The 115343-nt window shown below is 48.2% G+C and carries 76 protein-coding genes (1 of these 76 running past the window's edge); 56 read left to right on the forward strand and 20 right to left on the reverse strand.

All coding sequences use genetic code 11. The features are described 5' to 3' along the window. Positions 1-86: 86 nt before the first annotated feature. Positions 87-3242 (reverse strand): TonB-dependent receptor, encoded by a 3156-nt coding sequence (locus tag L0660_RS17795; protein ID WP_235160593.1) that lies wholly within the window; start codon positions 3240-3242, stop codon positions 87-89. 149 nt (positions 3243-3391) lie between these two features. Here L0660_RS17795 and L0660_RS17800 point away from each other — a divergent pair, with 149 nt between their 5' ends. The 9 genes from L0660_RS17800 (at position 3392) to L0660_RS17840 (ending at position 16665) form a co-directional block, all read left to right on the forward strand. After that, positions 3392-3541 carry a hypothetical protein gene (locus L0660_RS17800; RefSeq protein WP_235160594.1) on the forward strand — a complete coding sequence of 50 codons (150 nt, stop codon included), beginning with the start codon at positions 3392-3394 and terminating at the stop codon, positions 3539-3541. A gap of 97 nt (positions 3542-3638) precedes the next feature. Beyond that, complete coding sequence (locus tag L0660_RS17805; protein WP_235160595.1) at positions 3639-4046, forward strand: excisionase family DNA-binding protein; 408 nt, start codon at positions 3639-3641, stop codon at positions 4044-4046. Between the two features lie 585 nt (positions 4047-4631). Beyond that, complete coding sequence (locus L0660_RS17810; protein WP_235160596.1) at positions 4632-7811, forward strand: SusC/RagA family TonB-linked outer membrane protein; 3180 nt, start codon at positions 4632-4634, stop codon at positions 7809-7811. A gap of 23 nt (positions 7812-7834) precedes the next feature. Next, complete coding sequence (locus tag L0660_RS17815; RefSeq protein ID WP_235160597.1) at positions 7835-9388, forward strand: SusD/RagB family nutrient-binding outer membrane lipoprotein; 1554 nt, start codon at positions 7835-7837, stop codon at positions 9386-9388. 270 nt (positions 9389-9658) lie between these two features. Next, a complete protein-coding gene (locus L0660_RS17820) occupies positions 9659-12220 on the forward strand; it encodes a TonB-dependent receptor (protein WP_235160598.1) in 2562 nt (853 codons plus the stop codon). A gap of 549 nt (positions 12221-12769) precedes the next feature. Then, the gene (locus tag L0660_RS17825) at positions 12770-13450 is read left to right on the forward strand and encodes an Abi family protein (protein WP_235160599.1); all 681 of its coding nucleotides are present in this window, start codon (positions 12770-12772) and stop codon (positions 13448-13450) included. Positions 13451-13553: 103 nt separating this feature from the next. Beyond that, positions 13554-13979 carry a DUF1810 domain-containing protein gene (locus tag L0660_RS17830; RefSeq protein ID WP_235160600.1) on the forward strand — a complete coding sequence of 142 codons (426 nt, stop codon included), beginning with the start codon at positions 13554-13556 and terminating at the stop codon, positions 13977-13979. Continuing rightward, positions 13980-14879 (forward strand): histone deacetylase, encoded by a 900-nt coding sequence (locus L0660_RS17835; RefSeq protein ID WP_235160601.1) that lies wholly within the window; start codon positions 13980-13982, stop codon positions 14877-14879. Positions 14880-14961: 82 nt separating this feature from the next. Beyond that, complete coding sequence (locus L0660_RS17840) at positions 14962-16665, forward strand: alpha-amylase family protein (RefSeq protein WP_235160602.1); 1704 nt, start codon at positions 14962-14964, stop codon at positions 16663-16665. Here L0660_RS17840 and L0660_RS17845 read toward each other — a convergent pair. From L0660_RS17845 to L0660_RS17855, 3 genes are all read right to left on the reverse strand, one after another. After that, on the reverse strand, positions 16658-17473 hold the full coding sequence (locus tag L0660_RS17845) for a pseudouridylate synthase (RefSeq protein WP_235160603.1): 816 nt from the start codon (positions 17471-17473) through the stop codon (positions 16658-16660). The two genes, L0660_RS17840 and L0660_RS17845, sit on opposite strands and share 8 nt — an antisense overlap. 143 nt (positions 17474-17616) lie before the next feature. Then, the gene (locus L0660_RS17850) at positions 17617-18909 is read right to left on the reverse strand and encodes an alginate export family protein (protein ID WP_235160604.1); all 1293 of its coding nucleotides are present in this window, start codon (positions 18907-18909) and stop codon (positions 17617-17619) included. Next, a complete protein-coding gene (locus tag L0660_RS17855; protein ID WP_233797925.1) occupies positions 18909-19382 on the reverse strand; it encodes a GNAT family N-acetyltransferase in 474 nt (157 codons plus the stop codon). The genes L0660_RS17850 and L0660_RS17855 overlap by 1 nt, the downstream gene beginning before the upstream one ends. A 357-nt stretch (positions 19383-19739) precedes the next feature. Between L0660_RS17855 and L0660_RS17860 the strand changes: the two genes are divergently transcribed. The 12 genes from L0660_RS17860 (at position 19740) to L0660_RS17915 (ending at position 41597) form a co-directional block, all read left to right on the forward strand. Beyond that, complete coding sequence (locus L0660_RS17860) at positions 19740-21389, forward strand: glycoside hydrolase family 28 protein (RefSeq protein WP_235160605.1); 1650 nt, start codon at positions 19740-19742, stop codon at positions 21387-21389. 103 nt (positions 21390-21492) lie between these two features. Next, the gene (locus L0660_RS17865) at positions 21493-21735 is read left to right on the forward strand and encodes a hypothetical protein (protein WP_026631396.1); all 243 of its coding nucleotides are present in this window, start codon (positions 21493-21495) and stop codon (positions 21733-21735) included. 16 nt (positions 21736-21751) lie between these two features. After that, positions 21752-25945, forward strand: coding sequence for a two-component regulator propeller domain-containing protein (locus tag L0660_RS17870; RefSeq protein ID WP_235160606.1), 4194 nt, complete (start codon positions 21752-21754; stop codon positions 25943-25945). Between the two features lie 207 nt (positions 25946-26152). Continuing rightward, a complete protein-coding gene (locus L0660_RS17875; RefSeq protein ID WP_233797928.1) occupies positions 26153-29311 on the forward strand; it encodes a TonB-dependent receptor in 3159 nt (1052 codons plus the stop codon). A gap of 11 nt (positions 29312-29322) precedes the next feature. Next, positions 29323-31008 carry a RagB/SusD family nutrient uptake outer membrane protein gene (locus L0660_RS17880; protein WP_235160607.1) on the forward strand — a complete coding sequence of 562 codons (1686 nt, stop codon included), beginning with the start codon at positions 29323-29325 and terminating at the stop codon, positions 31006-31008. 417 nt (positions 31009-31425) lie between these two features. After that, on the forward strand, positions 31426-32985 hold the full coding sequence (locus tag L0660_RS17885) for a glycoside hydrolase family 30 protein (RefSeq protein WP_235160608.1): 1560 nt from the start codon (positions 31426-31428) through the stop codon (positions 32983-32985). 68 nt (positions 32986-33053) lie between these two features. Then, positions 33054-33413: a hypothetical protein gene (locus L0660_RS17890; protein WP_233797931.1), complete on the forward strand. Its 360-nt coding sequence runs from the start codon at positions 33054-33056 to the stop codon at positions 33411-33413. 95 nt (positions 33414-33508) lie between these two features. Next, complete coding sequence (locus L0660_RS17895) at positions 33509-37870, forward strand: CusA/CzcA family heavy metal efflux RND transporter (protein WP_235160609.1); 4362 nt, start codon at positions 33509-33511, stop codon at positions 37868-37870. Positions 37871-37877: 7 nt separating this feature from the next. Continuing rightward, a complete protein-coding gene (locus L0660_RS17900) occupies positions 37878-39029 on the forward strand; it encodes an efflux RND transporter periplasmic adaptor subunit (protein ID WP_235160610.1) in 1152 nt (383 codons plus the stop codon). 178 nt (positions 39030-39207) lie between these two features. Beyond that, positions 39208-40416 carry an inositol-3-phosphate synthase gene (locus L0660_RS17905; protein ID WP_235160611.1) on the forward strand — a complete coding sequence of 403 codons (1209 nt, stop codon included), beginning with the start codon at positions 39208-39210 and terminating at the stop codon, positions 40414-40416. A 155-nt stretch (positions 40417-40571) separates the two neighbouring features. Then, complete coding sequence (locus L0660_RS17910; protein ID WP_235160612.1) at positions 40572-41237, forward strand: dihydrodipicolinate reductase C-terminal domain-containing protein; 666 nt, start codon at positions 40572-40574, stop codon at positions 41235-41237. Positions 41238-41246: 9 nt separating this feature from the next. Then, the gene (locus tag L0660_RS17915) at positions 41247-41597 is read left to right on the forward strand and encodes a hypothetical protein (RefSeq protein ID WP_235160613.1); all 351 of its coding nucleotides are present in this window, start codon (positions 41247-41249) and stop codon (positions 41595-41597) included. Positions 41598-41610: 13 nt separating this feature from the next. Here the strand turns inward: L0660_RS17915 and L0660_RS17920 are convergent, their stop codons facing one another. Further along, entirely contained in the window at positions 41611-42936 is a 1326-nt protein-coding gene (locus L0660_RS17920; RefSeq protein ID WP_235160614.1) for a S9 family peptidase, read from the reverse strand. A gap of 371 nt (positions 42937-43307) precedes the next feature. Between L0660_RS17920 and L0660_RS17925 the strand changes: the two genes are divergently transcribed. The 15 genes from L0660_RS17925 (at position 43308) to L0660_RS17995 (ending at position 72540) form a co-directional block, all read left to right on the forward strand. Further along, entirely contained in the window at positions 43308-46436 is a 3129-nt protein-coding gene (locus L0660_RS17925) for a SusC/RagA family TonB-linked outer membrane protein (protein ID WP_235160615.1), read from the forward strand. An 11-nt stretch (positions 46437-46447) separates the two neighbouring features. Then, positions 46448-48202 carry a RagB/SusD family nutrient uptake outer membrane protein gene (locus tag L0660_RS17930; protein ID WP_235160616.1) on the forward strand — a complete coding sequence of 585 codons (1755 nt, stop codon included), beginning with the start codon at positions 46448-46450 and terminating at the stop codon, positions 48200-48202. A gap of 252 nt (positions 48203-48454) precedes the next feature. Then, positions 48455-50155: a polysaccharide lyase family 1 protein gene (locus L0660_RS17935; protein ID WP_235160617.1), complete on the forward strand. Its 1701-nt coding sequence runs from the start codon at positions 48455-48457 to the stop codon at positions 50153-50155. A 37-nt stretch (positions 50156-50192) separates the two neighbouring features. Beyond that, a complete protein-coding gene (locus L0660_RS17940) occupies positions 50193-53315 on the forward strand; it encodes a DUF6298 domain-containing protein (protein WP_235160618.1) in 3123 nt (1040 codons plus the stop codon). Positions 53316-53317: 2 nt separating this feature from the next. Further along, a complete protein-coding gene (locus L0660_RS17945; protein WP_235160619.1) occupies positions 53318-54868 on the forward strand; it encodes an MGH1-like glycoside hydrolase domain-containing protein in 1551 nt (516 codons plus the stop codon). Beyond that, entirely contained in the window at positions 54865-55947 is a 1083-nt protein-coding gene (locus L0660_RS17950) for an exo-alpha-sialidase (protein ID WP_235160620.1), read from the forward strand. Before L0660_RS17945 ends, L0660_RS17950 begins: the two co-directional genes overlap by 4 nt. Positions 55948-56008: 61 nt before the next feature. Beyond that, positions 56009-56893 carry a sugar phosphate isomerase/epimerase gene (locus L0660_RS17955; protein WP_235160621.1) on the forward strand — a complete coding sequence of 295 codons (885 nt, stop codon included), beginning with the start codon at positions 56009-56011 and terminating at the stop codon, positions 56891-56893. Positions 56894-56905: 12 nt separating this feature from the next. Next, complete coding sequence (locus tag L0660_RS17960) at positions 56906-57499, forward strand: DUF3826 domain-containing protein (RefSeq protein WP_235160622.1); 594 nt, start codon at positions 56906-56908, stop codon at positions 57497-57499. Positions 57500-57598: 99 nt separating this feature from the next. Beyond that, positions 57599-59860: a DUF5703 domain-containing protein gene (locus tag L0660_RS17965; protein WP_235160623.1), complete on the forward strand. Its 2262-nt coding sequence runs from the start codon at positions 57599-57601 to the stop codon at positions 59858-59860. Between the two features lie 41 nt (positions 59861-59901). Next, on the forward strand, positions 59902-62217 hold the full coding sequence (locus L0660_RS17970; protein ID WP_235160624.1) for a glycosyl hydrolase family 95 catalytic domain-containing protein: 2316 nt from the start codon (positions 59902-59904) through the stop codon (positions 62215-62217). Positions 62218-62284: 67 nt separating this feature from the next. Continuing rightward, positions 62285-63766 (forward strand): glycerol kinase GlpK, encoded by a 1482-nt coding sequence (locus L0660_RS17975; RefSeq protein WP_235160625.1) that lies wholly within the window; start codon positions 62285-62287, stop codon positions 63764-63766. A 248-nt stretch (positions 63767-64014) separates the two neighbouring features. Next, positions 64015-67161, forward strand: a complete 3147-nt coding sequence (locus tag L0660_RS17980; RefSeq protein WP_235160626.1) for a TonB-dependent receptor — start codon at positions 64015-64017, stop codon at positions 67159-67161. Positions 67162-67247: 86 nt separating this feature from the next. Further along, complete coding sequence (locus L0660_RS17985; protein ID WP_235160627.1) at positions 67248-68660, forward strand: RagB/SusD family nutrient uptake outer membrane protein; 1413 nt, start codon at positions 67248-67250, stop codon at positions 68658-68660. Continuing rightward, positions 68647-70494: an exo-alpha-sialidase gene (locus tag L0660_RS17990; RefSeq protein ID WP_235160628.1), complete on the forward strand. Its 1848-nt coding sequence runs from the start codon at positions 68647-68649 to the stop codon at positions 70492-70494. Before L0660_RS17985 ends, L0660_RS17990 begins: the two co-directional genes overlap by 14 nt. Positions 70495-70512: 18 nt before the next feature. Then, positions 70513-72540 (forward strand): glycoside hydrolase family 127 protein, encoded by a 2028-nt coding sequence (locus L0660_RS17995; protein WP_235160629.1) that lies wholly within the window; start codon positions 70513-70515, stop codon positions 72538-72540. 6 nt (positions 72541-72546) lie between these two features. Here L0660_RS17995 and L0660_RS18000 read toward each other — a convergent pair whose 3' ends face one another. Both L0660_RS18000 and L0660_RS18005 read right to left on the reverse strand, forming a co-directional pair. Then, positions 72547-72912 (reverse strand): helix-turn-helix domain-containing protein, encoded by a 366-nt coding sequence (locus L0660_RS18000; RefSeq protein WP_235160630.1) that lies wholly within the window; start codon positions 72910-72912, stop codon positions 72547-72549. A gap of 5 nt (positions 72913-72917) precedes the next feature. Continuing rightward, entirely contained in the window at positions 72918-73274 is a 357-nt protein-coding gene (locus L0660_RS18005) for a type II toxin-antitoxin system HigB family toxin (RefSeq protein ID WP_310587965.1), read from the reverse strand. Positions 73275-73277: 3 nt separating this feature from the next. Between L0660_RS18005 and L0660_RS18010 the strand changes: the two genes are divergently transcribed. Then, positions 73278-74714, forward strand: a complete 1437-nt coding sequence (locus tag L0660_RS18010) for an alpha-L-fucosidase (RefSeq protein ID WP_235160631.1) — start codon at positions 73278-73280, stop codon at positions 74712-74714. Next, a complete protein-coding gene (locus L0660_RS18015) occupies positions 74711-77461 on the forward strand; it encodes a hypothetical protein (RefSeq protein WP_233797955.1) in 2751 nt (916 codons plus the stop codon). Before L0660_RS18010 ends, L0660_RS18015 begins: the two co-directional genes overlap by 4 nt. A gap of 21 nt (positions 77462-77482) precedes the next feature. Here L0660_RS18015 and L0660_RS18020 read toward each other — a convergent pair whose 3' ends face one another. Genes L0660_RS18020 through L0660_RS18030 form a run of 3 tightly spaced genes read right to left on the reverse strand, consistent with a single transcriptional unit; the run spans position 77483 to position 82003 of the window. After that, a complete protein-coding gene (locus tag L0660_RS18020; protein ID WP_233797956.1) occupies positions 77483-78235 on the reverse strand; it encodes a DUF1080 domain-containing protein in 753 nt (250 codons plus the stop codon). A 43-nt stretch (positions 78236-78278) separates the two neighbouring features. Then, positions 78279-80228 carry a plastocyanin/azurin family copper-binding protein gene (locus L0660_RS18025; protein WP_235160632.1) on the reverse strand — a complete coding sequence of 650 codons (1950 nt, stop codon included), beginning with the start codon at positions 80226-80228 and terminating at the stop codon, positions 78279-78281. Beyond that, positions 80222-82003, reverse strand: a complete 1782-nt coding sequence (locus L0660_RS18030; RefSeq protein WP_235160633.1) for a PA14 domain-containing protein — start codon at positions 82001-82003, stop codon at positions 80222-80224. Before L0660_RS18030 ends, L0660_RS18025 begins: the two co-directional genes overlap by 7 nt. A gap of 222 nt (positions 82004-82225) precedes the next feature. On the opposite strand from L0660_RS18030, the gene L0660_RS18035 reads away from it, so the two are divergent. The 10 genes from L0660_RS18035 (at position 82226) to fbp (ending at position 93347) form a co-directional block, all read left to right on the forward strand. Continuing rightward, a complete protein-coding gene (locus tag L0660_RS18035) occupies positions 82226-82993 on the forward strand; it encodes a DeoR/GlpR family DNA-binding transcription regulator (RefSeq protein ID WP_233797959.1) in 768 nt (255 codons plus the stop codon). 447 nt (positions 82994-83440) lie between these two features. Continuing rightward, entirely contained in the window at positions 83441-84853 is a 1413-nt protein-coding gene (locus tag L0660_RS18040) for an L-fucose/L-arabinose isomerase family protein (protein WP_233798818.1), read from the forward strand. Between the two features lie 15 nt (positions 84854-84868). Beyond that, on the forward strand, positions 84869-85702 hold the full coding sequence (locus L0660_RS18045) for a transketolase (protein WP_235160634.1): 834 nt from the start codon (positions 84869-84871) through the stop codon (positions 85700-85702). A gap of 21 nt (positions 85703-85723) precedes the next feature. Next, positions 85724-86698: a transketolase family protein gene (locus L0660_RS18050; RefSeq protein WP_235160635.1), complete on the forward strand. Its 975-nt coding sequence runs from the start codon at positions 85724-85726 to the stop codon at positions 86696-86698. Positions 86699-86782: 84 nt separating this feature from the next. Then, on the forward strand, positions 86783-88192 hold the full coding sequence (locus L0660_RS18055) for a DUF1593 domain-containing protein (RefSeq protein WP_235160636.1): 1410 nt from the start codon (positions 86783-86785) through the stop codon (positions 88190-88192). A gap of 12 nt (positions 88193-88204) precedes the next feature. Further along, complete coding sequence (locus L0660_RS18060; RefSeq protein ID WP_235160637.1) at positions 88205-89152, forward strand: D-ribose ABC transporter substrate-binding protein; 948 nt, start codon at positions 88205-88207, stop codon at positions 89150-89152. Positions 89153-89154: 2 nt separating this feature from the next. Next, positions 89155-89784: a DUF2291 domain-containing protein gene (locus L0660_RS18065; protein WP_235160638.1), complete on the forward strand. Its 630-nt coding sequence runs from the start codon at positions 89155-89157 to the stop codon at positions 89782-89784. 17 nt (positions 89785-89801) lie between these two features. Beyond that, positions 89802-91322: a sugar ABC transporter ATP-binding protein gene (locus L0660_RS18070; protein ID WP_235160639.1), complete on the forward strand. Its 1521-nt coding sequence runs from the start codon at positions 89802-89804 to the stop codon at positions 91320-91322. Continuing rightward, positions 91319-92293: an ABC transporter permease gene (locus L0660_RS18075; RefSeq protein WP_235160640.1), complete on the forward strand. Its 975-nt coding sequence runs from the start codon at positions 91319-91321 to the stop codon at positions 92291-92293. The genes L0660_RS18070 and L0660_RS18075 overlap by 4 nt, the downstream gene beginning before the upstream one ends. A 58-nt stretch (positions 92294-92351) precedes the next feature. Continuing rightward, positions 92352-93347 (forward strand): class 1 fructose-bisphosphatase, encoded by a 996-nt coding sequence (gene fbp, locus L0660_RS18080; RefSeq protein WP_235160641.1) that lies wholly within the window; start codon positions 92352-92354, stop codon positions 93345-93347. A 19-nt stretch (positions 93348-93366) separates the two neighbouring features. Here fbp and L0660_RS18085 read toward each other — a convergent pair whose 3' ends face one another. Continuing rightward, positions 93367-93939 carry a cysteine hydrolase family protein gene (locus L0660_RS18085; RefSeq protein WP_235160642.1) on the reverse strand — a complete coding sequence of 191 codons (573 nt, stop codon included), beginning with the start codon at positions 93937-93939 and terminating at the stop codon, positions 93367-93369. Between the two features lie 113 nt (positions 93940-94052). On the opposite strand from L0660_RS18085, the gene L0660_RS18090 reads away from it, so the two are divergent. Together L0660_RS18090 and L0660_RS18095 are read left to right on the forward strand one after the other, a co-directional pair. Further along, the gene (locus L0660_RS18090; RefSeq protein ID WP_235160643.1) at positions 94053-97895 is read left to right on the forward strand and encodes a hybrid sensor histidine kinase/response regulator; all 3843 of its coding nucleotides are present in this window, start codon (positions 94053-94055) and stop codon (positions 97893-97895) included. Between the two features lie 49 nt (positions 97896-97944). Further along, the gene (locus tag L0660_RS18095) at positions 97945-99102 is read left to right on the forward strand and encodes an acyltransferase (RefSeq protein ID WP_235160644.1); all 1158 of its coding nucleotides are present in this window, start codon (positions 97945-97947) and stop codon (positions 99100-99102) included. Here L0660_RS18095 and L0660_RS18100 read toward each other — a convergent pair. Beyond that, a complete protein-coding gene (locus tag L0660_RS18100) occupies positions 99095-99895 on the reverse strand; it encodes a TspO/MBR family protein (protein WP_235160645.1) in 801 nt (266 codons plus the stop codon). The two genes, L0660_RS18095 and L0660_RS18100, sit on opposite strands and share 8 nt — an antisense overlap. 55 nt (positions 99896-99950) lie before the next feature. On the opposite strand from L0660_RS18100, the gene mnmH reads away from it, so the two are divergent. The 4 genes from mnmH to L0660_RS18120 are packed head-to-tail and all read left to right on the forward strand — an operon-like array spanning position 99951 to position 103070. After that, positions 99951-100994, forward strand: a complete 1044-nt coding sequence (gene mnmH, locus L0660_RS18105; protein ID WP_235160646.1) for a tRNA 2-selenouridine(34) synthase MnmH — start codon at positions 99951-99953, stop codon at positions 100992-100994. An 8-nt stretch (positions 100995-101002) separates the two neighbouring features. Further along, complete coding sequence (gene selD, locus L0660_RS18110; RefSeq protein WP_235160647.1) at positions 101003-102046, forward strand: selenide, water dikinase SelD; 1044 nt, start codon at positions 101003-101005, stop codon at positions 102044-102046. 60 nt (positions 102047-102106) lie between these two features. Further along, entirely contained in the window at positions 102107-102544 is a 438-nt protein-coding gene (locus L0660_RS18115) for a rhodanese-like domain-containing protein (protein ID WP_235160648.1), read from the forward strand. A gap of 22 nt (positions 102545-102566) precedes the next feature. Next, on the forward strand, positions 102567-103070 hold the full coding sequence (locus tag L0660_RS18120) for a peroxiredoxin (protein WP_235160649.1): 504 nt from the start codon (positions 102567-102569) through the stop codon (positions 103068-103070). 58 nt (positions 103071-103128) lie between these two features. On the opposite strand, the gene L0660_RS18125 is transcribed toward L0660_RS18120, so the two are convergent. The 3 genes from L0660_RS18125 to L0660_RS18135 form a co-directional block, all read right to left on the reverse strand. Beyond that, positions 103129-103500, reverse strand: coding sequence for a type II toxin-antitoxin system HigA family antitoxin (locus L0660_RS18125; RefSeq protein WP_233797974.1), 372 nt, complete (start codon positions 103498-103500; stop codon positions 103129-103131). A gap of 20 nt (positions 103501-103520) precedes the next feature. Continuing rightward, entirely contained in the window at positions 103521-103814 is a 294-nt protein-coding gene (locus L0660_RS18130; protein WP_233797975.1) for a type II toxin-antitoxin system HigB family toxin, read from the reverse strand. Positions 103815-103944: 130 nt separating this feature from the next. Then, positions 103945-104322, reverse strand: a complete 378-nt coding sequence (locus L0660_RS18135) for a nuclear transport factor 2 family protein (protein WP_235160650.1) — start codon at positions 104320-104322, stop codon at positions 103945-103947. 58 nt (positions 104323-104380) lie between these two features. Between L0660_RS18135 and L0660_RS18140 the strand changes: the two genes are divergently transcribed. Continuing rightward, positions 104381-105640 (forward strand): voltage-gated chloride channel family protein, encoded by a 1260-nt coding sequence (locus tag L0660_RS18140; RefSeq protein ID WP_235160651.1) that lies wholly within the window; start codon positions 104381-104383, stop codon positions 105638-105640. A gap of 32 nt (positions 105641-105672) precedes the next feature. Here the strand turns inward: L0660_RS18140 and L0660_RS18145 are convergent, their stop codons facing one another. The 5 genes from L0660_RS18145 to cobA all read right to left on the reverse strand — a co-directional run bounded on the left by L0660_RS18145 (position 105673) and on the right by cobA (position 114289). Next, a complete protein-coding gene (locus tag L0660_RS18145) occupies positions 105673-107148 on the reverse strand; it encodes a rubredoxin (RefSeq protein WP_235160652.1) in 1476 nt (491 codons plus the stop codon). Between the two features lie 5 nt (positions 107149-107153). Then, positions 107154-110675 carry a nitrate reductase gene (locus tag L0660_RS18150; RefSeq protein WP_235160653.1) on the reverse strand — a complete coding sequence of 1174 codons (3522 nt, stop codon included), beginning with the start codon at positions 110673-110675 and terminating at the stop codon, positions 107154-107156. 121 nt (positions 110676-110796) lie between these two features. Continuing rightward, on the reverse strand, positions 110797-112104 hold the full coding sequence (locus L0660_RS18155) for an MFS transporter (RefSeq protein WP_235160654.1): 1308 nt from the start codon (positions 112102-112104) through the stop codon (positions 110797-110799). Between the two features lie 35 nt (positions 112105-112139). Further along, entirely contained in the window at positions 112140-113498 is a 1359-nt protein-coding gene (locus L0660_RS18160; RefSeq protein ID WP_235160655.1) for an alginate export family protein, read from the reverse strand. 32 nt (positions 113499-113530) lie between these two features. Then, a complete protein-coding gene (gene cobA / locus L0660_RS18165) occupies positions 113531-114289 on the reverse strand; it encodes a uroporphyrinogen-III C-methyltransferase (RefSeq protein WP_235160656.1) in 759 nt (252 codons plus the stop codon). A 277-nt stretch (positions 114290-114566) separates the two neighbouring features. Between cobA and nirB the strand changes: the two genes are divergently transcribed. Beyond that, positions 114567-115343: the 5' end (the start) of a nitrite reductase large subunit NirB gene (gene nirB, locus L0660_RS18170; RefSeq protein WP_235160657.1), read on the forward strand. Its footprint extends 1740 nt past the window's final position; the window shows 777 of its 2517 coding nt (coding positions 1-777); its start codon is at positions 114567-114569; the stop codon falls past the right edge of the window.

A 115343-nucleotide genomic window follows, 5' to 3' on the forward strand; every position in this document is an offset into this window, starting at 1 on the left:
GGAGCCGAAGGCGCGGTACTCCTGGGTAACGCGCCTTCGGCTCCGCTCAGGCTGACAGGGCTTTTAACATTAACATTTATCTTATATTAAAACCCATATCTCAACCCAAGCTGGATCTGGTAGGGGTTACCATTCAGGCTGGATACTCCTGTTCCAGCTCCGATGTTGTATACGAACTGCTCTTTTGCGCGGTCGAAGCTTTTGATTGAGTAAAGATTTTGCTTACCCAGGTTTTTGCCTACACCCCAGTCGTGGTTCAATAGGTTGGCTACGTTGAAAATATCAACAGACGCTTCCAATCCGTGGTCACCGAAAAGTTTGAAACGTTTGGCAAGACGCAAGTCGAACACGCCATAGAAATCATTGATACCACCATTACGCTCGGCCATTTTGCCCATATCCCTTTTGATATAATCCTTAATGCTCTGCTCTGCGTCCGGGTTGTCAAGGATCGTCTGGATTCCTTTGCGGATGTATTCTGGCGTTTCAGGACTGTTAGGATTATAGATGTAAGCCAGGTCGTTGGATGATACGAAGTCACCATTCATGTTACCGCTTACTGCCATCGAGTAGCGCGTTCCGCCGATTCCGGAGTAACGCAGACCGATTGTTACACCATAAATGCTCGGCGCTGTTCCGTAAAATACGATTTTGCTGCGGAACTGGTTGTTGGCATAAGCCATTTTGCTCAAATCACGTGGATCATCGGCAACCATCAAATCCAGTGTTGCTGTGTTGGCCACGTTTCCGTTGTAAGAAGTGTTGTCTTTCGAGTCATTCCATGTGTAAGAAGCAGTGATCTGACCGTCTTTGAAATATCTGTAAGTTCCGTCGATAACAACTGCATACTGGTTTTTCTTGCCTTCGCTGTTCAATTCTAGCACGCGACCTACGTTTTTGGTCTTGCGGCTGTTCAGCCAGTTGGTAGCTCCATTTTTTTCAGTAATCGTATTGGCAGGCACATATACGCCACGGTTAGCTTCTGCTGCGATGCGGAAGAAAGGATCTTCCACCATGTTGCGGTCAACATACATATAGTTGTTGCGCGCCCATGATGCATACCCGCTCACACCTACCCGCAGACGGTCGCTGAAAAAGTGGTTGTAAGAGAAGTTAGTCTTATATACAACCGGAATTTTTGCGTCCTTGCTGTTCGTGTTGATTGTCACCAGTCTCTCGATGCCTTGAATATTGAAAAGCTCTGCACCTGGCGCCGTTGAAGGATCTGCGCGGTAGCCCGGGAAGTTTGGTTTTGGAACCAGGTCACCCTGGATTTCGACCGAAGCAACCCTTGTTCCGTCAAACAACATATTGTTGATCATCGAGTAAGGGTTCAAAGCCGAACCAAAAACACCCGCACCGAAACGAACGATATCCTTGCTTTGCTCATTTACGTCCCATGTAAATTGTACACGTGGCTGCACTTGCGTGGTGTTGATCACATTATCCGTGCGCAATCCCAGCTCGTCAAAAACCACCTGGCTGAAATTCGCTTTGTTCAGATATTGTGTGTTATCCAGACGCAGACCGGCCATCATCTCAAGACCAAGCGCCAGCTTTGTATCCATTTGTGCATAAACACCTGTGCTCAAAGAATTAACAACATTGCTCGGATCGTCCAGCAAGTTGATTTCCCTTGCATAGCGGTAAGGAGTCTGGTTGGCAAAATTTTCAAGACCTGTGAAGTAAAAACGGCCGTTCATCTCACTTCCGTAACGCGATTTCATGCGGTTATACATCAGGTCAAGGCCGAATGTAAAGTTGATCTTACCTGTGCTGTAATAGAAGTTATCCACCAACTGAACCACCGTTCCTTTAAACCATTCAGGAGAGAAACGCTGACCACCGATCTGGATAGACGTGTTGTAAGTGCTGGATCCTGCAACAGATTGTACGTTTTCAACGATCGCACGGGGAATCCCGTCCGAAGGAAGTTCAGAGCTTGGAATAATCGCCTGATCTTCATAAAAATGCTGCAATTTCAGCTCATTGGTGATTTTAGGATTCACAATCGTCCGCAATGACGCCATAATGCTGTTGTCAAATCTTTTACGGTCGATGTAGGATTCATAAGCATTGATACCGCTGTTGTCACCTTCTGAAAGCGCGTCGTTTTCGATCACCATGTTGTTACGCAAAGTCAAAAGGTTTTTCGAATTCAGCTGCCAGTCGATCTTTGCGAAGATAGCGTCCGTTCCTTTTTTCTTTCCAAATGCACCAAACTGCGGGTTGTTCGAAACACCATATTTGTCTCTGGCAATAGCCGAGAACTGGTCAAGGGTTGCTTGCGTCACCTTGTTTGCCGCTTCATCCGCCGGAGACTGAATGTTGGCAATGTATAAAGGACGTGAGTCAGCCTGGTGATCCCATGCTACGAAGAAATGCGCTTTGTCTTTTTTGATCGCGCCACCCAAAGAGGCACCATATTGATATGTAGAGAAATCCTGCACTCTCTTGTTCCCTCTCAAATCATAACCGCTTGAAAGCCAGTCGGTACGCATGAATGTAAACGCACTTCCCGAAAGCTTGTTCGTTCCTGACTTGGTAACAGTACTGATTGTACCACCACCTGAACGGCCCATTGTTACGTCATATTCATTCGTTACCACCTTGAATTCGCGGATCGCTTCCATGGAAATCGAGTAAGCGCCCTGTGTAGAACCACCGGCGATTGTTCCCCTTGATGTCATACCATCCAATGTATAGTTGGTAGAAGAGGCAAGTTGTCCACCTAAGCTGCTTCCGTTGCTCAATGGAGAAAGGTCGATGAGCGAAGTAAAGTTACGGCCGTTCACAGGCAGTTTGGCAATGTCCTTTGCCGTGATCGGTGTAGAGGCACCTAACGTTACTACGGTGTTTTTCAATGAGTTGGCTTTAATGTCGACAGCCTGTAATTCGTTAGCGCTGCTTTCCATGGCGAAGTTCAGTCTTAGCTGATCGCCCTGGTTGAGTGCGTATCCCGTTTTCTTTTGTTCTCCAAAACCAATAAAAGAAACGGTGATGGAGTAAGGTGAGCCAAGCGGTAATTGCTTGATAATGTAGTCGCCATTCATGTCCGTAACCGTACCCGCCTGGAAGCCGGTAGATTCATTTCTGACCAACACGGTCGCGCCCGGGATCGGGCCAGCATTCACTTCAGAGACTTTCCCAATGATGGTTGCTTCGTTGCCCTGCGCATAAAGGCCGGCCGAACAGAAGATCATTGCGAATGCCACAATAAGTCCGGTAATTAATCGATTCATTTTTTGGTGAGTTAATTGAGTAATAGTTGTGATTGGATAAAATTCGCCTCGTCAGGGCAGGGAGGTTTAACGCCCGCAAAAGTAGACAGGCAATGTTAAGGCTGTGTTAAGGGTGGATTAACCAATAATTAACCTTCTGGGTGGGCGCGATGAATGTGGGCAATAATAGTTTCACGCCGGTTTGCGGCACAGTTAGCACCGGCTCCGTCGAGATCATTATCACAGTCAATGACAAAAGACTGGAACGCGTCACCGAACAGCCGCTGGGGGCGAATGTGCTTCGTTTGGAGTATGAATAAAATTTTTTTGTTTCGTTTATTTCGTTTAGTATATTTACTGAAATTTACTCACGACATGGAAACTGTATTGGAAAGGCCAACAAAACATGAACAGCGAATGGCAAGCGAATCGGTGGTAAATTTTACATCGGCTGTATTCAGGCGCAAGTCGGATACGGTCAACATTAGTATTCAGGAGAGTGGGGAGTTGTTTACGATTCCTAGAAAAGCACTTGAATTCCTGGCGCATATCCTTTCGATCATGGCAGAGGGAAAGGCCATATCATTAATTCCTTCGGAGTCAGAAGTGAGTACGCAGCAGGCGGCAGATATGCTCAATGTATCCCGGCCTCACATTGTGAAGTTGCTTGAACAAGGTGTCATACCATTTAAAAAGGCTGGAAGTCATCGCCGGATCTTGTTAGAAGATTTGATGAAATATGCTGGCCAGCAAGATAAAACGAGGAAGCAAAACCTGAAATTCCTGGCGGAGCAGGCGCAAGACTTAAATTTAGGTTACGAATGATCCCTTCCGCAAGGTTTGTTGCTATCCTTGACGCCTGTGTGCTATATCCGGCGCCGATACGCGATTTACTTTTGCACTTGGCAGATTTGGGCTTGTACATTCCCAAATGGACTGATGAAATCCATGAAGAGTGGACGCGAAATCTATTGCTTAATCGGCCAGACATACTTCCTAAGCAACTGCAAGACGCGCTACTGGCATTTGAAAACCAAGTAGGCTATCTTCGAACCCACCAATGACGGCTATCGAGGTTCTCGACAAATTCAGAAGAACCGGCCTTATTAAAACAAGCCAACTGCTTCGCGAGATGATATCTTAGAACTGATTCGTCCGCTATCTTAAAAGCGTCAAAACGCTAATTACCTGGCACCATTCTCCTAGCGCTCCACCCAATTCCTGTACAATTCCAATACAATATTGTCCTCGTTATCGACGGGGACAATCAACGAATAAGACAAATAAAATTATTATTCTATAAATTCGATAGAGATTAGATATTTAATCCTTTTTTAATAAATTTGTGCAGGAATTGTGAACGCCTGGTGCGTTGAACTTAACATTACTCATCTTACTAAAATACAATTCATGAAAACAAGATTTCTATATCTATTATTCCTGACGTTTCTCGCGACGGGATCTGTCATTGCCCAGCAAAGGGTCATAAGCGGTATCATCACGGATGCCAATGACGGCTCGCCGCTTCCCGGTGCATCGGTGGCGGTAAAAGGAACCTCGTCGGGAACGCTTTCCGATGCAGACGGTGCTTTCAGTTTAAGCGTTAACGATGATGCGTCTGTCCTCGTCGTTTCTTTTATCGGTTACCTGGCCCAGGATGTGGCGATTGGCAATGGCGATAAAATTGCCGTTGCATTGAAAGCCGACACCCGGATCCTGAACGAAGTGGTGGTGACAGCACTCGGGATCTCGCGGGAGAAGCGGGCATTGGGTTATGCCGTCCAGGAAGTGAAAGGTGAGGCGTTGCAAACGCGACCTACAAATGCATTGAGCGCGCTGTCTGGTAAAGTGGCTGGCTTGCAGGTTGTTACCTCAGGTGGTAACATGGGCGGTTCGTCTCGTGTGCTTTTGCGTGGGGTTAATTCTATTTCTGGAAATAACCAGCCATTATATGTGATCGACGGAACGCCAATCGACAATGCGGACCTGAACAGTGCGGCTACCAGCTCGGGAAGCGGCGGAAAGGACGTGGGAAACATGATCCAGGACCTAAACCCGGATGATATCGAGAACATTTCGGTGCTGAAAGGACCTTCGGCGGCGGCTCTTTATGGAACCAGGGCGGCGAACGGGGTCATTTTGATCACAACCAAAAAAGGAAAAGAAAACAGCAAGGTTAACATTACGCTGAACACGGGCATCGAATTTGAGCAGATCGTGCGGTTGCCCAAGCGTCAGAAATTATATGGCGGCGGTTTTTCAAGCACATTTCAGCAGGCGAACATTGGCGGCAAAGATTACAACATTGCAGAATATGCCGTAGACGAAAGCTGGGGCCCGAAGCTGGACGGAACGCCCGTGCTGCATTGGTATAACCTTGATCCTGAAAATACGGCGGATTACCTGAACCCGCAACCATGGAGTTATCCTAAAAACGACGTCCATACATTCTTTGAAACGGGAGTTGCCAATACCAACAGCCTTTCCGTAAGCGGCGGCAATGCGAACTCGACTTACAGGCTTTCCTATACCAATAAAAATGTAAAGGGAACGGTGCCGAATTCGTCGTTGAAAAGAAATTCGATCAACTTTTCAGGATCGACGCAACTGGGTAAGTTGAAGGTTTACAACAATTTTAATTATATCAAAAACCAGTCAACGGGCCGGCCATGGACGGGTGCTACGAACAGGAACATTATCCTGGAAGCATTCCAGTGGGGCGCCGTGCAGGTGGATTACGAAAAGCTGAAAAACTATAAGAGGGCCGACGGAACGCAGATTTTATGGAACCGCAGCGGCTATCAGAACACGCCTGCGGGAGAGGCTGCCAAGTTCATCGATAACCCATACTGGTCGGCATACGAAAGTTACCTGGACGAAAACCGCGACCGTTTTTATGGTAACGTGGGCCTCGTTTACGACGTGAACAGCTGGCTGAAAGTGAGCGGAAAAGTGAATGCGGATGTTTATAATTACCAATATCAGGACCGCATTGCAGTGTATTCTCGTACGCAGTCGCAATACCAGGAGTATATCAATAATTTCAGCGAGTTCAACTATGAGCTGCTTGCTTCGGCTAACAAAAGCTGGGGTGATATCTCATTGAATGTGAACGCGGGAGGTAACATTATGAGCCAGAAACGCCGTGTGAGCGACGCTGTAACACAAGGTGGATTAATCATTCCTGAATATTACAACCTTAAAAATGCAAGCTCTGTTCTGGTGAATTCCAATGCTTACCGCAAGCAGATCAACTCACTTTTTGCGAGTTTTTCCCTGGGTTGGAAAAGTTTGCTTTTTGTAGACGGAACATTGCGTAACGACTGGTCGTCTACATTGCCGGTTGCCAGAAATTCATTCGCATATCCTTCATTAACAACCAGTTTGATCCTCAGCGAGCTGAACGGAATAGAAGATTGGACTTGGCTTGACTTTGCGAAAGTTCGTCTGGGCTGGGCGCAGGTCGGTAATGACACGGACCCTTACCAGTTGCAGCGTGCCTATGAAGCTTCCCAGTCATTTGACGGATTGGCTTCTTACAAACTGCCTACGCAGCTCAACAACCAGGCTTTGAAACCCGAGATCACAAGCTCCTGGGAAACGGGTCTGAGCGTTCAGGCATTTAAGAACAGGGTAGGGTTGGACGTGACTTATTATGACAATGTCAGCCGCAACCAGATCATTAACATTCCCGTTTCTTCGGCATTTGGATATGATTCCAAGGTGATTAATGCAGGTAAGATCAACAACAAAGGGGTGGAAGTAACATTAACCGGCACGCCGATCCGGCAGAACGGTTTTGAATGGAATTCGAGCCTGAACTGGTCGCGCAACCGCAATAAGGTGATTTCGCTTGCGCCGGGTGTAAACACATTCCAGCTGGCCAACACCCTGGTAACATTGGTTGCGCGGGAAGGGCAGCCTTACGGGCAGATATTGGGGAATGATTTCATTTATGCAGCCGATGGCCAGAAAGTCATTAAGGCGGACGGAACTTACGACCGCGGCCAGCAACTGACGCCGCTAGGAAGTGTTTTACCAAAATATCTTTTCGGTTTCCAGAACAGCTTTACCTATAAGAACTTCAACCTGGGCTTCCTGGTGGATGGCCGCGTAGGTGGAAAATTCTTCTCGCAAACCTATAAGGTGGGTATGTATGCCGGCGTCCTGGACAAAACGGCTGCCAACAATGTGCGTGAAACCGGCGTGGTGCTGGAAGGTGTGAAAGGAACAGTGAAATACAATGCAGACGGCTCCTACGAAGTTACTAACACAACGCAAAACGACACACGCATCACTGCACAAGCCTGGGCGCGTGGCGAATACAGCGGCCCGACGCCCCAGACGATCTTCGATGCAACATTTGTAAAGCTGAGAGAAGTTACATTCGGTTATAGCCTGCCATTGACCAACAAAACAGTGAAATCAATTTATTTCGGTCTGTACGGCCGCAACCTGGCCAACATTTATACCGCCAGCAAATACATTGATCCTGAATTCACAAGCAGCGGCGGGAACATTCAGGGGCTTGAAGGCGGAAGCATTCCGGTGCCTGCTACTTACGGCTTGAACGTGAATGTGAAGTTTTAATTTAAAGTTTAAAAGAGAAGACCATGCAAAAGTCCATATATCAAAAAAGCCTTCTTCCTCTTGCCATCGGCGCGCTTGCATTTCTTGCTTCATGCAGCGACAGCCATTTTGAGGAAATAAATAAAGATCCCAACCGTCCCGGGAATACGACGACGACCACGATCCTGCTATCGGCTGAAAAACAGCTTATTGACAACATTCGGAACGAAAACAGCTCCCTGCGTGGCACGCAGCTGTTTGCTCAGTATTACAGTCAGAACATTTACAGCGACCAGTCGCGTTACGACATTCCGCGTTCTTATTCAGACACTTATTGGAGCAATGCTTACAAGGCGCTTAACAATCTGAACGAGATCATCATCCTGAACTCCGATCCTACGAAGAAGGATGTTGCCGCTGCCGGTGTGGCAGGTACAAATGCAAACCAGATCGCCATTGCGCGGATTTTGAAGGCCTATGCCTTTCAAGGCTTGACGGATGTTTTCGGGAATGTTCCTTACCAATCGTATGGCAATCCGGACCCCGAGTTTCAGGCTTTGCAGCAGACGCCCGAGAATCTTAGCCCTGCCTATGCGAGCCAGCAAAAGATTTATCAGGATATACTGAATGAGTTGAAGGCAGCCGGTGACACTTTGATCAAATACAAAGCGGCCAACACATTCGGCAACTATGATGTGATTTACAAAGGCAAAAATGAGTTGTGGGCAAAGTTTGCGAATTCGCTCCGCCTGCGCATTGCCACCCGGATCAGGACCAAGCTTCCGGCAGAATCGAATGCACACTTTGAGGATGCCCTGGCAAAAGGTGTTTTTACATCTAATGCAGACAATGCGGTTTTCAAATATCAGGCACTGGCCCCCAACGAGGCGCCGCTTTTCCGTGCAACTGTAACGGCGAACAGAAAGGACTTCGCTGTTTCGCACGTGCTCATTAATGTGCTGAAAGGCAATCTTGGAACTGTAAAAGTGCAGGATCCAAGATTGCCTGTCTATGCTACAAAGAATGCAGCGGGCGAGTATGTAGGCCAGCCTTACGGATTGCCGGTTGCAGCAGCCGGCCTACTCACTGCCACAGACGTGAGTCTTCCGGGAGCGGCAGTTAATGCAGCCAATTATGGGGAGGTTTTGCAGGAATATGCGGAAGTTTCTTTCTTGATTTCAGAGTATAAAAACTGGGATCAGCAGGCGTACATCAACGGCGTTACTGCCTCTCTGCAAAAATGGGGAGTTGCTCCGGCGGACATTACAACGTATGTCGCAGCCCTTCCGAAAGCCGACAAGGCCAACGTGCTGAACCAAAAATACCTGGCACTTTACACCCAGGGCGATGAAGCGTGGAGCGAGATCCGCCGCACGGGCTATCCCACATTCCTGGTAAAATCCGGCGATGTGGTGTGGCGCAGGACTGCGAATGGACAGACGACGGATTATAAGTTTCAGCCGCTGTTCGGTGAAGGAGTTCCATTGCGCTTATATTATCCGCCAAAAGAACAAAGTGTGAACCTCGCCAACTACCAGAATGCGGTGAAAGCACAGGGAAACGACGACATTACCACCTTACTTTGGTGGAATAAATAACCAAGAATAGGATTAAAAAGACGCAATGGTAGCTTTCCAAGCCCGCTATTGCGTTTTTTTTAACTTTTTTACTAACCTACTAACTCTATATAGTTTATGTTTTTATATATTTGTGGCCAAACTAATCGAACTCCTTTATGCATTCAGTTATCCTAAGTAAGGGCTCTTATTGTTGGCGGTACATTATTGCCTTACAACCAGGAGGTTGCTTTTCAACTTTCTGACTCCAATTAAATCCAGACAACCATTATACCGCTAATTGCAGTAAGCATGAAAAATCGTTTTAAGTCAGCCATTCTGACAATTGCCTTTCTTTTTCCCCTCTTTTTATTCGCGCAGGATGCCACCGTTAATGCCACGGTAACCGGGAAAGTGCTGGATGCCGGCACAGACGAGCCGTTGATCGGCGCCACAGTTACCATTAAAGGGACAACCAACGGAAGTGTTACGGATTCCAATGGTGAATTCAGCCTCGTTACCGGCCAGATCCTGCCATTTACATTAATCGTAACCTATGTGGGTTACGTAAAAAAAGAAGTCCTGATCAATGAAAGTAAAGTTGAGATAAAACTCGCCGTGAATAATACCCAGCTGGATGATGTGGTGATTTCCTCCCGTCGTCGTCAGGAATCTGCCCAGGAAGTGCCCATTCCAATTTCGGTGATTGGCGGAACTAGGGCTGAGGATGCGGGTGCATTTAATGTGAACCGCTTGAAAGAACTGGTGCCTACCGTGCAGCTTTACGCTTCCAACGCAAGAAACACAACCTTGAACATCCGTGGACTGGGCTCTACTTACGGACTTACCAATGACGGGATTGACCCGGGTGTAGGTTTTTATGTAGACGGCGTTTACTATGCCCGTCCGGCGGCAACCGCATTGGATTTTATTGACATTGAGCGCGTTGAAGTTTTGCGCGGACCACAAGGAACGCTTTTTGGTAAAAACACAACGGCAGGTGCGTTTAACATTACAACGCGCGCCGCAAGTTTTACAACCGGTGCCAACCTCGAACTGAGCTATGGTAACCTGGGATATATCCAGGCAAAAGCTTCGGTAACGGGCCCATTGAGCAAAAAGCTTGCCGCCCGGGTGTCTTTTACAGGAACGCAGCGTAACGGCACATTTTTCAATGAGCATACGCAACTGCCAATCAATGATATCAACAACATTGGTGTAAGAGGGCAGCTGCTATACACGCCTTCGGAAAAGGTCAACATTACGGTGATCGGAGATGTTTCAGATCAAAAACCTACGGGATATGGCTGGCCGGTGGCCGGGGTTGTAACAACCAAAAGGGCTGGTTACAGACAATTCAACAGCATTATTGCTGATCTGGGCTACACACTTCCTTACAAAAGTGCTTTCGAGCGCAGATTGGACTTGGACACTCCGTCCAAAGCAGATAACCGTTTGGGTGGTGTTTCTGTGAATGCAGATATCAAAATCGGAAACGGAACATTGACCTCTACTTCTGCGTGGCGTTACTGGAAATGGACGCCTTTGAATGACCGCGACTATATCGGACTTCCTGTATTTACGATTTCTTCGGGTAACTCCGCACATGATCAATGGTCACAGGAACTGCGTTATTCCGGAAAAATTTCTCCTAAGCTGAGTGGTGTGATCGGCGTATTCGGCCTTTGGCAAGACTTGACTTCTGACCCCGTACAAACAGAAGAAGCCGGTTCTGCACAATGGAGGTTCGCGCAAAGCTCTACCAGCCCGTTATGGCAAACACCAGGATTGTTCGACAACTTCGGGATCAGAACAACAAACCGCATCAAAAGCACAAGTTTAGCTGTTTTTGCACAAGCTGACTGGGCTGTGGCTGAGAAGTTCCACATTCTGCCAGGGGTTCGTTACAATTATGATAAGAAAGTGGTGGATTACAGCAGGGTGGCTTACGGCGGCTTGCAGACAACCGATGCGGAATTGTTGAAACTGAAAAACGGCGTTTACAGCAACCAGGCTTTCAATACGGATTATGCAGAGGGCAATTTCTCGGGGCAGTTATCAGTCCAATATAGGGCCAGCACACGTTTCAACGCATATGCCACCTATTCGGTTGGATTTAAGCCAATTGGTGTGAATGTGGGTGGGTTACCAACAGCAAACGGGGCCGTTTTGCTTGATCTGGCGAAAGTAAAACCGGAATTTGTTGAGCACAAAGAATTTGGTATCAAAACGAGACCAACAGGCAACTCGGTTTTGAACCTGACATTCTTCCGCTCCGACATCGATGATTTTCAAACACAGGTGCAAACGCCTGAGCCTGGCGTAAACCGCGGTTACCTGGCCAATGCTGAGAACGTGCGTGTACAAGGTGCGGAATTGGATGGTAACATTCGTTTTGGCGCATTGACGTTGAATGCTGCGGTAGCTTATACAGATGGCAAATATGTGAAATTCACCAATGCTCCGGTTCCTTTGGAAGAAGTAGGCGGGCCGCAGGCTTTCAAAGATGTTTCGGGCGGACGTCTGCCGGGAATTTCTAAATGGTCAGGCTCTGTGGGTGGTGAAGTCATTGCGAAGGGAAAGTTGATTGGCTTAAAAGGTAATTATTTCCTTAGCGTGGATGAATATTATCGCTCAGAGTTCTCTTCAAGCCCATCCCCATCTCAATATCTGAACATTGATGGCTACGGTCTGACAAACGCAAGAGCGGGTTTCAGAGCTTCAAACGGCATCACATTCTTCCTTTGGGGACGCAATTTGTTTAACAAAAATTATTACGAACAATTGCTAGCTGCGCCTGGAAGTTACGGACAATACGCCGGGATCGTTGGTGATCAGAGAACTTATGGAGTTACTTTAAGATATTCTCTTTGATAGAAGAGGAAAGTGTAAAGGTTCAAAAAAACGAGAAGCTGCGTAATGCGGCTTCTCGTTTTTTTTTTATTAAAATGTAAAAACCAACGGCCATTTTGTAAGAGAGCAGCGGGGCTTGGACGCGCCGTCAACCAAAAAGTAATTACTCCGTTGTCTCACAAAGATTACATCTCCTGGTCAATGTCAACTGCAAAAACTTCCGATCTGAAATCAGTCCGTTGTGGATCAAAGAAGGGGCCCCTGGCCTTATCATTAAAGATCGAGAAGATAATGCCCTTCATTTTTGATTCGAGAACGTTTCAATAAAAAAAGTATAAGTCACACTTATATCGTTTTATTCCAGCTTGTTTTTAAAGGAAATCCGCGGAATATTCGCGCTCCAAAAAAACAGGCAATTGGCGTAATCAATTGCCTGTTTTTTTGACACAAAAAAAGGGAGCTCTGTACAGAACTCCCTAACTCTACCTGGTTACGTTTCCACGAAGGAAAGAGGCTTGACCAGGCCTATTGATGCAAAACAATGAAAATAATAGGAGACTGCCAAGAAGTATGGACAAAAATTTACGGAATAAGTATCTGTCGAAGCCTAGGTATCACAGGTATTTAATTGCCGTTGGGAATGACCATGGACGCGCGATCGCGTTGTATAATGCAAATATCTTACTTTCGCAGGCGTTTCATCCTTTAATAACGCAGTTTGAAGTGATTTTTCGAAATAGCGTTGATACGATAATGGCCCAGCATTTCAAAGATCGAAACTGGATAATCAATCAAAAGACAGGATTCATGAATGATCGGTCGCTTAAAAAGTCGAATTATTATTTGCGGAAATGCGTCAATAATGTTGAGGCTAAACTCATCAAAGCAAAGGTGCCTGTTTCAAGTGAAAAAATAATTTCGGATCAGACATTGGGTTTTTGGATAGCGTTCCTTGCTTCACCTCATTACCGCTTGGTGAATGGACAGACTATCCATGTATTTGCAAATAAGCCTTCAACTGAGAATCGCACTGGTATTTACACACGGCTGGAAATGATAAAGAAATTTAGAAACAGAGTTAACCATTGCGAACCAGTCTGTTTCAATGGAAACCATATCGATTGTTCGAAGGCGTTGCTTGTTAGAACCAGCTTATACGAATTGGTTGAATGGATCGAGCCTGGGTTGGTGCCATTTTTTCGGAACATTGATGTTATTGATCACCAAATCAATCAAATGCTAAGGATTTGATTGATTGGATATCTGGAAATCTGATTTGGTAATCTTCATAGGTCAGAGTTCTACCTTGGACTGACTTTTTTAACTAAAAGCAGATAGCAACAATTGTAAAAATATGGAATCAGACCTTGATAAATTCATAACCGCCCAGGAGCATGACTATGCTGGGGCTTTGGCGGAGATACGGCGGGGGCGGAAGCAGGGGCATTGGATATGGTATGTCTTTCCGCAGATTAAGGGGTTGGGGATGAGCGGCACTTCGGTTCATTATGCGATTGAGGATATCGGGCAGGCGAACCGTTACTTGCAAAATCCGGTTTTGGGGAAAAGACTGATTGAGATCTCAAATGCGATCCTGGCTATCGAAGGCAAGTCAGCCAACCAGATCGTTGGAAGCCCTGACGATATGAAGTTACGGTCCAGTATGACTCTATTTAGTATGACCGACGACGCAGATCCTGTTTTCCAGGCTGTCCTCGATAAATATTTTGATGGTAAGCCGGATCAGAGAACCATCGAAATCCTCAATAAACAGCATTGAATGTTCCCCATTGCGTTTGACCCTATATATAAGTACCCGGTGCCGGACGGGCATCGTTTTCCGATGGATAAATATGAGCTGCTCCCAATGCAGTTACTGCGCGAAGGCATAGCAGTGGAATCGGATTTTTTCAGTCCGGAACCTGTTGATATGCAGGCGGTTTATGCAGTCCACGATCGCGGTTATGCGGACCGCATCGTTCAGGGAAGGCTGAGCAAGCAGGAAATGCGGCGTATCGGTTTTGTGCAGTCGCCTGTGCTGGCGGAACGTGAGTTGCGGATCACCAACGGGACGGTGCAAGGCGCGCTGAAAGCATTGGAAACGGGGATTGCATTTAACATTGCAGGGGGCACCCACCATGCCGGACGCGATTTCGGGGAAGGATTTTGCATGATCAACGACCACGCCGTTGCAGCCCAGTATTTAATTGATCATAAGTTGTGCAGGCAAGTCCTAATTGTTGATCTGGATGTGCACCAGGGCAATGGAACAGCGCAGATTTTCACAAATCAGCCGCTGGTTTTTACATTTTCCATGCATGGGAAAAATAACTATCCTTTCAGAAAAGAAAAGAGCGATCTGGATGTGCCGCTGGATGATAAAACCGGTGATGATATTTATTTAAAGATATTGGAAAACACGCTCCCCAAACTAATAGAGCAGGTAAAGCCCGACTTTATTTTCTACCAGGCAGGTGTTGACATTCTGCAAACCGATAAGATCGGGCGGATGTCGTGCACGGAGCGGGGGTGCCAGTTAAGGGACGAAATGGTGATGCAGCTGGCCCACAAGCACAGCATTCCCATGCAATGCAGCATGGGCGGCGGTTATTCTCCGCAACTCAGGACCATTTTGAATGCGCACGCAAATAAATATCGGGTCGCCAGACAAATATTTTAGGTCAACATCATTACCGGGCACAATTTTTAAACAGCTCGCGATCCGGACCGGAACAAAAATATTTGAACCTAAAATGCACTCAATGAAGCAGCTCAACCGATTTTTGCTTTTTATCTTACTCGTATTGCCTGCATACGGCCACGCGCAGGACAAACTCGCGCCGGTCGATCTGAAAAACCACATCTGGTTTAAAAACAGCATTATATATAATCTCGAAGTAGGGGTTTTTAAGGATAGCAATGGAGATGGCCGCGGCGATTTTCAAGGTCTGATCGAGAAGCTGGACTATATCCGTGCATTAGGTGTCGATATAATCTGGCTGGCACCTTTTCAGCCTTCGCCTGGCAAGGATGATGGGTATGATGTAGCTGATTTTTATGGCGTTGACGAGAAGTTGGGGACAAGCGGTGACTTTGCCGAATTCGTTTTTCAGGCACAAAAAAGAGGCATTCGGGTGATTATCGATCTCGTGATCAACCACACATCCGATCAGCATTCCTGGTTCCAACAAGCCCGAAAAAGTAAGGATTCCAAGTATCGCGACTGGTACATCTGGTCCGACAAGCTGCCAAAAGACTACAACAAAGGAATGGTGTTTCCAGGCGTGCAAAAAGCGGTTTGGGATATGGATACACTGGCGGGGCAATATTATTACCACCGTTTTTACCCTTTTCAGCCCGATCTGAATTTTGCAAATCCCGCCGTCGTGGAAGAAAGCCAGAAGATCATCGGTTACTGGCTGGGTCAGGGCGTTTCGGGCTTTCGCCTGGATGCGGTGCCATTTATTATTGAAATACCTAAAACGGGCAGCGAAAAACCCAAGCTGGACTACAAATTCCTGATGGATATCAGGCAGTTTGCGCAAACGCGCAGAGCTGATGTCGTCATTCTTGGCGAAGCTAATGTTATGCCTGAGGAAAATCAGAATTACTTTGGAAAAAATGGGGAGGGCATGCAAATGATGTTCAACTTCTTTGCCAACCAGTATTTGTTTTATGCGCTTGCTACCGGCAACATTGATCCTTTCAAGAAAGCCATTTCTGAAACGCAAATCATTCCGGACGCGTCGCAATGGGCACATTTCCTGCGTAATCACGATGAAGTAGACCTGGGAAGGCTCTCCGATAAACAGCGACAGGAAGTTTATGCCAAGTTCGGCCCGGATACCAGCATGCAGCTTTACGACCGGGGCATCCGCCGGCGGCTGGCAACCATGCTTGGCAACAACCGCAAGCATATAGAGCTGGCTTACAGCCTGTTATTCTCACTTCCCGGAACTCCCGTGATCCGCTATGGCGATGAACTTGGGATGGGCGACGACCTTCGTTTAAAAGAACGGATTTCCGTGCGCACGCCTATGCAATGGACAGCGGAAAAAAATGCTGGCTTCACCACAGCCGATACAGCCTTCCGTCCGGTGATTGATTTCGGGGATCACGGTTATAAGAAAATCAATGTTGAAGATCAAACCCGGGATTCAGCATCCTTGCTGAACTGGACAACGGCATTGATTAAACTCCGCAAATCCTGCCCGGAAATTGGGTTAGGAACCTATAAAATCCTGGATGCCGGTTCAGCCGCTGTCTTTGCGATTCAGTATGAGCATGAAGGGAAATCGCTGGTGGTGCTGCACAATTTCAGCGACCGGCCGACACAGTCGAGGATTAACATTCCCGGAAATAAATTATTGGTTGATCTGATTGATGAAGACGATCAGAAGGCTTCCGATGGGAAATACAGCATTAAGCTTGATGGCTACGGCTACAAATGGTTCCGGATTAAATAGCGCCGGAATGCTCGGGATTGGCTTCCATAGCAATGCCTGCCAGCATATGGGCAAGGATAGGCGCGCACTTTTCCTGGCACGCCGGATAAAACTGCCCGTGTTTCCAAAACGCAGATTTAGGAGACATTCCCCACCAGAATTCGGCCATAGCCAACGGTTTCATCTTATTGAGAAAGGCATGTTGAAGTAATTTAGGAGCAGCACATTCACCTGCGCCGGCGGGTGGGTTTTTGTAGGAAGCTTCGGCAAATATGTCTCGCAAGTTCTTGCGCGTGCCTGCCTGGTTAAGGAAGCTGTATTGATCGAAAATTGCATTTTGCAAGGAAAGCGAGTGACCTTTCCTAATCGCCTTCAAGTTCCGGACCTTTGCTTCAAATGCTTCGCCTTTGTCGAATTCCAGCACTCTAATCGCTTCGTTAATGCGTGAAAGTTCGGTCATGCCTGCATTCAGGAAGCCGCCTTCTGCAACGCCGTCGAAGATAGGAGGGACGAATCTGGCATGGTGATTTCCCCCGGCCAGCTTTCCCGAAAAGGCAGCGAGATAGCCGATCTTACGCTGCTCTGTTTCCACCACCAGCACGCCAAACATTTTACCAATGATATTCTCAGGATCGTCAGACAAGCCGAAATTATGTGCCCATTCCTGCTGTGTTTCTAGATGTGATTGCAGCATGGAAACGGCCAGTAAGCTTAATGGATGCGGCGTATAGTTGAATGGGAATGTAAATTTCTCAGGTAACACATACCGCTCCGCGTGCTCGAACGGCGTGAAATAGTCTTCTGAAATGGCGGTTAACGAAGTTGACAATAGACAGGCGGATGCTGGAATATTAAAAGTGGCCGGAAATAACCGGCATATGTGCCAGCAAAAATACATATTCCGATTGAAATGGCCTTCATAGCACATTGTTCTCGCGGCAGGCAGGCTTCCTGACTGTCTGAAAGTGTTTGCTAATCAGCACTTTGCTTCCTGTGCAGCAGCCGGGGCGTGTAAGAAATTATCAGATAACTCCAAACCGGGACTTTGCCCGAATCAGGGACTTTTTTGAGCAGTTCCATGCGTTCGGTAGCAAACGTTGAAGAAAGACCATAGATAATTTCCAATCTTTTCACAGGCTTGTAATTGACGGAAATGTCGTTTTCGAAACCCAGATAATTGCCGGAGAAGTTTTTGCTTTCGCTAAGCGGATGTTTGGAATAAAACAGGTGAAAATCCGAACGCACGCTAATTTTTTTATTGATTTGATATAAAATAAACAGATAAGGGTTAACCAGCCCTTTATCATTCAGATCGGCGGGAAACCGGGTGAACAGGTTCATATTGCCCATGAATTTCCATGCAACACCATACAGCGGTACAAACGAATTAGAAACGTTTTTGGGAACCGTTCTCCTGTCGCCACTGATTATTTCGGCGCCCAGACGTAATGTGGCTTTGTTCACGACTGCGCTAATCTCGGGCTGAATGTAATACGCCCTGATTTTCTTAGCGGCAGCATTTTCGCCATACTGGTAATATGCATTCACCGTTCCGTAAAGCCAGCCCTGGCTGTACTCCAGTCGTCCGCCGTTTGTAATGCGCTGATAATGATGCTGCTGCTTGCTGCTTTTGTCAAAATCCTCCAACGTATTAATGGTGGTCAGTGTAATATGGTTTTTAAAAGTGTATTTCAGATGATGGACAAAAAGCAGATTATACTGATGCGATGCTACGGGCGAGTAGGCCGCATCAAAAGCACTTCCATAGGGCCGGGTGAATGCAATCGTCAAATCCGTATTCACCTGTTTATTGAAGAAAAACCGGATGCCCTCATGTGCCCGGCCCTGCTGACTCCATGGCGCTGCCGAGAAGATCCGGCCATTATCCAGAGTCAACGCCTGCCTGCCAACGCGGACAGAAATGTGTTTGTTAATAAGCCCTTCGGCATACAACTCATACGCATTAACGCTGCCAATGCGCGAAACCTGACCCGATTTCCCCCAGACGTGAATTTCCTGAGGAGAGGCGTGAAACCTGAAACGCTTGGTCAGGTAATTGATACTTAGTCTGTTCCTTTGCGTGACGAACAATTCCGGCATGACCGAATCAGCGGGTGTAAGCATGAAATTATCCCGAAACTCGGCACGCGGCCTTACTTCGAAATCAATGATCAGCTCTTTCTTAACCGAATCGCTATCCTGTGAGAAAACAGGCAAATTCAGGATGCAGCAACATCCGAAAACCAGCAGCAAGACACGCCACATCAAATGACCCGCTCCATATAAATCGTTTCTTGAATTGGATTAAAATAATAAGGCTCGATGGCCTGAAAGCCAAAGGATTCGTAAAGGTTCCTGGCCTTGGTCATACTGCTCAAAGTGTCGAGCCGGATCTTTTTGTAACCCAGCCTGCTTGCCGACAGGATTGCGCTTTCGAGTAATGATCTGCCAAAATTAAATCCCCGAAAATCCGGGCGGACATACATGCGTTTCAATTCCGCGGTCTCGTCGTCCAAGCGCCTGATTCCCGTACACCCGGCCAGCAAGTCGTCTTTATAAACGAGCAGAAGAGCGCCGGTTGGCCGGTCGTATTGCTGGCGGATGGACTCCAGTTCTTTGGAGAAATTCTGAAATGACAGATCAATGTCGAGCGAGTTGGCATATTCTGCAAAAAGCTCTTTCGCCTGTTCAAACTCCTGATCTGTTTCAGCTGTCTTGTAAATGGTCATTCCCGTCATTACTGCGGTAGTTAAGCATGTAAGTCAGGTCGAAAATAGTTGAAAAGCCCAACTATTTCACGCGGCAAATCTTCAAATAGGTTTTGAGGCAAAATAATCTTGTTATATTCCAAATTATGCTTTTGCAAGAAATTGAGATGTATGCTGATTTTGGTATAAAGAGGGAATATTTCAACCTGTATCCGGCGCTTTGAGAACGTTGCCGGTAACGTATGCATAAAAAAATTGTGAGAATGCGTTGCTCGTGATGTTAAATGCCGTCAAATTAAGTTGACACTAAAACTATGAGGCGCATGGGATCGTCGAAAAGTTATATTCCGGCGACCATATTCAGCAGATTTATACCAACTTAAATACATGATGACATTCAAATTACGATTCGCGAACATTGCTTTAATGGCGCTTTACTCCTTAGGCGCTGCCGCCCAGAGCAGTGAAAATTATAGCTGGACAAACTTGCCGAAAGCCCGGCAGCCTGTGTTTAAGCAAGATACGGTCCGTATTACAGCATACGGCGCAACACCGGATGGCCGTACATTGAATACAGAAGCCATCCATAAAGCCATTGATGCCGTGAATAAAAAAGGGGGAGGCGTCGTGCTGGTGCCGGTGGGACTCTGGATGACCGGACCTATCGTCATGAAAAGCAACATTAACCTGCATTTAAGTGAAAATGCAACGCTGCTTTTCACGCCCGACAAAACGCAATATGCCCTTACCGAAGGATTTTATGAGGGGAAAAGCGCAGCCCGTAACCAATCGCCCATTTCGGGTATCAACCTCGAAAATGTCGCTATTACCGGCAAGGGTATTGTGGATGGCAATGGTGACGTCTGGCGCGCGGTGCATAAAAGCCAGTTGACCGAAAGCCAATGGAAAGAAAAAGTGGCGTCAGGAGGCGTTCTGAAAGACGATGGCAAAACCTGGTATCCAAGCCAGCAGTTTAAGGATGCCAGCACCGGAAATAAAAGCATGTTGCTCACTGCCGGCAAAAAGCCAGCAGATTTTGCTGATATGAAGGATTTCCTGAGGCCTAACCTCGTTGTTTTCAACAATTGTAAAAAAGTGTTGCTCGAAGGCGTAACATTCCAGAACTCGGCCGCCTGGTGTATCCACCCGCTCATGTGCGAGGATCTGACAATTCGAAACGTGCGCGTAAAAAATCCGGAATATGCGCATAATGGCGACGGAATGGATATCGAGTCCTGCAAAAACTTTTTAATTGAAGGCTGCACGCTGGACGTTGGCGATGATGCGATTTGTATCAAATCGGGCAAAGATGAAGAAGGCAGGAAGCGCGGCATGCCTACCGAAAATGGTTTGATCAGAAATAACATTGTTTACAACGGGCACGGAGGTTTTGTGGTAGGCAGCGAAATGAGTGGAGGGGCAAGGAATATTTTTGTTCAGAACTGCACATTCATGGGCACCGACAAAGGGCTGCGTTTCAAATCCGTCCGGGGTCGGGGAGGCGTCGTCGAGAAGATCTATGCGAAGGACATTTATATGAAGGACATTGCGCAGGAAGCGGTGTTCTTTGATCTTTTCTATTTTGTAAAATTTGCCACAGATGGCGCTCGTGACATGCGGGAAGTGGTGAACGAAGGAACGCCGGTTTTCCGCGATATGCATTTTGAGAATATTGTTTGCAATGGCGCCACAAAGGGCGTGTTCATCCGGGGGCTCGCCGAAATGCCTGTCCGCAACATTGTTATGGAGAATATGGTCTTAAAAGCGGAAAAGGGCATTGAGCTCACCGACGGCGATCAGATCCGGTTCAAAAATGTAAAGCTGATCACCGAGCATACCAAGCCGGTTATCTTCATTGAAAATGGCACGCAGATCCGTTTTGACAAGATCAGTTATAATGACAAAAGCGATGTTCTCATTTCAGTGAACGGAGAGAGAAGTGCAGACATTAAAATGGATAATACGGACTTCTCCAGAGCGCAAAAAACCAAAGAATTGAGCAACGGTGCACAAGATAAAAGCCTGACATTAAAGTAATAATTTCTAAATAACCCATGCCTTTTTTTAACTAAAAACCATTAGTTTACGTTTTTTACAAAACACTGTGAATCTATTTGTCAGGTAAAAAATACTTTGGTTTATGAGTTCAAATTTAGACGACAAGCGCAGGGAACTATTTGAGCTTCATAAGGCTAAATTAGGCACAGATATGCCGCTTATGAGGAAACCTGTTGAAAAAGTAGTTGTTGAAAAAAAAGTCGAACAGCCAAAACAACCAACCAGCAGAAAGAACAAGATTAAATATGCGGTAATTGCCGTGACGGGAATCGTTGTTGTGATTGAATTGCTATTTTTGGCAAAAGAGGCGGGTTGGTTGAAGTAAACTGCGAGTGACTTAAATGAAGGGGACGTTCCTTAAAAATATGATAAGCCTGGGTTTGTTTTGCCTGGGCATGTTCCCTGTTTTAGCGGCCGAGAATGGGAGAGTGCTGCGCTATTCCCTGAAAGAAGGCTTGTCATTTGGCATAGTCAACAGCATTGTCCAGGATAAGCAGGGACTGATGTGGCTCGCAACCGGTGACGGGCTCAACCGTTTCGACGGCACATCGTTCAAAGTCTTCAAAAACAGTCCCGACGACAAGCAAAGTCTTTCCGGAAACTATGTCAAATCCGTTTTTTGCGACCGGGACGGCACGATCTGGACCAGCTCCCGCAATGGTCTTAATAAATTCATTGCCGAAAAAGAGATCTTCCAACGCCACACGCCTATGCCTGACAAGGGCGTTTCGGGCACAGACGTAAGCGATATTTCCCAGGCAAGGGACGGTAACCTATGGGTCTCACTGAATGGAGCAGGGTTTGCATTGTTTGATAAAAAAGCAGAGCGGTTCACTTACTATAACAAGCAAAATCTTCCTAAACTCAATACAAATGCCATCCTGAGTGCATTCGAGGATTCGAAAGGATTGCTATGGCTCGGCACGCGGGAATCGGGAATTGATGTTTTGGAAGTTGGTCAAAACAGGAAGCTTTCAAAAGCGAACATAAGCCTGGCAAGTCTGCCAGCCACCCGCATTAACAGCATTTACGAGGATCATTTGAGCAACATATGGATCGCTTCGGCCAGAGGCCTGATTCTCTTTAAGCGGAACGAAGCCAGGTTTTACGTGATCCATCTTCCTGGAAACCACCGGAGCGACATTTACCTGTCATTACGCGAAAACCACCGCGGGCAGCTGCTGGTAGGCGTTCAGGACGGCGGCCTGTACAGCCTCGACCTGACGCAATTAGCTGACCGTAAGCCGGAAGCATACTCATTTGAAAAGGTCAATAATTCACAAAACGAAGGCATCACGCAGCGTTCGGTCCAGACGATTTATATGGATGCCGATCGCAACATCTGGCTGGGAACTTATGGCGAGGGAGTTTACCTGATCAGCAGCATTCCGGAAAAATTTAAGAGTTTTGAAAAGAAAATACAGGATTCCCGTGCCGAAAGTTACCTGCGATTTTACGGAATGTGCGTGGATAAAGATGGCTATCTGTGGCTGGGAACGGATGGAGATGGTATTTATAAAACCAAAAACTCAGGAGAAACCGTTAAACATTATGCGGTTACCAACGCCCCGGGCGGGCTGTCCGATGGTGCCGTCATTGCGGCGCATCGCGGGCGCGACGAATATCTGTGGTTCGGCACATATTCGGGCGGGCTTTTTCAGTATGATCCTAAAAAAGATACATTCAAACAGTTCGCGAACATTCCCGGGGATCCGACCAGCCTGAGTAAGAATGATGTGCGTGTCGTTTATGAAGACCGCAAACGCAACTTGTGGGTAGGCACCAATGGCGGCGGGCTGGCGCTGCTCGACCGTCAAACCGGCAAGTTCCGGAACTTCGTAACCACAAACAGCAGCATTAATTCCAATGATGTAAGGGCGATCGACGAGGATAGTCAGGGAAACCTCTGGATCGGGACCTATGGCGGCGGGCTTAACTATTTAAATGTTAGTACGATGCAGTTCAGGTCGTTTTTCAACGAGCCGGGGAAAGCAGGATATTTGTCAAACCGCATCATATTCTCGCTGCATTACGACGCCAAAGAAAGGTTATGGATCGGATCGGAAGGAAACGGACTTTTGGTTTACGACACGAAAAACGGAACAACAAAACATTTCACCGAAAAGAACGGTCTGGCGAATGATGTGATCTACGCATTTCAGGAGGAAAGCATTGATAATGTATGGTTTAGTACCAATAAGGGAGTGTCCCGGATCAATCTCCCCAGCAACCGCATCGACCATTACGACCAGAGCAACGGGTTGCAGGGCGGGCAGTTCAATCCCAATTCCACCCTCTACATTGCAAGCAGCAATGCCATGGTTTTTGGGGGCACCGAAGGGTGGAACCTCTTCGTGCCAACGGACATTAAACCATCTGACTACAAGCCGAAAGTAATGATCACCGGGCTTCAGTTATTCGGGCAAAGCGTAGCCGTGGGTGCCAAAAAAGATGGAAAGGTCATTCTGGAAAAACAGATCGCTGACCAGGAGGAGATTGTTTTACAACCCAGTCAGTCGGTTTTTACCATTCAATACACCGCATTGAACTACGCTTATCCGGACCGTAACCAATTCGCTTACAAGCTGGAAGGCCTCGATCAGGATTGGAACTATGTGCAAAACGAGCGCTCGGCGACTTACCGTTATCTTCCGCCGGGTGATTACGTGTTCAAGGTCAAATCGGCCAATCAGGATGGTGTATGGTTTGAGAATGAGGCGGGTCTGCATGTGCGCGTGCTGCCGCCGTGGTATCAGACCTGGTGGGCTTATCTGCTTTATATGGGCATCGCAGCGCTGGTGATTTACTACTACCAGCAATATAAGATCCGGCAGGCGCGCCTGAAATATGAGGTGCAGATGGCGCATTTCGAAACCCAGAAGGAGAAAGAGCTTAACGAAAAGAAGCTTTCCTTCTTTACACACATTTCCCACGAGTTCCGGACACCATTAACGCTGATTATCAACCCTGTAAAAGAGCTCTTACTCAAAGCAGAGAACCGCCATCCCGATCAAAACAGCCTCAACATTGTATACCGGAATGCCAAACGTCTGCTGAGTATGGTGGATCAATTGCTGCTTTTCCGCAAGGCCGACCGGGAAGCAGACAAGCTGAACCCGGCCATTCAGAACATTACCAAACTGGCACTCGAAGTTTTTCAATGTTTCACGCATCAGGCTGAGCAGAAGCACATTAATTATCAGTTTATCAGCCCGAACGAAGACCTGGAACTGGTTGCAGATCGTGAAAAAATAGAAATTGCGCTTTTCAACCTCGTTTCAAATGCGGTCAAATACACGCCCAAAAACGGAAGTGTGACATTGGAAATCGGCGAAACAGGCGATCAGGTGCAGATTACCGTAAGCGATTCGGGCCCGGGTATTCCTACAAATGTAGGCGACAGCATCTTCTCCGTTTTTCATCAATTCCACGACGGCCGGTTTCCTTCCAAGGGCGGTTTTGGCATTGGTTTATTTTTAACCAAAACTTTTATTGAAAGCCATTTCGGGAGCATTCATTACGAATCGGTTGTTGGCAGCGGCACTGTTTTCAAGGTTTTGCTCTGGAAAGCGCATCCGCAGTTGGTGTCCGCCGATCTGCTGACCATTGTGGAAGAAGGCAATTCTGTGTTGCTGGAAGAACTCTCGGAAGATGGCGTAATGCTCACACCATCGGCCATTTCGCGTCACCAGCTGGTGGTGGAAGAGCTGAGTTCTGATGTAAAGACCATGCTTATCGTGGAGGACGACGCGGATATCAGGCAGTATATCGGCCAGGCTTTCGCAGGAAAATTCAAGCTTCTGCAGGCGGAGAATGGGGAAGAAGGCATCCTGCTGGTCAGAAAACATTTACCCGACATTGTCATCAGCGACGTTTTCATGGAGGGCATCAGCGGCATCGACATGTGCAGCCAGATCAAAAGCGACATCACATTGAGCCACATTCCCGTTATTCTGCTCACTGCCAGCACTTCCCAGGAATCGCGGCTGAAAGGCATTGAAGGCGGCGCGGACGATTACATCAGCAAGCCGTTTGACAAAGCATTACTAATGGCACGCGTGGACGCGATCCTGAAAAGCCGCAATGACCTGCAGCGATACTTTTACAATGAAATCACACTGCAGGCCAATGACTCCAAAATCTCCTCCGAGTATAAAGAATTTTTGAAAGAATGTATCCGGGTTGTCGAGAACCATCTGACCGATCCGGACTTCTCCATTAAGGTGCTCGCCGCCGAGATCGGCATGAGCCATTCGACCTTGTATAATCGCATCAAATCCATATCCGGGCAATCCACCAACAGCTTCATCCGCTTCATCCGCCTGCGCCGCGCAGCCCAGATATTGATCACGACCGACATCACGATTTCAGAGGTGGCTTACCAGGTCGGGATCAATGATATCAAGTATTTCAGGGAGCAATTTTACAAGCTTTTCGAAATGAAGCCCTCGGAATATGTCAAAAAATACCGAAATCCGTTCCATGAGAATTTCCAGGTAAACAGGGGTGTTTTTCAAAATAAATTGGACAATTAGCCGATTCAGTTACAAAATTTCTTTTCGAAGCGCCCGATTTTTCCCGAATCGGGCGCTTTTTATTGATATACCCCCTTCTTAATGTGAAAATGACCCCTGTCGGTCAAATACAAATAATCATACTTTTGATTGATCAATTCATAAAAAGGGCGACATGCTTTTTTTGTGCTGACAACCAATCACCTTAATTATTTTAAACATCGATTTATGATAAAATCTTTTCGAAGCAAGTGGGCTTTGCCTGGAATGCTTAACGAAACTGAGGGCAGGATGTGGAAGCATATCCGGCTGACTGTGTTCCTGGCCGCTATCGCGTTTTTCGGCTACACGCAGGTTGCTGTCGCGCAGTCTGCAATCACGGTAAAAGGAACGGTTACTGCCGACAACGGCGACGCACTTCCGGGCGCCAGCGTAATCTTAAAAGGAACCTCGACAGGAACCACGACTGACGCAGACGGGAAATATTCACTCAACATTCCCGACGCCAACGGCACGCTCGTATTTACCTACATTGGCTATATCAACCAGGAAGTTGCTGTGGCTAACCGCAGTGAAATCGACGTAAAACTCGTGACCAATGACAAAACATTGCAGGAGATCGTGGTGGTAGGATACGGCACACAGAAAAAAGCAACGTTGACCGGCTCGGTGTCGGAAGTAAAGGGTGCTGACATTGTGAAAAGTCCGCAGCCAAACCTTTCCAACTCACTGGCAGGTCGTTTTTCGGGTTTTGTGGCCAATAACAGAGGCGGAGAGCCGGGTTATGACGGTTCCAGCTACACCATCCGCGGTTTCGCATCCACAGGAAACAACGACGTGCTGATCGTGGTCGACGGGATTCCTGGCCAGGTGGGCGGTTTGGAGCGTTTGGATCCTAATGACATTGAAAGCATTTCAATCCTGAAAGACGCTTCGGCAGCTGTGTACGGAAGCCGCGCTGCGAACGGTGTTATCCTGGTTACGACAAAAAGGGGAACAACAGGCAAGCCGGTGATCTCTTACAGCTTCAACCAGGGTTTCTCATCACCAACCAGGCTTCCAAACCTGGCCGACGCCCCGACATACGCATCGATTTTGAACGAAATCGACTACTATAACAACCCTGCCGGCGGCATGAACCAGTTTTATACAGCCGAAGAAATTGAGAAGTTCAAGAACGGATCGGACCCATTGAATTACCCGAACACCAACTGGCAGAAAGAGACGCTGAAAAGTTTTGCATTGCAAAATCAGCACAATCTGGGTATCAATGGTGGAACGGAGAATGTAAAATACTATGTGTCGCTGGGGACGATTTACCAGGATGGTTTGTATAAAAACGGCGCTACGAAATACAAGCAATACAATTTCAGGTCGAACATTGACGCTAATGTAACGCAGGATTTTAAAGTAAGCCTTTCTTTATCAGGCCGTCAGGAGAACAGACAATTTCCTATTTCGTCTGCCGGTAACACTTTCCGCTCCATTTACCGCGCTTACCCAACCGTTATCTCGCGCTACCCCAACGGAAATTATTCGACAGGCGTGGAAAACAGCAATCCGGTCGTGTTAGGAACGGATATGGGTGGAACCACTAGCAACCCGACTTCGGTATTCAACGGGATCGTTCGTGCCAGTTACAACATGCCGTTTGTAGAAGGGCTGTCTGCTGATGGGTTTTACTCCGTGGATAAATCATTCAATTTTTCCAAAAGTTTCAGCACGCCTTACACGCTTTATAATTACAATGGCGACACCGGCGCTTATAATGCAGTGGTAACGGGCGGTTCTGCGGGCCTTGCCTCACTCACGCAATCGCAACTGAACATTACCAACATTACCCAGAACATCCGGGTGAGCTTTTTGAGACAACTGGGCAATCACAATGTAAATGCATTCGTCGCTTACGAGCAGAACAAGCGCAACGAAGTGAAGTTCGACGCTTCCCGAATCAACTATCCGACGGTTTCCACACCGGAACTTTCGCAGGGAGGTGCAGCGGCAACGGACAAAAACAACTCCGGAAGCAGCTATAACTTCACCCGTAAAAGTGTGATCGGGCGTATCGCTTACAATTTCAGCGAAAAATACCTGGCCGAAGTGCAGGCGCGTATCGATGGTTCATCCGTATTTCCGAAAGGAAAGCAGTTTGGTTTTTTCCCTTCTATATCAGCAGGTTACCGTATCTCGGAAGAGGATTGGTTTAAAAACAGCGTGAATTTTATCAATGATCTGAAAATCCGTGCTTCCTATGGTTCACTGGGTAATGATAATGTGGGTCAATTCCAGTATTACAACAATTACTCGTTTGTAAATCAGTATGTGCTGGGTTCCAATGTGATCACGCCGGGTATCGACCTTACCAAACTTGCGAACCCGAACATTACATGGGAAGTTGCCAAGAAAATGGACATTGGTTTGAATGCAGTTTTTCTGAAAAATTTCAGTCTGGAAGTCATTTATTTCCAACAAAAAAGATCTGATATCCTGGCTGCCAGAAATGCTTCCATTCCGAACACTTCCGGTATAGTTAACCCGTTCAAAACGAATGATAACACGCCATTGGTGCCCGATCAGAACATTGGAAAGGTCAACAGCGCGGGTTTTGAGGCTACACTGGGCTATAACCATTCAGGCACATTCCGTTACAACATTTCAGGTAACGTGACTTATGCAAAAAGCAAGGTCGTGTTTATAGACGAAGCACCGGGAACATTGGATTACCAGCGTCAGACAGGCGGGCCGCTTTACACCAACCTGCTATATAACTCAATTGGCATTTTCCGCACGCAGGCAGAACTGGACGCATATCCGCACCTGAAGGGCGCTCAACTGGGAGATTTAATCCTGGAAGATTACAACGGCGACGGCCAGATCACAGCCGACGATCAGACCCGGACACCTTACGGAAATGTGCCTTTGCTGACTTACGGATTGGTCTTGAATGGCGGTTACAAAGCGTTTGATGCATCGGTTGTTTTTTCCGGCCAAGGCATGGTAAGCCAGTATGTGCTTCCCGAATCGGGCCAGGTAGGAAACTTTTACAGCAGCTGGGCCGACAACCGCTGGAGCCCGGCTAACCCCGAAGGTTCTTATCCGAGAGTGGATACACGCGCTTCGTCTTCGATCAATGGTGGGCTTTATGCCAACACATTCTGGCTTGATAATGCATCCTTCGTGCGTTTGAAAAACATTGAAGTGGGTTACACATTGCCAAAAGACGCATTGTCCAAGATCAAGATAGCTTCCCTGAGAATTTATGCCAGCGCATTTAACCTGTTTACAATCACCGGTGTCAAAGATTACGATCCCGAAGGAAACAGCACGAGCGGACAATTTTATCCGCAGCAGAGGATCTTGAACCTGGGTTTGAACATTAAGTTTTAAAGAATACTGAAATGATAAAGCAATTAAAAAATATACTGATCACAGCCGTTTGCGGAGCTTGCGGGCTCGTGGTTGTGGCTTGCCAGGAAAATTTCCTGGATGTGGTTCCTACCGACCGTGTTTCCGATGCATCCATCTTATCCGACTCGGTCCTTTTTGAGGCATACGTGATAAACCGTTACATGGGCACACGCCTTACTGATAAAGAAGCAGAAGGCACTTTGCCAGGTTTCGGACGCGGTTTCGAATACGCCATGTGGTCGTCCCTTACCGACGAATCAATTTACAACAACGATGACAACACCTGGGTGATCCAGCGTGGACAGCTTGCACCTGAAAACACAGGCATCGCCGGAACCCTCTGGGGCAGAAGTTACCGAAGCATTCGCGAGATCAACTATGCGCTGGCCAATGTGGACAAGGTTCCGATGAGTCAGGGTAAAAAGGACAGATTAAAAGGAGAACTCCAATTCCTGCGTGCCTTCCGCTATCACGACCTGATCCGGAACTATGGGAAAGTGGTTTTAATGGGCGATAAAGTGACAGAACTCGGCGACGACCTCACAAGCCAGGACCTTTTTAACCGCTCCGAAATCAAGGCGGGAGTTGAATATGCAGTTGCACAACTGGACGAAGCCACGGCGCTTTTGCCCAAGGACAATGACAACGGATCCTGGAAACTGGGCCGCGCTACCAAAGGAGCCGCTATGGCTTTGAAAGCGAGATTATTGCTTTACGGTGCGAGTCCTTTGTACAATGCTGCAACATGGGCGCAGGCAGCCGCCGCTTCCAAAGCAGTAATGGATATGAATAAATACAGCCTTTATACAGGCGGTTATGGCAAAATATTTACAGTAGCCGACCATTCTGAGATCATTTTCGGCCGTCTTTACGCACAGGGAGCACGCCACGTGGCGCTTGAAATTGCCAACGGCCCGAATAGCTACAATGCCTGGGGCGGCAATGTTCCGGTTCAAAACCTGGTAAATGATTACGAGATGATGGACGGGACCAGAATTACAGAAACCGGAACCAGCTATAATCCGCAAGATCCCTACAAAGGAAGAGATCCGCGTTTTTACGAAACCATTCTCTACAACGGCGCGCCCTATCGTGGAAGCACAATCCAGACCTTCACGCCGGGTGGAAAAGACAGCAAGGATGGCCCGTCCAACTGGAACACTTCCAAGACTGGTTACTATTTGAAAAAATTCATGAACGACGCCCTGCCGATTGACAATCCATGGGACATCGCCGGAACACAAACGTGGATCTACTTCCGCTACGCCGAAATCCTGCTCAACTACGCAGAAGCGCAAAACGAAGCAGTAGGCCCGGATGCATCCGTATACGCAGCCATCAACGCAATCAGACGACGCCCAGGCGTAATGATGCCCGTATTGAAAGCAGGGCTGACCCAAGCGCAGATGCGTGAAAAAATCCGTAACGAGCGCCGCATTGAGCTAGCCTTCGAAGAGCACCGCTTCTACGACGTCCGCCGCTGGAAAATTGCCAACGTAACCGAAAATGCACCAGCAAACGGCATCGAAATCGGTAAAAGCGGCAACACCTTCACTTACAAGGTAAAGGAAGCCCTAACCGGCAAAGCATTCACAGAAAAGCAATACTGGCTGCCAATCCCAAGAGCGGAAATCCAGGCTTCGAACAATAAGCTGGAACAGAATCCTGGGTATTGATCTCCCTTCGGCCGCCCGGCGGCCCGGTCCGCTCAGGGTGACGGGGCGTTGTGCTAGCCGGTAGCTTGGGTGGAAGCCCTTCGGCTCCGCTCAGGGTGACAGGTCACCTGCTCTGACACCCTGAGCGGAGCCGAAGGGCTAGCACTAAGTCGCTGGGCACCATGCCCTGTCACCCTGAGCGGAGTCGAAGGGCTAGCACCAAGTCGCCGGCCAGCACCATGCCCTGTCACCCTGAGCGGAGCCGAAGGGCTAGCACTAAGTCGCCGGCCAGCACCATGCCCTGTCACCCTGAGCGGACCGGGACGCCGGGCGGCCGAAGGGCAACCACCACGGCGCTGAGCACCCCAAAAAGCCCAACCGCCAATAAACTATACCCAACCCAACCCCAACCCAACCCAACCCAAACCCAAAAACACCTTGAACCCAACAAACAAACTTCTCCCAACACTTCTCCTGGCCCTGACACTTACATCCTGCTCCTCAGCAACGCCGGGGACTGTTAATGGTCCTGGTGGGAAATCGGAGCCTGTTACTATTACGGTAAGCCCGGCCAAAACTTTCCAGACGATTGATCATTTTGGCGCTTCGGATGCGTGGTCCTGCCAGTTTGTGGGCAACTGGCCGGATGCGAAACGGAATGGGATTGCCGATTTGCTTTTCAGCAGCGATACGCTTGGTAACGGGAAGCCGAAGGGCATTGGATTGTCATTATGGCGGTTCAACATTGGTGCCGGAACGGCTGAGCAGGGCGATGCAAGCGGGATTAAGGACGAATGGCGGCGTGCTGAGTCGTTTTTAAATGACAATGGCACTTACAACTGGAATAAGCAGGCCGGGCAGATCTGGTTTCTGAAAGCTGCGAAAGAGCGTGGCGTCAACGAGTTTCTTGCATTCCCGAACAGCCCGCCGGTGCAATTTACCGTGAACAAAAAGGGTTATGCCAATGCAGGAAAACCGAATTTAACGGCCGAAAACTTTAATAAATATGGCGACTTTATTGCCAATGTCGTGAGCGGCGTGCGCGAAAAGACGGGCATCACTTTCAACCACATTAGTCCGGTAAATGAGCCGCAGTGGGACTGGAGCGATGGCGGGCAGGAAGGGACGCCGTTTTATAACAATGAGATTGCAGGCATCACCAGATCGCTGAGTGCAGCATTGCTCAAAAACAAGCTGTCTACCAAGATCGACGTGGCTGAAGCCGGGCAGATTGATTATCTCTATTCTGAATTTAACAAGCAGGGCCGAGGCAACCAGATCCACGCATTTTTTGATAAATCATCGCCGGATTACATTGGTAACCTGCCTAATCTGACCCAAACCATTTCCGGACACAGCTATTTCACAACTTCTCCTTATGCCAAGGCTGCCTCAAAAAGACAGGAAATTGCGAAAGCATTGCAAGCAACGCCGGGACTGAAATACTGGATGTCGGAATATTGTATTTTGGGAGATAATGATGGTGAAATCCAGGGTTCGGGGCGTGACCTGGGGATCGATGCAGGCATTTACATAGCCAAAGTGATCCACAATGATCTGGTGAATGCCAATGCTTCGGCCTGGCACTGGTGGATTGCGATTTCACCCTATGATTACAAAGACGGCCTGATTTATATAGACAAAAACAAAACCGACGGCAGTTACCAGTCGTCCAAAATGCTGTGGGCATTGGGTAATTACAGCCGTTTCGTGCGTCCGGGTGCAGTCAGGACCGAAGTTTCGGCTTCTGCTGCCAGCGAAGGATTGTTGATTTCTTCGTATAAAAACACGGATAACCAGCTTGTAACGATCATCATCAATGACCAGTCCAAAGCAACCGATATTACATTAAATTCGTCGGCAAACAAGCTTTACAACGTTAAAATCTACAAAACATCTGCCTCCGCAGACCTTGAACCCGTATCGGTTATAGCCGGAAGTCCGGTGTCGATCGAGGCCAAAAGTATTGTGACCATCGTGGGCAGGCTGGCGCAATAAAAATCATTTTACTTGTGATTACAGTCGTCGGGGGCTATTTTTAGGCCGTGAAAAGGTTTATCCGAAATATGCTCCTGACGATTGTCATTCTTGATACAACATCCTTGTATCAGGTGATGAAGGCGCCGTCGCTTATCAAGCATTTTCTCGAACACAAATCACTGGATCAGAATGTGAGTTTCGTGGACTTCCTTTCCATGCATTACTGGGGCGAAGATCTGAACGATAATGACGACGAAAAGGATATGCAGCTGCCTTTCAAAAAGATTGAAATGCACCATGCCAGTTTCTTCTTCGTTGCCCACCCGGAACGGTTCACTTTTGTACACCATTCACAACCCATCAGCAAGGCCGATTACGGCCCCGACCAGCCTCAGGTCGCGTACAACACAACGCTGGGCTCCCTCTTTCGCCCGCCCCGAGTTTAAATATATATCAATGTTAAGGATTCGATCCTGAACACCATTTGTGCTCCATCCGGGCGCATATGGCCTCATTTGCTATATATTTATTTTGATTCGATATGCTGAACAAGATTATCCGGTTCTCTGTGAAGAACAAACTGGTAATTGGGATATTCATGCTGCTGTGGGTTATTTACGGCACGTATGAAGTTACACAGTTGCCCATAGATGCCGTTCCCGACATTACCAATAACCAGGTGCAGGTCATTACCACCGCACCGTCATTAGGCGCCGAAGACGTGGAGCGCCTCATTACTTTTCCCATCGAGCAGGCCATCAGCAACATTCCCGGCCTCAAAGAAAGTCGCAGTATGTCCCGCTTCGGGCTTTCGCTCATCAGCATTGTTTTTGATGACGAATCCGATGTGTATTGGGCGCGGCAGCAGGTTACAGAAAGGCTCTCGCAAGTAGAAATCACTGATGATGCCAATACGCCGCAGCTTGCGCCGGCCACAACCGGGCTGGGGGAGATCTACCAGTATGTACTGAAACCCAAAGATGGTTTTGAGAAAAAATATTCACTCGCCGACCTGCGCACCACGCAGGATTGGATCGTACGCAGACAATTGCTCGGCACGCCGGGAGTTGCAGACGTGTCCACATTCGGCGGCGATCTGAAACAATATGAGGTCGCCGTGATCCCCGCCAACCTCAAAGCGCTGAACATTTCAATCAGCGACGTCTTCACTGCGCTAAGCCGGAACAACCAGAATACAGGCGGCGCGTATATAGAGAAAGGTCCCACTGTAATGTATATACGAAGCGTCGGGCTGGCCGGTTCGATGGATGACATTCGGAAGATTGTGGTGAAGAATACGAATAACGGCACGCCGGTGCTCATCAGCCACGTTGCAGATGTGCGGCTCGGTTCAGCCATTCGTTATGGTGCGCTCACGATGGCGGGCAAGGGTGAGCTCGCAGGTGGCATTGTGATGATGCTGAAAGGCGGAAATTCTTCCGAGGTAATCAAAAATGTAAAGTTGCGTGTAGCCGAAATCCAGAAAACATTGCCCGAAGGCATGGAAATCGAGCCGTTTCTGGACCGGACCAAGATGGTGAATAACGCCATTGGAACAGTAGAGCACAATCTGCTGGAGGGTGCCCTCATCGTGGTTCTGATACTCGTTCTTTTCCTGGGTAACCTGCGTGCGGGGCTGATTGTGGCTTCCGTAATCCCGCTTTCCATGCTGTTTGCCATCACAATGATGAATCTTTTCGGCGTTAGCGGCAACCTGATGAGCCTGGGCGCGCTTGATTTCGGCCTGATCGTGGATGGCGCGGTGATCATTGTAGAGGCGATTTTGCATCACATGCATTTCTCCAAAAAATATGTCAATACAGAAAGGGTTACACAGGCAGAAATGGATGAGGAAGTTACGGGCTCGGCATCCCGGATGATGAATGCCGCGGTGTTCGGCCAGATCATTATCCTGATCGTTTATCTGCCCATTCTTTCGCTTTCCGGCATCGAAGGTAAAATGTTCAAGCCTATGGCACAGACGGTTGCATTCGCAGTCATGGGTGCATTCATTTTATCACTAACCTACATTCCCATGATCAGTGCATTGCTTATCAGCAAAAAGATCGTGCACAAACCAAATTTCTCAGGCCGCATTATGACACGGCTGGAAAACGGTTATGCCCGCTTGCTGTCCGGCGCATTAAGGATCAGGAAAACGCTTGTCGTTTCCGCTTTTGCATTGTTCGGCTTTGCCGTGTTCTTATTTACACAAATGGGCGGAGAATTTATCCCGCAACTCGAAGAAGGTGATTTCGCCACTGAAACAAGGCTGCTCGTCGGCACTAACCTCAGCACGACTATTGACGCATTCAAAGTCATTTCCGAAAAGCTGAAAGCCGACTATCCCGAGGTCGAAAAAATAGTGTCCCGCATCGGAAGCGCCGAAATTCCCACCGATCCCATGCCCATTGAAGGCGGTGACATGATCATTGTATTAAAGAATAAAGCCGAGTGGAAAAGTGCGAAAACATTCCCTGACCTGGCCAGCAAAATGGCTGCTACGGCGCAGGAAGTGATGCCCGGCGTGACAACAGGCTTTCAGTATCCGGTTCAAATGCGTTTCAACGAGTTGATGACCGGAGCCAAGCAGGATGTGGTTTGTAAAATATTCGGCGAAGACCTCGACAAGCTTGCTGCCTATGCCGAACAACTCGGCAGCATTTCCAAAACCGTCGCCGGAACGGCGGATTGGTACATTGAAAAAGTGACCGGGATGCCGCAGGTTGTGATAGAATTCAACCGGAATGAAATTGCCAAGTACGGCATGAACATTGATGATGTAAACCGCACCATTAACGCAGCTTTCGCCGGAGCTGCCGCAGGGCAGATCTATGAAGGTGAAAAGAAATTCGACCTCGTCGTACGGGTCGGTAACGAAGGCCGGAGGAACATTACGGATGTCCAAAACCTGCTTATCACCACGCCCGGCGGCGTTCAGATCCCGCTTTACCAGGTCGCCAGCATTCAGGAAGTGGAAGGCCCGAACCAGATCCAGCGCGAGAATACGCGCAGGCGGATCATTGTTGGTTTCAATGTCCGGGGGAGAGATGTGCAGTCTATTGTGGAAGAGTTGCAGGATAAGGTGGACGCAAAAATGAAATTCGAGCCTGGGTACAGCATTACTTACGGCGGTGCATTCGAAAATCTACAACAAGCAAAATCCCGGCTTATGATCGCCGTCCCCATCGCGCTGCTATTGATATTCATCATGCTTTATTTTGCATTTTCTTCGGTCAAAGACGGTTTGCTGATCTACACGGCCATTCCCCTTTCGGCAATCGGCGGCGTTTTCGGGCTTGCGTTGCGCGGGATGCCGTTCAGTATTTCGGCTGGCGTTGGCTTCATCGCATTGTTTGGCGTAGCGGTGCTCAATGGCATTGTGCTGCTTTCCGAGTTCAACAGGATCCGGAAGGAAGGCTTGATCCATGATGCATGGGAAGTGGTGATGACCGGCACGCGCAACCGCCTTCGCCCGGTGTTGATGACAGCCTCGGTTGCTTCGCTCGGGTTTTTGCCAATGGCGCTCAGCAATGGTGCAGGAGCGGAGGTGCAGCGCCCGCTGGCAACGGTGGTGATAGGCGGGCTGATCAGCGCCACATTGCTCACGCTTTTTGTGCTGCCGGGTTTGTATTTGTTGTTTGATAAAAAACCAAAGATCAAAGGGCTTCAACCAGCATTAACATTGCTGCTGATTTGCTTTGCCCACATTGGTTTCTCCCAAACCGCGCAAACGCCCATTGGCCTGGACTCTGCCATTCAGTTGGCCCTGAATAAAAATTTGCAGATAAAAAGCGACCGGCTGGCTGAAAACGCAAGCGAACGCCTGCAATCCAGCTCGTTTGATATGGCCAAGACAAATGTCAGTGCAGATTACGGCCAGGTTAACAGCATTAACAAGGACAACCGCATCGGGATTAGTCAAACATTTAGTTTTCCAACCGTTTATGCCAATCAGCGAAAAGTGCTGGAAGCTAATTTTCTCGCCGCCCGGGCCACCACAAGGCTTACCGAACAGGAAATCCGTGCCCATGTGCGCCAACTGTTTTTTGAATATACTTCCCTCACCGAACGCAGGCGGTTGCTCGTTTACGCAGATAGTGTTTACCGGTTATTTGAGACAAAATCGAATCTCCGTTTTGAGAAAGGAGCTGCCAATGTTTTGGAAAAAACAGCCGCCGAAACACGCAGGCAACAGATAACCAATCAATTGAACCTGATCAACAATGACCTGGAAATCGCGGCCAGACAGTTCAATTTCCTGTTGCAGGATTCAAAATCTTACGTGCCAAAAGCGGATCGTGCCAGGATAAATGACCCGTTGACATTATCCGACTCGACAGCTATGCAAGAGCTGCCGTTGATGGAACTGGCCCGTCATCAGCAGGATGCAGCCCGTTATCGCTGGCAAACGGAAAAGTCGAAACTGCTGCCGGATTTCACCATTGGCTATAACAATCAGACACTCATCGGGCCGCAGGTCGTGCGGGGGCAGGAGCTTAATTACGGTGCGGGGAAAAGGTTTGGTTATGTCAGTGCGGGCATTGGTATACCGTTGTTTTTCAAAGCCCACAATGCCCGTGTGGCTGCTGCAAAACTCGATTGGGAAAGGAATCAAAAGCAATCGGACCTCATTAGTTTGAGGCTGCGTAATGAGCTCGATAATGCCCGTCAGCAGATACGGAAATTCCGGCAGAGCCTGGAATATTACGAAGGCCAGGGCCTCAAAAACGCAGACTTGATCATTACCACCGCCGACCAGCAGTTCCAGGAAGGCGACATTGATTTTCTGCAATGGGCTCTTCTCGCCGACCAGGCGATCACGATTAAAAACGAATATATCAATGCATTGAACAGCTATAATCTGGCTGTAATCGAATGGTTGAAACTGAACAACTCATAACATGAAAATGAAAAATCATATCATTATTTGCCTGAGCTTGCTGCTCATGGTTTCCTGCACGGATAAGACTTCAAGGGAAACCGAACAGCCGGAAAGCGCCGCTTCAGATTCTGCACAAACGGAAAAAATGGTGTCCATTAGCGATGCACAGCAGAAAAGCGTGGGCATAGAAGTGGGTACGCCTGCAATGGAAGATATCAGCGGCGTATTGTCGCTGCAAGGGAAAATCGACGTGCCGCCGCAAAGCACGATTAGCCTCAGCTTTCCGCTCGGCGGTTATTTGAAATCCACCAGAATGCTTCCGGGCATGCACGTGCGCAAGGGCGAGGTGCTTGCCGAATTGGAGGATATGCAGTTTATCCAGCTCCAACAGGATTATCTCACCGCCAAGGAAAAGCTGCTTCTGGCAGAATCCGAGTTCAACCGCCAGCGCGACCTGAATGCGAGCAAGGCCAGCAGTGACCGCGTCTTTCAGCAAGCCAGGGCCGAAATGGAAACCCAGCGCATACTAGCGAGCGCATTGGCACAAAAACTCGAAGTGATCGGCATTGATCCGGCCCACCTCAAAGCCGACAAAATTTCCAAAAGTGTGTCCATTAAATCGCCTATCAATGGTTTCGTTTCCAAAGTCAATGTCAATGTGGGCAAATACACCGCGCCTACGGATATGCTGTTTGAGCTTGTAAATCCGAGCGACATTCATCTGGTTTTGAATGTGTTTGAAAAGGACCTCGGCGCGTTGTCGGTAGGCCAGCGCGTTACCGCATTTACCAATGGCGATCCGTCAAAGAAATTCCAGGCTGAAATTATCCTGATCACCAAAAGCCTCGACCAGGACAGGATGGCGGAGGTGCACTGCCATTTTACAAAATACAATTCGGCGCTCGTGCCGGGTATGTTCATGAACGGCGAGGTGTCGGTCAGCAATAAAAAAGCACTAACCGTTCCTGAGGATGCACTCGTGCGCTGGGAGAACAAATTTTACGTTTTCACCGACAACGGCAGCGGCAATTTTGAAATGATCCACGTCAAACCCGGCGTCATTAACCAGGGCAAGCAACAAATCGAAGCAACCGGCATCGACGACAGCACCAGGCTCGTTGTGAAGAACGCTTACGCATTGCTAATGAAGATCAAGAATACAGAAAAGGATGGCTAGGGTTTATTGTTATAGTGCAAACTGGTTCATAAAATTGCAAACGTTTGCATAAAATTCATAAAAAGTTTAAAATACGCGATAAAACTGCTTTATTTGTATTGAAAGGCCTATTTATTTCAAGATTAAACTGAAAAAATATGCCCGGTTTGAAAAAGTATAATTTAAACAAAAAATACAAATGTCGAATAGATCCGGACGAATTAAGGTTGCCATTGTTGGCGTTGGGAATTGTGCGAGTTCATTGGTGCAGGGCGTTGAATATTACACCACGTTTTCCGAACTTAAATCGGGGTTAATGGCAGACGATATCGGGGGTTATAAAGCGGCTGACATTGAATTTGTCTGCGCTTTTGAAGTGGATGAAAGAAAGATCGGCTTGCCTTTAAGAGAAGCCATTTTTGCTAAACCCAACTGCACAATTGTCCTCAATAGTGACATCAAATCCGATGCGCCCGTGTACCCGTCGCCCGTTCTGGATGGTGTTTCACCGCAAATGGCAGCATACCCGGCTGAGGACCGTTTTGTGATCAAGAGTGAGTTGGCAGAAACGGATCTCCTGGCGCAAAGCGAGCAGTATAATAAGGATCTGGTAGCCTCCATGCGCAGTAAAATTGTAGCGCAACTCAGGCAGCATGAAGCAGAAGTGCTGATTAATTATCTGCCGGTTGGATCACAGCTGGCAACCGAATTTTACGCTGAGATCTGCCTTGAACTGGGCATCTCGCTGGTGAATTGCATTCCGGTTTTCATTGCTTCCGATCCGCAGTGGGAACAGCGTTTCGTCGATGCAGGCATTCCGATCATTGGTGACGATATGCGCAGCCAGTTTGGCGCCAGCATTGTTTCTCAAATGTTACAGGAACTGGCTTTCGAGCGTGGACATCATGTGAAGGCGCACATTCAGCGCAATGTAGGCGGCAACACCGACTTCCTGAATATGGAAGACAAGGCGCGTCTCAAATCAAAGAAAATTTCCAAAGAGAATGTCATCCGCGCGCAAAACGACATTCGCGGCATTTCCACGCAGGACAGCTTCCTGCACGCGGGACCGTCGGAATACATTGCTTATTATGGCGATAATAAAGTGGCCAATTTCCGGCTGGAACTCGAAGGCTTCATGGGAGCGCCTGTGATCCTGGACGCGCAGCTTTCGGTTCAGGACTCACCCAACTCGGCGGGCGTGGTCATTGATGCCATTCGTTACGTGTATGTTGCGCGGGAAATGGGGCTGGTAGGTGCATTAAGAGGTCCGTCCGCTTCAACCCAAAAAACACCGCCCGAGCAAATGATGTTCAGCGATGCCATTTATGAATGCCATGCCCTTGCCAATCGCAAGCTTACCGACTCTACACGCAAGCAGCTGGCGAAAACGGCCGTAGCAGAGTAACCAATGTATAAATACGCATCCAGATTCTGGTTTTAGCTTTCCTAACCCGGGTTTCGTTTGCATTCCTGACCATTTCTTCTGAATATTCGTTGCCTGGATCATATGCACATGATCCAGGCAACGGGAAGAAATTAAGGTTTAAATAGTTGTAGAAAATGAAAGTGTTTGTTGTTGGTTCGGGTAAGTTGGCAAGTGCAATTCTTTCGGCTGCTGCGACCTTTCAAAACTGCTCGCTCATTCCCTGGGAACCGGAATTTCAGCAAACAACGGAAAAGGCAATGGTCCTGCATTGCGGTTCCGGGCGACAGATTGTTGAATGCATAAGGTTCTGTCAGCAAACAGGTTCTGCTTTCATCGAGCTCTCCACTGGCTTGGAAACGGAACATATGACACCCAATTTTCCACTCATTATTTGCCCGAATACTTCCATGCTAATGCTCCGGACCATGGCTATGTTAGGTCAGTTTGGGAGGCATTTCAAGGATTACCAGATATCCATTACAGAATCGCATCAGGCCGCGAAACAGACCGAACCCGGGACGGCTTATAATTTTGCCAATTCGCTCGCATTTCCGGTTGATCAGATCGTTTCCGTACGGGAACCTGAAACACAATCCATCGAAATCGGTATTCCGGATGAATTTCTTGGTAAACACGCTTATCATAAAATCACTATCCAGGATGGCAATGATGCGTTGACCATTGAAACAAAAGTGCTTGGCCATGCGTCTTATGCAGCCGGCGTAAGTCAGATTATTGATTTGATATTGAAAACTGACCTAGAAAACAGGCGCTATAATGTTCTGGAATTAATGCAATAGCCCAAGCACATGAATACGAAAGCATCCTTTTTTGATAAGAAACTAATGATCGGCTCCGTGATCGTGATTGCTGGCAGCGCGATTGTTGTTGCGGTTATTAAGGGCGCGGAAAGCATTCATTTACCCTACATTGTTGCCGTGCTGACCGCCGTTTCTTTGGGATTTGCAGAACCCCGCAAAGGCTGGTTTTTAGCATTATTACAATGCATCCTTATGCTGGCAGGTTACTTCCTCTTTACCAGTTTACCCGAAAACACAGCCCGGCAAGAGCTGGAAAATTTCAGTCTGTACGGCTCGCTCATCCTGACATTCGTTGCCAGTTTTTTGGGCGGTTTCATCAAAAGAGCTTTCAATACTTAGGAAGCGACCGCTCTTACAAATACTTTTTCATATAATTAATGATGTGCGTCCAGTCGCCGGGGAGCACGCTGTGTCCGCCGTCGTGCATGAAGTAACCAAGCTCATTCATGAGTAAGGAGGTGTCACCCGCGGCAGGCATAACCGTCGTTTGGGGGCCTTTTTCCTTAAATAACTTATAAACCGGAGCTGCTGCAACAGCCGCTAAAAACTCGCCCTTCGGATCCGACCAGTAATCGGTGCTGCCTGTCTGGAGCAGCAATGGTCTGGGTGCAATCAGAGATATCAGCATATGTCCGTCCACGGGCAAGCTGTTTACATCGGCCGCATAGTCATGGTATTTGGGCGCAAACTGATATAAATACCGGCTCGGATCAGAAATGTGCTGGATTGTTTCGCCATAATGCCGCCTGCTCAGCGCCGCGCCGCCTTCGCCGGAAATGCTGGCGATAATGACTTTGTAACGCGGATCATGCGCTCCCGCCCATAGCACTGTTTTCCCCAAACGCGAAGCACCTTGCAATGCAACACGCTTGCTGTCAATGGATTTGTCCGTTTCGAAATAATCCATAGCACGGCTCAGTCCCCAGCCCCATGCTGCTATGGCGCCCCACTCGTCGGCTGCCGTCTGTGTTTGTCCGGGTTTTAAATGAACGCTGCGGATTCCGTGCTTGATGCCATCTTTAAAATCGGGCTCGATATCGCCGTAATAAACCGTTGCAAACCCAAAGCCGGCATCCATAAACTGCTCTACATTCATTTTCCCAAATGCCGTAGGCTTATCCGCTTTCACACGCTGGCCCTCTTTATTCCAGACATTGCCGATCATCAGACCGGGATCATCAATCAGCTGATTATAAGCAATAAATGAAATGTTCATCAGCAACGGAACGGGTTTGGTCGCCGCCGTCGGTGTGTATATGACCAGGTTCATTTTATGGTCTGCCGTGTCTTTGGTAAAGTAAACCGTAACCTGCTTGCGGGTCGCTTTCCCATTGAATGCAGGCGTTCCTTTATCAAAAACGGTAAAGTGCATATCCACCGGGCGTCCGGGCATTTTACCAAATTGTGATTCTTCAAACAACTTCACAATTTCTGGCCGACGCTTTTTCGTCCAAACCTCAGCACTGGTCACTTTCCGCCCGTCATTGGTTTTCAGCGGATCGGGCAGGGTGTAAGTGCCTGCTGAATCTTCGGAATAATTGACCGGAAAACCCGCAACCATCGTCGGGCGGTTCGCGGCTTGCTGTTGCGCAGATGCTAAGTAGCTGGCAGACAGTATGCAACAGATCATCCACCTCCTGGCAGATGTATGAAACGGTGGCTTTGTAAATTTTTGCATAGGATTGATTTTACATTGTTCCTATAAGTAAGACAGTGTTCAAATCTATCGGCGAAGATCCTGTTTAGAAAACCTTTGTTTCATCCCGGATTGTCTTTATTAAGAAAGTGCAATTTCAAACGTTTGCTTTTTGTCACCTTTGGATATTTTGGATTATAACACATTGTGTCAATTTAACACTTTCGTTTAATTTCGAACATTTACTTTTGCCCTTTGCAATCGTTCCCGGTAACGTGTGCAGAAATAAAATCGAAAATTATCTTGCTTACCAGATTCTGTATAAATAGACTTGAACAGGGTTTCTATTGTACTTTATCAATGGACAATCGAAGTTGTATTGAAATAGTTTTATTTTAAATCGTTCGATGAATATGGCAAGGGCTTTTCTACTTTTTCTATTTCTTTTCGCCGTGTCCTTTTCCGGAACTGCGCAGAACCGCCAGTTGAAGGGCGTCGTGACCGATGCAGCTTCCAAAGAAGCCATGGCAGGCGTTTCCGTTCTTGTTGCAGGAACGACGCAGGGCACCACTACGGACGGCGAAGGGAAATTTTCACTCAGCCTTCCGGCGGATGGGAAATCGATTATTATCAGCTATGTCGGTTTTATGAAACAAACCGTCGAGATCGGCAACCGCTCAATGGTGGAAGTGGCTTTGGAGCCGGACGTGAAGGCGCTGGAAGATGTGGTTGTGGTGGGTTATGGCGAACAAAAGCGCTCGCATTTAACAGGCGCTGTGGCAACGGTGAAGATCAATGAGATCGACGAGCTGCCGGTCGGCGACATTTCGTCGGCGCTTGTGGGCAAGTTACCGGGAGTTTCGGTAAGCGGCGGTTCGGCGCGGCCGGGAACGCCTGCTTCCATCGTGATCCGTAACCCTACCAAAGCCTCGAAAGACGGCGGCAGCAATTCGCCCCTTTACATTATAGATGATGTGATCCGCACCGAGGCTGATTTCCAGCTGCTGGATGCTTCTGAAATAGAAAACCTCTCAATCCTCAAAGATGGAGCGGCGGCTGTTTATGGGGCACGTGCCGCATTAGGCGTGGTTGTGGTGCGCACACGTCGCGGGAAGGCGGGCAAGCCGCAGGTGAATTACACCACCACATTTGGCGTATCCGAAGCCACGGACCGCTCCAAAATGATGAACGGCGTCCAGCTCGCCACTTATCTCAACGATTTCAACAGGACAAGAGGACTGGCAGCAACTGATCCCGAATTTTACTCACCCGACGAGCTCGAACATTTCAGAAACAACAACTACGACTGGTTTGATATGGCCTGGAAACCTTCCTTCAATACAAGGCATGCCATCAACATCAGCGGAGGAACGGAGCGGGCCACATTCTTTGCCGGCGCCACCTATTTTGCACAAAACGGAAACGTAGACAACATCAGTTACAAGAAATGGAATTTCCGCGCAAGCAGCGACGTCAAGATCACCAAAAATCTGAAAGTAGGATTGGGCGTGAGTGGAAATTTGTCTGATAACAAATTATTTTATCTCAAACAGGGCGGTGAGAATGTGGAAAAAGACGTAACAAATCTTTTGAATACACCCCAATTTATCCCGCCTTACGTCAATGGTTTGCCCGTTCTGCTTCCCGGCGGTTCTTCTACAACCGGTTTTCATTTTTTTGAAGCCCAAAAGCTCAACAACTACACACGCGCCAGAAATGTGGTGCTGAATATCAATGCTTATCTGGAATACAATGTGCCGTTTGTTCAGGGCCTGAAAGTGCGCGGGGTTTACAACAAAAACCTGGGCAATGACTGGGGAAAACAATTTGGCACCTATTATAAGACTTACGGTTTCTCGATGGAGGGCGAAAACCGGCACATTTACGGAGGAACGCCCAATGCGCCCACGCGGCTCAACAATGGTGACCGCCTGAGATTCAATCCCGGTTACTCCGAATCCTATCAAATGAATGTGAACCTCAGTTATGCACGCGATTTTGGCCGGCACTCGGTGAGCGCGCTTGCGTTGGTGGAGCAGTCGGAGATTTACTCAGAAAGCATTGCCACATTCAAGGAAGGCATTTTTGAAGGCGGAAATGATTATTTAATGTCCGCACTGGGAGCCAAGGACATCGGCCCGAACACAGCGAACGAAAGCGGCGTTCTTTCCTATGTCGGCAGGTTGAATTACAGTTTTGCAGAACGCTATTTGCTTGAAGTCTCCTTCCGTCGCGATGCGTCCACGAAATTTGCCCCCGAATATCGCTGGGGCACATTCCCTCAGGTTTCGGCCGGCTGGGTGCTTTCGGAGGAAAATTTATTTAAAGAAAAACTCAGCTTCATCAACTTCCTGAAACTCCGCGCATCCATCGGATTCCTGGGGGGAGACCGCACGGCCAACTGGCAATGGTTGCAGCGTTATACGCCCCAGGCTTCCAATGGCGCAGTTTTCGGAGGAAACAGCGACCGCACGGTGGGGATCAAGCTTGAAAAACTGCCCAACTACTTTGGCCGCTGGGATGATGTTACCAAAAAGAACATTGGTCTGGACGCATCCTTTCTGAACAGCAAACTGACCGCGGGTCTCGACTTTTACCACGATCACGGCTACAACCTGCTCACGACATTATCCTCATCCGTCCCGCTGACCATCGGTTCGGTGATGCCTTCGGAAAATTATGAGACCATTAATTCTTTCGGTTTCGAGTTTTCAACCGGCTGGAGCAGCAAAATCGGCAAGAGCATTGATTACAATGTAAATGCATTCCTAGCCTGGAACGACAACCGGAATGTGCTCGTGGATGTAGCGCCGTCGAATGTAGGCACCTGGCTGGACCCAACGGGCCGTTCGGGCGACCGCGGAATTATGGGTTACCAATATCTTGGCATGTTCCGTTCGCAGGACGAAGTGGATCGGTTCCTTGAACAAAACAATGGTTACACAATCTTTGGAAGAGCGCCGATGCCTGGCATGCTTTACTATAAGGATATCCGCGGCCCGCGCCAGACAGATGGCAGCTACGAAGCGCCCGACGGCAAAATCACCGAAGATGATATGGATTACCTGTCTAACAAGGAGAACAACCATTACAATTTCGGTCTGTCGCTGGGTTTTGGTTTCAAAGGGTTCAGGCTGGATGTTGTTAGCGCAGGATCATTTGGCGGGCAAGGCATTGTAGATGGCGACGCACGGAAAAAAGCAGCCGTAGACGTTTCCCGTCCTGTTTTCTGGGCTGATCATTACACGCCCGAAAATCCTAATGCAGCCTATCCCGACCCTTATTACGACGACACTTATTCAGTGGCATCATCATTCTGGTTCCGCGACGCATTTGTGTTCCGCATGCGCAGTATGAATGTGTCTTACAGTTTGAATCAGAATATTTCCAAAAAACTGGGTGTGAGCGGCCTCAAACTGATCGGCGTCGCCATGAACCCGTTCAATTTCTACAATCCATACGATTACAAAGGCTCGGTAGGCGCTTATAACGTGTATCCGCTGATGAAAACCTGGTCATTGGGATTAAATCTTACACTTTAAAACGGACTCAAATGAAACCGCAACATATTCTTTTACTGGCAGCTGTTTTACTGACTTCGGGCTGCGAAAAAGTGCTTGACAAAACGGACCTTTCGGCATTCAATGAGGAGCAGGTTTTCAATGACACACTGCTGGCCCGGGGTTATGTCGATTATGTGTATGACCAAAACCTGCCCGTATGGCCAACCGGCGACTTCCTGAAAGCCACAGACGAGATCTCCGGCGAAACGCGATTTTTCGAAGGGACCGTGCAGGTGAACACCGTCGCTGATTTCGGGACTTCTGTAAATGCCACAAACAATTATGGAAAGATCCGTTCTATCAATCAGTTTTTAGCCAAAATGCCTGCCAGTGCGCTCAGTGAGGGTTATAAAAAGCAATTGATGGGGCAAGTCACATTCTTCCGTGCTTACCGCTATTTTGATCTTGTACAGCTTTACGGCGGCGTGCCCCTGGTGCTGGAACCGCTTGGTGCGATAGGTGAAGAGGAGAAAGAGCAGGCCGCTATTCCAAGAAGCAGCACGTCGGAAAGCATTCAGCAAATTGTAACGGACCTTAATTTCAGCATCGAAAACCTCCCGGGGAAATGGAACGATTCCAACGACTGGGGCCGGATCACAAGTGGAGCAGCCGCTGGTTTCAAGGGCCGGATTTTACTCCATTATGCAAGTCCGCAATTCAATCCGACTGACCTGCCGGAACGCTGGCAGGCGGCCTATGATGCTAATAAACAGGCGATTGAGCTGTTGAAAGCAAATGGTTTTGGGTTACACCAGAGTTTCAAAGACCTGTGGTTTACAGAGGCCAACAACCCGGAGGCTGTGTGGGTGACAAGCTATAACAATAAAGTAGGGGACCAGATCAATAAAAATCAAACCTGGGACAACAATACGCGGCCTTCCTACCTGGGTACAGGAAGCGGCTCCAACCAGCCGACCTGGGAAATGGCGCAGGCTTTCCCAATGAAGAATGGTAAAAATATTGAAGAAAAAGGCTCAGGCTACGATCCAAAGCTGTTTTACAAAAACCGCGACCCAAGATTTGACAACACCATTGCCTACAACGGCGCAACCTGGCACATTAACGGAAACACGAATTACAGGTTATGGACCTATTTTGTAAACAACAAGACCGTTGAACAAAAGGCCACAGTAACCGGCTTCTATGTCCGCAAAGCCATTGATCCAAATCTGCCCACCGGCGCAGTCGCCAACAGCGGAACCGACTGGATAGAAATGCGTTACGCCGAAGTAATGCTCAATCTCGCCGAAGCCGCCTGCGGCATCAACAAGCTGGACGAAGCCTACACACAACTGAAAGCAATCCGCCAAAGAGCCGGCATCGACCCGGGAGCAGACGGTTTCTACGGCCTGAACCCAAAAATGACCCGCGCACAAATGTTCCAGGCCATCCTGCACGAAAGACAAATAGAGCTCGCCTTCGAAGGTAAACGCTTCTGGGACCTCCGCCGCTGGAAACAATTCGAAACCAGACTAAACGGAAAACGCAGAACCGGCGTAACCATCAACCTGAAAACATCCGCCATATCACCCGAAGACTTCGCCGCCCGCCGGGACGGCATGAGCCTGGACTCCGTTTACCGCAACTACATGGAAATTATCCCCAAAGACCTGGACACTAAATACACAATCAAATGGCTGCCCGAATACTACTTCTTCGCCATCCCCAGTACAGCATTAACTAATAATGCCAGGCTCGAACAAAATATCGGGTGGCCTTCAGGGACGTTTGATCCGTTGAAGTAGTAAGGGGCGGTCTTCGGCTCCGCTCAGACTGACAGGGCCTATTGACGAATACTAGTCTGTCACACTGAGCGGAGCCGAAGTGAAGCCCTGTCACACTGAGCGGAGCCGAAGTGAAGCGTGTCACACTGAGCGGACCGGGCCGCCGATGCGGCCGAAGTGAGCCCTGTCACACTGAGCGGACCAAGCCGCCGATGCGGCCGAAGTGCAAGCACAACGTCAACAAACAACCAAAATGCAAAACCAACAACAAACATGATATCAAAAAAATCAATCTCACTCCAACTCCTGACAGCAGCCTTATCAATCCTGGCGCCAGCCGCACAGGCGCAGTATCCTAAAATCCCACCGGCGGCGCAGAAAACCAGTGATTCGCTTCTCAAAGCGGCAATGTGGAAATCGGAGATTGCCTGGCAGAAGGCTTGGCCGATTATAGAGCAGGAGGCCAGGAACGGGAAGCCCTACATTCCGTGGGCGGCGCGGCCGGTGGATCTGCCGCAGTCCGATATTCCAGCTTTTCCCGGGGCAGAAGGTGGTGGCGCTTATAGTTTTGGCGGTCGTGGAGGGAAGGTTTATGTGGTGAAAAGTCTGGAAGACAGCGGGCCGGGGACCTTACGAGATGCTTGTGAGCAGGGCGGCGCAAGGATCATTGTTTTTAATGTGGCGGGCATCATTCGTTTGAAAACACCGCTGATCATCCGTGCGCCTTACATTACTATTGCCGGACAAACGGCGCCGGGCGATGGTGTGTGCGTGGCGGGCGAGACGGTCTGGATCAATACGCATGACGTGGTGATCCGGCACATGCGTTTTCGCCGGGGCGAAACATTTGTGGGACGCCGCGATGACTCGATTGGTGGTAACCCGATCGGCAATATTATGATCGACCACGTTTCGGCTAGCTGGGGATTGGATGAGAATATGTCGATGTATCGGCATATGTATAATGACAGCACGGGTGCTGCCGAAGCGAAGCTTCCTACGGTGAATATTACGATTCAGAATTCCATTTTCTCAGAAACACTGGACACGTGGAACCACTCCTTCGGGAGCACGCTGGGTGGAGAGAATTGTACGTTTATGCGCAATCTATGGGCAAATAACGCTGGTAGAAATCCTTCCATCGGTTGGTTTGGTATATTTAATTTTACAAATAATGTGGTCTTCAACTGGGTCCACCGCTCTATTGATGGCGGCGATTACCGTGCGATGTACAACATTATAAATAACTATTTCAAACCCGGTCCGCAGACGCCGAAAGACGGCCCGATCGCGCATCGGATCGTCAAACCCGAAGCAGGCAGGAGCAAACTTGGTTACCAGGTTTATGGCCGTGCTTATGTGCATGGCAATATTATGGAGGGTTTCGACGCGGTTACCAAAGACAATTGGAACGGCGGTGTGCAGGTGGAAGAGCTTCCTAATACTGGAAAATACAAAGATAAAATGAAGTGGAACCAGCCATTGCCTATGCCACAATTCCCGATCATGAGTGCCAAAGAATCATTTGATTATGTGCTCACTCACGCAGGCGCAACGTTGCCCAGGCGCGATCCGGTAGATACGCGGGTGACCACACAGGTCAGGACAGGAAAGATCAATCCGATTGATGGTGTTACTTTGCCAAAAACCCAATTTGAGCACCGTCGCTTGCCGATTGATTCATACAAAAACGGGATCATTACAGATATTTCGCAAGTTGGTGGCTATCCGGAATACAAGGGAACGCCTTATAAGGATTCGGACGATGATGGCATGCCGGACGATTGGGAAATTAAGTATAGCCTCAACCCAAATGACGCTTCGGACGCACAAAAGGACATGAGCGGCGACGGTTATGCCAACATTGAAAAATTCATCAACGGCATCGATCCGAAAAAGAAGACAAATTGGAAAGACCCTAAGAATAACCGAGATACGCTGGCTTCATTAAAGGAAACGTCTAACAGAAAATAAGATTTTGAAGGTTAAGGACTATATAAAAAGGGTGATTGTGCAGAATACAATCCTGTCGCTGACGGGATTGTATTTATTTATGCCCGATTATGCCCTGGCCCAGAAAAAAATCAAAGCACCATCTCCTGTCGCCATGGGCGAGGACGGAAAGCTACATTACGCGCCGGATTCGCTCGGGAACCGCATTGTCGACTTCTCCTATGCCGGTTATATGTCGGGAAACAAGCCAATTCCCAATGTTGCTATCCGGGTTGTTGTGCCTGCCAAGCCAGGTGATGCTACATTACGGATTCAGTCCGCAATCGATTATGTGGGAACCTTGCCGGCGGATCGGGATGGGATTCGAGGGGTGGTATTCTTGGAAAAAGGCGTCCATACCATCCAGGGAAGTCTTTTGGTTAAAAAATCTGGAATCATTATCCGGGGAAATGGCACGCGGGAAGACAAAACAATAATACTGGCAGCCGGACTTTCCAGGGAAACTATCATTCAGATTTCAGGTGCGAATGATATAAAGAAAAGCAAATCCATTGAAGTAGCAGATGAATACGTCCCGGTTAATGCATTGACATTCAATGTGTCAAATGCAGCTAATCTGAAAACCGGTGACCGGATTCAACTCCATCGTCCATCGACCAAAGCGTGGATTCAACTACTGAAAATGGAGGAATTCGGTGGCGAAACGGGCTGGCTAGGATGGAAGCCCGGGCAGCGGGACGTTGTCTGGGACCGCACCATTACAGCCATTTCGGGCAACCAGATCACCATTCAAGCACCTTTAACGACCGCTTTGGACAATAAATATGGCGGCGCTTTTATAGCCAAATATGAATGGCCTGGACGCATTAGTCAGGTCGGGATTGAAAATCTTTGCATTGAATCTACATTTGATCCGGCTAATCCAAAAGACGAAGACCATCGCTGGATGGGTGTAACAATGGATAATGTCGAAAATGCCTGGGTAAGGCAGGTTCATTTTAAAGGCCTTGCGGGTTCGGCGGTGGCACTTTTTGAGGCGGCTTCGCAGGTTACTGTTGAGGATTGCAAGTCGGTGATGCCTGTTTCCGAAATAGCGGGGCAGCGGCGGAATACATTTTACACACAAGGGCAGTTAACGCTTTTTCAAAGGTGTTATGCCGAAAACGGCTATCACGATTTCACCACGGGTTACCGCGCGGCGGGACCTAATGCTTTCGTCCAATGCGAGTCAATTCAGCCATTCGGGTTCAGTGGCGCGGCGGATAGCTGGGCTTCCGGGGTTCTTTTTGATAATGTAAATGTCGATGGGCAGGCATTGAGCTTCAAAAATCGCGGTCAGGATGGCCATGGTGCCGGCTGGACTGCGGCTAACAGTGTTATGTGGCAATGTGCTGCCTCCCGTGTGGAGAATTTCAGCCCGCCAGGTGCGACGAATTTTGCATTCGGAATCTGGGCAGAATTTGCGGGTGATGGTTTTTGGGAAAATGTGAATGAGCACATCAAACCGCGCAGTTTGTATGCTGCGCAGCTAGCGGAAAGGGTTGGTAATGAAGCAATCGAACATGCCGCGCTTATGCCAAAAGAATCCGAGGCATCCAGCAGTCCGAGCATTGCACAAGCGGCAGAACTAACTGCAAAATCGAATGTTCCGGCAGCTTCATTGGCAGACTGGATTGATGCCGCCTCGAAAAGAAATCCGATTCCCATTGCCTACGCCAATGCGAAGACCATTGACGAAATTGGTATAAAACAAATAGCGCAAAAGACAAATCTACCACCGTTAACCATCCAAAACGGCTGGCTGGTGCGTGGTGAAGAAGTGATTACCGGCAACCGCCAGGAAGTGCCGTGGTGGCGCGGAAGCATTCGTCCGCATGATGTGGCGCAGGCCAAACCGCACATGACCCGCTTTGTTCCGGGTCGGTCAGGCGCGGGATTAACCGACGTTCCGGAAGCAATGACAGATTCTCTATTAGCCAAAAACATCACGGTACTCGACCACAATTACGGACTCTGGTACGAACGCCGCCGAGACGATCACGAGCGGATTCGCCGAATCGACGCGGAAGTTTGGCCGCCATTTTACGAGCAGCCATTTGCCAGAAGCGGCAACGAAACTGCCTGGGACAACCTCAGTAAATACGATCTCACGAAATACAACCACTGGTATTGGCAGCGGCTCAAAACATTTGCACAACTAGCTGACCAAAAAGGCCTTGTTCTTTATCATCAAAATTATTTTCAGCACAACATTCTCGAAGCAGGCGCACATTATGCCGATTTTCCATGGCGCACAGCCAACAATGTCAATAACACAGGCTTCCCCGAACCACCGCCTTACGCGGGTGACAAGCGGATTTTCATGGCTGAGCAGTTTTATGACATTGCTAATCCGCAACGCCGGGCCATCCACACGGCCTACATCCGCAAATGCCTCGAAAACTTCGCAGATCAAAGCGGCGTCATTCAATTTATTGGTGCAGAATACACGGGTCCGCTGCACTTTGTAAAGTTCTGGCTGGATGTGATTGCGGTTTGGGAAAAGGAAACGGGCAAAAACGCACTGATCGCATTGAGCACCACAAAGGACGTTCAGGATGCAATTTTGGCAGAGCCCAACTATGCCAAAATCGTAGACATTATAGACATCCGTTACTGGCATTTACGCGAGGATGGCACATTTTATGCGCCGGAAGGAGGCAAAAATCTGGCTCCCCGCCAACACGCCAGATTACAGAAAACGGGCAAAATTTCCTTTGCATCCATTTACAAAGCTGTGCTCGGATACAGACAAAAATATCCCGGAAAAGCGGTCCTATATTCAGCCGGAAATTACGATTCCAATGCTTGGGCGGTGTTCATGGCTGGCGGATCCATCAGCGCAATCCCACGCGTTTCGAGTGAATTTTTAGCGGATGTTTCCAAGATGAAGCCGGATACATCTGGCGGTTATAAACTGGTGAATCCGGGTGTGGCGGCCGTTTTTTATAAGGAGGCCAATGCTGATCTGAACATTGATCTGACTGGTTTCAAAGGAAATTATGTGCTTCGACGCATTGATCCGGTCACTGGAACATGGATTGGTAAAAGCGAAAAAGTAAAGGGTGGAAAGATAATTCAGGCGGTGACTTCTGCGCAAGCAAAGGCCGCTCCTATGGTAATCTGGGTTTCAAAATATTGATTATGCGTACAAAAAACGGACTATATTTTTTGCTGATTTTCCTCGTCGCCATAAGTGCGTGTTCCAAAAGAAGCATCGGGCCTGCGGTGCTGAAAGCGGAAAACTTCCGGCATCACGTGGAAAAATTCAACCGGATGGAGGACGAAAACAAGGTGAATGCTATCCCCAATGCGCAATCGTGGGACTGGATGAAGGCTAATATTCCCTTGTTTGACAGCCCCCAGGATAATTTTCAGGAGATCTATTATTATCGCTGGTGGACATTCCGCAAGCACATTCACAACACGCCGCAGGGTTTCATCATCACCGAATTCCTGGTCGACCGTAATTATGCGGATAAATACAACATGATCAGCTGCGCGCTCGGGCATCACATTTATGAGGGCCGCTGGCTCCATAACCAGCAGTATATCAATGATTACGTAAATGTCTGGTTTCGCGGAAATGAAGGTGGGAGGATGAAAAAACTGCTGACATTCAGCAGTTGGACAGCAGATGCGCTTTTCAACAGATACAAGGTTAACAGGGATAAAGCATTCGTGTTGAACATGTTGCCCGACCTGCAATCCGAATATCAGGCGTGGGAAAAAGACCGCCGCACAGCCACCGGACTTTTCTGGCAAACGGATGTCAAGGATGGCATGGAAGAATCGCTCAGCGGCGGCAGGCGGGAGCAGAATGCCCGGCCTACCATCAACAGTTATATGTATGGCAACGCCCGGGCCATCGCTCAAATCGCCGCTTTAAAGGGGGATTCAACGACCAGAAGCCTGTATAACGCCAAGGCAGATACACTCAAAACATTGATTACCAGCAAACTCTGGAATCCGGAAAACAACTTTTTTGAAACAGTAAAAAAGGGCGGCGCAGGAGAATTTGCAGGCGTTCGCGAGGCCATCGGTTATATTCCGTGGTATTTCAATTTAGCTGATGAGAAACATGATATAGCCTGGCAGCAAGTCATTGATCCAAAGGGCTTTCGGGCGCCATTTGGCCTCACCACCGCAGAGCGCCGCCACCCTGATTTCCGTACGCATGGCTGCTGCAAATGTGAGTGGGACGGCGCAGTTTGGCCATTCGCCACTTCGCAGACGTTAACCGGCATGGCCAACAGGATGAATACCGACAAAGCAAAGCCACTTACTGACACCACGTATTTCCGGTTAATGGAGCTGTATGTAGAATCACAATATTATCGCGGGAAGCCCTACATAGGCGAATATCTGGACGAAACGACGGGTTACTGGCTCAAAGGTGACCAGGAAAGAAGCCGCTATTACAATCATTCGACATTCAATGATCTCATTATTTCTGGTTTGGTCGGGCTGCGGCCGAGGGAAGATGATATGATTGAAGTCAACCCATTGATCCCTCAGGAAAAGTGGGACTGGTTTTGCCTCGATAATGTGCTTTATCACGGTAAGATCCTGACTATCATATGGGATAAGAACGGAGATCATTACAAAAAAGGAAAAGGATTACAAGTTTTGGTCAACGGAAAAAAAGCAGGATCATCAGAAAACATCGAAAGATTATTGATTAAACAAATATGAAAAAACACCTCATCCCAATCGCCGCATTCCTGTTCTGTCTCGCCAGTCATGTTCACGCCCAAACCTGGAAAGACGGCATCATCACCGATGAATTTATTTTCGAAAAAACCTCCTTCCCGGAAAGTCATGCTTCCACGATTGTAGAAACGCCCGGCGGACTGGTAAGCGCGTTTTTTGGCGGGACAAAAGAACGCAATCCCGATGTAGGAATCTGGGTAAGCCGCCTCGAAAGCGGCAGATGGACTGCACCCGTGGAGGTGGCCAACGGCATCGTCAACGATACATTGCGCTATGCCTGCTGGAACCCGGTTCTATATCAGATTCCGAATGGTGAACTGTTGCTTTTCTACAAAGTAGGGCCGAATGTGCCGGGATGGAAGGGTTTCCTGATCACCTCGAAGGACAATGGCAAAAGCTGGTCAAAACCCAGGGAATTGCAGGAAGGATTTCTTGGCCCGATCAAAAACAAACCTGTTTTGCTCGCGAATGGCGAATTATGGTGCCCGTCGAGCACGGAGGGAAAGGGCGGCTGGCGCGTTCATTTCGAAGTGACGCCCGATTTTGGGAAAACATGGCGAAAAGTTGGCCCGCTGAATGATGGAAAAACGATCCAGGCCATTCAACCGAGCCTTTTAACTTATAAAAACGGAGATATGCAGATCTTGTGCCGCAGCCGGAACCGCGCCATTGTTGAATCGTGGTCAAAGGATGGCGGTAAAACTTGGTCCGAAATGAAGGCGTCCAATCTGCCTAATAACAACTCCGGGACTGATGCGGTGACAATGAAAGATGGGCGGCAATTGCTCGTTTACAACCACGTGCTGCCTCCGGGCAACGAAGCAAAAGGCCCGCGGACGCCATTGAATGTGGCGATTTCAAAAGAGGGTAAAAAGTGGGAAGCCGTGCTGGTTTTGGAAGATTCGCCTATCAGCCAGTATTCTTATCCGTCTGTGATTCAGTCGGCGGATGGCATGGTGCACATTGTTTACACGTGGCGTCGTGAGCGGATCAAATATGTGAAAATTGATCCGACGAAATTAAAAGGAAAGGCCATTAACGACGGCAAATGGCCACAATAAAGGCCGACTGAAATGAATGCTGTTTAGGAAGGTTAAGCCTGAATTTTTACCAAGATCAACCATGAAACGAAGGACATTTTTAAGCCTGTTAACCCTCTCCGGAGCGCTCTCGCACTGGGCACCGCCGCTTTTGGCAAAAGGAAAAAAGCAGCGCTATAAGGTTGCGGTCATTGATCTGATGATCCTGAAACGTCAGAAATTGAGCGCCTTACCATTGGCTAAGGAGATCGGGGCGGATGGTTTGGAAGTGGATATGGGCGGGCTGGGGGACAGGCCGACGTTTGATAACAAACTGGCCGATCCGGCAATAAGAACACAATATTTAGACAAAGCTAAGGAGCTTAATCTGGAAATCTGCTCGCTGGCGATGACCGGTTTTTATTCGCAATCATTCGCTAAACGCGACGGCATTGAAAAGACGATTGGCGATTGCATTGAAACCATGAAACAGATGGGCATCAAAACGGCTTTTCTGCCGATGGGCGTGCAGGGCGATCTGGTTAAAAATCCGGAATTGCGGCCTCAGATCATTGAGAGGCTGAAAAGCATCGCGCCCATGGCAGAGAAAGCGGGCGTTGTCATTGGCATTGAAACCGCGCTCAGTGCAGCAGAAGAGGTGAAGTTATTGGACGACGTTGGCTCAAAAGCGATTCAGATCTATTTCAACTTTTCGAACGCGCTGGAAGCTGGCCGGGATGTGAATGAGGAATTAAAAATTTTGGGCAAAAACCGCATTTGCCAGATCCATTGCACGGATAAGGACGGCGTTTGGCTCGAAAACAACACCCGGCTTGACATGAAAAAGGTGAAGGCAACATTGGATAAAATGGGCTGGAAAGGCTGGCTGGTGATAGAACGCTCACGCGATGCAGCAAACCCGCGCGACGTAAAAGGGAATTTCGGCGCCAACACCAGATTCATTAAATCTATTTTTCAAAACGCATAAAACGCAACCATTATGAACCTGAAATCATTCCTGCTGAGCATTGCATTGCTGACTTCCGCATTGGCAAATGCCCAAAGCAACCCTGATAACGACAAGGCTTATATCACAACTGTCACCAAGCGTTCTGATAAAATACTCGGCGGGCTGCAAATTGCTGATTCGGCGAAATACAAGCAAGTGAGAGAGATTATGGTGCAGCAATATGTTAATCTGAATGATCTTGAAAAAGATAATAATAGCGAACAGGTGGCTCAGAAAAGGGCTGATCTGCACAAGCAATTCATGGCGAAACTTTCGGCTCAGCTTACGCCTGTGCAAGTCGAAAAGATCAAGGATGGCATGACTTATGGCGTTCTTCCGATCACTTACAAAGCTTATACCGACATGATCCCAACTTTGAAAGAAGATGAGAAAGCCCAGATTATGAGTTGGTTAACAGAAGCCCGGGAGCTGGCCATGGACGGCGGGTCTTCCGAGGAAAAGCACAAGGTTTTTGGCAAATACAAAGGCCGCATTAATAACTATCTTTCAAGTCGGGGCTACGACATTCAGCAGGAGCGAAAAAACTGGGAAGCGCGCCAGAAAGCATCCAAATCAAACGGCTGATCCATGTCATTTTCGTCACGATGTATTTTCTTGTTTTTCGTCCATATATGCCTCATAAAGAGTGTATATGCGCAGTCATTTTCACCTGAGATATACAATGTGAAGTGGACAAGCCAGAGCAAAAATTCGGGAGAATCCATGCCCTGTGGCGGCGGCGACATTGGGCTGAATGTGTGGGTTGAAAATGGGGATGTACTGTTTTATTTATCACGAAGCGGGGCATTCGACGAGAATAATATTTTCCCAAAATTAGGGCGGGTTAGGGTTCGTATATCTCCGAATCCGTTCAAAAATGGGTCCGAATTCAGGCAAGAGTTGAAATTGCAGGAAGGATATGTTGAGATCGCCGGCAAGTCTGGAAATCAGGAAGTTATCTTAAAAGTTTGGGTTGATGTTTTTAATCCGGTTGTGCATGTAGATGTGGCTGGTAACAAGCCTGTTACTGTGAGCGCCTGGTATGAGAGCTGGCGGACGGAAGACCGCGAAGTGCAGGCGCGGGAAAAGAATGCGAGTTCTTTCAAATGGCTGAAAGACAAAGTGATCGCCTCAAAGGACATTGTCCATACACATCAAAACGGGATTCTTTTTTACCATCAAAATAAGGATTCAACGTTGTTCGATCTGGCAGTGAAACAGCAGCAGCTCGAACCTGTGAAACAGGCGTTATGGAATCCACTGAAAGGAATAGCTTATGGTGGCTGGATGCAGGGAGAAAATATGGTTCCTGACCTTGACAAAGGGAAATTGAAGGCAGTTTCCGGAAATTATGTCAATGCTCCGTTTCAGGGATTTGGTCTGAGAAGCAAAGCTGCAGCCCGAACGCATCAACTGAATGTATTCCTTCATAATGACGACAACAGCCATGCCGAAAAGTGGAAAAGCGGCTTGCTGGCCATTGTTTCAAAAGTCAAAAAAGAAGAGCAAACAGCCCGGAAGAAAACGCTGGATTGGTGGAAAACTTATTGGCAGCGAAGCCACATTGCAGTTAATGTCAGCAAGCCGGATGCGGCTTCTCCGATTTGGCAGGTGGGGCGTAATTATCAAATTTTCAGATATATGCTGGGTTGCAATGCTTATGGCTCGTATCCCACAAAATTCAATGGCGGATTGTTCACATACGACCCCGTTTTTATCGATTCCACATTGAAATTCGGGCCGGATTACCGGAGCTGGGGCGGCGGGACATTCACGGCCCAGAACCAGCGGCTGGTTTATTGGCCGATGCTGAAAAGCGGCGATTTTGATATGATGTCATCACAATTTGATTTTTACCTGCGCACATTGGGCAATGCAGAAGCACGCACAAAACATTACTGGGGCCACAAGGGCGCCTCTTTTACGGAGCAAATTGAAAATTTCGGCTTGCCCAATTATGCAGAATACGGACAAAAACGCCCGAAGGATTTTGATCCGGGTTTGGAATACAATGCCTGGCTGGAATATCTCTGGGACACGTCGCTAGAATTTTGCCTGATGATGCTTGATATCGAGCGCTTTACGGGCTACGACATTAGCAAATATCTTCCGCTGATCGAAAGCTGCACCGTCTTTTTCGATGAACATTATCAATATCTGGCTGAAAAACGCGGAGCGAAAAAGCTTAATCAAAACGGTCACCTCATCATCTTCCCAGGCTCGGCAGCGGAGACGTACAAAATGACTTATAACTCCGTAACAACCATCTCCGGCCTGAAAACAGTGCTTTCGCGCTTGCTTGCCCTGCCGGAAATATACGGAACACCGGATCAGCGAAAAGATTGGGAGAGCAGACTAAGCAGGGTGCCGCCGTTAAGTTTTCGTCAAATGCAGGGACATCAGACCATTGCGCCGGCCCAAGCCTGGGAGCGGATCCAGAACACGGAGATCCCACAGCTTTACCCTGTTTTCCCGTTCGGCATGTACGGCGTGGGCATGCCCGACCTGGAAGTGGCGGTGAACACCTGGAAATATGACACCGAAGCCATCAAAAACAGGAACCATACGAGCTGGCACCAGGACAATATTTTTTGCGCAAGACTAGGGCTGACCGAGGAAGCCGCAGCGCTTACCATCAAAAAGTTACAAGATTCTGGCCGCCGGTTTCCGGCATTCTGGGGGCCGGGCCACGACTGGGTTCCCGACCACAATTGGGGCGGCTCGGGCATGATCGGCTTGCAGGAAATGCTGATGCAAACCGTCGGCGACTCGATCCACCTTTTCCCGGCCTGGCCGCAGGACTGGGATGTGCATTTCAAGCTTCATGCGCCTTACAACACAACTGTTGAGGGAGAACTGAAAAATGGAAAGGTCCATCATTTTAAAGTGATACCGGAAGCACGGAGAAAGGACGTGGTGATGGCCAAATGGGCGAAATCATATTGAGCGCAGTAGAGCGGTTTAGTTTTTAATTTAAATGTGAACAAATGATTTTCAGGTTCTTACAATTTTCCAAAGCAACATTACTGGCCGGGTTTGTGATCAGTCTGGGTACGACGCCAAGCCATGCGCAGGATCTGAAACTTTGGTATAAACAACCTTCCAAACAATGGGAAGACGCCCTGCCCGTTGGCAACGGAAGCCTGGCGGCGATGGTGTTTGGCGGTGTGGAAAATGAGCGGATCCAGTTCAACGAAGAGACATTGTGGACCGGCGAGCCGCGGAGTTATGCGCACAAAGGCGCAAGCCAGTATTTAGCTCAGATCCGGACATTGCTGAACGAGGGTAAGCAAAAAGAAGCGGAAGAACTTGCCAGTGAGCATTTTATGGGCGTTCCGCTGCGGCAGATGGCCTATCAGGCATTCGGCGATGTGCACATTGATTTTCCGGAGCATAGGAACGCGAGTGACTATCGCCGCGAGCTGGATCTCGAAAAAGGGATTGCGCAGGTCAACTATAAGAATCGTAATGTCGGTTTTAAAAGGGAAGTTTTTGCAAGTTATCCCGCTAAGGCCATTTACATAAAACTTACAGCCGATCAAGCCGGAAAGCTAAATTTCGCCGTTCGCATGGACGCCATTCATGCGCAAAAAAACATAACCGGGCATGCCAATGAGCTGACACTGCAAGTGAAGGTTGAAAATGGTGTGCTTGAAGGCGTGGCGAAAATGAAGGTCGTTACCGATGGAAAAGTTAGTCATGAGAATGGTAAAATTAACGTTGAAAATGCCACGGCAGCAACATTAATACTTTCAGCAGCAACGAATTATGTGGATTATCAAACTGTAAGTGGAAATCCAGCTGCCAAATCAGCCGCTATCCTCAAAAATGCACCACTTTTTGATAAAGCCTTGAAAGAGCACATTGCGGATCATCAGCGGCTTTTCGGTCGTTTTGCATTGCATCTTCCTGTGAAAGCCAATTCCGCATTGCCCACAGACGAGCGGCTTGTCAAATTCAAGGATAACCCGGATGATCCGGCTTTTTTGGCCTTATATGTGCAGTACGCGCGCTATTTGCTTATTGCGAGCAGTCGGCCCGGTACGCATGCGGCGAACTTGCAGGGAAAGTGGAACCAACAGCTAAAACCTTCCTGGGACAGCAAGTACACGGCGAACATTAATACGGAAATGAATTACTGGCCGGTTGAAATGGGCAATCTGCCGGAGTGTCATCAGCCGCTTTTTGCGATGATAGCCGATCTGTCCAAAACCGGCGCAGCGGTGGCAAAGGAACATTACAATGCAAATGGCTGGCTGGTGCATCACAACACGGACGTTTGGCGCGGCGCGGCGCCGATTAATGCTTCCAACCACGGAATCTGGGTCACAGGCGGTGCGTGGCTGAGCCTGCATTTGTGGGGACATTATCGTTTTACACAGGACAAAACTTTTCTCGAAAAAACAGCTTATCCGCTCATGAAGGGCGCAGCGGTGTTTTTTATGGACTTTTTGGTCAAAGACCCAAAGACCGGCATGCTGATCAGCTCGCCTTCCAATTCACCTGAAAACGGTGGCCTGGTAGCCGGACCGACGATGGACCACCAGATTATCAGGGCCTTGTTCAAAGCGTGCATTGAAAGCGCGAATGTGCTGAAAACAGATCAGGATTTTGCAGCCAAATTAGAGAAACTTTCCTCACAAATCGCTCCGAATCAGGTAGGTAAGGCAGGTCAGTTACAAGAGTGGATGACCGATATTGATGATACAACGAGCCATCACCGGCACGTTTCGCATTTGTGGGGCGTGTATCCGGGCGAGGAAATCACGCCTGAAAAAACACCTGAGCTCATTCAGGCCGCGAAGAAATCGCTCGAATTCCGCGGCGATGACGGAACTGGGTGGAGCCTGGCCTGGAAAATCAATTACTGGGCGAGATTCCTGGATGGCGAGCACGCTTACACGATGATCCGAAAGCTTTTCAACCCCATCATGGATGCGTCCGTTAAAAAGAGCGGGGGAGGTTCCTATCCCAATCTTTTCGACGCGCATCCACCGTTCCAGATCGATGGGAATTTTGGCGGAGCAGCGGGCATCCTGGAACTACTGGCGCAAAGCCATCTTGGAGAACTGCACTTATTGCCGGCTCTTCCCAAAGCATTGCCCGACGGAAAAGTGTCCGGCCTGGTGGCAAGAGGTGCATTTGAAATTACGATGGAATGGAAAAACGGTCAGTTGCAGGGTGTTGACGTCCTTTCGAAGGCGGGTAACCCTTGCCATGTCCGCTATGGATCCAGGCGCGTGACATTCGATACGGTGAAAGGGAAACATTATAAATTGAATGCGGATCTTCAAATACAGTAAACCCGCCCCATATTTAGCTTTACTTCCGAATGTTTTTTATTTATTTCCTTTCTGAATTTTGAATAATATGAATGGCCCATTTATACTGGCGATTGACCAAGGCACGAGCAGTACCAAAACACTCGTTTTCGATAAAATGGGCGCTGCTGTCGCACGCGGTGTGGAAGCTCTTCATACGCATTATCTGGATGGCGGGCTTGTAGAGCAGGATCCTGAGGAGATTTATCAAAATGTGCTTCTATCGGTTCGCAAGTGCCTCGGCGATTTTGAGCAAAAGGGGGGAATCATTTCTGAGATAACTGCCTGCGGGATTTCGAATCAGCGCGAGACATTCGTGTTGTGGGATGAAAATGGAAAACCTTTGTGTTCTGCTGTGGTTTGGCAATGTAAAAGATCGGTTGCTGTTTGTGAAAAACTTAAAACGTCCGGCCTGGAAGGTGAGATCCGGGAGAAAACAGGACTGCTGATCGATCCTTATTTTTCGGGCTCAAAAGTGATTTGGCTCAATGAGCATCATGCAGTTGTAAAAGCCACTATCGAAGCTGGAAAGGCATTTTTTGGGACAGTCGACACTTGGTTGCTGTACAAATTAACGAGCGGTGCCGCCTATCTCACCGATCATACCAATGCCTCGCGGACCTTATTCTTCAATCTTAAAACATTAGATTGGGACCGCGACTTGCTTGGCAAATTTGATCTGCAAAACATGCAACTTCCTGATATTCAAGCATCATCTTCATTCTTTGGCGCAACAGATTTTGAAGGATTATTGCCGACCAAAATCAATGTCACCGGTATGATCGGCGACTCGCATGCCGCTGCTTTTGGAGAAGGATGTTTCGCGCCGGGCGTGGCGAAAGCAACATTGGGGACGGGTTCTTCTATCTTGATGAATATTGGAAAAGAGCCAAAATTTTCCAAAAATGGCATGGTAACCACTATCGGATGGAGTACGGGCGATCACTTAGAATATGCACTGGAAGGCGTTATCGTCACGTGCGGTGCGACGGTTTTATGGTTGAAAAATAATCTTGGCATGTTTGGCGACATTGCAGATACGCAGGAAATGGCAAATTCGGTCCGGGATAATAATGGCGTATATCTGGTTCCGGCATTCAGCGGACTAGGCGCGCCGCACTGGGATATGAGCCGCAAAGCGTCCATCACCGGGCTGACTTTTGACTGTAATAAAAATCACGTGGTAAGGGCTGCCCTGGAATCCATTCCCTACCAAATCAAGGATGTAATTACGGCTATGGAGTCGGATACGGGCATTTCGTTGCAGGAATTGAAAGTTGATGGCGGCCTCACCGCCAACACATTCGTTGTTCAGTTCCTGGCGGATCTGCTGGAAAAGCCGGTGGTGAATCTGGGCTTTCCGGAGGTTTCAGCCTTGGGTGCGGCCTATCTGGCTGGCCTGCAAGCTGGTGTATATAAGGACATTGCCTTTCTCAAAAATTTGAACACCAACCATACAATGCTGCTTCCCTCGCCTAACAATGCGATCGCACGGGCTGGCTATAAAGGTTGGCAGGAAGCGATTGGTTGATTATTATCAGCATTTTATCAATCGATGAAGCCTGTGTGCAACACACGGGCTTTTATTTTTCTTCTATTTTTCCAGACAATATTTCGATTGCACACCCTTTTGAGAGCCGAAATGCGTGGTAGGGACGGTTTTAAACAATTTTTTATCGAAATAAGACATCAATATTAGTGAATTGTTTTTTGTATGTGAAAATGTTCCTATTTTTCGTAAAAAATAGAATAAAAAAGAAAGTAAAAGAAAAATCACATATGAAGAGAATCTTACCGATCATCCTGGCATTGATACTGGCTGTGCCGGTGGTGAATGCGCAGAGTCTCGCTGTAAAAGGCAGCGTGACAGGCGTTAATGACACGGACCCGTTACCGGGTGTGAGTGTTGTGATCAAGGGGACGCAGCGGGGAACGACAACGGGCGCGGATGGAACATTCCAGATCGAGGTGCCGAGTCAGGAAACAGTGCTGGTTTTCAGTTTCGTTGGTTATCAGTCTGTTGAAGAGACAGTTGGAAGCCGCACGGAGATTTCGGTAAAGCTGAATTCAGAAAGCAAATCATTGGAAGAAATGGTGGTGGTCGGTTATGGATCGCAAAGCAAGCGCGCTGTTACCGGGGCAGTGATTTCAATTAACTATGATAAATTCAAAGACCGCTCTTTCAGCAATGTGACGCAGTCGCTTGCCGGAACCTTGCCGGGGGTTAACATTTCTCAATCGCAAGGCGCGCCGGGCGCTTCGCCGGTGATCAAGATTCGTGGCGTCAGCTCTATTACAGCCGGCACAAACCCGCTGATCGTTGTGGACGGCGTTCCGCTTGAAAACTTCAATCTGAACCTCATTAACCCACAGGACATCGAGTCGATCGAGGTTTTGAAAGATGCTTCTTCGGCCGCGATTTATGGTTCGAGAGGTTCCAGCGGGGTGATTTTGGTTACGACCAAAATGGGCAAGCCGGGAAAAGTAAGCGGTAGCGCCAATGTGGAATACGGATCGCAAAAAGTAGTCCGTCGTGTGAAAATGATGGACGCACAGCAATACATTGAAACCTATAAAGATGCAAAAAACAATGCGTGGATAGCGCAGGGCGGAAAGGCCAGCGACCCGAACAGTTTGCGTCCCGCAACATTAAAAATACCGGAAGACTTTACAAATAATCCGCAGCAATTCGGAAAAGGCACCAACTGGCAGGATGTCATGTTCCGCACAGCGCCGTCGTATAATGCGCAGGTGACGATTTCCGGCGGCACGGAAAAAACGCAATACATGTTTTCGGCCGCTTACCTGGATCAAACGGCTGTTTTGGATGCAAATTATTACAAACGCCTGTCCGTAAGATCTAATGTTAAAACGCAGATCAACAAGCGGTTAAGTGTAGGACTTAATTTGGGTATCACCTCTATTTTTGACCGCACGGAAGGCACGCAGGGGAAAAGCGATGTCATCAGTCTGGGTTTACAAAGCAACCCGCATTTTCCGGTTTACAATGAAAATGGCAACCTGGGGTTCCGTGATCCCAATTCAGCCTGGTTCCGGTTCACCTCATTCGGTGACATGAATTTATGGCATCCTTACTCACTTACAAGGGAAGTGGATAAGTCCAGAAAGTCGTTCAATACGCTGGCAACGGGCTTTCTGGAATATGAGATCGTGGATAATCTGAGATTCAGGACGAGTCTCAGTGGTAACCTTTACAACTCGCGCAATGCATTTTATTGGAATGATAAACAAAAATATGGTTACTCGGCGGTGCTGGCAGCGCAAGGCAATGCAGGAGACGCTTATATGTTCAACTGGCTGAGCGAAAACACGTTAACCTATGAGAAAAAGATCGGAGAGCATGCATTAACGGGACTTCTGGGTTATACAAGCCAGAAACAGCGTGACGAGACCATGTATGTGGCTGCCAATAATTTCCCTAATGACCTGGTTCACACGCTCAATGCGGGAACGGTCACAGCCGGGAACACCACGGCGAGCGAATGGTCGTTGCTTTCGTATCTCGCAAGGGTGCAATACAATTTTAAGAACAAATATTTCCTGACAGGTGCGATCCGTCGCGATGGTATGTCGCGTTTTGGAGAAGATAATAAATGGGGTTACTTTCCTTCTGTATCAGCAGGTTGGCTCATTTCTGACGAGAGCTTTTTATCAGGCGTGAATGCGATCAACAGTCTGAAACTCCGCGCCAGCTACGGCGTGACCGGTAACAACCAGATCCCTAATTACGGATCGATCAGCTTGCTGGCATCGGCTCCTTATGTGAACGGCACAACGATTGCGAATGGTTTGAAAGTGAGTAACCTGGCCAACTCCGGACTGCGCTGGGAAAAGACAAACCAGTTCAATGTGGGCGTCGATCTGGCCATATTTAATAACCGGGTAAACCTATCGGCAGAATATTACAATTCGATCACCCGTGATATGCTCCTTTTCGTGCCTGTTCCCGACATTACCGGCTTTTCTTCCCAGCTCACAAACATTGGCAAGATGCGCAACCGGGGTGTTGAGCTAAACATTTCCACCAAAAACCTGGCAGGTGCCGTTTCCTGGACAACCGATTTCAACGTATCCAGAAACCGCAATAAAGTGCTGCAACTGGGCCCGGGCAATGCGCCGATCCAGTATGTGGATAATGTGGTGACCGTCCGCACGGAAGTAGGGCAGCCTGTTTCGAATTTTTACGGATATGTTTTTGATGGTGTTTTCAACAACCAGGGCGAAATTGATGCTTACCCGCACCACGCCAGCACCACACCCGGCGATCCAAGGGTGCGCGACGTGAACGGGGATGGAAAAATCTCAGATGCGGACCGGACGATATTGGGCAACTACCAGCCCGATTTCACGGCCGGGATCACCAATACGGTTGGTTATAAGGGTTTTGAGCTTTCATTTTTGTTTCAGGGATCGTTTGGCGGAGAGATTGCCAACAACAATGTGCGCTATCTGGGCACCTGGGATAATGGCCGTAATTTCTTTGAAAGCATGTACAATTACTGGCGTTCGGAAGTTCAGCCTGGCGATGGCAAACATTTCAAGCCGTCGGTAAATTATCTGGGTCTTCAAAAGCAATTCTCGTCCTACTGGGTGGAAGATGCATCTTTCGTGCGGTTGCGGAATGTGCGGGTCTCCTATTCATTGCCTGCCAAATGGACCAACAAGCTCAAAATCGGCAGTGCCAGGGTCTACGTGAATGCCGAAAACGTGCATTTATTCAGCAAATACACAGGTTACGACCCAGAAAATACGACTTACGGAACGACGTCATATAGCAGCAGCATGGAAACAGCAGGCTCGTACAGCAGCGGAAACGCGCCTGTGCCGGGAGCATTCCAGGGCGTGGATTACGGATCTTATCCATTGCCAAGAACCATTACTGTAGGCATCAAAGCTGATTTCTAATGCAGTATCGCATCAGAAACTAACGAATCAATTCGCGGCTGCTGTTGCGGCGCATTCGTGGCAAACCCAAAACATTAGAAACAAAAATGAAAAATATACTAAAAATAGCCCTGGCCGCCAGCATATTGGCCACCACGTGGGGATGCAAAGACTCCTTCCTGGAACTTGCACCAATCTCAAACCCGAACGCCGAGATCTTCTATAAAACCAGAACCGATTTTGACCTCGCTACCAATGCGGCTTATAACACTTTGGTAACCGTTTATCATCCGCAGGGTCCGGTTTCCTACGCCGGTGAATTGATGGGCGACAATGTTACGATCTTTAACATTTCAGGCAACCAGGCCGACAAATGGCAGTTCCGGGATTATTCACTGGCTCCTGCGAATACAATGGTTTATCAGTTCTGGCAGGATTTCTACAAGTCGCTTTACAACATTAACATTATCCTGGACAAGATTGCCACGGCCGATATTGATGCCGCTTACAAGTCGCAGGTGCAAGGTGAGATGCTGTTCCTGCGTTCACTATACTATTTCAATATGGTGCGGATCTGGGGTGATGTGCCGCTGGTAACCAAGCCGGTAACTGCTGCGGAAGCTTACAACATTTTGCGTTCTCCATCGACAGAAATTTATGCGCAGATCATCAAAGACCTGAACGAAGCCAAAGCAAAATTACCCGCCACTTCCAGCATTGTGGGCAGGGCAACCAAAGGCGCTGCGCAAACGCTTTTAGGCAAAATATACCTCACAGCCGGTGATAAGGCCAATGCGGCGAAAGAGCTGAAAGAGGTGTATGACAGCAAACAGTATGAGCTGATGCCTTCCTATGCTTCGCTTTGGGACGTGAAAAATAAGAATACCAAAGAATCCATCTTCGAAATCCAGTTCCTGGGAGGCAGCGCGACAAACCCTTACAGCAATTACTATCTCGAATTCTTCCCGAATTCGATCGCACTGGGCTTTTACGGAGCGGGCATGAACCAGGTCGTTAACGACATCTGGAACGAATATGAAAAAGGCGATTCCCGCAGGGAAGCCAGCATTGATACCGGTTTTGTGGATGCCAAAGGTGCTTTTACGGCCGCGAAATTTCCCAAAAAATGGACGGATAAAACGGCACCGCTTATCAATCAGAACATCGCAGCCAACAACAACTTTATCGTGCTGCGTTATGCGGATGTCCTGTTGATGCTGACAGAAGCAACCGGGGAAGTTTCCTATCTCAATGAAGTTCGCAAAAGGGCAGCATTACCACTTTACGGAACAGCGGGTTATCCTGCCAAATACAACACCGTGGCGCTGGCACTGGAACACGAGCGCAGAATGGAGCTTGCTTTTGAATTTCACCGATGGTTTGATTTAAAAAGAACAAACCGTGCGATTCTGGTCCTGACCGCCAAAGGAAAAAATGTTTCCGAACCCAAATTACTATTGCCGATCCCGAACATTGTCCGCGATCAGAACTCTAGAATAACACAGAATGCCGGATATTAAACTGAAAATAACAACATTGGTGGTAGTCCTGTGCGTGCAGCTTTCGCACGCGCAGGACACGGTCCGTTATACAGGTAAAACTTTGGTTAATGTAGATTATAACCATGGCGCGCTTACGCCGGCGATCGGCGTCCATTCCTACCAGACATTGCGGGTTAACCGCGAAGATCCCGGCAAGGACACGGCTATAACCTGGACTTATAATCATGCACCCAATCTCGTTTATTGGAACAATACATTTTATCTCAATTACCTGAGCAATCCTGTGGGTGAGCACATTCCGCCGGGGCAAACATTACTTCAGACTTCAAAAGACGGCCTCATCTGGACGAAACCGGTTACGCTCTTTCCGCCCTATAAAATTCCCGACGGGACAAAGAAAAAGACGCATCCCGGAACGGCAAAAGACCTTTACGCAGTCATGCACCAGCGCATGGGTTTTTATGTTTCCAAAAGCAAAAAATTGCTGACACTTGCCTATTATGGCATTGCCCTGGATGCTAAGGACGATCCCAATGATGGAAACGGGATTGGCCGGGTGGTGCGGGAAATTAAGCAGGATGGCAGTTTCGGGCCTATTTACTTCATCCGGCCTAATGCTTCCTGGAACCAAAAATCGGGTTATCCGCTGTTTACTGAAAGCAAGGATAAGGAGTTTGTCAAAGCATGCGAAGAGTTGCTGGCTAGTAAGCTCGTAACGCAGCAATGGGTAGAGGAAGCCGACCGCGATGATCCTTTGATCTCGTTGAAAGGAGAGTATAAAGCGCTTAGTGCCTATCATTTGCCAGATGGCAGGGTGGTGGGCCTTTGGAAAAATGCCTTAACCAGCATAAGCAAAGACAATGGCGCCACTTGGCTGTACAAGCCCAGGCGTGCGCCCGGATTCGTCAATAGTAATGCCAAAATATGGGGGCAAAAAACTTCCGACGGCAAATATGCAACGGTTTACAATCCCTCCGAATTCCGCTGGCCGCTCGCCATTTCGGTAAGTGATGATGGACTGAATTATAAAAATCTGCTCCTGGTAAATGGTGAGATAACGTCCATGCGTTATGGCGGCAATTACAAGTCTTATGGCCCGCAATATCCGCGTGGCATCAGTGAAGGTGTATCGAACGAGATTCCTCCTGATGGAAAGCTTTGGGTCAGTTATAGTATGAACAAAGAAGACATCTGGGTCTCATCCGTGCCTGTGCCTGTAAGGTCCGTGGCCGAGAAACACGCAACAGACCGCTTTAATGAGCTGCCAAACGGAAAGGAACTTTCGGAATGGAACATTTACAGTCCGCTCTGGGCTGCTGTCGGCATTGAAAAAGGTGTAGATAATACCAAATTTCTGTCTTTAAAAGACTCAGATCCATTTGATTATGCCAAAGTAGAACGCGTAATACCGGCTACTAAACAGCTGATTGCTGAAATTGCTGTTGAGCCAAAACAAAATGACCACGGTTTGCTGGATATTGAGTTTCAGGATGCAAAAGGCACACCCGGGATCAGACTTTCCTTCGATTCGACGGGTAATTTCAGGGCGAAAGCAGGTTATAGGAACAAAAATCTGATGACCTATAAGCCAGGTGAAAAATACGAGATCACGGTAAGGCTCAACACGGCAACGCGGCTTTACAGCGTGACTGTCAATGGCAAAAATCTGGGCAATAACATTCTTTTTGCCCCGCTGGAATCCGTGAGCCGCATCACATTCCGGACAGGAAACACCAGACGATTCCCTGACGCAGACACGCCCACAGATCAAATGTACGACCTTCCCAATGCAGGCGGAAAAGACCGGGAAGCGGCTTATAACGTCCGATATGTAACGAGCAAGTCAGAATAACTTCTCAACGAAACTGATATGAATTTAAATAAGAGAATAACCACTACGATTTCCGCATTTTTTCTTGCACAAATGCTTTATGCACAGGATAATGCATTGGTGAACACGTCAAAAAGCTCCTTCGCCAAACTCCACGGCACCGACCTGAACGCCGTGCAATGGACACAAGGATTCTGGGCCGATCGCTTCAAAGTTTGCCGCGAAACCATGGTCCCCGAACTTTGGAAAACCTACACCGATCCAACTATCAGCCATTCTTTCCGCAACTTCGAAATTGCGGCAGGGTTGGAAAAAGGGAACTTCAAAGGGCCTTCTTTTCATGATGGTGACTTTTACAAGACATTTGAAGCCGTCGCGAGCATGTATGCGGCTACAAAGAACAAAAAGCTGGATGAAATGATGGACAAGGCCATCGCCGTTATGGCCAAGGCCCAGCGTGAGGATGGCTATATTTATACCAAAGCGATTATAGATCAAAAGAAGAGCGGCGAAGCCCAAATGTTCGCCGACAGGCTCAGTTTTGAGGCCTACAATTTTGGCCACCTGATGACCGCCGCCTGCGTACATTACCGCGCAACCGGAAAAACCTCGTTGTTGAATGTAGCTAAAAAAGCAGCAGATTTTTTGATCGGTTTTTACAACACGGCCACGCCCGAGCAATCCAGAAACGCCATTTGCCCGTCACATTACATGGGTTTATCGGAGCTCTACCGCACAACGCGAGATGAAAAATACCTGACATTGGTCAAGCATCTGATCTCTATCAAAGGCGCAACCGAAGGCACCGATGACAACCAGGACCGGATCCCGTTTTTGAAACAGACCAAAGTCATGGGTCACGCCGTGCGTGCCAATTACCTGTATGCAGGTGTAGCAGATGTGTATGCCGAGACAGGTGACGCCGCGCTGCTGAACCAGCTTCACGTCATGTGGGACGATGTTACCCAGCATAAAATGTATGTTACCGGCGCCTGTGGCTCGCTTTACGACGGCGTCTCCCCGGACGGAACTTCCTATAAGCCCGATGAGGTTCAAAAAGTGCATCAGGCTTACGGCCGGGATTACCAGCTTCCCAACTACACCGCCCACAACGAAACCTGCGCCAACATTGGCAATGTGCTCTGGAACTGGCGGATGCTGCAAATCACGGGCGATGCAAAATACGCGGACATTGTAGAGCTCGCCTTATACAACAGTGTGTTGTCAGGCATTAATTTGAAAGGGGATAAGTTTTTGTATACCAATCCATTAAGCTATTCCGATTCACTTCCTTTTGCGCAACGCTGGTCGAAGGATCGGGTGAGTTATATCTCAAAATCCAATTGCTGCCCGCCTAACGTCGTGCGCACGGTTTCAGAAGTGAGCCAGTATGCTTACAGCCTGTCGGATGCAGGTGTGTTTTTTAATCTGTATGGAGGCAATAATCTGGATACAAAGCTCAAATCGGGTGCATTAAAGCTCACCCAAACCACGGATTATCCCTGGGACGGAAAGGTGAGTATAACCTTGCAGGCAGCACCCAAAGACCCGTTTACCATGTTTTTCCGCATTCCCGGCTGGTGCAGCGATGCGAAGATATTGGTAAACGGAAAAGCGCATAACAGCAGGCTGGTTTCAGGAACTTACGCAGAAATCAAAGGCAATTGGAAAACAGGCGACAAGATCGAAATAATGCTTCCTATGCCTGTAAAACTGATCGAATCAAACCCATTGGTGGAGGAAACACGCAACCAGATCGCCGTGAAGCGCGGGCCGGTTGTTTATTGCCTCGAATCGGTGGATTTGCCCAAAGGAAGAACCATTTTCGACGTGGCCATCAGTGTAAAAAATAATTTAGAACCGACACCATTAACCATTGAAAACAGCCCGGTTATGAGCCTGCAAGGCGATGCCATGCTGGTGGATAACACGGATTGGACCAGAAAACTATACCGGGAAGTTTCCACAGAAACGCCAAAAACAATCCCCGTCCGCCTGGTCCCATATTACGCCTGGGGCAACCGCGGGCATAATGATATGTCGGTCTGGCTGCCGCTGGCGCGGTAAAAGCAGCTAGGCATTATCCAGCAGAAAGCCCGGGTCAACGCCCAGCTTTTGGTATACGGCTTTCAAAAAAGGAACATCCGGCTCGCGTTTGCCATTCAGGATCTGGGAAAGCTTAGGCTTCCCCAGCCCTAGCATATCCGCCAGCGCCGCCTGTGTCAATTTCAGCTGAAAGCGCTTTAATTCAACCATCTCGGGGATGGTTTTGGGAATAGGGAAAGGGTAATAAGTTTTTTCAAATGATTGAATTGCCAGCGCAAGCGACTCAATCATTTCGGCTTCCTGATCAGAGATATGGTCTTCACCTTTTTTCATCAGAACATCAAGATCATGCAAAGCATGCTGATATTCAAGCTCGGTTTTTAATTTTTTCATAACGCTTATAATGTTGAGATATCTAAGTGATCATATTGTTTGTGTGTGCCAACAAACCGGATAAATAATGTCCGTTTCTTAAAAAATATCCTCGCTACCAACCGGCAATTGTTACCAGCAATGTTGAACACAAAAAGCCCATTTCCAACTGAATCAACCGAGTTAAATGTCTTTTTGATATCGCTAAAATTTGACCAATCGCAGGCGGCCGTTTCTTTATACCACTTTTCCAGAGCCTGCTGCCAAGCCGGATTCTTGATGCAAAATTCCCTGATAGCCTTGTGCGAAACAATTACCAAAACGCCAAAATTAAATATTCCCAAAATTATAATATTGTTTTCGAAATAAAAACATTGTTTCAAAATATGAAATTATTCGGATCGGACATTAGGCTTCCATTTTACTCCTTGTTAATCGTTTTGCTTTGCCATCGGGTTCAGGCGCAGCAAGTTTATGAGCCCAACTGGCGGTCGCTTGAAAATCATAATGAAGTCCCGGACTGGATGCGGGATGCGAAGTTTGGGATTTATTGTCATTGGGGCGTGTATGCGGTGCCGGCTTATAATAATGAGCATTACATTCAGCATATGCATAACGACAGCCCGGATTATTCGAAGCTGGGGACTTATAAGCGGCATCTCGCGCTTTACGGGCCTTTGGAAAAATTCGACTATCACGACTTTATTCCAATGTTCAAGGGCGAGCATTTCAATGCGAATGAGTGGGCAGACCTGTTTGTGAAAGGCGGTGCGCGGTTTGCCGGCCCGGTTGCCGAACATCACGATGGTTTTGCGATGTGGGACAGTGACCTTACGCCTTTCAACGCGAAGGATATGGGGCCGAAAAGGGATGTTGTGGGTGAGCTGGAAAAGGCGATCCGACAGCGGGGGATGAAGTTTTTCACCTCCCTGCACCACGAACTGAATTACACCAATGTAAAAATGAAACCCGGCTGGGCAGGTTCGGATCCAAAGTATGCGAAGCTCTATGGCTCGACCATGAAAAAGGAGGAATGGGACCAGATGTGGATGGACAAATGCAAGGAGCTTATCGACAAATACCATCCCGACGTGATTTACCACGACGCCTGGCTCGAACAGGTGCCTGAAAAAAACCTGCAAACGTATCTTGCACATTATTTTAACGAAGCGGAAAAACGCAAGCAGGACGTGATTGTGACGTATAAGGGCGAAGATATTCCCGCCGGCGTTGGCATGGAAGACCATGAAAATTCAAATCCCAAAAACATCATAGCAAAGCCCTGGCTATGCGATTATTCCATCGGAACGGGCCTCTCTTACTCCTGGGGCTACACCGAAGGCATGGAGATTCGCCAGCCCAAAGAGATTATTCATACATTGATTGAAGTGGTCAGCAAGAATGGGCAAATGCTTTTGAACCTCTCACCTAAGGCTGACGGCACATTTCCGGACGACCAGAAAGAAGTGGTTTATAAGGTTGGGCGCTGGATGTGGTCGTTTGGCGAGGCTATTTATGACACCCGGCCATTCAGTGTTTTTGGCGAAACCACGGCCGCAAATCAAAAGGTTTATTATACTAAAAAAGGAAAGACCCTTTATGCCATTTTCCTGGACTGGCCGGGTGATAATGTGGCTGTCAAACTCAAAAACCTCACTTCACAAAGCGTTAACGGGAAACTAAAAAGCGTACATCTGCTGGGCCTGAAAAATCTGGTGAAATGCGAAAACACACTATCTGCCAGCGGATTAACACTCACAGTTCCTGCAAAAACCAGGATTCCCTCTGACCTCGCTTATGTCTTCAAAATTGAAACGGAATGAAAAAGTATAGTTTAATGCTCGGGTTGTTTTTGTTTGCATTTGCATCGCTGGCGCAAGTCAAATCCGGTGATGCAGGCAGTAAAAAGATCAACATTTACCTGGCCGGTCCGGTCAGCAACCGCATAGCGTTTGGTGCCATGAAACTATCCGAAGCGCTCAGGCAGAATGGCTTTGCAGTGACCATGTTGCCGAAATCTCGTAAAATGCCGCGTTCGGGCAAAGTGAAAACTATTTTCATTGGCATTTCCAGCGATGAGTTAATGGAAATGAACATGAAGGATTTGCCTGAGACTCCGGCAAAAAGTCCGGGTAAGGAAGGTTTTCAAATTTTATCGTCCGGCAGCAAAGTGATCCTTTCCGGTTCCGACGCGTCGGGTGCTTTGTATGCCTGTCTGGAACTGGCTGAACGGATAAAAAATGAAGGCAAAATTCCGGAGAACCTGGCGATTTCCGACCAGCCTGAAATGGTGCTGCGCGGGACTTGCATCGGCATTCAAAAGCCCGTTTATCTTCCTGGTCGCACGGTGTATGAATATCCTTACACGCCTGAGAATTTCCCCTGGTTCTATGATAAGGCACTATGGATCAAGTATCTGGATATGCTCGTCGAGAACCGGATGAACTCCCTTTATCTTTGGAATGGGCATCCTTTTGCTTCATTGGTTAAGCTCAAAGATTATCCCTACGCGGTTGAGGTGGACGACGAGACATTTCGTAAAAATGAAGAGATTTTCAGCTTTCTCACCCAGGAGGCCGACAAGCGTGGGATTTGGGTGATCCAGATGTTTTACAATATCATTGTTTCGAAACCATTTGCCGATAAGCACGGGATCAAAACGCAGGACAGAAAGCGTCCGATCACCCCTCTAATCGCCGACTACACCCGAAAATCCATCGCCGCTTTTGTTGAAAAGTATCCGAATGTTGGCTTGCTCATTACGCTTGGCGAGGCCATGGACGGAGATGATACGGACGTGGAATGGTTTACAAAAACCATTATTCCAGGTGTAAAGGAAGGTTTGTCACAGCACGCAATCCAACCACCGATTGTCCTTCGCGGGCATGACACGAACCCGCAGCTCGTGATGAAAGCCGCACTGCCGCTTTACAAAAATCTGTACACGATGAATAAATACAACGGCGAGGCTTTAACGACTTACCAGCCCCGCGGGCCATGGGCGAAAATGCACCGGGAAATGAGCGAGCTGGGTTCTACACACATTGATAATGTGCACATTTTGGCCAATTTAGAGCCATTTCGGTATGGTTCTGCGGATTTTATTCAAAAAAGTGTCCAGGCGATGCACGACGTTCACGGTGCCAACGGACTGCATTTGTATCCCGAAGCATCCTATTGGGACTGGCCTTTTTCAGCGGACAATGTTACACCACGCCAGCTTCAAATGGATCGTGATTGGGTTTGGTACAAAGCCTGGGCACGTTACGCATGGAATTGCCGCCGCGGCCGGAATGAGGAAATTGTCTATTGGACCAAACAATTGGGTGATGATTTTGGCATAAATAATCACGGAAAAGAGGTGTTGGAAGCCTATGAGCAGGCAGGCGAAATCGCGCCAAAGTTATTGCGGAGGTTTGGGATCACAAACGGAAACCGGCAGACGCTCACATTAGGCATGACCATGAGCCAGCTGGTTAACCCCAAAAAATACAGGGTATGGGCGGAGCTTTATAATTCCGACGGACCTGAGGGTGAAACGCTTACGGAATATGTCCGAAAGGAATCGCGTGGCGAAAAGCACGTGGGGGAAACGCCGGTGCAGATCATTGACGAAGTGGCGGAGCACGGAAAGTTAGCCGTTGCGGCCATTGAAAAAGCAGCGCCGCATGTGAGTAAAAACAAGGAAGAGTTCGCACGCGTACAAAATGACATGTATTGTAATCAGGCGCTAGCCGATTTCTTTGCTGAAAAAGTGAAAGCAGCAGCGTCGGTTTTGAAATATCAAAATTCCAATAATATTAATGATCTTGAAAACGCGATTCCATACCTGGAAAATAGTGTAGTACATTTCCAACGGCTCGCTGATCTGACTAAAAATACCTATTTGTATGCCAACAGCATGCAAACTGCCCAGCGACGCGTACCGGTGGGCGGGGACGATGGCAAAAATAAAACGTGGGTGGAATTGCTGCCCTACTACCAACAGGAATTGGAACATTTTAAGGGCAATGTTTCAAAGTTACGCGCTGGTGCAAATGTCGCAGCGGCAGCACAAGCAATGCTCCAAGTCGCTGACGTTACATTAAAAGACAAAAGTCTGAAACGGATCAGCTGGGAAACCGGCCAGAAAGTCTTCTCAGATCGCGCCACCAAAATTTCCGGAATAGCGCAAGCTTTGCAGCCGTTGCAGGGAATTCAGTTTTCAGCGCAGGATCGGGAAAGTAAGCAGACGCGGATTACGTTCACGAATGACAAGCCGGTTGACGTGCTGGTAGGATATTTCCAGGATAAGGACAAAAAGTTTTTGGCAGCGCCCAACCTTGAAACCGACGCCAGCGCGAATGATCGCGGCGAAGCTGAGGTCCGCATTGCCAATGCTGTAAAGCTATCGGACCTGCCGGAAGTGAATGTGCACAGTTACCGGTTTCCAGCAGGAGAAAATACACTTATTTTAGGCCAGGGAAGGGTTCTTGTACTCGGATTCATTGAGGCAAACCAGGATTTAAAAGCAATGCAGAACGACGCAAAAGCAAACGCTTCAACCACATTGGACTGGCTGTTTGAATAATATTAGCGACAAGTTAGCTGCTTAAAATTCCCGTATCCAAATGTTGCGGAAACTCACGCGGCTGCCATGTTCCTGCAACCGCAATGGCAGCTTCGATTCGTGATATTCGTATTTGGGATAGCCCTGGTAAACCATTGGTCCTTTCAGTTCCACGTGATTGAGGATCAGCACATTATTGTGCAGGACCGTCATGTAGGCCGGTGTTTTCAATGTCTTGTCGGCATTGAAAACCGGCGCAGTGAAAACAATGTCAAAGGTTTGCCAGGCCTGCGGCTTGCGCGCCGCGTTTACCAGCGGAACGTGTTGTTTGTAAACGCTTCCGGCCTGTCCGTTGTAGTAGATCCGTGTTTCGTAATTGTAGGATTCGTAGATCTGTAATTCGTAGAGTCCCATCAGAAACACACCGCTATTGCCCCGGTTCATGCCTTTATCTTCTTTTGGATCGGGCGTCTTCCATTCAACATGAACCTGCGCATTCCCAAATTTCCGCTTCGTCTGAATGTCCGTCGTCTTAGGAACGATCGTCATTCCCTCCGCATTAACCTCCCATTTCACGGCCGACCCATCCAGGTGCACCCACTGACCCAAATCCTGCTTCCCGCCAAATAACACAACTGCATCAGAAGGCGGCATATCCCGCTCCCCAGGCATCACAACCGGCGGTTTCACCGACCAGTCTTCCGTGGCAGAAGCGGGTGGGAGGGTTTGGGCGGGCGCTACCACGTTCAGCAGCAGATTTAAAACTAGGATTGCAGAAATTTGCTGATGTTTCATATTAGTGTTACAAAAAGGGGCACGACTTGATGAGAAAAGCATTTCACCGCACCTTCATAACCCCTTTCATCACGAACGAATGCCCGGGGAAGCTGCATATGAATGGGTAGTCGCCTGGTTTTGGGGCGGTGAAATAGATGGTTTGGGAGGTTTCGGGTTGGATGAGGCAGGTGTGGAAGAGGACGGATTTAGTGTCCGGGATGTAGCCGGCATTGGTGCCGTTGAGGCCCATATCCATGGCCAGCTGACCCACTTCTTCGCCTTTTCCCGGTGTGATAACCACCAGATTATGAAGCATGTCATCATTGTTATCGAACACGAGCTTCACCTTGCTGCCTGCCTTCACTTCCAGAATTTCTTTGTCAAATTTCAACCCCGGCTTGGTGGCCATATTGATCGTCACATCAGCTCCCGTTTTCCATTCTGAGGGCTGCTCGTGAATGGATTTGGTAGGATCAGTCCCGCAGCCTGTCGCTGATGCGGGTGCTTGCGAATGTGCCATGGCATGGTGCGTATGGCTGGTGCCTTCTGGGAATGAATTAATGGTGTAATAGGCCTCGGGATGAAGCAACTTTTCGCCTTTCGGTGTCGCCAGGTTTGCAATTTTTAACTCATGAATGTAGCCTGCACGAAGCCCGTTAACAGTCAGTTTCACCTTTGTCCCATCTTCTGAAATTTCCGCTTTTTCCACATGGCAATTTCCTGAATTGATAACCGGGCTGCCGTATTTTTTGTGGTAGCTGTAAGTAAAACCGGTCATTTTATAATTCTCTGTGGCACCAGCAACCGCTTTGTCTATGGGTTTGGTAAATTCAAGTTCAAAACCGGTTGTTGTAATGCGCATTGCCTTGATTTCCAATGGGAATTGTTCTGGAAAAATCAGTCTTTGTAAACCAAAAAGCTCTTTCCCGGTCGACGCCCAGCCGCGGCTCGTCATGCCAACAAATAGGGAGTGATCGCTTCCCCAGGCCATGCGCAAAATACCAGAAGCAAAGCCCTCGCGAAATGGAAAACAAGCGCCCTGATACTGGCCATTCACTTTTTCCAAAAATGCACGCATAATTTTGCTATGCCCTTGATCACCAACGAGCAGCTGCCCTTTGAAAGGCCCGGCTTCTTCCGAATCCATGGACACGATCGCAGAAGTGGAAATGCCCATCACCGTGTGTGGAAACCAAATGCTCGGGACTTTGAAATGCGGTTTCCCCATTGCATAATCGTACATAATGCCAATGGAATCGGTAAAAGAGGAGCGTTCCAAATCAATAGGTGAACCTGGTTCCGATGCCCATTTCAACCCTGCCGGATGCCCTGCGAAATCGCCTGCGTTCAGGTGCGTGATGCGCCCTGAGCCGATCCAGTCGCCCTGGTTTTCTGCCACGAAAATGTCTCCGTAAGCATTCAGCCCAAAGGCTGCCGGCGAACGCATACCCGTGGCAAAGGGCGTCATTTTGCCATCCTCTGTAATTTTAAGCATCCATCCGCGCCATTTGGTAAGGCTTTCGCCGCGGCCCACCCAACTCAGATTAAGCGTCACCAACATTTCGCCGTTCGGCAGGATCAGCGGGCCGTATGAGTATTCGTGATAGTTTCCGGAGATCGGCCAGGAGTAAACGGTTTGGAACAGGTCCGCCAGGCCATCGCCGTTGCTGTCCGGCATTTTGGTGAGCTCGGAGCGCTGCGTAGTATAAAAAGCGCCCTTCTTGTAAGCCAGCCAAAGCGGTTCGTGCAACCCACTGGCGAAGAGCGAATAACCTGGTGTCCGGCTTCTTTTCTGATATGGATCGTCAATCACCCAGATCTCGCCGCGCCTCGTGGCCACGCCGAGTTTGTCATCATCGGTGAATGCCAGTCCGCCTACTTCCAGCATAATGCTGTCGGGCACAGGCACTGTCGATATTTTGTAAAATTTACTTTCATTTTCTAAAACATTCTGAGCAAGAGCATTCACCGCGCAGATGAACAACAATGCAACAATTGCGCACCTTACCATATTATATTATACTTAATCGTAAGTGTATCTTTTTGAACCGGCAGAATGAGTTGCTGGCGGCCATTATCGAGGCGGAGAATCGGCTTCACACCTCCCGTTTCCAGATTTTCTATATAGTAGCTCTTATCATCCACGGCATATCCGCCGCCATTTGTCTGCTCGATCACCCTTCCTTCCGCCAGCAAGAGATAGGCGTTTGAACCAGGTTTTGAAACCGTTTTGATTTCTCTGGTTAATCCTGCATTATCAATGGCTGCGCGGATCAGATCTTCAACAGTAGTCCCATTAAGTGTATAAAAATAAATGGGTAATCCACTGTTAGTCAGCTTATAACCACGGTTTGTGAAAACGCCTTCCGCTGTTTGCGCTGAATCTGGCCATGGCGCTTTCGGAGATGATAGATTGGCCAGCAGGGGCTTTTGGGCCAGTTCGAGTTTGGCGCCGAGTGGGATTTCGAGTTGCTTTTCACCGCGTTCCGTCCACATATTGGAAACATCAATAAACCGTCCGTGCCACGCCGACAGCAAATTATAACGCTTCATATCGTACGCATAATTGTTCCCGCTCTTTTCCTTTGCGGAAGTCGAGGCCGGAATGCCGACGGAGGCCGTGTAAGGATTGATTTCATTGCGATGCATCATGAATCCGCGTTGCATGGCAGGCCTGTTTTTGACTTCATATTCAAGCGGTTCAAAGCGCTCGCTCACACGCATGGAAGCCGGTGTGGTAAGCGATTGCCAGGGAATTTGCGGACCTTCATAATGCAAAACGAGGCATTCGTCCGAATTGGAGTAAATGATTTTGAATGGGTATTTTCCCTTTTTGAGCGGATGTTTGGCATAAAACGCACGCTCAAAATCCCGAGTCCCTTTATTATCGATGATCCGTTTTCCGTCCAGGTAAAACCATGCGCCGCCACCAGCGATCATTTTGAACAGATAATCTCCGTCGCGCGGAATGTCCATTATGCCTTCCATCGCCAGCTGCGATTTACGGTCGCCAACCAAATGCGAAAGGGTGTCCGTCGCGCCGGTGCGTTTGGGTTGCAGCGATACCAGTGTGTCAGGATTTTTGTGCAGGCCCTGATAAACCTTGAATTTCGTATCGGATATGCGGATCAAATCCCCGTTGTAGGTTTTATATCGAATGTTCCTGATCGCAAAGGGCAGATCGTTTCCTATAAATGTCAATGAGTAATTTGAATTTTTCCCACGCGTATTAATGCTTCGTTTCTCAGCCCTATTAACAAATTCCTGGCCATTCAGCAAGATCTTCTTGAAGCGTGCCGGTTGCTTTTCTTTTCCATCTTTATCTAAAACCGGCGCTTGAAATTGGATCGCTAAATGTTGCCACAGACCAGGCGCTTTGGCTCCGGGATTGACTTCCTTCATCCAATCATCCGTGATTTTGATGCCATAGCGATCATGGAGCAGAATTTGGAAAGATGCGCCCTTAGACAAAAGGAAATCCAGCTCAATATCGGAATTACCAAACTGTGCTTTGCTGGTGAGTGGATGATTCTGTTTCAAAGGTTTATAAACCAAAATTCCCTTTCCCTTCGTCTCGTCAAGGTTTCCCGTTTGCTTCCGGTCGGCGGACACATTGCCCGCGATATGCCAGGTTTTGTTATCCGGACTGCCGAATTGTTCCAGATTATCCAGCTTTAATGTATCGAATGGAAGGCTTTGCATGTCGGATTTCGCGAAGGCGAGCGGTGCGTACAAAATCAAAACCGCTGACAGGAGCTTTTTGGCGAATATTGGGATAGGCATCATTGAAGTCTTGTATTCACTTACCAGGAAATAGTATTACAATTATAGTATTTTATTTTCTGTTATTATTTTTTATTTTCTTTTATTTTCGCAAATTTGCTTTTGATATGTAAAACCTATCTATTTGTGCAGTCTTTATGTTTATTTTCTGTTCCGATATGATTACTTAATAGTTTTCCTTCTATTTTTAGGTAAAAACCATAAGGACTACAAACTATAACATAAATGCTCGCAAATCAGAGAAGGGACAAAATACTGGAATTGCTTAAAGAGGACGGCTCGGCGAAAGTGATTGACCTGGCCAAACTTTTCAAAGTAACCGAAGTGACGATCCGGCAGGATCTGGACAAGCTGGAAAAGGATGGGCTGGTCACCAAAGAACACGGCGGTGCTTTTTTGAAGAATGTAGAAGACCAGGTCCGCAACTTTTCACTGGCTAACCAGGAACATCTGGATAAAAAAGAAGCGATCGCGGCAAAGTGCATGGAATACATTGCCAATGGCGACACCATTATCCTTGATTCCGGCTCAACAACGACGGAAATAGCCAAAAAGCTGAGAGGCAGCAACCGGCATCTGACCGTGATTACCAATGCATTGAACATTGCATTGCTGCTCGGCGCAGAGACGGGGATAGAAGTGATCATGACAGGAGGCGAGTTCAAGCCGCCGACATTGTCGCTTACAGGGCAGAAGGCCGCAGATTTTTTCAAAGGGCTTAATGTGCAGAAGTTGTTTTTGGCCACGGCCGGCTTATCGCTGAAATCGGGCCTTACTTACCCCAGTATCAGTGATTTAGTAGTAAAAAAGGCTATGATCGACGCGGCTGACACAACTTACCTGGTAGCAGATTCCACCAAAGTAGGCAAAAGCGCTTTCGCAAGTTTAGGAGCCCTGTCCCTGATAGACTATGTAATCACCGACGCAGGAATCGAAGAAAAACACAAACAGCTTTTTCACGATAATGAAATTGAATTAATCATAGCTGGATAAAGAACATTCTGGCTCATAAGAAAAAGAAAAGCCCCCCAGGGGCAAAAAATATCCTGGCTCTTATGGTCCCCAGGTTGAAACCTGGGGCCATGATATGATTCAGCCCTATGGGCTTTGGTTGCCAGTTATAGATAAAAAAGCCCATCGGGCTGATCAATAAAATGGCCCCGGGTTTTAACCCGGGGATCAAGAGAAAAAGAAAAAGAAAAGCCCAACAGGCAAAAAAAAATCCTGGCTCATAGGATCCCCAGGTTGAAACCTGGGGCCATGATATGATTCAGCCCTATGGGCTTTTGTTACCAGTAGTAAATAAAAAAGCCCATCGGGCTGATCAATAAAATGACCCCGGGTTCCAACCCGGGGATCATAAGATAAAAAAAAAGCCCCATCAGGGGCGAAAATATCCTAGCCCCAGGTTTCAACCTGGCGGGAAATAAAAAAATCAAAATGAGCGAAAAAGGAAGTATAGGGGTGATCATAGGGAACAGGGATTTTTTCCCGGACAGGCTGGTCGCGGAGGCGCGTGTGGAGATTATTGACCTGCTGGCGAAATTGAAGATCAACAGCATTATGCTCGATACCGAGGATACCAAACTCGGCGGCGTCGAAACATTCCAGGACGCACAGAAATGTGCAGCATTGTTCCGGCGACACCGGGATGAAATCATTGGCGTACTCGTCGTTTTGCCCAATTTCGGTGACGAAAGAGGAATTGCAGAAACATTAAAATTGGCCGAACTCAATGTGCCGGTGCTGGTACAGGGCTATCCCGACGACCTGGATAAGCTCGATGTGGCCCGGCGACGGGACTCCTGGTGCGGAAAGATTTCTGCTTGTAACAATTTATACCAATTTGGCATCAAATATACGCTGACCACCAAGCATGTGGTGCATCCGTCTGATCCCACTTTTGTGAAGGACCTATTGGATTTTACGGCCGTTTGCCGTGTTACCAAAGGTTTGCGCAATGTTCGTATCGGCGCTATCGGAGCACGTCCCGGAGGATTCAACACCGTCCGTTACAGCGAGAAAATATTGCAAAGAAACGGTATTTCCGTTGTGACGGTCGACCTCTCGGAGATTTTGGGCAATGCCAACAAGCTCACCGCTCAGGATGCAAGCGTGCAGCAGCGTTTGCAGCGAATCCGCGATTATGCTTCCACGGGACTGACGCCTAATGAAGCGTTGATCCAGATGGCAAAGCTCGATGTGGTGCTGTCGGATTTTATGCAGGAAAATTCACTGGACGCAACGGCCATCCAGTGCTGGACTTCCGTGCAAAAGAATTATGGCTGCAACGTGTGTACGAGCATGAGCATTATGAGCGAAAATATGCTCCCGAGCGGCTGTGAAGTGGATGTAACCGGAACATTAAGCATGTACGCTTTGCAACTTGCATCCGGCTCGCCGAGCGCACTTGTGGATTGGAATAACAATTACGCAGATGACGATAACAAATGTGTCCTTTTCCACTGCGGAAACTGGGCGAAATCCTTCCTGCCCGACATTGAAATCAGCACCGCGCCGATTTTAGGAACGTCTGTGGGAGAGGAAAATACATTTGGCGCATTGTCGGGGCGCACGCCTGCTATGCCGCTTACATTCGGCCGCATCAGTACCGACGATCCGCGCGGCGTAATGAAGGCATACATTGGTGAGGGCAGGCTAACGGATGATACATTAAAAACATTTGGTAACCGGGCCGTTGCCGAAATCCCAAACCTGCAAAATTTGATGCAATACATCTGCCGCAATGGTTTTGAACACCATGTGGTAATGAACGCATCCAAAACAGCGGGCATTCTCAAAGAAGCATTAGGCAATTATATGGGCTGGGAAGTGCAGCTTTTTGATAATTAGTAGTCAAGAAAAACCATGTCGGAAAAGGAGTTAGCGCAGAAATCGGTGGAGTACCGGAAGAAAATCCTCAAATACATTTACCAGGCCAAAGCCGGGCACACCGGCGGCAGCCTGTCGTGTATTGATATCCTGAATGTGCTTTACAACCACACGATGCAGGTGGACGCAACCGATTTCACTTCTCCCGACCGCGACCGGTACATTCAAAGCAAAGGGCACACGGTGGAAGCATTATATGTAGTGCTGGCTTCCCGGGGCTTTTTTCCGGAATCCGATCTGGAAACGCTTTGTCAATATCAATCGCATTACATCGGACATCCCACGCGTAAGGTGCATGGTGTTGAACAGAATACGGGCGCATTGGGTCACGGTCTTTCGCTGAGTGTGGGCACTGCCATTGCGGGCAAACTGGATAAAAAAGATTACCGCGTTTTCACGGTTTTGGGCGACGGCGAACTGCCCGAAGGTTCCAACTGGGAGGCAGCATTGTCGGCGGCACATTATAAGCTCGATAACCTGTGCGCGATTTTGGATAAAAATACATTGCAAATCTCGGGGCCGACGGCCGATGTGCTGAATACCGACCCGGTCGATAAAAAATTTGAGGCTTTTGGCTGGGAAGTGCGGCATGTGGACGGGCATGATATCAAACAATTGACAGAGGCATTTGATGCGCTGCCTTTTGTAAAGGGCAAGCCAAGCCTCATCATTGCACATACGGTAAAGGGTAAGGGCATCAGTTTCATGGAAAATCAGCTCAAATGGCACCATGGCGTTCCAGACCCCAAGCAGTACGCGGATGCCGTGCAGGAACTCGATTTGTATGGAGAAACGCTGGCTTCGGCTTAAAATAAGAGATTGATAATCAAAATGGATAGCACGGTGGATGCGACTATTGAAAACATTGCGGTTGCGCAACAGACCAACCTGGAAGTTTTTTCCGGCGTTTTGCAGCTGCTGGCAGAGACGGACAAGGACATTATCGTCGTAACCAGCGACTCGCGGGGGTCGGGAAAGCTTGTTCCTTTTGGCCAGAAATTTCCGGAGCAGATCATTGAAGTTGGCATTGCGGAGCAAAATCTTGTAGGAGTTGCGGCCGGCATTGCATCGACTGGAAAAAAGGTTTTTGCCGTTTCGCCAGCTTGTTTTCTCACAGCCCGCGCTTTGGAACAGATCAAAAATGACGTTGCTTATTCCAATAATCCCGTAACGCTCGTGGGCATCAGTGCCGGTGTGAGTTACGGCGCATTAGGCTCTACACACCACAGTTTGCACGATTTTGCGGTGTTAAGGACCATTCATAACCTCATTATCGTGGCCCCGGCCGATAATTTTGAAGCGGAACAGGCCGTGAAGCTAGCAGCAGAAACCGACCTGCCGGTTTATATTCGTTTTGGCAAAAAATCAATGCCTTTACTGCCTGCCGAAAAATCATTTGAATTTGGAAAAGGACGCATAATCCGGGAGGGAAGCGACCTTACCATCGTTGCCACAGGTGAAACTGTAGAACATGCCTGCGCCGCAGCACAAAACCTCGAACAGGAATTTAACATTACCACGACCATTGTGAGTATGCACACGATCAAGCCTCTGGATTACAATCTGTTAGCTGAGATCGCTGCTTCGGGAAAACCCATCATTACCGTAGAAGAACACAGTGTGTATGGCGGGTTAGGAGAGGCCTGTGCTTCATTTCTATTCCAGAATAACTTCCGTAACCCTTTCAAAATCATGGGGATACCTGATGAATATACGGTTACAGGCTCCCAGCAGGAGATCTTCAATCATTACGGGATTTCGAAGGAGGGTATTACGCAGGCTGCACTTGCCCTTTTGGGGGAATAAATAAAATCAGGTAGGGGTAAAGTTTTCCGTGGTAAGTCAGGAAATAAGCCGCTTCTTTCAAATATGCTAAATCGCGAATTTTTTATGAAGTTGTCAAGATACATTGCCATATCTGCCGTAATGCTTGGATTTTCATTAGCCAAAGCCCAGCCCGCTGCTCAAAAGCACAGGGTTTTGATTTTGACAGACATTGAAAATGAACCTGATGACACACAATCCATGGTGCGTTTTCTTACTTATTCCAATCACTGGGATGTAGAGGGATTGATCGCAACGACTTCCATACATCAGCAAAAAAGGATCGCTCCTGAAAAAATCAAACAATTAATAAATGCTTATGGCAAAGTCAGGAACAACCTGTTGCTGCACGAGAAAGGTTTTCCCGAAACAGCATATCTGCTCAGCATTACCAAAAGCAGTTTTCCCGAATTTGGCCTGAATGCGGTGGGCAAAGGAAAAGACTCTGAGGGCTCGGAGTGGATCATTAAGGTTGTTGATAAGAAAGACGACCGCCCGGTCTGGATTCCCGTTTGGGGCGGGGCCAATTGCCTTGCACAGGCGCTTTGGAAAGTAAAAATGACCCGCTCGCCGGAAGATCTTAAAAAGTTTGTCTCCAAAATCCGGATGTATACCATTTCCGACCAGGACGATACCGGGCCATGGATCCGTAAGAATTTTCCTGATTTGTTCTACGTCGGCAGTCCTGGTTACCATGCCGCTGGTGCTTACCATTATGCAACCTGGTCGGGCATTAGCGGTGATAAGTTCCACGGCCGGTTCGCTGGCGCCAATTTTACCATTGTAGACAATCCCTGGCTCGACGAAAACGTGCGGAACCACGGACCGCTGGGCGCAGAATATCCGTTCACAAAGTTCCTGATGGAAGGCGACACGCCCTCATTTTTAGGACTGATCAACAACGGTTTAAATGATCCCGAACATCCTGAATACGGAGGATGGGGCGGCCGGTATGAACTCTACACGCCGCATACGCTGAAATATTTTTATGAGCCCGAAACCCGCCCCATCTACACCGATGCCATGGACGAAGTGAAGGGAGCTGACAGCTTGTTTCACACCAGCAATAAGGCAACATTATGGAGATGGCGGGAAGCCTTTCAGCACGATTTTGCAGCGCGGATGGATTGGACGATCAAACCTTACAAAGAAGCAAATCATCCACCCAAAGCAGCATTGAAGCATGCAAACGCCATCAAAGCCAAAACCGGAGAGAAAGTAACATTAAGCGCCGAGGGTTCCGAGGACCCGGATGGAAACGAGCTTACTTACCAATGGATCTACTATCCGGAGCCCGGCTCCTATAACCAGAAAGACCCGCTGGGAATCAACAATTGGCAAGCTAAAAACACATTCTTTACGGCTCCTAAGGTTGAAAAACCGGAGACGATCCACATTATCCTGGCCGTAACGGACAAAGGCGTTCCGGCGCTGACGCGTTATCAGCGTGTGATCGTAACAGTTCATCCTGAGTAACCGGAGCCGTTTATGAGATTTATCAAAACATTCAGCATTCTATTTTATGCCACCATTGCGCTGGCGGGCTGCCAGTCCAAAGACGGTTCTGACCAGCCCAAAAAAATGGCGATCGTGGTTTCAACATTGAATAACCCGTGGTTTGTGTTCCTGGCGGAAAGGGCGCAGGCCAAAGCAAAGGAATTGGGTTACGAGTCAAAAGTGTTTGATTCTCAAAACAATACATCGCTCGAAACGGATCATTTCGAAAATGCAATGGCGAGCGGTTATGATGCAATTTTATTTAATCCGACAGACGCGGACGGCTCAATTGTCAATGTGAAAAATGCCACAGCAGCGGGCATTCCTGTTTTTTGCATGGATAGGGAAGTGAATTCCAATGAGGCTGCAACTTCGCAAATCCTGTCCGACAGCTATTCGGGCTGCGTGGCGATTGCGCGTTATTTTGTGGAAACATTGAATAAAAAAGGGAAATACATCGAGATTCTTGGCATGGTGGGTGACAACAACACCTGGAACCGCTCCAAGGGCTTTCACAGCGTGGTGGACCATTATCCCGATTTAAAAATGGTGGCCCAGCAAAGCGCCGATTTCGACAGAAATAAAGCCATGGAGGTGCTCGAATCGATTTTACAGGCTCATCCCGACATTGATGCGGTCTTTTGTGGCAACGATGCGATGGCTATGGGCGCTTATCAGGCCCTCGTCGCTGCCGGGAAGGCGGATAAGGTGAAAGTTTTCGGGTTTGATGGTGCCGAAGATGTTGTTAATTCTATCAAGGACGGAAAAATCCTGGCGACGGGCATGCAGTTTCCAGAGGTAATGGCTCAGACGGCCGCCAATTTTGCCGATGAATATTTCAAAGGTAAGCGCGATTTTCCCAGGAAGATGCCGGTGGCTGTGGAGCTGGTTGTGAAGGATAACATTGAAAATTACGCCGCCTACGGCAAAAAGGAATAGCAATGAATAAAATGGTCCGATATGGTGTGTTCCTGCTGGTTGTGGCTTTCCTGGCTTATCATTCGGTGTATTTCAAAAAGCTGGATGAGGTGAAAGCGGGAACGGCTTCCTTCAATGCCAAAAAATATGCTGCGGATTTCTGGGCTAGAAAGCTGACGCCAGCGCTTGCCAAGTCGACTGACACGGGTCAGCTTTTGTCGCTTTTACGGACCGATAAAGACAAGGCTTTTAAAGAGCATGCGCATGCCTTGGGCATCGGTAACATTAAATATTTCCTCATCAAAGGCTCCGGAAAAGTGACGGAAGTGCAGGAAAACCAGGTGCTTATCAGGCTGGAATCTGAAAATGAAAAGCCCGAAATGCGCCTTGCAACGGAATATGTGTTTGGTAATGCCGTGCGCGATGCTTCCGGGACGATCGATATCAATGAATTTTCCAATTCCATGGATTTCAATAATGTGTCGGCGGAGATCAATAAGATCATCCGCGAAAAAGTAATCCCGCCATTTAAATCCAAAGTAAAGAATGGCGATGTCATCGAGTTTGCCGGGGCGATAGAGCTGAATCAGGAACATTTGAAGCTGAATAACATTGAAATCATTCCCATCAGATTGACAATTAAAGAATTGTAAACCAATCCAATCTTCCTATGCTGGAAGTTAACAACATTACGAAGAGATTCCCCGGCGTCATCGCGCTCGAAAACGTGTGCCTTTCCATTGAAGCTGGCAAGGTCACCGCATTGATTGGTGAGAATGGGGCAGGGAAATCCACGTTGATGAAAATCCTTTCCGGCGTTTACCAGGATTTTGAAGGGGAAATCCGTTTCAAGGGCGCGCCTGCAAAATTCTCAGGCCCGAAAGACGCACAGCAAAAATGCATTGCTATCATTCACCAGGAACTCAACCTGATCCCGTATCTGACCATTACAGAGAATATTTTTCTCGGCCGGGAAATGCTCACGCAGTTCGGAACGATTGATAAAACGCGGATGCGCAAAAAAACGCAGGAACTGCTCGACAGGCTGAAACTCAAAGTAAAGCCCGAAACGCAGGTGGTGAAACTGAAAGTAGGACAACAACAAATCGTAGAAATCGCCAAATCCCTGCTCACAGACGCGGAACTAATCATCATGGATGAGCCAACTTCGGCTATAACAGGCAGCGAAGTAGACCTGCTTTTTGATATCATTGAAAACCTCCGCGCAGACGGCAAAGCGATCATTTATGTTTCTCATAAGCTGGACGAATTGTTTCGGATCGCGGATAACTATGTCGTGTTAAGGGACGGAAAATCCATCGAATCCGGGTCGATGGCAGGCATCACGCAGGATCAGCTTATTGCTAAAATGGTGGGCCGGAAGATCGAAATCATGCGTAAAAGCACGGGCGAGGCCAAGTGTGAGAAATTGCTGGAAGTCCGAAATCTGACATTGAAACATCCCATCCGGCCGAAAGAGGATTTGTTAAGGAACATTTCATTTGAAGTCTGCAAAGGCGAGATCGTGGGGATTTTTGGTTTGATGGGTGCGGGAAGGACAGAGTTGCTGGAAACGATTTTTGGTTTGCACGCCGGCGGCATCAGCGGCCATATCCTGATGGAAGGGACCGAACTGAAATGCGCGTCGCCCTCGGAAGCCATCGCGGCCGGACTCGCCCTGGTGCCTGAGGATCGCAAAAAGGATGGCTTAGTGCTTGGTCTGGACGTAAAAACGAACATCAGCCTCACCACGCTTGCAGACCTTGAAAAACTGGGCACATTAAGCGACGCGAAAGAAGCTGCGCTGGCGGATAAATACATCAGCGAGCTCAAAATCAAAACATCTTCTCAAAAACAAAAAGCGAATAACCTGAGCGGCGGTAACCAGCAAAAGATTGTCCTTGCCAAATGGCTGGCCACAAAACCCAAGCTGCTCCTGCTCGATGAACCGACCCGCGGGATCGATATTAATGCCAAAAATGAAATTTACAAGCTAATCATCAAACTCGCCGAAGATGGCCTCGGTATCGTAGTCGTTTCCTCCGAACTGCCCGAAATTTTGGCTGTTTCCGACCGCGTGCTCGTGATGGCGGAAGGTGCGTTAACAGCTGGTTTCTCCATTGCGGAAGCCACCGAAGATTCCATTTTGCGGGCCGCAATCCCGCAATCCAATTTTGAAAAACAAGCATGAACATAGCATTAGACCGATCCAAATTACTGCGTTTCCAGTCCCTTATCGCACTCTTTCTGCTTTGTCTGGGCCTGAGTATTTTGTCGGACAAATTCCTCAGCGTATCCAACCTCTGGAACGTCATGCGGCAGATCTCGGTGAATATTTGCATCTCAACGGGCATGACGCTGATTGTGCTGACGGCTGGGATTGATTTGTCAGTAGGCTCTGTATTAGCGCTTTGTGGGGCCATCACGGCCGGTTTGCTGAAAAACGGCATCGAATTGCCCGATAGCAATCTGTACATTGGCTTCACGATTCTGGGTGCCATCCTTGCCGGGATGCTTACCGGCTCGGCCTTGGGCGCATTCAGCGGCTGGACGATTACCAAATTCAATGTGCCGCCATTCGTTGCAACGTTGGCCATGCTCACCGTCGCGCGTGGACTTACTATGCTCTGGACACAAGGGTTTCCGATCAGCGGGCTGGGGGACACATTTTTGTATTTCGGAACTGGTTGGTTATTTGGCATTCCTGTGCCGGTCTGGATATCGTCGATCATTGTGGCTATCGCAGTTTTTGTCACAAATAAAACCCGGCTTGGCCGTTACATTTATGCCATTGGCGGCAATGAAAGCGCTTCGCGACTGTCTGGTATACAGGTTAACAAGGTCAAGATTATCGTTTACACCATTGCAGGGGCGCTGGCTGCTGTCGGGGGCATCATGGTAACTTCTCGTCTTGATTCTGCACAGCCTAATGCGGGCATCAGCTATGAGCTGGACTCCATTGCTGCGGTGGTGATTGGCGGCACTTCGCTGTCGGGTGGCCGGGGCAGCATTCTGGGGACGGTTCAGGGTGCCATCATCATTGGTGTGCTTAATAATGGCCTTGTACTGCTGAATGTGTCGCCTTTCTGGCAACAAGTTGTAAAAGGCCTCGTGATCCTGATCGCTGTCATTATTGATAAGTCAGGCTCTAAAAATGATTGAATTCTAAATCCTGCCGCATAAGTTCTCAACATTAGTCCATCTACTAATTTATCAGATTATGAGTCCGAAAACTGCCCAGGAACTGGCGTTGCCCGTAGGCGTAACGCTCGACAGGTTTATCATGTTAAGTCAAACTGCTTTTCCGTATGCAACGGGTGAGTTGTCCCAATTGCTCCGGGATATTGCGCTGGCCGGAAAGATCATTAACCGTGAAATCAACCGCGCAGGCCTCGTGGACATTGCCGGCGGAAACGGAACGGACAATGTGCAGGGCGAAAATCAGCAAAAACTCGACATTATCGCCAATATCCGTTTCATCAGGGCATTGAAAAATGGCGGAGAAGTGTGCGCGATCCTTTCAGAGGAAGACGAGGATATCATTCACACGGGTAACGATCATGGCAAATACGTGGTTGCCATGGACCCGCTGGACGGCTCTTCCAACATTGATGTCAATGTTTCAATAGGCACCATTTTCTCGATTTACAGACGCATTTCACCCATTGATGAGCCAGCCACGCGGGAGGACTTTTTGCAAGGCGGCCGGAAGCAGGTCGCAGCCGGATACATTTTATATGGTTCGTCCACCATGCTCGTTTATTCCACCGGCGACGGCGTGAACGGCTTCACTTACGATCATTCATTGGGAGAATTTATTTTATCTCACAAAAACATCCGCTCCCCGGAGAATGGCACCATTTACTCCGTGAACGATGGTTATATCAACGATTACCCGGCTTTCGTTCAGGATTATCTTACCAAATGCAAGGCACAATCCTGCACAGCCAGATACATTGGCTCACTTGTAGCGGATTTCCATCGTAACCTGCTCCGGGGTGGCGTTTACCTGTATCCATCCACCAAAAAAACGCCTGAGGGCAAGCTCAGGCTGTTATATGAATGTTATCCGCTCGCATTTATCGCCGAAAAGTCCGGAGGAAAAGCTATCGATGGTTTCGGCCCAATACTCGACATCGTGCCTACGTCATTTCACCAGCGTTCACCCATTTACGTCGGATCACCGAGCATGGTAGACGAAGTCATGAAATTGTAAAAAGCTTGATTATGAGCTATCAGACTAGCGAAGCGATCAGCGCTTCGCTAGTGTTAAGCTCGATCCTGCCTTTCGTCGGGATCATATTGCCCCATATAAAATTATAGTGTGTAATGATCTGCTCCGCAGACAAATGCGGCTTGTCGCCCGTCGTATGGCCATCTTCAACGACGGTAATATTATAATCTTTCGACAAAGCCACCTGCACCGTCGATTCTACACAAAAATCGGTTGCACTGCCGGTAATGACCAGCTCGCCGACATTCAGCTCGTTCAGTTTCGTTTCCAGTTCGGTGTTGTAAAAGGCATCGTGCGCTTCTTTTGCCAAGATCAGATCCTGCTTTTCTACGTTCAGATCGGCTAGTAATTGCCAATCGTGTGTGTTGGGAATGTACTCGTCCAGCTTGGTGCCGTCGTGCTGAATAAAAATCACCGGCAGGCCGTTTTTACGAAATGCGGCGGCAAGTGCATTGATACGCGCCACAACGCCTTCGGGATCGTAACGTCTGGAATCAGCGGTAAATGAACCATTCTGCATGTCAATGATTAACAGGCCTTTCCGCGGTTCCGAAGTTTCTGTTTTTCTATCCACAAAATTTTTAGTTAGTTATATTTTAAATGTATATTTCTACAAAAATCACAAATTAGTTTTACGCCTTCGGGATAATGAAGTTAAACTTTTACTATTGTATCTATATTTTAATAATGCAATTTATTGCATTACCTGCCTTCCCGCAAAGCAAACCCTTACACTTCCGACACATCTCCGCTGAAAACGGCCTTGCCAATAATAACGTCAATTGTGTTTTACAGGACAAAACAGGTTTTATCTGGATCGGTACGAACGGAGGATTGCATCGCTATGATGGCCATGAATTCAGAATTTACAAAAATAATGAGCAGGATAAAAACAGCATCAGCAATGATTTCGTAACGGCGCTGGCCGAAGACAAATCAGGCAATATCTGGATCGCAACAAGCGGCGGCGGCGTGAATGTTTTCGATAAGAATAAAGGTGTATTTGCAAAATATACAGCCGTTGACCACAATCCCAAAACCATTTCCGGGGCTTACGTTAATAAGATTGTTTTTGATAAAAATGACAAATTATGGATCGCGACCACGGGCGGTCTGGACGTGTTTGATCCGGTCAGCAGAAGCATTGTAAAACATTATAAATCCGACACGACGAATGTCCGCAGCCTGGCTGATAACAATGTGAATACGGTTTATTGTGATGCGCAAAACAACATTTGGGCCGGAACCGGGAACGGGCTTAGCTTGCTGGATAGACAGTCGGGCTTGTTCCGGAGGTTTCTTTCTGACGAAAATGTGAACAGCTTGTCGGGCAATGATATCCGTTACGTTTTTCAGGATAGCAAAGCCAGGGTTTGGGTGGGCACGTATGGTGCGGGCCTTAATCTTTATCAGCCTGGTGAGGGCACATTCCGGCGTTTTAAAAATAATCCGCTGGATCCCGCCTCGCTTTCAAACAACAACATTACCAGCATTAATGAAAACCAGGGTGAGATCTGGATCGGCACCGAAAACGGCGGGCTGAATATTTTGAATACACAAAACTGGACATTCAGATCTTATGTACATGATGAGGTGGACAGGAGCAGTGTTGGCGGGAATTCGGTGGATTGCATTTACAAGGACCGGCAGAATAACTTGTGGCTGGGGATTTACAGTGCAGGGCTGAGCATTTATAAAAGTGACAACAGATTTGCACATTACCAGCACAATTCGCTTAAAAATAGCCTTTCCAATGACTTCGTTCTCTGTTTTTACGAGGATAGCGATCGCAGTATATGGGTGGGAACGGATGGCGGCGGCTTGAATTTAATGAACCGTAACACGCATCAGTTCAGTGCGTTTACACATCAGAATTCGGGCATTTCCGGTGATTATGTGCTGGCGATTGTTCCGGATGAGGCAGGTAAAATGTGGATAGGGACCTGGGGGAGCGGTCTGAATATTTTTGATCCGGGGACCAAACGCTTTACCGTATTGAAACATCAGGAAAACACTGTTAACTCTTTGTATTCCAATAATGTATATGCCATAGCCAGGACGCATGACAACACGATGTGGCTGAGCACCTATGGCGAAGGACTGGACGCTTATGACCCGCAAACCAAAGTTTTCAGGCACTATCTGAGCGAACCGGATAATCCCAAAACGCTTTCCGACAACACCGTCAACTGCTTTCTGACCGATCGCAGCGGCAACCTCTGGCTGGGGACAGATGAAGGGCAGCTGAACCGCTATGATAAAGCGTCCGATACATTTACACGTTTTAAAGTAAGTGACAGCGAGCGCGTTTTCAACAGCGCGATCAATTGCATGGTGGAGGACAAAAACGGAATTTTATGGCTGGCAACCTTACGTGGGCTCATCCGCTTCGATCCACGGACAGGCAGGACAAAAAAATATACGACGATAAACGGGCTGGTAAATAATGTGACTCAGGCGCTGATTGAGGATGATTTGGGGATGCTATGGATCAGTACGGTAAACGGGCTTTCGAGGTTTGACCCGAAATCTGAGCGATTTGAGAATTACACTTTGGAATATGGGCTTCAAGCAAGGGAATTCAAGCAGAAATCTGCTTATAAGGATGCGGACGGCACATTGTATTTTGGTGGAGTAAATGGTTTTAATCAATTTAACCCCAGGCAAATCAGCCCCCGGAGTGGTTCTTACCCTATCATTGTGACCAATTTTAAAGTTTTCAACCGGGATGAAGCAGCTGCCAAGCCGGATGGTTATGCGCTTGTGTTACCAAAAGAAATTTCCGAGGCCAGAACGATCACTCTGGCATATGACCAGTCATTTATTTCGCTGGATTATGCCGCGCTTGATTTCACTTCTGCCCAAAAAAGTTATGCTTATTGTCTGGAAGGGTTTGATCAGGGCTGGAATTATGTAGGTGACGCTAATACAGCCATTTACACCAATTTGCCTCCCGGAAATTACACGTTCAAGCTCAAAGCGCAGAACATTTCAGGGGCCTGGATATCAGCAAAGAACAACCTGACCATCATCGTCAAACCGCCGTTCTGGGCGACCTGGTGGTTCAGGATATTGGCATTAATTGCCGTTGCAGGAACTATTTACGCGCTTTATCGTTACCGCGTCAACACCATCATCAGGCAGAAAGCAACCCTGGAAAACCTCGTGGAAGAGCGCACTGCGATGGTACAGAGACAGGCAGAGGAATTGCATGCGCAGTCGGACCATTTGCAAGCTTTGAACGAGGAATTGCAATCGCAGTCGGAGGAGTTGCGTGTGCAGACGGAGGAATTGTACGAGCAGCATGAGCAGGCGCAGTTTGCACGCGAAGAGGCCGAACGGGCGAACCAGGCCAAGAGCATTTTCCTGGCCACGATGAGCCACGAGATCCGGACGCCTATGAATGGTGTCATCGGCATGACCGCCTTACTTGCTGAGACGGAACTGACTGAGGAACAACAGGATTATACCAAAACCATTGCGGCCTGCGGTGAAACATTGGTGAATGTGATCAACGACATTCTGGATTTTTCGAAAATAGAATCTGGTAAAATCGACCTGGAAGCGCACGAATTCGAGCTGCGGAACTCGATAGAGGAGATGATGGACCTGTTTTCATTGCAGGCCTCGAAAAAGCAAATTGCGCTCCGTTATCATATTGAACAAGGCGTGCCGGATTTTCTGATCGGTGACAGTTCGAGATTGAAGCAAATCCTGACCAACCTCATCAATAATGCGCTGAAATTTACGAGCAGCGGAGAAGTTTTCTTGCAAGTTTATCCGTATGCACCGGCGGCACATGGTGAAATTGAAGTCGGCTTCATAGTCCGTGACACAGGAATTGGCATTAAGGAAGAGAATCTGAACAATCTTTTCAAACCGTTTTCACAAGTGGACTCGTCCGTAAACCGCATGTATGGCGGCACCGGGCTTGGTCTCGTGATCTGCGAGCGGCTGGTGCGCTTAATGAATGGCGGCATCCGCGTGGAAAGCGAATATGGCAAAGGGTCGGCCTTTCATTTCCACATTACGACGGGATATACCGAAAATAATGCAAAATTAGCGCATCAAAGAAACCTTCCATCCGAACCAGAAACCGAAAAAAGAATGTTGGAAACCGAATTTTCATCCGATTTTCCGTTGAAAATATTAGTTGTCGAGGATAATCTGGTAAATCAGAAGTTTATCGATTATGTGCTGAAAAAGCTGGGATATGAAATAGCCATGGCGGAGAATGGCTTGCAGGCCATTGAAAAGTTAGCATTAACGCCTTATGACGTGATTCTGATGGACCTGCAAATGCCGGTTATGGATGGTCTGGAAGCCACCAGGATTATCCGGAAGGATCACAGCACGGTTCCTTACATTGTTGCATTGACTGCCAATGCTATGAATGAAGACCGCAACAACTGCCTCAATCATGGCATGGACGATTACATGGCTAAGCCGATGAAGCTGGATGTGATCAAAGAAGTGCTCAAAAGGGCTTATCAAAAGATTTATCAGCTCCCGGTGAGTGCGGATGTCTGAAAGATCACAAGCTTTTATTAATTTAAACTTTTAGCCATAACCATGAAAAATGTCACCGCAAACTACCTCTTCTGCCCTTATTCCCGACCATCCCAAAGGCAAGATCGTTTACATTGATTACCTGAAAGTGCTGCTCACAGCGCTTGTGGTTGCACACCATGCGTTTGTAACGTACGGCGCGCCGGGCGGTTGGTATTATTCTGAAAAAACGACTTCGCTGGGCGCAACAATGGCAATGACCATGTTTGTGGCGGTGAACCAGTCCTTTTTTATGGGCTTTTTCTTTTTCCTTTCGGCACTATTCATTCCTTCGTCTTACAAAAAGAAAGGTGCGGCTATTTTTATCAAAGACCGGTTCATTCGGCTAGGGATCCCGCTGCTCTTTTATTCGTTTATTCTGGCGCCGGTGATGAATTATATGGTTTACTACCACGCCGGTGTGCATCACATTACATTCCTGCAATTTCTTTCCGGCTACGATTCCTGGATTAGTGTCGGCGTTTTATGGTTTGTTGTTGCCTTGCTGCTTTTTAGTCTGGCTTATGCGGCCTGGAAGAGCTTGTCAAAGTCGGAGCCCGATGTCTGGCCTGTGCCCGCCGTGAAAAATGTTTTACGTTTCGGGATAGCGCTTGGTGTGGTCAGTTTCATTGTGCGACTCGGTTTTCCGGTTGGGTGGACCTTGGATCCTGTCGGTTTTCAGCTGGGCCATTTTCCTCAATACATAGCCGTTTTTATGGTTGGCATCGCTGCGGCAGAAAGCAACTGGCTCGAAAAGCTGGATTCAGAACGCTATAAACCAATAAAGATCATTGCGTTGTGCATGATCTTTATCGGTGTTCCAATTATATATGCTGTTAAAATTGTCTTCGACAATCCGCTGGAATGGTTCAGCGGCGGATTGCACGGCGAAGCGGCTTTTTATGCTTTTTGGGAGCAGATCACAGGTGCCTGTACTATGGTCTCCCTGCTTGTATATGGCAGAAAAAGATTAAATACGCCTTCTGTATTTCTTAGCAAAATGTCACGTTGTGCGTTTGCCGTTTACATTCTGCACCCTTTCGTTTTGATCTCCATTTCGCTTCTGCTTCGCAGCTGGGGCGTTGATCCGGCCGTTAAATTGCTCATTGTAACTCCGCTTGGCATCGTTTTGAGTTTCCTTCTCGGTTACATTGTTGTGAAAATCCCAGGCGTGAACAAAGTTATTTAGCCACCGTTGTGCCATTTTTATTGATCAGATAATGCTTGCCTCTGTTCACATAAGCATGCGCGCCGTTGCTGATGAGGATGACGGCAACCACGGCCACCGCTGTGTACGCAATGGCTTGATTATCATTCCAATTCGCAACAGCAACTGCTGCCAACCCCCACGCACCAACCATTGCAGCTTCGCGTAAATTCCGGTTCCAGGTCAGGAATAGCTGTACAAATCCGGCTACACAAATCATAATGATCGTCCATGTATCAGGAGAAATTCCAAAACCGTCCCAGCCTATTTTGGTCAGATAAGCCGCCATATTCGCAATTAATGCAACAGTGATCCATCCCAGATATAGTGCAAAAGGCCACCATTCCAGGGCTATTTTTTTCATGGTGATCAAATCCAGTTCCATTCGGGTACGAAGCACAATGCCGAGTAATGAAATCAGTAACACGATCATAATCAGCACCGAAGCGCCAGTGTAATCGTAAAGCCAGGCAACGATCCAAAGGCAGTTGGCAATGCAGGAAATAACAAACAGCCAACCGATCTTATCAACGATTTCCGGAGCTTTTTTATCATTGAACAATCCCCTGCTTTGATAGAGCACAAAAGCCGCAAGGCCAATGTAGATCACACCCCAAACGGAGAAAGCGTAACCTGCCGGCGTGAAAAAATTCTGATACTCGGCCGAAACTGTGGCCATAGTGTTATCATTGAAAATGCCTGTATTGGAAAGATAATTCATTATCACTGTCACGATTAGTGCCAGTATATTCGCTATTTGCAATGTCTTTGTCATGATGGAGATGGTAATTTGAATAATATGAACTGAACCAAGCAAAGCCTGTGCCAACATGATCAAAACAATTACGATCAACGAATTTTTTCTCTTACCCATCGCTACTCCGCTGGCTGATGTGCGGACACCGGCCGAATTTGCGCATGGGCACATTCCGGGCGCCTTTAATCTGCCGTTATTCAGTAATGAGGAACGGGTCGTGGTGGGGACGACTTATAAGCAGGTGGGTAGGGAAGAGGCGATCCTGTTGGGATTCGATCTGACCGGCCCTAAGTGGTCGGGCTTCATTAAACAAGCGCTGGAAGTGGCTCCGGATAAGAAAATTGCCGTGCATTGCTGGCGCGGGGGCATGCGAAGCGGTGCCATGGCCTGGGCATTGGATCTGTATGGTTTCGAGGTTTATTTAATTCAGGGTGGGTATAAAAATTTCAGAAGGTGGGCACTCGATCAGTTTCAGCAGCCGGCAAATGTGGTGGTTTTAGGAGGGAGAACGGGTTCGGGCAAGACCAGGATTTTGCAAGAATTGGCAATGCTTGGTGAGCAGGTAATTGATCTGGAAGATCTTGCGCAGCATCAGGGATCGTCTTATGGAACTATGAACAAAATGATCCAGCCTACGCAGGAGCAGTTTGAAAATAATCTGGCCTTCCAGTTAAAAGACATAGACCGGACAAAGCGGTTATGGTTAGAGGACGAAAGCAGGAACATCGGCCGACTTACCATTCCGACGCCTGTTTTTAATCAAATGAGTCAGGCCATGTTAATCGATATCCATGTAGATCTGGAACAACGCGTGCGTGCATTAACATTGGAATACGGCCTGCTGGACAAAGAATTCCTGATAACCTGCACCAGCCGCATTCACAAAAGACTTGGGCCGGTGCAAACAAAACAGGCCATAGCAGCCATTAATGAGGGGAATATGGAAGAATTTATCCGTATCGTGCTCGTTTACTATGATAAGACTTACCACAAAGACCTGGGAAAAAGAAACGCTGAAAACGTGTTTAGCATGAACATAACCAGCGCTGAAATCGCAGAAAATGCAAAGCAGATCTTAATTTTTATCAAAAATATTTCCGCCAAAACATTGGCATAGTCAATCAAATGGGCACAACAACCACTGTCAAATTAACCCAATATTCTCACGGAGCAGGCTGCGGCTGTAAGATCAGCCCGGCCATTCTGGACAAGATCCTGCATAGTCCGGTTATCGCACAAGCCGATCCCCGCCTGCTGGTAGGAAACGACAAACGCGACGACGCCGCAGTGCTCGACCTGGGAAACGGGACCGCATTAATTTCAACAACCGACTTCTTCATGCCCATAGTGGACGACGCCTATGACTTCGGCCGCATTGCGTCCGCCAACGCAATCAGCGACGTTTATGCCATGGGCGGAAACCCCGTGCTCGCCATCGCCATCCTTGGGTGGCCCATCGACAAGCTTGCGCCAGAAGTAGCGCAGCGGGTGCTCGAAGGTTCACGGGCGATCTGCGCAGAAGCTGGCATTACATTAGCAGGCGGCCACAGCATTGATTGCCCCGAACCCGTTTTTGGGCTGGCTGTCAGCGGGTTAGTCAGTATTGAGCATCTTAAACAAAACTCCACTGCAAAAGCCGGCTGCCGCCTATATCTGACCAAAGCACTAGGCGTAGGAATCCTTTCCACAGCACAGAAAAAAGGCATTCTCGCGCCGGAAGACGCCGAGATCGCATTGCAAAGCATGGTAAAACTCAACATACTCGGTGAAACTTTCTCCCGAATGGACGGCGTTGAAGCCATGACGGATGTTACTGGTTTTGGCTTGTTGGGCCACCTATCCGAAATGTGTGAGGGAAGTGGATTGTCGGCGGTTATAGAGTTTGAGAAAGTGCCTGTCATCGACTCATTATCTTTCTATCTGGAACAGCAATGTTTTCCGGGAGGCACAAAACGGAATCTGGCGAGTTACGGCCACAAAGTCGGCCCATTGACCGATCTTCAAAAATATATCCTCGCCGATCCGCAGACCAGCGGCGGTTTGCTCGTTGCAGTAAGTGAAGAACATGCCGAGGATTTCGAAATGTCCATGGCTGTTTTGGGTAATAACTTGATATCTTTCGGCTGGCTGGAAGACAAACGCGATGGGCCGCTGATTGAAGTGCGATGATTTGCAGCCGGCTATTAATGCTTTTGAGATTAAGTTTTAAACAAATAATTGCAAATACAAATGAAAAACATCAAACAATATCTGCTGCTGTTTTCCCTCATCCTGCTCTCGGCAGGCCTTCGTGCGCAGGAAAAAGCCGAGCCCTGGACAGCGTCACAACTCATGCCAACCAGCGAACTGGCAGCACTCATCAACGATCCGGCTGCTAAGAAACCGCTGATCATCAACATTGGGCCGCAAGCGGTTATCAAGGGTTCCGTAGACGTAGGCCCGGGACAGGAAAAGGACAACATCAAGAAACTGGAAAAAATGCTTTCCAAGGAAGATAAAAATCGCGAAGTAGTCCTCTACTGCGGCTGCTGCCCCTTCGATAAATGCCCCAACATTCGCCCTGCATTCAGTCTGATCAAGGAAAAGGGTTTTACGAAAGCAAAATTATTGGATGTGCCCAAAAATATCAAGACAAACTGGATCGATCCGGGTTACCCTGTTAATTAGTATTAAGTAAATGACGTTGGTTTTGAGGAGATTAATTGTAGTTTTTGCATTGTTAATTAGCGCAAATGTCATTGCGCAGGAAAGTCAAATTAAAATAGGTAGAAAAGCGCCGGAAATAGCGCTTCCATCTTTAACCGGAGACAACATTTCACTCTCGGCACAAAAGGGAAAAGTCGTCCTGGTCGACTTCTGGGCAAGCTGGTGCGCCCCCTGCGTGGAAGAGCAGCCCGAACTCCGCAAGCTCTACAACCAATTCAACAAGTCAGGCAATAACACCAAAAACTTCGAAATTTTCGGCGTCTCCCTCGACAGCAAGAAACCCGCGTGGGAAAAAACCGTCCGCAAATACAAAATCAACTGGATCCAGGTAAGCGACCTAAAATTCTGGACCTCACCCGTGGCTAAAACCTATGAAATTGAGGCTCTGCCTTTTAATGTGCTATTAGATAAAAAAGGAACGATCGTAGGGGTGAATCTGCATGGTAAGGAGTTAGAGAATGCCATTGAGGCGGAACTAGCGAAGTAAATATTGCACAGTTATCAACCTAATCCGTGCCGTATTGCTAACCGAACAGCCCGAACAATCAGCGCAATTCATATTCATGCGTCAACGCCTCGACAGGAATACGCAGCAGCCTGCTGAACTTGCGGATCATAGTTAACGAAAGTGCCTGTTTGTAATTCAACACCTTACTGACAGTGCCCTTATCTCCATACTCTTTCGCCAAGTCGGCTGATTTATATCCAAAATCATCCATCCGGATCTTAATCAGCTCAATCGGATCAACCTCAGGCAAATTCGCTCCAATCTTTTCATACTCCGAAATCAGGTGAACAAGCAGAAGCTTTTCCTTATGGTCATCACTATTTTTAGGCGCATTCTTCACCTCCTGATAACGCGCCAGCGCCAGCGCATAGTCGCTATCACTTTCGATTAAAAACCATTGTGTTTTCATAAATAGTTGTGTATTTGATATTAAACTGTTTCCGCATTAATCTGATCGTATTCGGAATGCGTTCCAACGAACCTGACTTCAACGATCTGATCTTCAAAATCGACTTCAACAATAAGACGGTATTTATTACCAACAATTTTAAACCGCGCCCGCTTGTTGCTCAAAATTTTCGCTCGCGGGAAGTCTTGTAAAACGTCGCTGCTTCTCTGCCAATTTGCCTCTTCAACAACAGTCTTCCAAACAGACAAGCTCTTCCCTGAGTCAGAATGTTTCCGGGCGAAATCGGATATTTTGCGTAATTGAATGATTACCATGCTCCATTTTTAATTGATCATTTTTCATAGTGATTGGAACATGTTGACAATACAAACGTAAACAAAAGTTGGTAAATAGCCAACTTTTCGAATGAAATATTTTTCTTATCTCCGCACCCACATCGTCATCTCAACTAATATCCGTCAACCGCACGATCTTATTCTCAGAAAATTCAAAGATGGACTTGCCGGTCATGTCGAGTTCGTCGCCTTTTTTCAGGCCGTTTGGGAGGTCCATGGCCAGGACGGCGAAGTATTCGATTTCGATTTCGGACCAGTCTTCGTTGTGGATGAACTTGTTGATAGTTTGCTGGCGGGAGGCAAAAAGATCGATGGCCTGGACGGCCTGGTTCCGGAATTCTTCGATGCCGTTCAGCTCCATGGTCACTTCGTCATTAACCATATTTTCAAAAACAATGTTTTCGTCGAAGTCGGCGACCATTCCGTCTACATCGAAGTTGTTGTAGGCAGTTACGTAATTCGTAATTATTATTTCCCGGTCTTTCATAGCTTTGTTTTTCTGCGTGGCGGTATTGCTGCGCTCAATATAAAATAATTAGGCCTTAATGAGCGGTAACGCAAAGCTTTTCAAAAACTTTCCCACCCTTTTTATCTCCATTAAATGGGTCTTGCTGGCTTGTCTGATCGGCGTTTTTGCCGGCTCGGCTTCGGCTTTGTTCCTGGTTTCTCTGGATTGGGCCACGGAATTTCGGGAAAGCCATCATTGGATCATTGCACTGCTTCCTGTTGCCGGTTTCGTGATCGGATGTATGTATCATTATCTGGGCAAAGATGTGGAGGCAGGAAATAATCTGCTGCTAGAAAACATTCACCAACCCGCAACCATTATCCCATTAAAAATGGCTCCCTTCGTGCTGATTGGCACGGTTGCGACGCATTTGTTCGGCGGCTCGGCAGGCAGGGAAGGCACGGCGCTGCAAATGGGCGGCTCGATTGCAGACCAGTTTACCCGGATTTTTAAACTGAATTCCAGCGATCGGAAGCTGGTTATTATTGCCGGCATTGCCGCAGGTTTCGGGTCGGTTTTCGGGACGCCGCTTGCCGGGGCGATCTTTGGGATTGAGGTTTTGGTCATTGGCACATTGCGTTACGATGCGTTGGTTCCCGCATTGATCGCCTCCGTCGTTGCCGACATGACGACGCGGGCCTGGCAGGTGGGGCATACGCATTATCAGATTCCTTTTGTTCCGGAAATTTCGCTGGTACATATCCTTTATGCAGTGCTGGCGGGCTGTATTTTTGGCATTTGCTCCGTTGCCTTTTCTTCGCTAACACATTATATAGGATCTATTTTTAAATCGAAGGTGCGATTCGCGCCACTGCGGCCATTGATCGGTGGCTCACTTGTGGCGTTAGCAGTCTTCGGAATGGAGACAACGCGTTACATTGGATTGGGGATTCCGGTGATATTGCAATCCTTTCCGGAGCAACTGCCCGCTTATGATTTTGTCTTAAAAATCCTATTCACGGCGGTAACGCTGGGCGCCGCATTCAAAGGCGGGGAGGTGACGCCGCTTTTCTTTATCGGGGCGACATTGGGAAGCTTTCTTTCTACTTTTATTCCTTTACCAACTGCATTACTAGCTGGAATGGGCTTCGTAGCCGTTTTTGCAGGTGCAGCCAACACGCCCCTTGCCTGCACCATCATGGCGATTGAGTTGTTTGGCAGTTCGTGCGGGATTTACGTTGCGCTCGCTTGCATTACCGCGTATTTTTTCTCGGGACATCGCGGCATTTACACCGCACAACGCATTGGTCGGCCAAAACCGCTGAGCTATGACTGGCGAGCGGGAAAAAGCTTTTGACCGTGCGCTACAACTTATTTCAAGTGTCTTCATCAGGCCGCTTGATCTGGTAATGCAATTTTATTCATTTCAGTAACAAGCATTTCGCTCTTGCTGGCGTCGCAGGTGGCGCAGCAGTAGGTTTCGGGAAGTTCGTCGAAGAGCGTGCCCGGAGCGATGTTTTGGTTTGCGTCTCCGTATTCCGGGTCGTAGACGGTCTGGCAGTCGGGGCATTGGTAGATGAGCTCGACGATTTTGAGGGTCATTTTTGCCTCATCTGCTTCGGGTGTGGTTACTTTGAAGTTCTCACGTGAACGCTGGTTATTGAAGCGGCGGCAGAGTTTTTCGAGCTGGGCAGCCAGGTGAATTTTGTATAAACCTTTTTCAAAAAGCAGCTGTGTCCGGCTGTTGGGGTTGAAGTTTTCGGTGTAATAAATGTCGTACACATGAAACATCGCCAACTGCCCGATCTGCAGCAAGGGCCGTTTTTTGATCAAAACACTTCCAAAAACTTCCGATTTCGCCTTGGTCTGAATGCCGAAACAAAGGCCGAAAGTCCGCATATCGTGCTTATCGAAATAATGGATCAGGTCATTTTTCAGGCTTGCACCGTCTTCGTTATGATCTTCGGTTTGCCAGGCCAGTTCATTCGCTGCGTGACGGACGTTAATGTTGTGTTTGCCAAGAATGTTGCTCCAATCGGCACGATATTGGTCTTCAATTCCTTTGATAACCAGTGATTTCCAGGGCGTAATACATATTTCGCCGATACGGGTTTTGAGACATAATGCACAGGCATCCAGCAAAAATTCAATCGGGAATTGCTCATCCCGACGATACAAACCAAGCCAGGTCCGCGATTCGTAACGGTTAAAACCTTCATAGTAGGGAAGCGTGAACGAAGGCAATTCAAGATCCTGGGACGCGGGCTGCGACACATAACGGATCTTTTTCTGCACAGCTTCATACAAGCTTTCCTCCCCGCAGCAATCGCCCGAAAGCATGCAATTTTCCATTACTTTGGCCAGCCGGCCAATCTCGTTGGTGTAGACCAGATCATTCCATTTATAAACCGTATTCGTCTGTTTGTTACGCACATACAGATACCAAAAATGCGGCTCAGGCGAGGAAATAAAGTTGAGGTTACCCGTAAAAAACGGCGTAAAACTCTGGTTGGAATCCGAAATATTTATCTTCAACGAAGGATCGTAATCGAATGTGTCCAGCACGGAATGATACTCGTTCGCGTTGAGCCATTGGCCTGTCCGGAAAACCTCCTCGCCGCAATAGGAGCTTACAATGTTGGGTTGCCGGTCGGTGTTCATTTCGTAGAAAATGCCACCCTTTTTCAGGTCTTTTTCCAAAAAACGCATATCCTCGTAAAACACCGACATCAGCAACTGTTGCCGGGAACCGAAGCGCACTTTGCGCACATTCGCATTCCACGCTGCTGTCAGGATATCTTTGAGATAACCCGGCGACGCAATCCCGCCTGGCAGGTTGATTTTAACATTATAGTAGTCTCTCATAAGGTTTAAACCAATGTGGCTTCTGCTGCTTTTTCCAAAATACTCCTTACTTCCGGCCGGCATGACCCGCAGCCCGTTCCCGCGCCTGTGCGCTGGCATAGCGACTGGAAATCGCTGCATCCGCCTGCAATTGCGCGTTCCAGATTTCCCTGGCCCACATTATTGCAGGAGCACACCAGCTTTCCTTCCAAAGGCTCCACTTTCTGGCTCGCCCTCAATAGTTGCAGTCGCTTATCAGAAAGTTCTATTGAATTGGATATCAGATCCCTGTATTCCAAAAACTCATTTTTATCCCCAATCAATATGGCTCCCACCAGCTTGTCGCGGTGGACAATGCATTTCTTGTAATAACGCTTGGATTTGTCTATAAAAACGATCTGCTCGTAAGCCGGATCGTTGTTCGGGACGTCGGTAAGGCCGATGCTGCAAAGTTGTAACCCTTCCATTTTCAGGATGTTCATGGATGTGCTGCCTTTGTATGGCTGCGAAATGTCGCCAGCCATGTATTTGGCGATGACCTCTGCTTGCTGCTCGGCCGCCAGCGTAATGCCCCACATTTGCCCGTTCCATTCGGCGATTTCGCCCGCCGCGTAAATGTCCGGATCGGAAGTTTGCAGATAATCATTCACCACCACGCCGCGCTTGCAATCCAGTCCGGCCTGTTGCGCGAGCCCTATCACCGGCACCGTTCCAATCGCCAGCACCACGACATCGCAAGCAATCTTCCGGCCCGATTTCAGGCGGATGCCATCTACTTTTTCCTGACCGCTGAACGTCGCAACCTCGTCATTGAAGTAAATTTCAATGCCGCGCTCTGCTAATTCCTGATACAACAATTCGCTCGCCAGCGGATCGAGCTGGCGTTCCATAAAACGGCCGCTGCGCTGGATCACGCTCACTTTTACATTCATTTCCCGAAAAGATGCAGCGAGTTCAAGGCCTAAAATCCCACCTCCGACAATCACCGCGTGCGGCTCAGGCTGCTTCAGAAAAGGGAGCAATGAATCTGCATCCAGCCGCGAACGCATATTGAAAATACCCGGCAGGTCGGGGACGCCTTTAGGCATAAAAGCCTTGCTGCCCATGCCCAGGATCAGCTTGTCGTAAGTGTGTTCGTGGCCGTTGGAATCGACCACGGTTTTGTTGTTACGGTAAATGTGTGCAATGAAAATGCCTTTGTGGACGATAATGTTGTTTTCCTCAAACTGATCCTCGCGCAATTTTACCAACTGTTCCCAATGCTGCACACCGCTGATGTAGTCGGGCAGCATTACGCGGTTGTAGAATGGATATATTTCTTTGGAAAAAACGTGGATCTCATCTTCTTGATTTAAAGCACGATAGGAGTTGATAAACCCAAGCCCGGCTGAGCCAGCGCCGATGATAATGATCTTTTCAAGAGGTTTTTTATACAAAGAAACCTGCACAGCAGAAAACTTGAAATCGGGTTCTTTGGATTTCGGGTCGACCAGATTGTTGGTCAGGTTATTCGCGCGGGCCAGGTTGCTGCCCAGGATTTTGCCCCAATGCATAGGTAAAAAGCACAGGCCGGGCCTTACGTCTTCGGTAATGTTGACCTTTACCCGAACTTCGCCCCGGCGGCTTTGGATTACGGCTAATTGACCTTCTTTGATGTTTCGGGTTTTTGCGTCTTCGGGATGGAGTTGCAGGAAAGGTTGGGGGGTGTGTTGATTTAGTTTAGCTACGCGGCCGGTTTTGGTCATGGTATGCCATTGGTCGCGTATTCTGCCGTTGGTTAAAACCAACGGGTAATCTTCTGTTGTGGGTTCGGAGTGGTTTTCGTCGGGGACGGCGTGGATTTGGGCTTTTTTGTTTTTGGTGTGGAATTGGTGGTCGGTGAAGAGTCTTTTGGTGCCGGTTGTTGGTGTGTTAGTGTTGTTGTTTTGGGATTTGGTTTGTGGCCATTGAATGCTTCTGTTGGTTTTTAGGAGCTGGTAGTTTACGCCGGTCACGTCGATGCTCGTTCCTGCGGTGCAGGCTGTGTATTCGTCGTAAACTTCGGATGTATTTTTGTAGTTAAATGCATCTCCGAAGCCCATTTTTGCTGCAAAACGCCAGATGATTTCGGCATCCGGCAAGGCTTCGCCGGGTGCCGAAATGGCTTTGGGCAAATGCGTGATGCGTCGTTCTGCATTCGTCATCGTGCCTTCTTTTTCGAGCCAGGCAGCGGCGGGAAGCACCACATCGGCAAATTTCACGGTGTCCGCGCGATTGGAAACATCCTGCACCACCACAAACCGCGACTTGTTCAGCGCGGCTTCGGCAACATTCATGTCAGGCATGCTCACCAGCGGGTTCGTGTTAATAATCCAGATGGCTTTGAGCTTGTCATCGGCCAACGCTTCGAACATTTCCGTAGCTGTCAGGCCGGGTTTGTTGGCGATTTTAACCGGCGTGTTCCAGAATTGTTCCATCTCGGCGCGATGTTCGGCGTTCAAAATTTCGCGGTGTCCCGGAAGAATGTTGGCTAGTCCGCCCGTTTCGCGTCCGCCCATGGCATTAGGTTGACCGGTAAGTGAAAAAGGACCATTTCCGGGTTCGCCAATTCTGCCCGTGATCAGATGCAGGTTAATGAGCGATAGGTTTTTATTTACCCCAATCACCGACTGGTTCAGCCCCATTGTCCAGAACGATAAAAATCCTTTCGACCGGCCAATCCATCCCGCGGCTGTGTAAATGTCATCTGCATTAATTCCGCAAAGTTCGGCGGATTCGGCGATCGTGCGCTGCATGACCTTTTCCCGGAAGTCTGCAAAACCGTCCGTATGTTCAGCTATGAACGTCTGATCAATGTAATTTTGCTCGATTAATATCCTGCCAATGGCATTATTAAGCACAATGTCGGTTCCCGGCGCGATCTGCAAATGCAGGTCGGATGAGCGGGAAGTGTCGGTTTTGCGGGGATCGACGCAGATAATTTTCACATCAAGATTGGCCGCCTTATGCGCCTCTACGCGACGCCAGATAATGGGATGGCACCAGGCTGGATTAGCGCCGGTCACAAAGATGACATCGGCCGCCTCGATGTCGTCATAGCAAACCGGCACGCTGTCCTCGCCCAGTGCCAGCTTATAACCCACCACGGCCGAGCTCATGCAAAGCCGTGAGTTGGTATCAATATTGTTCGAGCCTATGAAGCCCTTAATCAGCTTGTTAACCACGTAATATTCTTCCGTAAGGCATTGCCCCGACACATAAAATGCCACCGAATCCGGCCCAAATTTTTTGATTAATGTCTTGAAAACCGCGGCAGTGCGCTCCAAAGCATCTTCCCAGCTTACACGCTGCATCGGCATCGAGCGGTTAAGCCGCATTTGCGGATACAGCAGCCGGTCCGACTGGTCCATTACCGTGTAATGCAGGTTCATGCCCTTGGAACACAACATGCCCTTGTTCGACGGGTGCCCCTTATCGCCCTCCAAGCTCAGTTGCCCGTTCCCCTCTTTCGTAACCACAACCCCACAGCCCACGCCGCAGTAACAGCAAGTTGATTTGAATGTTTTCATAGGTGATAGATAGTGGTTGAATTTTGAGCGTAGTGCCTTGGGGCTCCAACCCCTAAAGGGGCTTACAGTTTACCGAAATAGTAAAAAAAGCCCCCTTCAGGAGGTTGGGGGCATACTGCCACTATGCCTCGACAGGTTCAAGCGTGCCTTCCGTCACAACGCTTCTCGTTTTATCAAAATTAATGAGCGCCACCACAGCTGCGATGCAGGCAATCGCAACGCCTATATACATGAATGCTTCTGAGTAAGTGATGTCGCTGGATTTGAATAAAAACCCTGCTAAAACAGCACCCACATTGCCGCCCGCACCCACGATGCCACTCACCGAACCGATCGCTTTTTGATTAATAAAAGGTACGATCGCATAAGTAACGCCATTGGCCATTTTTAAAAACATCGCGAAACAAAGCATGGTAACCACCGCCGCTACAATGCTGCCGCTTTGGGCAAACAATGCTATGCCTATTCCTTCGCAGGCCAGCAAAAGCGCCAGCAGCTTTCCCTTGCCGATCATGCCGTATTTATTTCCAACTTTATCCGCCACAATCCCACCAACCGCTCTCGCAAAAATGTTCATAAAACCGAATGTTCCTGCCAGGATCCCGGCGGTTGCCAGTGAGGTTTCAAAGTTTTCAAAAAAGTAAAGCGCAGCTACATTGTCAAAGGTGATTTCTATGCCAAAGCAAGCTCCGTATGCCAGGAAAAGCGCCCAGGTTCTAGGATCTTTCATCGCCAGTTTCAATGTTCCTTTGGTCTTAACGGCCTTAGGATTAGTTATCTCCAAATCTTCGAAGTTACCGGCAGGGGTGTCTTTGGTAAAACGGTAATAGACAAAAGCAAAAACAAACAGCAGCACGCCCGGAATCACCATCGCGATTCTCCAAGCCGATTCGGGCAGGTAACCCATGCTTACAAAACCTGCGAAAACCAATGGCATCACCATGTTTGTAATGCCGCCGCCCAGGTTACCCCAGCCGCCCGCCACCGCATTGGCCGTTCCGACGATTTTTTTATCAAACATGACAGACGTGTGATATTGCGTGATCACAAACGACGCGCCAATCACACCGATCGCGAGCCGGAACAACAAAAAGCCTTCATAGGAATGCACCAGGCCTACGGTCATCACGGGAATGGAGCAGATGCCCATCAATGCGGCGTACGTTTTGCGCGGCCCCCAGGTGTCGCACAGCTTTCCAATGGCAATGCGCGCTACGACAGTTGCGGCCACGGATGCGATGATAATGTTACCGATCTGACCTTTTGTTAAGCCTAGGTCCGTTTTCACCACAGTCATCAATGGCGCGAGGCCGAACCAGCCGAAAAAGCAAAGGAAAAAGGCCATCCACGTAAGGTGGAAAGTGCGCATCTGAACGCCTTTGAAACTGAAAATATGCAACTTTTCAAGCGGCTTGTTAGTCGTTTCCATAGTAAATAGGAGTTTTAATAGTTGTTTTGGAATGCTTATTTCAAAAATTCAGGCTTGATATTGATCATCAGATAAGCCCAGTTTGCCATTTTCTGCGGATCTTTTACGGCTTTCACCTGCGCTAAACTGCTGGTGGGTAGGAATGTGCAGTAACCGCCCTGAAAGCTGATGGTTTTGGTGATATTATAAGTGGCAATGATGTCGAGCTCTTCCCCGAAATTGGCCGAAAGCTTTTCGTCTTTTGCATTGCGAATGTTGGCTGCGCTCGAAAATTGGTGCAAATCAATGGCAATAGACAGCTTTTCGGAAGCCTTGATTACACTGTTTATGTAAAAATCGGCCAGTCCGCCTTTGCCGAAACCGTTGGCTGCATAGAAGTAATCCATTTGCCCCCAAAACTTGTGCGGCGTGCCGTATAGTGGATCAAATGTGCTGTTTTTGCGTGAACCGTTCGTGGTCCCGGAAGTGTAATCGAAGCCCGGACCAATGGAAAAGATGGAACTCGCAGCGTATGAACCGCGCACCGAATACATGTACGCATTCAGCGATTTGCCATCCTTGTCTTTTCCGGCCTGGTAATACGCGCTGGCCGTCAGATTCCAGGCTTTGCCGAGTTTGGTTTGCAGGTAAGGACCGAATGTTACGCGTTTGTTTGTGCCGTTTTTGACCGTTCTCACACCTGCCGTATCCAATGCATATTTCTGAAAATCATCTTTCAGGATAAGGAAAGATACATTTCCTTGTTTTAGTTTTTTACCCAAATAAGCGAACTGCATCGATTTGTACATTGTACCGATTCCATTCGTTCCTGCCGCGTAACCGTTGGGAACACCATCATATAATGTGCCTGTACGAAGCTCACGGTTTTGGTTATACGCAACGCCGATGTGCGCAGTGAATCCATTGAATGCGTATTTCAATAATGCTGCATCGTGGCGGCGAGCCTGTTGTAGCCAATCCAGATTTCCTAACAGTCGGCTGTCGTCGTAGAGCAACTCCTGCCGCCCGATCTTCAACGCAAATTCCTTTCCCAACTTGGTCTGATTCGTATCCAGCAAACTGATTTTGCCCCAGGCTTCGTGCAACATTAACCCATTAAGCGCAGGATTGGTGATGCGGTTGTTGGTAGAAGCATCCTGTCCCCAAACACGCACATCCTGAACGGCCATGAAAAATTGCGTTCTATAACCTTTGTAGCCTGCATTCAGCCGGGTTCTTTGCGAAGTAAAAAACGCGGGCTTATCGGTTTTGGACAGGGGTGAACCTTGTCCGTGCAGCAGTTCCGAGCGCGTCCGCAACTGGCCCGAAAGGCTGAACTGCGCGTGCGCGTGAGGCGAAAAGAGCAGGCAAAAACCTGCTGCAAAGAGCATTAGGAAGTAGAAATTTGTTTTCACGGAGTGAAAGGTTAATTGCGTAAGCCGGTATTTCAGGAAACCAAATGCATGCTTTGCAGATAATCCACCGCGTACGACGGATGCAAAGCCACCACGTCGCCCAGGATCATGATGGCGGGCGTGCCGATGTTATTTTCTTTCACAAGGCGCGGGATTTCCCAAACCTGTCCCATCACACTCTTTTCGTCGGAGCGCGTGCCGTTCTGGATCACCGCCATCGGCAAATGTCCGCGCCCGAAGTGTTTGTATAGTGCACATATTTCATTCACCTTGCTCAGTCCCATCAGCACGATCACCGTCGCTTTGGATTGGGCTGCAAGGCGCAGATCTTCTGATAGTTCACCATTTTGCGTAGTGCCTGTGATTACCCAAAAGCTCTCGCTCACGCCACGCCGCGTCACCGGAATTTCCATCGAGGCCGGGACCGCGATGCAGCTCGAAACGCCGGGGACCACTTCGCAGGCCACGCCATGTTCCCGCGCATATTCCATTTCTTCATGTCCGCGACCGAATACAAATGAGTCGCCGCCTTTCAACCGAACGACATGTCCGCGTTTGCGGGCCAGGCGCACGATCAGGCCGTTGATCTCTTCCTGGGAAAACGAGGGGTTACCTACTTTTTTTCCGACATACATTTTCAATGCATGAGCAGGAGCAAAGTCGAGGATCTCCACATTGGCCAGCTCATCATAAAGAACCACATCTGCTGCTTTAATCGCGCTGATCCCTTTCAATGTGATCAATTCTCCGTTGCCAGGTCCGGCGCCTACAAGTGTTAGCCTTGCTTCCATCTCTTATATATATAATAGAGTGAATATTAGAAATGTACTATACATAGTATTTTGTAACTATGTAATTTGTTGGTTCAAAATTAGGAGCAATATTTTATAAAACAATGCTTTTGCCAATAATTATGTTTCATTTTTGCTGTAATTGCGAATATAAAATTAGGAAATGCATAAAATGCGATTTATGTTTGTTCTGTTAAATATGAAGGAAACAGGCTTAAATATTGAAATAATACAACATAATAATAATGTTTTCACAAATTAATAGTTACTATTTACTATGAATGCAATAACAAACACCCATATTGTTGTGATAGGCAATGGTATGGTAGGCTACAAATTCTGTGAAAAGTTGCTCGCCAGAAAAAAAAGTGATCAGCAGATTACGCTCACTGTTTTTGGTGAAGAACCGCGTGTGGCGTACGATCGCGTGCATTTGAGTGAATATTTCGCTGGTAAAACAGCTGACGATCTCACCCTGGCAAGCGCAGATTGGTATGCGGACAACGGGATCCGGCTCTTCCTTTCCGATCCGGTGGTGGACATTGACCGAGACGAAAAGCTGGTAAGATCACACCATGGACATATAGTACACTATGACTATCTGATCATGGCCACCGGCTCCGGCGCATTCGTTCCTTCTATTCCGGGTGTGGAGAAAGACGGCGTGTTTGTGTATCGGACCATTGAAGATCTGGAACTGATCCAGTCGTATGCCCGCAAAGCAAGAAAGGGTGCCGTGCTCGGCGGCGGATTGCTGGGGTTGGAAGCGGCGAAGGCATTGCTGGATTTAGGATTAGAGGAGGCGCATGTGGTGGAATTCGCTTCGCGGTTGATGCCCCGGCAGATCGACGACGCCGGTTCGCGGATTCTGCAAAGCCAGCTTGAATCATTGGGATTACAGATTCATCTAGCCAAAAGCACGCAGGAAGTTGTGGGCGGTGATTGCATAGAAGGGATGCAGTTCAATGATAACACTTTGCTCGATGTGGATATGCTGGTCATTTCTGCGGGCATCCGGCCGCGTGATGAGCTGGCAAAAATCGCAGGATTAGAA

It is taken from the genome of Dyadobacter sp. CY351 (assembly GCF_021502625.1).
In the GTDB taxonomy this organism is placed as follows: domain Bacteria; phylum Bacteroidota; class Bacteroidia; order Cytophagales; family Spirosomataceae; genus Dyadobacter; species Dyadobacter chenhuakuii.

Excerpts from the sequence above, each read along its gene's own strand:
- L0660_RS17820 (WP_235160598.1), top strand. The coding sequence starts at position 9,659 with ATGAAAAATCGTTTTAAGTCAGCCATTCTGACAATTGCCTTTCTTTTT.
- L0660_RS17880 (WP_235160607.1), top strand. The coding sequence starts at position 29,323 with ATGATAAAGCAATTAAAAAATATACTGATCACAGCCGTTTGCGGAGCT.
- L0660_RS18045 (WP_235160634.1), top strand. The coding sequence starts at position 84,869 with ATGTCGGAAAAGGAGTTAGCGCAGAAATCGGTGGAGTACCGGAAGAAA.
- L0660_RS17985 (WP_235160627.1), top strand. The coding sequence starts at position 67,248 with ATGAAAAATATACTAAAAATAGCCCTGGCCGCCAGCATATTGGCCACC.
- L0660_RS18035 (WP_233797959.1), top strand. The coding sequence starts at position 82,226 with ATGCTCGCAAATCAGAGAAGGGACAAAATACTGGAATTGCTTAAAGAG.
- L0660_RS18030 (WP_235160633.1), bottom strand. The coding sequence starts at position 82,003 with ATGATGCCTATCCCAATATTCGCCAAAAAGCTCCTGTCAGCGGTTTTG.
- L0660_RS17970 (WP_235160624.1), top strand. The coding sequence starts at position 59,902 with ATGATTTTCAGGTTCTTACAATTTTCCAAAGCAACATTACTGGCCGGG.
- L0660_RS17955 (WP_235160621.1), top strand. The coding sequence starts at position 56,009 with ATGAAACGAAGGACATTTTTAAGCCTGTTAACCCTCTCCGGAGCGCTC.
- L0660_RS18025 (WP_235160632.1), bottom strand. The coding sequence starts at position 80,228 with ATGGTAAGGTGCGCAATTGTTGCATTGTTGTTCATCTGCGCGGTGAAT.
- L0660_RS17905 (WP_235160611.1), top strand. The coding sequence starts at position 39,208 with ATGTCGAATAGATCCGGACGAATTAAGGTTGCCATTGTTGGCGTTGGG.
- selD (WP_235160647.1), top strand. The coding sequence starts at position 101,003 with ATGGGCACAACAACCACTGTCAAATTAACCCAATATTCTCACGGAGCA.
- L0660_RS17910 (WP_235160612.1), top strand. The coding sequence starts at position 40,572 with ATGAAAGTGTTTGTTGTTGGTTCGGGTAAGTTGGCAAGTGCAATTCTT.
- mnmH (WP_235160646.1), top strand. The coding sequence starts at position 99,951 with ATGATCAAAACAATTACGATCAACGAATTTTTTCTCTTACCCATCGCT.
- L0660_RS18135 (WP_235160650.1), bottom strand. The coding sequence starts at position 104,322 with ATGAAAGACCGGGAAATAATAATTACGAATTACGTAACTGCCTACAAC.
- L0660_RS18020 (WP_233797956.1), bottom strand. The coding sequence starts at position 78,235 with ATGAAACATCAGCAAATTTCTGCAATCCTAGTTTTAAATCTGCTGCTG.
- L0660_RS17915 (WP_235160613.1), top strand. The coding sequence starts at position 41,247 with ATGAATACGAAAGCATCCTTTTTTGATAAGAAACTAATGATCGGCTCC.
- L0660_RS18075 (WP_235160640.1), top strand. The coding sequence starts at position 91,319 with ATGAACATAGCATTAGACCGATCCAAATTACTGCGTTTCCAGTCCCTT.
- L0660_RS17950 (WP_235160620.1), top strand. The coding sequence starts at position 54,865 with ATGAAAAAACACCTCATCCCAATCGCCGCATTCCTGTTCTGTCTCGCC.
- L0660_RS18125 (WP_233797974.1), bottom strand. The coding sequence starts at position 103,500 with ATGAAAACACAATGGTTTTTAATCGAAAGTGATAGCGACTATGCGCTG.
- L0660_RS18140 (WP_235160651.1), top strand. The coding sequence starts at position 104,381 with ATGAGCGGTAACGCAAAGCTTTTCAAAAACTTTCCCACCCTTTTTATC.
- cobA (WP_235160656.1), bottom strand. The coding sequence starts at position 114,289 with ATGGAAGCAAGGCTAACACTTGTAGGCGCCGGACCTGGCAACGGAGAA.
- L0660_RS17930 (WP_235160616.1), top strand. The coding sequence starts at position 46,448 with ATGAAACCGCAACATATTCTTTTACTGGCAGCTGTTTTACTGACTTCG.
- L0660_RS17800 (WP_235160594.1), top strand. The coding sequence starts at position 3,392 with ATGAATGTGGGCAATAATAGTTTCACGCCGGTTTGCGGCACAGTTAGC.
- L0660_RS18015 (WP_233797955.1), top strand. The coding sequence starts at position 74,711 with ATGAAAAAGTATAGTTTAATGCTCGGGTTGTTTTTGTTTGCATTTGCA.
- L0660_RS17805 (WP_235160595.1), top strand. The coding sequence starts at position 3,639 with ATGGCAAGCGAATCGGTGGTAAATTTTACATCGGCTGTATTCAGGCGC.
- L0660_RS17875 (WP_233797928.1), top strand. The coding sequence starts at position 26,153 with ATGATAAAATCTTTTCGAAGCAAGTGGGCTTTGCCTGGAATGCTTAAC.
- L0660_RS18010 (WP_235160631.1), top strand. The coding sequence starts at position 73,278 with ATGAAATTATTCGGATCGGACATTAGGCTTCCATTTTACTCCTTGTTA.
- L0660_RS17995 (WP_235160629.1), top strand. The coding sequence starts at position 70,513 with ATGAATTTAAATAAGAGAATAACCACTACGATTTCCGCATTTTTTCTT.
- L0660_RS17960 (WP_235160622.1), top strand. The coding sequence starts at position 56,906 with ATGAACCTGAAATCATTCCTGCTGAGCATTGCATTGCTGACTTCCGCA.
- L0660_RS17855 (WP_233797925.1), bottom strand. The coding sequence starts at position 19,382 with ATGACGGGAATGACCATTTACAAGACAGCTGAAACAGATCAGGAGTTT.
- L0660_RS17815 (WP_235160597.1), top strand. The coding sequence starts at position 7,835 with ATGCAAAAGTCCATATATCAAAAAAGCCTTCTTCCTCTTGCCATCGGC.
- L0660_RS17830 (WP_235160600.1), top strand. The coding sequence starts at position 13,554 with ATGGAATCAGACCTTGATAAATTCATAACCGCCCAGGAGCATGACTAT.
- L0660_RS17850 (WP_235160604.1), bottom strand. The coding sequence starts at position 18,909 with ATGTGGCGTGTCTTGCTGCTGGTTTTCGGATGTTGCTGCATCCTGAAT.
- L0660_RS18115 (WP_235160648.1), top strand. The coding sequence starts at position 102,107 with ATGAAAAACATCAAACAATATCTGCTGCTGTTTTCCCTCATCCTGCTC.
- L0660_RS17810 (WP_235160596.1), top strand. The coding sequence starts at position 4,632 with ATGAAAACAAGATTTCTATATCTATTATTCCTGACGTTTCTCGCGACG.
- L0660_RS17925 (WP_235160615.1), top strand. The coding sequence starts at position 43,308 with ATGGCAAGGGCTTTTCTACTTTTTCTATTTCTTTTCGCCGTGTCCTTT.
- L0660_RS18040 (WP_233798818.1), top strand. The coding sequence starts at position 83,441 with ATGAGCGAAAAAGGAAGTATAGGGGTGATCATAGGGAACAGGGATTTT.
- L0660_RS18095 (WP_235160644.1), top strand. The coding sequence starts at position 97,945 with ATGTCACCGCAAACTACCTCTTCTGCCCTTATTCCCGACCATCCCAAA.
- L0660_RS17990 (WP_235160628.1), top strand. The coding sequence starts at position 68,647 with ATGCCGGATATTAAACTGAAAATAACAACATTGGTGGTAGTCCTGTGC.
- L0660_RS17945 (WP_235160619.1), top strand. The coding sequence starts at position 53,318 with ATGCGTACAAAAAACGGACTATATTTTTTGCTGATTTTCCTCGTCGCC.
- L0660_RS18100 (WP_235160645.1), bottom strand. The coding sequence starts at position 99,895 with ATGACAAAGACATTGCAAATAGCGAATATACTGGCACTAATCGTGACA.
- L0660_RS17980 (WP_235160626.1), top strand. The coding sequence starts at position 64,015 with ATGAAGAGAATCTTACCGATCATCCTGGCATTGATACTGGCTGTGCCG.
- L0660_RS17900 (WP_235160610.1), top strand. The coding sequence starts at position 37,878 with ATGAAAAATCATATCATTATTTGCCTGAGCTTGCTGCTCATGGTTTCC.
- L0660_RS18090 (WP_235160643.1), top strand. The coding sequence starts at position 94,053 with ATGCAATTTATTGCATTACCTGCCTTCCCGCAAAGCAAACCCTTACAC.
- L0660_RS18145 (WP_235160652.1), bottom strand. The coding sequence starts at position 107,148 with ATGAGAGACTACTATAATGTTAAAATCAACCTGCCAGGCGGGATTGCG.
- L0660_RS17920 (WP_235160614.1), bottom strand. The coding sequence starts at position 42,936 with ATGCAAAAATTTACAAAGCCACCGTTTCATACATCTGCCAGGAGGTGG.
- L0660_RS17890 (WP_233797931.1), top strand. The coding sequence starts at position 33,054 with ATGCTCCTGACGATTGTCATTCTTGATACAACATCCTTGTATCAGGTG.
- L0660_RS17865 (WP_026631396.1), top strand. The coding sequence starts at position 21,493 with ATGAGTTCAAATTTAGACGACAAGCGCAGGGAACTATTTGAGCTTCAT.
- L0660_RS18055 (WP_235160636.1), top strand. The coding sequence starts at position 86,783 with ATGAAGTTGTCAAGATACATTGCCATATCTGCCGTAATGCTTGGATTT.
- fbp (WP_235160641.1), top strand. The coding sequence starts at position 92,352 with ATGAGTCCGAAAACTGCCCAGGAACTGGCGTTGCCCGTAGGCGTAACG.
- L0660_RS18150 (WP_235160653.1), bottom strand. The coding sequence starts at position 110,675 with ATGAAAACATTCAAATCAACTTGCTGTTACTGCGGCGTGGGCTGTGGG.
- L0660_RS18070 (WP_235160639.1), top strand. The coding sequence starts at position 89,802 with ATGCTGGAAGTTAACAACATTACGAAGAGATTCCCCGGCGTCATCGCG.
- L0660_RS18060 (WP_235160637.1), top strand. The coding sequence starts at position 88,205 with ATGAGATTTATCAAAACATTCAGCATTCTATTTTATGCCACCATTGCG.
- L0660_RS17835 (WP_235160601.1), top strand. The coding sequence starts at position 13,980 with ATGTTCCCCATTGCGTTTGACCCTATATATAAGTACCCGGTGCCGGAC.
- L0660_RS17870 (WP_235160606.1), top strand. The coding sequence starts at position 21,752 with ATGAAGGGGACGTTCCTTAAAAATATGATAAGCCTGGGTTTGTTTTGC.
- L0660_RS17860 (WP_235160605.1), top strand. The coding sequence starts at position 19,740 with ATGATGACATTCAAATTACGATTCGCGAACATTGCTTTAATGGCGCTT.
- L0660_RS17825 (WP_235160599.1), top strand. The coding sequence starts at position 12,770 with ATGGACAAAAATTTACGGAATAAGTATCTGTCGAAGCCTAGGTATCAC.
- L0660_RS17895 (WP_235160609.1), top strand. The coding sequence starts at position 33,509 with ATGCTGAACAAGATTATCCGGTTCTCTGTGAAGAACAAACTGGTAATT.
- L0660_RS17795 (WP_235160593.1), bottom strand. The coding sequence starts at position 3,242 with ATGAATCGATTAATTACCGGACTTATTGTGGCATTCGCAATGATCTTC.
- L0660_RS18130 (WP_233797975.1), bottom strand. The coding sequence starts at position 103,814 with ATGGTAATCATTCAATTACGCAAAATATCCGATTTCGCCCGGAAACAT.
- L0660_RS18065 (WP_235160638.1), top strand. The coding sequence starts at position 89,155 with ATGAATAAAATGGTCCGATATGGTGTGTTCCTGCTGGTTGTGGCTTTC.
- L0660_RS18000 (WP_235160630.1), bottom strand. The coding sequence starts at position 72,912 with ATGAAAAAATTAAAAACCGAGCTTGAATATCAGCATGCTTTGCATGAT.
- L0660_RS17975 (WP_235160625.1), top strand. The coding sequence starts at position 62,285 with ATGAATGGCCCATTTATACTGGCGATTGACCAAGGCACGAGCAGTACC.
- L0660_RS18155 (WP_235160654.1), bottom strand. The coding sequence starts at position 112,104 with ATGGAAACGACTAACAAGCCGCTTGAAAAGTTGCATATTTTCAGTTTC.
- L0660_RS17840 (WP_235160602.1), top strand. The coding sequence starts at position 14,962 with ATGAAGCAGCTCAACCGATTTTTGCTTTTTATCTTACTCGTATTGCCT.
- L0660_RS17935 (WP_235160617.1), top strand. The coding sequence starts at position 48,455 with ATGATATCAAAAAAATCAATCTCACTCCAACTCCTGACAGCAGCCTTA.
- L0660_RS18050 (WP_235160635.1), top strand. The coding sequence starts at position 85,724 with ATGGATAGCACGGTGGATGCGACTATTGAAAACATTGCGGTTGCGCAA.